85 protein-coding genes and 1 tRNA gene (1 of these 86 running past the window's edge) are annotated in these 87,006 nt (G+C 71.7%); 50 read left to right on the top strand and 36 right to left on the bottom strand.

The window, feature by feature from the left end; translation table 11 throughout:
• Positions 1-58 precede the first annotated feature (58 nt).
• The 3 genes from DEJ17_RS01440 to DEJ17_RS01430 form a co-directional block, all read right to left on the bottom strand.
• Positions 59-928: an ABC transporter permease gene (locus DEJ17_RS01440; RefSeq protein WP_110891721.1), complete on the bottom strand. Its 870-nt coding sequence runs from the start codon at positions 926-928 to the stop codon at positions 59-61.
• Positions 925-1,842 (bottom strand): ABC transporter permease, encoded by a 918-nt coding sequence (locus DEJ17_RS01435; RefSeq protein WP_110891720.1) that lies wholly within the window; start codon positions 1,840-1,842, stop codon positions 925-927. Before DEJ17_RS01435 ends, DEJ17_RS01440 begins: the two co-directional genes overlap by 4 nt.
• A 195-nt stretch (positions 1,843-2,037) precedes the next feature.
• Positions 2,038-2,856, bottom strand: coding sequence for a GntR family transcriptional regulator (locus tag DEJ17_RS01430; RefSeq protein WP_110891719.1), 819 nt, complete (start codon positions 2,854-2,856; stop codon positions 2,038-2,040).
• A 183-nt stretch (positions 2,857-3,039) separates the two neighbouring features.
• On the opposite strand from DEJ17_RS01430, the gene DEJ17_RS01425 reads away from it, so the two are divergent.
• Entirely contained in the window at positions 3,040-4,224 is a 1,185-nt protein-coding gene (locus tag DEJ17_RS01425; protein WP_181420980.1) for an MFS transporter, read from the top strand.
• 11 nt (positions 4,225-4,235) lie between these two features.
• Here DEJ17_RS01425 and DEJ17_RS01420 read toward each other — a convergent pair whose 3' ends face one another.
• A complete protein-coding gene (locus tag DEJ17_RS01420) occupies positions 4,236-4,418 on the bottom strand; it encodes a helix-hairpin-helix domain-containing protein (RefSeq protein ID WP_110891717.1) in 183 nt (60 codons plus the stop codon).
• A gap of 74 nt (positions 4,419-4,492) precedes the next feature.
• Between DEJ17_RS01420 and DEJ17_RS17635 the strand changes: the two genes are divergently transcribed.
• From DEJ17_RS17635 to DEJ17_RS01410, 3 genes are all read left to right on the top strand, one after another.
• The gene (locus DEJ17_RS17635) at positions 4,493-4,639 is read left to right on the top strand and encodes a hypothetical protein (protein WP_181420979.1); all 147 of its coding nucleotides are present in this window, start codon (positions 4,493-4,495) and stop codon (positions 4,637-4,639) included.
• Between the two features lie 76 nt (positions 4,640-4,715).
• Positions 4,716-5,210 carry a hypothetical protein gene (locus DEJ17_RS01415; protein ID WP_110891716.1) on the top strand — a complete coding sequence of 165 codons (495 nt, stop codon included), beginning with the start codon at positions 4,716-4,718 and terminating at the stop codon, positions 5,208-5,210.
• Positions 5,211-5,455: 245 nt separating this feature from the next.
• Positions 5,456-6,508 (top strand): BLUF domain-containing protein, encoded by a 1,053-nt coding sequence (locus tag DEJ17_RS01410; protein ID WP_110891715.1) that lies wholly within the window; start codon positions 5,456-5,458, stop codon positions 6,506-6,508.
• 86 nt (positions 6,509-6,594) lie between these two features.
• Here DEJ17_RS01410 and DEJ17_RS01405 read toward each other — a convergent pair whose 3' ends face one another.
• Together DEJ17_RS01405 and DEJ17_RS01400 are read right to left on the bottom strand one after the other, a co-directional pair.
• A complete protein-coding gene (locus DEJ17_RS01405) occupies positions 6,595-6,897 on the bottom strand; it encodes a DUF4190 domain-containing protein (protein ID WP_110891714.1) in 303 nt (100 codons plus the stop codon).
• A 52-nt stretch (positions 6,898-6,949) separates the two neighbouring features.
• Positions 6,950-7,525: a TetR family transcriptional regulator gene (locus tag DEJ17_RS01400; protein WP_110891713.1), complete on the bottom strand. Its 576-nt coding sequence runs from the start codon at positions 7,523-7,525 to the stop codon at positions 6,950-6,952.
• Between the two features lie 46 nt (positions 7,526-7,571).
• Here DEJ17_RS01400 and DEJ17_RS01395 point away from each other — a divergent pair, with 46 nt between their 5' ends.
• Positions 7,572-8,630 carry an NAD(P)-dependent alcohol dehydrogenase gene (locus tag DEJ17_RS01395; protein ID WP_110891712.1) on the top strand — a complete coding sequence of 353 codons (1,059 nt, stop codon included), beginning with the start codon at positions 7,572-7,574 and terminating at the stop codon, positions 8,628-8,630.
• Positions 8,631-8,728: 98 nt separating this feature from the next.
• Here DEJ17_RS01395 and DEJ17_RS01390 read toward each other — a convergent pair whose 3' ends face one another.
• Both DEJ17_RS01390 and DEJ17_RS01385 read right to left on the bottom strand, forming a co-directional pair.
• Complete coding sequence (locus DEJ17_RS01390) at positions 8,729-10,384, bottom strand: catalase (RefSeq protein ID WP_110891711.1); 1,656 nt, start codon at positions 10,382-10,384, stop codon at positions 8,729-8,731.
• A 161-nt stretch (positions 10,385-10,545) separates the two neighbouring features.
• Positions 10,546-11,298, bottom strand: coding sequence for an HpcH/HpaI aldolase/citrate lyase family protein (locus DEJ17_RS01385; protein ID WP_181420978.1), 753 nt, complete (start codon positions 11,296-11,298; stop codon positions 10,546-10,548).
• A 161-nt stretch (positions 11,299-11,459) separates the two neighbouring features.
• Here DEJ17_RS01385 and DEJ17_RS01380 point away from each other — a divergent pair, with 161 nt between their 5' ends.
• On the top strand, positions 11,460-12,269 hold the full coding sequence (locus DEJ17_RS01380) for a class II glutamine amidotransferase (protein WP_220033595.1): 810 nt from the start codon (positions 11,460-11,462) through the stop codon (positions 12,267-12,269).
• 12 nt (positions 12,270-12,281) lie between these two features.
• On the opposite strand, the gene DEJ17_RS01375 is transcribed toward DEJ17_RS01380, so the two are convergent.
• Positions 12,282-13,343: an AI-2E family transporter gene (locus tag DEJ17_RS01375; RefSeq protein ID WP_181420977.1), complete on the bottom strand. Its 1,062-nt coding sequence runs from the start codon at positions 13,341-13,343 to the stop codon at positions 12,282-12,284.
• Positions 13,340-13,969 (bottom strand): DUF308 domain-containing protein, encoded by a 630-nt coding sequence (locus DEJ17_RS17630; protein WP_181420976.1) that lies wholly within the window; start codon positions 13,967-13,969, stop codon positions 13,340-13,342. The genes DEJ17_RS01375 and DEJ17_RS17630 overlap by 4 nt, the downstream gene beginning before the upstream one ends.
• A gap of 223 nt (positions 13,970-14,192) precedes the next feature.
• Here DEJ17_RS17630 and DEJ17_RS17625 point away from each other — a divergent pair, with 223 nt between their 5' ends.
• From DEJ17_RS17625 to DEJ17_RS17480, 7 genes are all read left to right on the top strand, one after another.
• Positions 14,193-14,789 (top strand): HdeD family acid-resistance protein, encoded by a 597-nt coding sequence (locus DEJ17_RS17625; protein ID WP_181420975.1) that lies wholly within the window; start codon positions 14,193-14,195, stop codon positions 14,787-14,789.
• Between the two features lie 41 nt (positions 14,790-14,830).
• Positions 14,831-16,315 carry a basic amino acid/polyamine antiporter gene (locus tag DEJ17_RS01365; RefSeq protein WP_110891748.1) on the top strand — a complete coding sequence of 495 codons (1,485 nt, stop codon included), beginning with the start codon at positions 14,831-14,833 and terminating at the stop codon, positions 16,313-16,315.
• 13 nt (positions 16,316-16,328) lie between these two features.
• Positions 16,329-17,606 carry an arginine deiminase gene (locus DEJ17_RS01360; protein ID WP_110891706.1) on the top strand — a complete coding sequence of 426 codons (1,278 nt, stop codon included), beginning with the start codon at positions 16,329-16,331 and terminating at the stop codon, positions 17,604-17,606.
• Positions 17,603-18,709: a S1C family serine protease gene (locus DEJ17_RS01355; protein WP_110891705.1), complete on the top strand. Its 1,107-nt coding sequence runs from the start codon at positions 17,603-17,605 to the stop codon at positions 18,707-18,709. The genes DEJ17_RS01360 and DEJ17_RS01355 overlap by 4 nt, the downstream gene beginning before the upstream one ends.
• A gap of 40 nt (positions 18,710-18,749) precedes the next feature.
• A complete protein-coding gene (locus DEJ17_RS01350) occupies positions 18,750-19,619 on the top strand; it encodes a universal stress protein (protein ID WP_110891704.1) in 870 nt (289 codons plus the stop codon).
• 9 nt (positions 19,620-19,628) lie between these two features.
• Positions 19,629-19,922 (top strand): hypothetical protein, encoded by a 294-nt coding sequence (locus DEJ17_RS01345; protein WP_110891703.1) that lies wholly within the window; start codon positions 19,629-19,631, stop codon positions 19,920-19,922.
• 66 nt (positions 19,923-19,988) lie between these two features.
• Positions 19,989-21,371: a hypothetical protein gene (locus DEJ17_RS17480; RefSeq protein ID WP_146239578.1), complete on the top strand. Its 1,383-nt coding sequence runs from the start codon at positions 19,989-19,991 to the stop codon at positions 21,369-21,371.
• 75 nt (positions 21,372-21,446) lie between these two features.
• Here DEJ17_RS17480 and DEJ17_RS01335 read toward each other — a convergent pair whose 3' ends face one another.
• Entirely contained in the window at positions 21,447-21,653 is a 207-nt protein-coding gene (locus DEJ17_RS01335; protein ID WP_110891702.1) for a hypothetical protein, read from the bottom strand.
• A gap of 133 nt (positions 21,654-21,786) precedes the next feature.
• Here DEJ17_RS01335 and DEJ17_RS01330 point away from each other — a divergent pair.
• Positions 21,787-21,858, top strand: a tRNA-Gly gene (locus DEJ17_RS01330).
• 320 nt (positions 21,859-22,178) lie between these two features.
• On the opposite strand, the gene DEJ17_RS01325 is transcribed toward DEJ17_RS01330, so the two are convergent.
• The 3 genes from DEJ17_RS01325 to DEJ17_RS01315 are packed head-to-tail and all read right to left on the bottom strand — an operon-like array spanning position 22,179 to position 23,829.
• On the bottom strand, positions 22,179-22,448 hold the full coding sequence (locus DEJ17_RS01325) for a DUF6510 family protein (protein WP_110891701.1): 270 nt from the start codon (positions 22,446-22,448) through the stop codon (positions 22,179-22,181).
• A complete protein-coding gene (locus DEJ17_RS01320; protein WP_110891700.1) occupies positions 22,448-23,239 on the bottom strand; it encodes a ferredoxin reductase in 792 nt (263 codons plus the stop codon). Before DEJ17_RS01320 ends, DEJ17_RS01325 begins: the two co-directional genes overlap by 1 nt.
• On the bottom strand, positions 23,236-23,829 hold the full coding sequence (locus tag DEJ17_RS01315) for a molybdopterin-dependent oxidoreductase (RefSeq protein ID WP_110891699.1): 594 nt from the start codon (positions 23,827-23,829) through the stop codon (positions 23,236-23,238). The genes DEJ17_RS01320 and DEJ17_RS01315 overlap by 4 nt, the downstream gene beginning before the upstream one ends.
• Positions 23,830-24,064: 235 nt before the next feature.
• On the opposite strand from DEJ17_RS01315, the gene DEJ17_RS01310 reads away from it, so the two are divergent.
• From DEJ17_RS01310 to DEJ17_RS01275, 8 genes are all read left to right on the top strand, one after another.
• Positions 24,065-25,666: an ABC transporter substrate-binding protein gene (locus DEJ17_RS01310; protein WP_110891698.1), complete on the top strand. Its 1,602-nt coding sequence runs from the start codon at positions 24,065-24,067 to the stop codon at positions 25,664-25,666.
• A complete protein-coding gene (locus DEJ17_RS01305) occupies positions 25,663-26,718 on the top strand; it encodes an ABC transporter permease (RefSeq protein WP_110891697.1) in 1,056 nt (351 codons plus the stop codon). Before DEJ17_RS01310 ends, DEJ17_RS01305 begins: the two co-directional genes overlap by 4 nt.
• Positions 26,715-27,602: an ABC transporter permease gene (locus tag DEJ17_RS01300; RefSeq protein WP_110859946.1), complete on the top strand. Its 888-nt coding sequence runs from the start codon at positions 26,715-26,717 to the stop codon at positions 27,600-27,602. The genes DEJ17_RS01305 and DEJ17_RS01300 overlap by 4 nt, the downstream gene beginning before the upstream one ends.
• A complete protein-coding gene (locus tag DEJ17_RS01295; protein WP_110891696.1) occupies positions 27,599-29,386 on the top strand; it encodes an ABC transporter ATP-binding protein in 1,788 nt (595 codons plus the stop codon). Before DEJ17_RS01300 ends, DEJ17_RS01295 begins: the two co-directional genes overlap by 4 nt.
• Positions 29,383-31,479: a CocE/NonD family hydrolase gene (locus DEJ17_RS01290; protein WP_110891695.1), complete on the top strand. Its 2,097-nt coding sequence runs from the start codon at positions 29,383-29,385 to the stop codon at positions 31,477-31,479. Before DEJ17_RS01295 ends, DEJ17_RS01290 begins: the two co-directional genes overlap by 4 nt.
• Positions 31,476-32,162 (top strand): TetR/AcrR family transcriptional regulator, encoded by a 687-nt coding sequence (locus tag DEJ17_RS01285; protein ID WP_110891694.1) that lies wholly within the window; start codon positions 31,476-31,478, stop codon positions 32,160-32,162. Before DEJ17_RS01290 ends, DEJ17_RS01285 begins: the two co-directional genes overlap by 4 nt.
• A 29-nt stretch (positions 32,163-32,191) precedes the next feature.
• A complete protein-coding gene (locus DEJ17_RS01280; RefSeq protein ID WP_110891693.1) occupies positions 32,192-32,614 on the top strand; it encodes an SIP domain-containing protein in 423 nt (140 codons plus the stop codon).
• A gap of 123 nt (positions 32,615-32,737) precedes the next feature.
• A complete protein-coding gene (locus DEJ17_RS01275; RefSeq protein WP_110891692.1) occupies positions 32,738-33,244 on the top strand; it encodes a Dps family protein in 507 nt (168 codons plus the stop codon).
• A 119-nt stretch (positions 33,245-33,363) separates the two neighbouring features.
• Here the strand turns inward: DEJ17_RS01275 and DEJ17_RS01270 are convergent, their stop codons facing one another.
• The 4 genes from DEJ17_RS01270 to DEJ17_RS01255 form a co-directional block, all read right to left on the bottom strand.
• Positions 33,364-34,089 (bottom strand): DedA family protein, encoded by a 726-nt coding sequence (locus tag DEJ17_RS01270; RefSeq protein WP_258366590.1) that lies wholly within the window; start codon positions 34,087-34,089, stop codon positions 33,364-33,366.
• 93 nt (positions 34,090-34,182) lie between these two features.
• Complete coding sequence (locus tag DEJ17_RS01265; RefSeq protein ID WP_110891691.1) at positions 34,183-35,067, bottom strand: glycosyltransferase family 2 protein; 885 nt, start codon at positions 35,065-35,067, stop codon at positions 34,183-34,185.
• Entirely contained in the window at positions 35,064-36,557 is a 1,494-nt protein-coding gene (rfaE2, locus tag DEJ17_RS01260) for a D-glycero-beta-D-manno-heptose 1-phosphate adenylyltransferase (RefSeq protein ID WP_110891690.1), read from the bottom strand. Before rfaE2 ends, DEJ17_RS01265 begins: the two co-directional genes overlap by 4 nt.
• Positions 36,554-38,089, bottom strand: a complete 1,536-nt coding sequence (locus tag DEJ17_RS01255) for an aldehyde dehydrogenase (RefSeq protein WP_110891689.1) — start codon at positions 38,087-38,089, stop codon at positions 36,554-36,556. Before DEJ17_RS01255 ends, rfaE2 begins: the two co-directional genes overlap by 4 nt.
• 134 nt (positions 38,090-38,223) lie before the next feature.
• On the opposite strand from DEJ17_RS01255, the gene DEJ17_RS01250 reads away from it, so the two are divergent.
• Positions 38,224-39,312: a glycosyltransferase family 9 protein gene (locus tag DEJ17_RS01250; RefSeq protein ID WP_110891688.1), complete on the top strand. Its 1,089-nt coding sequence runs from the start codon at positions 38,224-38,226 to the stop codon at positions 39,310-39,312.
• Positions 39,313-39,679: 367 nt separating this feature from the next.
• Here DEJ17_RS01250 and DEJ17_RS01245 read toward each other — a convergent pair whose 3' ends face one another.
• The 7 genes from DEJ17_RS01245 to DEJ17_RS01215 form a co-directional block, all read right to left on the bottom strand.
• Positions 39,680-40,384 carry an SDR family oxidoreductase gene (locus DEJ17_RS01245; RefSeq protein WP_027465581.1) on the bottom strand — a complete coding sequence of 235 codons (705 nt, stop codon included), beginning with the start codon at positions 40,382-40,384 and terminating at the stop codon, positions 39,680-39,682.
• Positions 40,385-40,446: 62 nt separating this feature from the next.
• Positions 40,447-41,880: a PfkB family carbohydrate kinase gene (locus DEJ17_RS01240; protein ID WP_258366589.1), complete on the bottom strand. Its 1,434-nt coding sequence runs from the start codon at positions 41,878-41,880 to the stop codon at positions 40,447-40,449.
• Entirely contained in the window at positions 41,877-42,500 is a 624-nt protein-coding gene (locus tag DEJ17_RS01235; RefSeq protein ID WP_110891687.1) for an SIS domain-containing protein, read from the bottom strand. Before DEJ17_RS01235 ends, DEJ17_RS01240 begins: the two co-directional genes overlap by 4 nt.
• Entirely contained in the window at positions 42,497-43,825 is a 1,329-nt protein-coding gene (locus DEJ17_RS01230) for a glycosyltransferase (protein ID WP_110891686.1), read from the bottom strand. The genes DEJ17_RS01235 and DEJ17_RS01230 overlap by 4 nt, the downstream gene beginning before the upstream one ends.
• On the bottom strand, positions 43,822-44,823 hold the full coding sequence (locus DEJ17_RS01225) for a glycosyltransferase (protein WP_110891685.1): 1,002 nt from the start codon (positions 44,821-44,823) through the stop codon (positions 43,822-43,824). The genes DEJ17_RS01230 and DEJ17_RS01225 overlap by 4 nt, the downstream gene beginning before the upstream one ends.
• An 87-nt stretch (positions 44,824-44,910) precedes the next feature.
• Entirely contained in the window at positions 44,911-45,990 is a 1,080-nt protein-coding gene (locus DEJ17_RS01220) for a glycosyltransferase family 9 protein (RefSeq protein WP_110891684.1), read from the bottom strand.
• On the bottom strand, positions 45,987-46,544 hold the full coding sequence (locus DEJ17_RS01215; RefSeq protein WP_110891683.1) for an HAD-IIIA family hydrolase: 558 nt from the start codon (positions 46,542-46,544) through the stop codon (positions 45,987-45,989). Before DEJ17_RS01215 ends, DEJ17_RS01220 begins: the two co-directional genes overlap by 4 nt.
• 100 nt (positions 46,545-46,644) lie before the next feature.
• Between DEJ17_RS01215 and DEJ17_RS01210 the strand changes: the two genes are divergently transcribed.
• From DEJ17_RS01210 to DEJ17_RS01200, 3 genes are all read left to right on the top strand, one after another.
• On the top strand, positions 46,645-47,628 hold the full coding sequence (locus DEJ17_RS01210; protein WP_110891682.1) for a glycosyltransferase family 9 protein: 984 nt from the start codon (positions 46,645-46,647) through the stop codon (positions 47,626-47,628).
• A gap of 50 nt (positions 47,629-47,678) precedes the next feature.
• A complete protein-coding gene (locus DEJ17_RS01205) occupies positions 47,679-48,035 on the top strand; it encodes a PRC-barrel domain-containing protein (RefSeq protein WP_110859982.1) in 357 nt (118 codons plus the stop codon).
• 175 nt (positions 48,036-48,210) lie between these two features.
• A complete protein-coding gene (locus DEJ17_RS01200; RefSeq protein WP_146239577.1) occupies positions 48,211-49,182 on the top strand; it encodes an SGNH/GDSL hydrolase family protein in 972 nt (323 codons plus the stop codon).
• Here DEJ17_RS01200 and DEJ17_RS01195 read toward each other — a convergent pair.
• On the bottom strand, positions 49,139-50,008 hold the full coding sequence (locus DEJ17_RS01195; RefSeq protein WP_181420974.1) for a universal stress protein: 870 nt from the start codon (positions 50,006-50,008) through the stop codon (positions 49,139-49,141). The genes DEJ17_RS01200 and DEJ17_RS01195 overlap by 44 nt on opposite strands.
• A gap of 175 nt (positions 50,009-50,183) precedes the next feature.
• Between DEJ17_RS01195 and DEJ17_RS01190 the strand changes: the two genes are divergently transcribed.
• Positions 50,184-50,663 carry an NUDIX domain-containing protein gene (locus tag DEJ17_RS01190; protein WP_258366588.1) on the top strand — a complete coding sequence of 160 codons (480 nt, stop codon included), beginning with the start codon at positions 50,184-50,186 and terminating at the stop codon, positions 50,661-50,663.
• Positions 50,664-50,871: 208 nt separating this feature from the next.
• Positions 50,872-52,947, top strand: a complete 2,076-nt coding sequence (locus DEJ17_RS01185; RefSeq protein ID WP_110891679.1) for a collagen binding domain-containing protein — start codon at positions 50,872-50,874, stop codon at positions 52,945-52,947.
• Positions 52,948-53,278: 331 nt separating this feature from the next.
• Here the strand turns inward: DEJ17_RS01185 and DEJ17_RS01180 are convergent, their stop codons facing one another.
• Together DEJ17_RS01180 and DEJ17_RS17475 are read right to left on the bottom strand one after the other, a co-directional pair.
• A complete protein-coding gene (locus DEJ17_RS01180) occupies positions 53,279-54,640 on the bottom strand; it encodes an MFS transporter (protein ID WP_181420973.1) in 1,362 nt (453 codons plus the stop codon).
• Between the two features lie 242 nt (positions 54,641-54,882).
• On the bottom strand, positions 54,883-55,488 hold the full coding sequence (locus DEJ17_RS17475; protein WP_146239576.1) for a hypothetical protein: 606 nt from the start codon (positions 55,486-55,488) through the stop codon (positions 54,883-54,885).
• A 394-nt stretch (positions 55,489-55,882) separates the two neighbouring features.
• Between DEJ17_RS17475 and DEJ17_RS01170 the strand changes: the two genes are divergently transcribed.
• On the top strand, positions 55,883-56,098 hold the full coding sequence (locus tag DEJ17_RS01170) for a hypothetical protein (RefSeq protein WP_027465592.1): 216 nt from the start codon (positions 55,883-55,885) through the stop codon (positions 56,096-56,098).
• Here the strand turns inward: DEJ17_RS01170 and DEJ17_RS01165 are convergent.
• Entirely contained in the window at positions 56,095-56,832 is a 738-nt protein-coding gene (locus tag DEJ17_RS01165; RefSeq protein WP_110891675.1) for a membrane protein insertase YidC, read from the bottom strand. The genes DEJ17_RS01170 and DEJ17_RS01165 overlap by 4 nt on opposite strands.
• Before the next feature lie 61 nt (positions 56,833-56,893).
• Complete coding sequence (locus DEJ17_RS01160; RefSeq protein WP_110891674.1) at positions 56,894-57,187, bottom strand: DUF6412 domain-containing protein; 294 nt, start codon at positions 57,185-57,187, stop codon at positions 56,894-56,896.
• Positions 57,188-57,253: 66 nt separating this feature from the next.
• On the opposite strand from DEJ17_RS01160, the gene ybaK reads away from it, so the two are divergent.
• From ybaK to DEJ17_RS01075, 17 genes are all read left to right on the top strand, one after another.
• The gene (gene ybaK / locus DEJ17_RS01155) at positions 57,254-57,739 is read left to right on the top strand and encodes a Cys-tRNA(Pro) deacylase (RefSeq protein ID WP_110860000.1); all 486 of its coding nucleotides are present in this window, start codon (positions 57,254-57,256) and stop codon (positions 57,737-57,739) included.
• A gap of 96 nt (positions 57,740-57,835) precedes the next feature.
• The gene (locus DEJ17_RS01150; protein ID WP_110891673.1) at positions 57,836-60,442 is read left to right on the top strand and encodes an ATP-dependent Clp protease ATP-binding subunit; all 2,607 of its coding nucleotides are present in this window, start codon (positions 57,836-57,838) and stop codon (positions 60,440-60,442) included.
• A 614-nt stretch (positions 60,443-61,056) separates the two neighbouring features.
• Complete coding sequence (locus tag DEJ17_RS01145) at positions 61,057-61,290, top strand: hypothetical protein (RefSeq protein WP_146239575.1); 234 nt, start codon at positions 61,057-61,059, stop codon at positions 61,288-61,290.
• Between the two features lie 250 nt (positions 61,291-61,540).
• The gene (locus tag DEJ17_RS01140; RefSeq protein ID WP_110891671.1) at positions 61,541-62,083 is read left to right on the top strand and encodes an adenine phosphoribosyltransferase; all 543 of its coding nucleotides are present in this window, start codon (positions 61,541-61,543) and stop codon (positions 62,081-62,083) included.
• Positions 62,084-62,177: 94 nt separating this feature from the next.
• Positions 62,178-64,199: a threonine--tRNA ligase gene (gene thrS / locus DEJ17_RS01135; RefSeq protein WP_110891670.1), complete on the top strand. Its 2,022-nt coding sequence runs from the start codon at positions 62,178-62,180 to the stop codon at positions 64,197-64,199.
• Positions 64,199-64,852: an HIT domain-containing protein gene (locus tag DEJ17_RS01130; RefSeq protein WP_258366587.1), complete on the top strand. Its 654-nt coding sequence runs from the start codon at positions 64,199-64,201 to the stop codon at positions 64,850-64,852. Before thrS ends, DEJ17_RS01130 begins: the two co-directional genes overlap by 1 nt.
• 13 nt (positions 64,853-64,865) lie before the next feature.
• Positions 64,866-65,786, top strand: a complete 921-nt coding sequence (gene pdxS, locus DEJ17_RS01125) for a pyridoxal 5'-phosphate synthase lyase subunit PdxS (protein ID WP_027465600.1) — start codon at positions 64,866-64,868, stop codon at positions 65,784-65,786.
• Positions 65,776-66,387: a pyridoxal 5'-phosphate synthase glutaminase subunit PdxT gene (pdxT, locus tag DEJ17_RS01120; protein WP_110891669.1), complete on the top strand. Its 612-nt coding sequence runs from the start codon at positions 65,776-65,778 to the stop codon at positions 66,385-66,387. The genes pdxS and pdxT overlap by 11 nt, the downstream gene beginning before the upstream one ends.
• A 119-nt stretch (positions 66,388-66,506) precedes the next feature.
• Entirely contained in the window at positions 66,507-67,274 is a 768-nt protein-coding gene (locus DEJ17_RS01115) for a YebC/PmpR family DNA-binding transcriptional regulator (protein ID WP_017887357.1), read from the top strand.
• Between the two features lie 2 nt (positions 67,275-67,276).
• A complete protein-coding gene (ruvC, locus tag DEJ17_RS01110) occupies positions 67,277-67,924 on the top strand; it encodes a crossover junction endodeoxyribonuclease RuvC (protein WP_110891668.1) in 648 nt (215 codons plus the stop codon).
• Positions 67,921-68,541 (top strand): Holliday junction branch migration protein RuvA, encoded by a 621-nt coding sequence (gene ruvA / locus DEJ17_RS01105; protein WP_110891667.1) that lies wholly within the window; start codon positions 67,921-67,923, stop codon positions 68,539-68,541. Before ruvC ends, ruvA begins: the two co-directional genes overlap by 4 nt.
• Complete coding sequence (gene ruvB / locus DEJ17_RS01100; RefSeq protein WP_110891666.1) at positions 68,538-69,581, top strand: Holliday junction branch migration DNA helicase RuvB; 1,044 nt, start codon at positions 68,538-68,540, stop codon at positions 69,579-69,581. The genes ruvA and ruvB overlap by 4 nt, the downstream gene beginning before the upstream one ends.
• A 90-nt stretch (positions 69,582-69,671) precedes the next feature.
• Positions 69,672-70,073, top strand: a complete 402-nt coding sequence (gene yajC, locus DEJ17_RS01095; RefSeq protein WP_110891665.1) for a preprotein translocase subunit YajC — start codon at positions 69,672-69,674, stop codon at positions 70,071-70,073.
• A gap of 91 nt (positions 70,074-70,164) precedes the next feature.
• Positions 70,165-71,916 (top strand): protein translocase subunit SecD, encoded by a 1,752-nt coding sequence (secD, locus tag DEJ17_RS01090; RefSeq protein ID WP_110891664.1) that lies wholly within the window; start codon positions 70,165-70,167, stop codon positions 71,914-71,916.
• Positions 71,916-72,920 carry a protein translocase subunit SecF gene (gene secF / locus DEJ17_RS01085; RefSeq protein WP_110891663.1) on the top strand — a complete coding sequence of 335 codons (1,005 nt, stop codon included), beginning with the start codon at positions 71,916-71,918 and terminating at the stop codon, positions 72,918-72,920. Before secD ends, secF begins: the two co-directional genes overlap by 1 nt.
• On the top strand, positions 72,920-73,267 hold the full coding sequence (locus DEJ17_RS01080) for a rhodanese-like domain-containing protein (RefSeq protein ID WP_071403840.1): 348 nt from the start codon (positions 72,920-72,922) through the stop codon (positions 73,265-73,267). Before secF ends, DEJ17_RS01080 begins: the two co-directional genes overlap by 1 nt.
• A gap of 69 nt (positions 73,268-73,336) precedes the next feature.
• The gene (locus tag DEJ17_RS01075) at positions 73,337-75,661 is read left to right on the top strand and encodes a bifunctional (p)ppGpp synthetase/guanosine-3',5'-bis(diphosphate) 3'-pyrophosphohydrolase (protein WP_231495664.1); all 2,325 of its coding nucleotides are present in this window, start codon (positions 73,337-73,339) and stop codon (positions 75,659-75,661) included.
• 673 nt (positions 75,662-76,334) lie between these two features.
• Here DEJ17_RS01075 and DEJ17_RS01070 read toward each other — a convergent pair.
• The 3 genes from DEJ17_RS01070 to deoC form a co-directional block, all read right to left on the bottom strand.
• The gene (locus DEJ17_RS01070; protein WP_181420972.1) at positions 76,335-76,916 is read right to left on the bottom strand and encodes a type IV toxin-antitoxin system AbiEi family antitoxin; all 582 of its coding nucleotides are present in this window, start codon (positions 76,914-76,916) and stop codon (positions 76,335-76,337) included.
• A gap of 196 nt (positions 76,917-77,112) precedes the next feature.
• Positions 77,113-78,066, bottom strand: a complete 954-nt coding sequence (locus DEJ17_RS01065) for an ROK family protein (RefSeq protein WP_110891744.1) — start codon at positions 78,064-78,066, stop codon at positions 77,113-77,115.
• A 166-nt stretch (positions 78,067-78,232) separates the two neighbouring features.
• A complete protein-coding gene (gene deoC, locus DEJ17_RS01060; protein ID WP_110891661.1) occupies positions 78,233-78,964 on the bottom strand; it encodes a deoxyribose-phosphate aldolase in 732 nt (243 codons plus the stop codon).
• A gap of 43 nt (positions 78,965-79,007) precedes the next feature.
• Between deoC and DEJ17_RS01055 the strand changes: the two genes are divergently transcribed.
• The 4 genes from DEJ17_RS01055 to DEJ17_RS01040 are packed head-to-tail and all read left to right on the top strand — an operon-like array spanning position 79,008 to position 83,161.
• Positions 79,008-80,540, top strand: coding sequence for an SDR family oxidoreductase (locus DEJ17_RS01055; RefSeq protein ID WP_258366586.1), 1,533 nt, complete (start codon positions 79,008-79,010; stop codon positions 80,538-80,540).
• A complete protein-coding gene (locus tag DEJ17_RS01050; protein ID WP_110891659.1) occupies positions 80,537-81,121 on the top strand; it encodes a GDSL-type esterase/lipase family protein in 585 nt (194 codons plus the stop codon). The genes DEJ17_RS01055 and DEJ17_RS01050 overlap by 4 nt, the downstream gene beginning before the upstream one ends.
• A 47-nt stretch (positions 81,122-81,168) precedes the next feature.
• Positions 81,169-81,558: a DUF6804 family protein gene (locus DEJ17_RS01045; protein WP_258366585.1), complete on the top strand. Its 390-nt coding sequence runs from the start codon at positions 81,169-81,171 to the stop codon at positions 81,556-81,558.
• A gap of 49 nt (positions 81,559-81,607) precedes the next feature.
• Positions 81,608-83,161 carry a stealth conserved region 3 domain-containing protein gene (locus tag DEJ17_RS01040; protein ID WP_110891657.1) on the top strand — a complete coding sequence of 518 codons (1,554 nt, stop codon included), beginning with the start codon at positions 81,608-81,610 and terminating at the stop codon, positions 83,159-83,161.
• A 611-nt stretch (positions 83,162-83,772) separates the two neighbouring features.
• Here the strand turns inward: DEJ17_RS01040 and DEJ17_RS01035 are convergent.
• The 3 genes from DEJ17_RS01035 to DEJ17_RS01025 form a co-directional block, all read right to left on the bottom strand.
• Entirely contained in the window at positions 83,773-84,732 is a 960-nt protein-coding gene (locus DEJ17_RS01035; RefSeq protein WP_110891656.1) for a phosphodiesterase, read from the bottom strand.
• A 167-nt stretch (positions 84,733-84,899) separates the two neighbouring features.
• Positions 84,900-86,588, bottom strand: a complete 1,689-nt coding sequence (locus DEJ17_RS01030; protein ID WP_110891655.1) for a ubiquinol-cytochrome c reductase cytochrome b subunit — start codon at positions 86,586-86,588, stop codon at positions 84,900-84,902.
• Positions 86,588-87,006, bottom strand: partial view of a ubiquinol-cytochrome c reductase iron-sulfur subunit gene (locus tag DEJ17_RS01025; RefSeq protein ID WP_027465615.1) — the 3' end only. It continues 646 nt past the right edge of the window; the window shows 419 of its 1,065 coding nt (coding positions 647-1,065); its start codon lies off the right edge, out of view; the stop codon is at positions 86,588-86,590. The genes DEJ17_RS01030 and DEJ17_RS01025 overlap by 1 nt, the downstream gene beginning before the upstream one ends.

The raw sequence follows: 87,006 nt of genomic DNA, 5'->3' as shown, positions 1-87,006 counted from the left end.
AGATGTGTATAAGAGACAGCGTGCGGTCCGTGGCGGAGGCGGGCGCGCCTCCCGTCCGTCAGCGACGCGAGCGGCGCGCGGACAGGCCCTGCGAGACGAACTGGACCCCACCGATGACCATCAGGATCATCAGTGCGGGCAGGACGACGAGCGCGGGGTTGGTCTGCAGGTAGTTCTGGCCGTCGGCGATGAGTCCACCGAGGCTGGGAGTCGGCGGCTGGATGCCGAGGCCGATGAAGGACAGCGAGGACTCGATCGTGATCACGGTGCCGACCTCGAACGCGGCGAGGATCGCGATCTGCGGCAGCACGTTCGGCAGCAGGTGGCGGCTGATGACCCACCACCCGGACCCGCCGGCCGCGGTGACGGCCGTGACGAACTCGCGCTCCCGCAGGGACACGGCGATCGACCGGGAGACACGGCCGTAGCCGACCCAGTTCGTCAGCCCGAGCATCACCACCAGCAGGGTGGTGCTCGAGCCGAGTGCGGCGACCAGCACGATGAGGAGCAGGACGACGGGGATCGAGAGCTGCACGTCCGCGACGCCCATCAGGAACGCGTCGAGACGACCGCGGCGCCAGCCTGCGACCAGCCCGATCGCCAGGCCGAGCACCATGGAGATGAGCACGGCGCCGAACGACACGACGAGCGAGGTGCGAGTCGCCACCGCCAGCCGGCTGAGGAGGTCACGACCCAGTGCGTCGGTGCCCATCAGGTGTGCGCCGCTCGTGAACGGCGTCTGCTGCGCACTCGCGAGGTCCTGCGAGTACGGATTGAAACCGGGGAGGAACGGCACCACGATCACGACCAGCGCGACGATGGCGAGCATGACGGTCGCGACGACGAGCGAGGGTGCTGCGCCGACGAGTCCGGCGGTGAGCGACCGCGCCTGGGTGCGGGTTCTGAGCCGGGTCGTTACCTGGGTCATGAGAGCCTCACTCGGGGGTCGAGCACCGCGTAGAGCATGTCGACGATGAAGTTGATGGCGACGAAGAGCATCGCGATGAGCACGACACCGGCCTGCACGATCGGGTAGTCCCGTTCGGTGACGCCCTGCACGATCAGGCGTCCGAGACCGGGCCAGTTGAAGACCATCTCGAGCACCACCGTGCCGCCCATCAGCACACCGAGGTTGATGCCGGCGATCGTGATGACCGGGAGGAGCGCGTTCGGGAGCATGTGCCGCACCACGATCCGGCCGCGGGAGACACCCTTCGCACGGGCGGTCCGGACGTAGTCGAGGGCCCGGGACTCGTCGAAGGAGGACGAGATGAGCCGGAGGTACAGGGCCACTTCGAAGGTCGCCATCGTCGCGACGGGGAGCACGAAGCTCGCGTAGCTCGTGCGGCCGATCGCCGGCAGGAGCCCCAGCGAGACCGAGAAGACGAGCACCAGGAGGATGCCGAACAGGTAGGGCGGGATCGCCTGCCGCACCGTCGCGAGCCACATCAGGGTCGAGCGGAGCCGCTTGCTCCCGGTGGTCTCGGCGACCACCGCGAGCGCCACGGCGAGCGCGAAGCCGATCACGAACGACGTCAGGGCGAGCTCGACGGTGTTCGGGAGTCGCTCGAGGACGAGGCCGAGCGCGGACTGCCCTTGACGGATCGAGTCACCGAGGTCGCCGCGGAACGCACCGGCCATGAAGTCGACGTACTGCACGAGCAGCGGTCGGTCGAGGCCGAGGCTGTGCCGGGCGGCCTCGACGTCGGCTTGGGTCGCCTGGTCGGGCAGCATGAGCCGGACCGGGTCGCCGGTCAGTCGGGCGAGCACGAAGGCGAACGTCAACACGGCGAGGACCGTGACGACGATCCGCGTGACGCGGGAGCCGATGAACCGCACCATGGGACGGTCCTTCCTTCTGGGCGTGTGCCGAGGTGATCCCCTCGGTGTGCAGGTGACGCTATGTGCCGATTGATTCCGCACCGTGACCTGTCGGTAACGCTTGATTGCGCGCCGCGGATCCGCATGAACACGCGGTTCCGCGGGGTTTCCGCCGACCGCGCCTGCCGTGCGGGGCGGCGCGCGCGGTCGCTCGGCTCAGTGCGAGGGCGTCTGTGTGTTGAGCATCGCGGGCACGTCCTCGTGCTTCGCCCACAGCGCCACCCGGTCGCCGCGGTAGTGGCCGTAGGCCAGCATGCCGACGCGACCGTCTGCGCCGCGCACGAGTGTCTCGCGCACCAGGATCGCGGCACCGACGGCGACCTTCAGGACCTTCGCGGTGCGCTCGTCGCAGTTCACGGCCTCCACCGTCGCCTCGACGTGGGACAGTGCGACCTGGCGCATCGCGTTGATCCGGGCGTCCCGGTCGTCGTCGTCCACGAGCAGGGTCGGCGCGTCCAGGGGGTAGTACCCGACGAGCACGCCGAGTGGTTCGCCGCCGCGGGTGACGAGGTCCTCCCGCATGAGCACGGAGTCGTCGTCGATCTCCAACCGGCTGCGGATGTGTTCGTCGGCCAGCACCGTCGCGCGCTCGAGCTCGGTCAGTTCGAGGGACACCGAGGGTCGGTCCGGGTCCTCCTCTGCACGGGTCCAGCCGCCGATCGGCAGGAGCTCCAACAACGGCAGCTCGGAGATCGACGCGGCGACGCTCGTCCCGACGCGCTGCCGGCGTTCGATGAGGCCTTCTGCGCCGAGCATCGACAGTGCTGAGCGGATGCTGGTGCGGCTCATCATCATCGACATGATGAGGTTCTGCTCCTCGAGCGGTCTCCCGGCGGAGAGCACGCCACGGCGGATGCTCGCTCGGAGGAGCACGTGGGCCCGCCGAGGGGAGGACTGCAGGAGTTCCCGGATACGTTGACCGCTCCCGCTCCGGGCACGGGCGATGGCCTCGGTGAGTTCCGTGTGCGTGTCCATGTCGCGTCTCCAGTCCGAAGCCGATGGTGGCAGCGCCGCCGTCGGTGTGGTCGACCCTATGGACGACGCGTGTCGGCCAACTGCAGCGCGTGTTACGTGTTGATTTCGCTTGTTGCGCGGTTCGTCGGACGTCGGACACGCCCGACGTTGGCGGTCCGGCCCCGGGTCGGCCAGGGTGGGCACGTGACCGCCCTGTCGACGACCACGCCCCCTCGGCTCGCTCCGCTGTACGCCGCGGGGTTCGTGACCGCCTTCGGGGCGAACGGTATCGCCGCGGCGGTCGGCGGCGAGCACCTCGAACTCGGCCTGACGCTCGCGTGGCTGGGGCTCTTCCTGGCGCTCTACGACGTCGCCGAACTCGTCCTCAAGCCGGTCTTCGGTGCACTGTCCGACCGCATCGGCCCGCGACCGGTGATCGTCGGCGGACTCATCGTGTTCGCGGCAGCTTCGCTCATCGGCGTCTTCGGAACCGGCCCGTTCTGGCTCGGGCTCGCCCGTCTGCTGCAGGGTGCCGGCGCCTCCGCGTTCTCGCCGGCATCTTCCGCCGCGGTCGCCCGTCTCGTGCCGGCGCAGCGTCGCGGGACGTACTTCGGTCGGTACGGCTCGTGGAAGGGTCTCGGCTACGCCGGAGGACCGGTCATCGGTGCACTCGTGGTGCAGTTCGGCAGCACGCAGTGGCTCTTCGGGATCCTCGTCGTGATGGCCCTCGTGACGGCGGTGGCGGTGTTCGTCGCAGTCGAGCCGATCGTGCCCCTGCCCCGGCAGCGGGCCACGCTCGCCGTGATGGTCCGAGCGGCCACGGACCGCCAGTTCCTGATCCCGGTCGTCGTCCTGGCCGTCGGCAGCGCTGCGATCGGCGCGCTGACCGGGATGCTCCCGGCGCTCGGCACCGACGTCGGCATCCCGCTCCTGGTGTCGACGCTCGCGGTCGCCGTCCTCGCGGTGACGTCGTCGCTCGTGCAGCCCGTCGCCGGGCGGCTGCACGACGCCGGGCGCCTCGGTACCGGGGTGGCGGGTGTGGCCGGGACGGCCGCGGTGGCCGCTGCGTTCCTGGTGGTCGCCGTCGCGCCGTCCGCGGTGGCGGTCTTCATCGCGGCCCTGCTCGCCGGGGCGGGTGTCGCCACGCTGACGCCCGTCGCGTTCGCGCACCTCGCCGGGACGACTCCGCCGGACCGGCTCGGGCGGACCATGGGCTCTGCGGAGCTCGGGCGCGAGACCGGGGACGCCGTCGGACCGCTCGTCGTCGGTGGTGTCGGCAGCGCGATCGGGCTGCCGTTCGGGTTCGCGGCCTTCGCGGTGGTGGCGCTGGTCGGGACGCTCGTGGCATCGCGGTTGCCGTCGGAGACTGCTCCACAGCAGGACGCGTAGGCGGCCGTCGGTCAACCGCCCGCTTCGGCCTCGAGCGCTTCCTCGAGTCGTCGGAGCGCCGTCGGTCCGACTCCGTGCAGGCGCGCGAGTTCGTCGACACCCACCCGGCGGACGTCGGCGAGCGTGTTGACCCCGGCAGAGCGGAGCGCCCTCGTCGCCGGCGCTCCGATGCGCGGAAGATCGGTTGCGTCCATCCGCCAACCGTACGTGTCGGCGGTAGCGTGGCAACCGAGCCGACCACGCTGGCCGGACCGACGAGGGGGGCACCATGAGGATCCTCAGCACCGTGACGCGAGGCCTGGGCTCGTTGCTGACGACGGTCGCGAAGACGCTGGGCGGGATGCGGGGCGCGAAGCCGTACACCGATTCCCACGCGGCGCAGGTCCCGCCACGTCGCGAGGACTACCGCCCCTAGGCAGCGAGACCGTGGTCCCACCCCGTCACCGTAAGATCGTCGAGCCGCAGCCGGCGGAACGACGGGGGAGCACCTGATGGCACAGCAGACCGAACGCTGCACGCGACCCCGTGTCGTCACGATCGCCGTGGCGCTCTGGTGGGCGTCCGTCATCATCAGCCTCGTGGCCGCGGCGCCCGGCATCGTCGTCTCGCTGCGTGAAGCCGGCGGCGGGATCATCGGAGCGTCGCTCGGGCTCGTCCTCGTCCTCGCCTGGTCGGCACTGTTCTTGTGGCTGGCGACGCGGATGGGACGAGGCTCCGGGAGCGCGCGACTCTGGCTCGCGATCATTGCCGCTCTGACTGCCTGCAGCGCTGTGATCACGATCGCCACCGACGGCGTGGACTGGAGCCTCGTCGACGCCGTCTGCATCGTCGTCGCCGCGGTGCTCAGCTACCTGCCCAGCGCCCGGCCGTTCTTCCCGCGCGAGGAACGACGCCCGCGAGCAGCGGAACCCCGCACCATCGGGTGGGACCCGACGACGGGCGAACGCATCGTCGAGACGCCCCCGTCGGGCGACCGCGCGCACTGACGCGAACCCGGGGAACAGCCGGAGAACGCGCGTTCCCCATTGTGGGGGTACCGCCGGACCCGGCCAGATGGTTCGATTCAGAGGTCGGCATCCCCCGGGTGCCGAGCAGCCACGGACCGTCTTGCGTCGCAGTGAAGGTGGTCGCCGCTGGTTACGGTGACCACGAGGTGCCGTCGAGTCGATTCGGGTTCGACACGGCGGCGCCTCCCTCACACCGGCGGACCGTCCGACCAGGAAGCAGCACCATGCGATCGCTCGTGTACACCAGCACCCAGACCCGTCCGATCACGGACTCCGAGCTCGCCCAGATCCTGGCGGTGGGCCGTGAGAAGAACACTCGGCTGGGCGTCACCGGCATGCTCGCGCACCGGGACGACAACTGCATCGGGATCATCGAGGGCGAGGACGACGTCGTCCGTGAGCGCTTCGACCAGGTCCAGGCCGACCCGCGGCACACGAACGTCCAGGTGTTGCTGGACGAGCCCATCACCCGGCGCTCGTTCCCGGACTGGTCGATGGCGTTCCAGTCCCTCGACCCGCTGGTGCAGGACGTGCCGGGGTTCAGTGACCTGTTCAGCGCCGGCCGCCCCACCGACCCGGCATTCGGTGCGCCCCGCGCCCGCGCACTGCTGGACTGGTTCCGGAAGCACCCGCTGGCTCCGCTGACGAACCAGAATGCCGACGACGAAGCGGTGCCACGCACCCGGGCGATCAACGGCGCGATCGCGGTCATCCACGACGGGGGACTGTCACGCTTCTCGCTCGAGGCCGTCGCGACCCGATCGGGCATGCGTCAGTCCGAGATCCTCGAGCTCTTCCCGTCCGAGCCCGCGCTGCTCGCTGCCGCGGTGATGCGGTGGACCCGCGCGGTGTCGGCGCCGCTGTTGCCCCTGGCCGACGAGAAGGGCACGGTGGCGTTCCTGCACGCGCTGCTCTCCGCCCACGCCGAGGACCCGGCCCTGATGCGGCTGATCGCCGCCACGCTCGCGATCTCGACCGACCCGTCGACGGACGGTGCCGACTACTACCGGTCGGCGTACCTGCAGTTCCGCGAGACCGTCCGCACCGCGTTGCGGGAGGACATCCGGGCCGGCCGCGAGCCGGCGACGATGGACCCGATCCGCGGTGCGCAGCAGCTGCTCGCCCTCTACGACGGCATCCGCCTGCAGGCGCTGCTGACGCCGGACACCGACGTCGTCGACGCGTTCGACCGTGCCGCCGCCCGGATGCGCCGCGGCTGGTCGGAGCAGTACGAGGAGACCACCGTCTGGGACATCTCCGCGCCTGCTGGCGGCTGACCCTCCGCGCACCATCCCGTCATCGAGCACGGCGTCGCGGATGCACAGCCGGTCCCGCTGCCGCGCCCGCGATCAGCGCCCGGTGCTCAGAGCTGGAGGTCCAGGGCGAGGAACCCCGCACCGCCGAGGAACAGCGGCACGATGATCCCGAACAGGGTCAGCGTCGCCCCGATCAGGATCGCTGCGAACGCGATGCCGTCGCCTCGCTCACCGGTCAGTCGCACATCGCGCCGCGCGATGAACCCGACGACGAGACCGCCGATCGGTGCCACGAACGCGAGGGCGATCGCGACGACCGCGAGCAGGCTGAGGGGCGTGATCGCCACGGCTGGCGACGCGGGGGACCCGGCGGCGCTCGGCGCGGATCGTTCGGGAGCGAGGTCGGTCACGTCGACCAGCCTAGGGTCGACGAGGATCCCTCCGCGCCCCCCTGGTCGAGGCTCACGCCGGTGGCTGCACCGCCCCCGCGACGTAGCGGACGAGTGCGCTCCGCCGACGGTCGTGCTCGGCGGGGGAGTCCTCAGCAGTCGCGACCGCGGTGATGGAGCCCTGCGCCCAGGTTGCCGCGCTGGCGATGAGCAGCGCCCAGAGGTCGACCGGCTCGAGGTCGTAGCGCACCCGTCCGGCGCGCTGTTCGGCCGCGATCTCCCGCAGGTGCTGCTCGTCGTGCTCCTCGAACCCCGGGTACAGGTACCCGGCGCCGTCCTGCTCGAGGCGCTTCCACATGAGCAGTCGCACGAGCGCCGGGTCGGCCAGGTAGTCGTCGTACAACCGTGCCGTGTACCCGGGCAGGTCGGCGGCGTCGAACGGCACGCGGTCGCCGTTGCCGAGGACGTGGGCGCGGAAGACGGCGTCGAAGAGCGTGCTCTTCCCGCCGAAGTACGTGTAGATCATCGGCTTGCTCATGCCGGAACGCGCGGCGATGCGGTCGACTCGCGCGCCCGCGATGCCGTGCGCCGCGAACTCCGTGGTCGCCGCGTCGAGGATGCGGGCGCGGGTGTCGTCTGCGGTGCTCACGCCACCGATCCTACGTGGCTACCAACTAGTAGGTAGTATCGGGCTCATGCTCACCACCGCACTCGTGTCCGACGCGCTCCACGATCCCCTCCACCCGATCCCGCTCCTCCGCCGCGACCTCCGTCCCGATGACGTCGACGTCCGCGTGACGTTCTGCGGGGTCTGCCACAGCGACCTGCACGCCCTCGCCGCGCCGCCGGAGCAGGGCGGGACGTTCCCGATCGTGCCGGGCCACGAGTTCGTCGGCGAGGTCGTGGCCGTCGGCACGGCGGTCACCGACTTCCGCGCCGGGGACCCGGTCGCGGTCGGCAACATCGTCGATTCGTGCGGCACCTGCGCGATGTGCCGTCGGGGGCAGGAGAACTTCTGCGGCGAGTTCCCGACGCTGACGTACGCGGGGCGGGACCGCGTCGACGGCTCCGTCACGGCCGGCGCCTGGGCCGGCCGGTACGTCGTGCGGGACCGGTTCGTGTACCACCGTCCGGCCGCGCTGGACCCGGCGTCCGTGGCACCCCTGATGTGCGCCGGCATCACGGTCTGGGAACCGATGCGTTCCGTCGGGGTCGGCCCGGGGACCCGCGTCGGTGTGGTCGGGATCGGTGGCCTGGGGCACCTCGCGGTCCGGCTCGCGCGAGCGCTCGGTGCCGAGGTCACCGCGTTCACGACGACGCCGGCCAAGGCCGCGGACGCCGAGCGGCTCGGGGCCGACCACGTCGTGGTGTCGACCGACGCGGCGGCGATGCAGGCCGCACGCGGTTCCCTCGACGTCGTCCTCGACACCGTCGCCGTCGAGCACGACCTGGGCTCGTACCTCGGGGTGCTCGACCTCGACGGCACGCTCTTCAGCCTCGGACACCTCGGCCCCGTGACGATCGCGACGACCGATCTGCTGATCGGGCGCAAGCGCCTCGCGTCAGCGGGCAGCGGCGGCCACCGCTGGACGCAGGACCTGCTCGACTTCTGCGGCGAGCACGGCATCGTCGCGGACGTCGAGGTCCTGCCCGCCGCCGACGTCGCCACGGCCGTCGAGCGCCTCGCGCGCGGTGACGTGCGCTACCGCTTCGTGCTCGACCTGCGTGCCCTCGACGTGCCCGAGCCGGCCTGACCTCGGGTGGCGAGCGGACGCTTGGGTCTCCGCCACGGACGGACGGGAGGCCCGGTGCCAGCTGGCACCGGGCCTCCCGTCCGTCCTGGGGTCGCGTCTCAGACGCGCACGGCGCGTTCGTCCGGGACGCAGTGCGTCATCATCAGGCCCTCGACGTCGCGGGACCCGTTGTGCCCGAGGTTCGCCAGGCGGGCGAGCTCGTCGTCGCTGAGCGTCTGGGACTGCAGCGGGGGCAGGTCCCGCACCTCGTCGAGGGTGATGCCGAGGCCATCGCCGACGCGACGCCCCAGGTCGTCCTCGACCATGTAGAAGTGCCAGAGCATGCGCTCCTGCACCGGACGGGCCGCCTGCGAGATGAGGTCGACGAAGTTCGCGACGAGGTCGTCGCGCTCCCAGTCCTGCAGGAGCAGGTACCGCTGACCGGCCTGGGTGTAGTCGTTCGTCCGGGGGATGCGCTTGCGGGTGAGGCGCCCGACGATCTCCGGCCCCTGGTCGTCGTGGGTCGGGTACTCCGCCTCGCGCAGGCCTCCGGTGATCGACGGCTCGTAGTTGACGTGCGGGTTCTCGCCGCCGTGGTCCTGGTGGTACGCCATCTGTCCGTCGCGCTGGTTGGTCGCGACGGCGCCGTTCTTCGGGGCGTTCACCGGCAGCTGCAGGTAGTTCGGGCCGACGCGGTAGCGCTGCGTGTCCGAGTACGAGAACGTGCGGCCGACGAGCATCTTGTCGTCGGAGAAGTCCAGGCCGTCGACGAGCACGCCGGTGCCGAAGGAGAGCTGCTCGTTCTCGGCGAAGTGGTTCGTGACGTTGCGGTTCAGGACCATCTTTCCGACGGGCTTCGGCGGGAACTCGTTCTCCGGCCACACCTTCGTGTCGTCGAGCGGGTCGAAGTCGAGCTCCGGGTGCTCGTGGTCGTCCATGAGCTGCACGCGGAGCTCCCACTCGGGGTACTCACCACGCTCGATCGCCTCGTACAGGTCCTTCGACGCGTGCCCGAGGTCGCCGGCCTGCACGGCGGCGGCGTCCGCCTCGGTCATCGAGGACACGCCCACCGACGGGATCCAGTGGTACTTGACGAGCTTGGTGTCGCCGTCGGCGTTCACCCACTTGTAGGTGTTCACGCCGAAGCCCTGCTGGGTGCGGTAGTTCGCCGGGATGCCGCGCGGGCTGAACAGGTTGACGAGCATGTGCATCGACTCGGGGGTCTGCGACATGAAGTCGAAGATGCGAGCGGGCTCCTGGCGGAAGGTCACGGGATCGGGCTTGAGGGAGTGGATGACGTCGGGGAACTTGATGGCGTCGCGGATGAAGAAGACACCGAGGTTGTTGCCGACGAGGTCCCAGTTGCCGTCCTCTGTGTAGAACTTCACGGCGAAGCCGCGCGGGTCGCGGGCGGCCTCGGAGGAGTCACGGCCGCCGATCACGGTGGAGAACCGGATCGCCAGGTCGGTGCGCTTGCCCGGCTCCTGGAACAGCTTCGCGCGGGTGTACTGCGCGATGGGTTCGTCACCCCACGTGCCGGTGGCCTCGAAGTACCCGAACGCGACGGCACCGCGGGCGTGCACGACCCGCTCCGGGATCCGTTCGCGGTCGAAGTGGCTGATCTTCTCGAGGAACTGGTAGTTCTCGAGCGTCGCCGGGCCACGGGCCCCGACGGTGCGCTGGTTCTGGTTGTCGTAGACGGGGTGGCCCTGGCGGTTCGTCAGGATGCGGCGGTCGTCGCCCTCGGCGGGCGGTTGGCTGGAGACGTCGGTCACGGGTCTCGTCCTCTCTGCGGTCGCGGTCGGCTCGGGTTCCCGACCGAGTGTGGACCGGGACGCGGGCACGCCCTCTCAGCGGCGTCGAGGACGCGGACGAGGACCGCTCGCTGGTGCGGTCGCCGCTGACGACCCGCCAGTACTTCGCCGCTGACGACCCGTCAGTACGAGGTGCGACCGGTGGCTGCTGCGCCGAGCACCGCGGCCGCACCGTGCGCCAGCAGGGTCCCGTCGGTCACCACGGCGACGCGGTCGAAGCCGAGTGCGCGGAGCCGTTCGGCGCGGGCCAGGTCACCCGCGAAGGCGCCGGTGTGCTTGCCGGCGCGGCGGGCTGCGGCGACGATCGCGGGGAGCGGGTCCGTGGCTCGGTCGGCCTCGAGCAGCTCGTGCAGTTCCATGCCGAGCCCGATCGACAGGTCGAAGGGACCGACGAACACCGCCGTGACGCCCGGGACCGCCAGGATCTGCTCGGCGGTACGGAGGCCCTGGGGTGTCTCGAGCATCACCCACACCTCGGGGTCGGCAGCGGCGGCGGACGGTGCCACGCCGCCCCAGAGTCCGGCCATCGGCCCCCAGCTCCGTCGGCCGCGCGGCGGGTAGTGGGCGGCACGGACGGCACGCTCGGCCTGCTCGACCGTCTCGATCATCGGGACGATCACGACGTCGGCGCCGAGGTCGAGCGCACGGCCGATCGCCGCGTCCGAGTTCTCGGCGACCCGAATGGCCACGGGGACCTGCGGTGCGACAGCGGCGAGCGCCGGCATCGTCGCCAGGAGCGTGGCGTCGTCGAAGGCGCCGTGCTGGGCGTCGAGCCCGAGCCAGGCGAACCCGTTCTGCGCGATCTGCGCCGTGGTGCGCGGTTCGCCGAGCGTGCACCACACGCCGGCGGCGCGGCCGTCTCCGAGTGCTGCCACCGTCGTCCTCCGTCTGCCCGCCGCTGCGGTCTCGTGTCCGACCGCGTCCGTGCCGGTCAGGCTACCGCGAGCGGAGCGGGCATCCGGGCGGCCGTGGTGCTTGACTCGGGACATCGGGCGACGATGCCGGGGAGGCTCACATGTGTCGGTGGCTGGGGTACGTGGGGGATCCGATCGAGCCGCGAGAGCTCGTCTACGACACCGAGCGCTCGCTCATCGACCAGAGCCGTTTCCACTCGCCGGCGACCCCCGCGCCGAACGGTGACGGAACGGGGCTGGGTTGGTACGGACGGCACGACCGGCCGACGCTCTTCCGGAGCGCCGCACCCGCATGGGGGGACGAGAACCTCCGCGAACTCGCGTCCGAGGTGTCGAGCGGGCTGTTCCTGGCGCACGTCCGGGCGGCGACCGGTACCCCGATCCAGGAGACGAACAGTCACCCGTTCCGGTACGGCAACCGCCTGTTCGTGCACAACGGCTTCATCAGGGACTTCGCCGTGGTGCGTCGACAGCTGCTCGCCGCGGTCCGCGACGACCTGTTCCCGTGCATCCTCGGCTCCACCGACTCCGAGCTCATGTTCCATCTCGCGCTGACCTTCGGCCTCGAGGATGACCCTGTCGGTGGGCTGGAACGCATGGCGGGGTTCGTGGAGTCGGTCGCGAGTGCGGCCGGCATCGATGGGGCCCTGCAGATGACGATCGGGCTCACCGATGGGGAGACGCTGACTGCCGTCCGCTACGCGAGCGCGGGGACCGCGAACTCGCTCTTCGTCAGCTCGGAGGTCGGATCGGTCAGGCAGCTGTACCCGGAGGTGGAACGACTGGCGCACATGCCCGAGAACGCGAGGGTGGTCGTCTCCGAGCCGTTGGTCGCGCTCCCGGGACTCTGGCGTGAGATCCCCGCCGGCACGGCGGTGACGATCGGCACCGAGTCCGTCGAGGTGCCGTTCCGTCCCGTTCCACCCCGGTGAGAACCGTGACGCTCACCGTGCCCGCTCTTGCGACGTGTTCTGCTTCCGGGAGTTCAGCAGCGGCGCCAGGAACCGTGCGTGCGGGTCGGCGTCCACGAGGACGCCCTTGACGAGGAGCGTGCACGGCACGGCGAGGACGGAACCGATCGGACCGAGGACCCATGCCCAGAACACCAGGGAGACCACCGTCGCGGACATGCTGATCCCGACGACGTCGCCGACGACCTTCGCGGGGACGATCGTGGTGACGACGGAGTTCAGTACGACGTACACGACCACGATCGCGACCGCGAGTTCGGGTCCGCTGTCGAGGAGCGCGATCAGCGCCGGCGGCACCAGGCCGATGACGAAACCGACGTAGGGGATGAAGTTGCAGGCGGCTGCGAGCACGCCCCACAGGACGGGGTACGGCACGCCGAGTGCACCGAGCAGGACGGCATCGAGCGTCCCGACCACGACGGCCAGCGCGGCGGTGACCGCGAAGTACCGTCGGGTGAGCCGGGCGGAGTTCGTCAGGGCAGCCGCGATCGCCGGCCGAGCACGTCGGATGCCCGCGAGCCGCTGGTCGACCTGGGTCGCTTCTATCGACAGGAACAGGAGCAGTCCGAGGAAGAAGACGACCGTCGCCCCCGTGCTGACGAGCGACGGCGCGACCGAGGCGGACCACCGCAGCAGCCGGTCCGGTGTGACGACGTCGGTGAGTGTGTGGGACTGTGCGTCGGTCAGACCGGCTTCCGTCAGCACACTGTGCACTCGGAGGACCAGCGTCTCGAGGTCGGAGCGGTAGGTGCGGACGACCGTGGTGAGCCGCACGGCCGCGAAGGCGACGACGGCCACGAGCGCCACGATCATCCCGAGCCCCGTGACGAAGGCGGCGAGGATCCCGAGCGCCGCGGGTGCGCCGCGTGCCCCGAGCCGACGAGACAGCGGACGGGTCAGGACGACGATCACCAGTGCGAGCAGGCACGGCGCGACCAGCCACGAGAGGGCCTTGACCCCGGCGACGCCCAGGACGACCCCGGCGACGACGGCGAACGACGTCGTCGCGGTCCGGCGTTCCCCGTGGTCGGTCATCGTCGTCGGTGCGGGGTGTCCTCGCCGCCGACGGCGATCGTCTCGTAGCGCGGCGGGAGCCAGACGAGGATCCCCTCGAAGAGCTGGGCCGCGGAGAACAGCACGAGGAACACCGCGCTCGAGGCCGTCGCGGCACCCACACCGATGACCGGGTAGGAGACCAGCGCGATGGCGATGCAGATGCAGAGGACCGCGGCGATGAGCGTCAACCCCCTCGCGACCGAGAACGTGGAGCCGGTGAGGACGACGGCTGCCTCGAGGACCCAGGCCACCGCGATCAGCGTGACCCATGCGGTGAGCTGACCGGGCGGGTGCACGACGGCGACGACACCGGCGACGAGGACGAGTGCGCCGAGGACCCCGTGGATGACGCGACGGGCCAGGGCCATCCCGTCGCCGACCTGCGCCCGGCCGATGCGGAGCAGGCCAGACAGCACCATGTACGAGCCGAGCAGGTGCACCTCGGCGTCGAGCGCAGCGGGTGGGCGGGTGAGGATCAGGATCGCGATGATGAACCCGGCGATCCCGGTGATCACGAGCACCATGCCCTGCCGTGCCCGTCGCGGGGCGGGGCCACCCCGCGCTCGGGCTCCTGCGCCGACGCGTTCCTCGCCTGTCCTCGCCATGTCCGTGCCTCCCACCCGTGCGGAGCGGCGTTGCTCCTTGACGGGGTTCGTACACCGCTTCGCCCGGTCGGGTTCGCTCTCATGCGTGCGCATCGAAGGTGGACGACTCCTCAGGTTCGGGTGTAGGCCTGTCCACAACACGGACTTCGAGCGCGGTCTTGCACCGCCAGCACCACCAGCACCACCAGCACCAGTCGGGACCTCCAGGGAAGGTCGGGCGGACATGAGTGTCGACAGTGAGGTCGACGGAGGACCGGAGTCGTCGTCGCCGGTCAGCAACAGGCTCCGCGCGGCGCTCGGCGTGGTCGGGGGCGTCGGGATCGTCGCCGGACTGGCTGCGCTGGTCCTGCCGCACGCGACGCTCTTCGCGGTCTCGTGGGTGTTCGGCATCTACCTGGTCGTCTCCGGGGCGGCGATGGGGGTCCGCGCGCTGACGGCGTCACCGAGGGTGTGGTGGCGGCTCGTCGGGCTGGTCGCGCTGGGACTGCTCGTCGTCGCCGGGGGCATCGTCGCGATCGTCGTCCCGCCGATCGGGGTGCGCTGGGTGGCGTTGCTCATCGGGTTCGCCTGGGTCCTCGAAGGCATCGCGATGATCTACTCGCCGTCGCAGGGGCATCGGGCACTGACCACGGCTCTCGCCGTCCTGAGCGTGCTGAGCGGGATCCTCGTGATCAACCTGCCGTACCTCGGTGCGCTGCTCACGGTCGCCGCCGTGGGGAGCGTGCTCATCGTCTTCGGGATCGTGCAGCTGACCGCCGCGTTCAGCTGGAGCCGTTCCGCCTCCACCGCACCCGGAGCGACCGTGCCAGCCGATCGGTAGCCGGTCGACCGACTCCGAGCGACCACGAGGGAGTGAACCAGATGGCATTGCAGGAGCAGCAGGCATCCGTCACGAGTGAGGACCGCTCACTTTCGGTCGTCGCACTCGCGGCCATGGTGGTCGGTTCGATGGTCGGGGCGGGGGTGTTCTCGCTCCCGCGCAACTTCGCCACGGGAGCCGGCGTCATCGCGACCGTCATCGCGTGGGTGGTGGCGGGGGTCGGGATGCTGATGCTCGTCTTCGTGTTCCAAGCACTCTCGACGCACCGGCCCGACCTCGACGCCGGCATCTTCGCCTACGCGAAGGCCGGTTTCGGCAACTACCTGGGCTTCTTCTCGGCGTTCGGGTACTGGGCGAGCGCCTGTGTGGGCAACGTCACGTACTGGGTGCTGATCGGTTCCACCCTCGGCTCGGTGCTGCCCGCGTTCGGTGAAGGGGACACGCTGCTGTCCGTCGTGGTGACGTCGGCGATGCTCTGGGCGTTCCACTTGTTCGTGCTGCGAGGGACGAAGAACGCCGCGGCGTTGAACACGATCGTCACCATCGCGAAGCTCGTCCCGATCCTGCTGTTCCTGGTCGTCGGGGCGATCGTCGGCACGCACTGGGACATGTTCCAGCTCAACCTCTGGGGAGGTGCGGAACCGAGTGCGGGTGAGCTGTTCAGCCAGGTGCGTTCGACGATGCTCATCACGGTGTTCGTCTTCCTCGGCGTCGAGGGGGCCACCGTCTACTCCCGGTACGCACGACGGCGAGAGGACATCGGGCGGGCGACGCTCAGCGGGTTCCTCGGGGTCCTCGCCGTCTTCGCACTCGTCACGTTGGTCTCGTTCGCCGCGCTGCCAGCCGCCGAGCTGCGGGGGCTGCGGCAACCGTCGATGGCCGGCGTCTTCGGCGAGATCGTCGGTCCGTGGGGAGCCGTCCTGATCAACGTCGGACTCGTCGTCTCGGTCCTCGGTGCGTACCTCGCCTGGACCCTGATGTCGAGCGAGGTGCTGTTCCAGGCGGCCCGGCAGGAGGACGCGCCCCGGTTCCTGACCCGCGTGAACCGGCACGGCACGCCGTGGATGGCGCTGCTGTTCACCAGCGGACTCATCCAGGTCTTCCTGGTGATCACGATGTTCTCGGACGACGCGCTCACGTCCATGCTCGAGCTCTGCAGCTCGCTGTCGCTGATCCCGTACTTCCTGTCGGCCCTGTACGCCGTGCAGTTCGGGATACCACGTTGGTCGCGGCGCGCCCACGGTGGAACCGAACCCGCCGGAGCCGTCGGCGGCCTCACCCGGAAGCAGCTCGTCGCGGCCGTCGTCGCGGCCGTCTACACCGTGTTCCTCGTCGTGGCGGCCGGCCCGCAGTACCTGCTCCTGTCGTTCTTGATCTACGCACCCGCGACGATCCTCTACGTGATCGCGCGCCGGGAGCGCACGCTCCGCGTGTTCACGACCGCCGAGCGGGTCCTCTGCGTCCTGTCGGTGGTCGGCGCGGTCGCGGCGATCGTCGGACTCGGCACCGGCTCCATCACACTCTGAGAAGGGAACTCCCATGACCACGGAGAACACCACCACCGGCGACGAGACGTCCGCCGCCCCCGCGTTCGGCGCGTTCTCCGAGGTGGGGAGGCTGCGGAGAGTCCTGGTGTGCGAACCCGGGCTGGCACACGGGCGACTGACCCCGAGCAACAACGACGCGCTGCTCTTCGACGACGTCCTGTGGGTGGAGAACGCACAGGAGGACCACCGTGCTTTCGTCCGCGACCTCGAGGGGCAGGGCGTCGAGGTGCTGGAACTCCACCGTGTCCTCGCGGAGACCCTCGGCGTCCCGGGAGCCCGGGACTGGCTCCTCGAGCGGAAGATCACCCCGAACGAGGTCGGTCCGCTCCTCGTCGACGCCACGATGAAGCACCTCGGCGGGTACACCGACAAGGGGCTGGCCGAGGTGCTCATCGGCGGACTCAACGTGGAAGACCTCGATCCGGACGGCCGTCCCGACTACCTGCGCCTGCACGGGAGCGCCTCGGCGGCGGACTACCTCATGCCGCCGCTGCCGAACATGCTCTACACCCGTGACACCACGTGCTGGATCAACGGGGCCTTGACGCTCAACCCCCTGTACTGGCCCGCTCGCCACGACGAGACGCTGCTCATGAAAGCGATCTACTCGTTCCACCCGGCCTTCGCTCCGGCGCTCGACCAGGTGGTGTGGGGCGACCCCGAGCAGGACTGGGGGCTCGCCACCTTCGAGGGTGGCGACGTGCTGCCGGTCGGCAACGGAGTCGTCCTGATCGGTATGAGCGAACGGACGTCACGGCAGGCGATCACCCAGGTCGCCGCCGCGCTGTTCGACCGGGGCGAGGCTGAACGGGTGATCGTCGCCGGGATGCCGAAACTCCGGGCGGCGATGCACCTCGACACGGTCCTCACCTTCGCGGACGTCGACGTCGTGACCGTGTACCGGCAGATCGTCGATCACATCAAGCCGTTCACGCTGTTGCCCGGCCGGATGGGGTCGGTGCACGTCGTGGAGGAGACCGCACCGTTCCTCGACGTGGTCGCTGCCGCCCTGCACATCGACGGCCTCCGCGTCGTGGACACCGGCGGCGACGAGTACGCCGCCGAACGGCAGCAGTGGGACAGCGCGAACAACGTCGTCGCACTCGAACCGGGTGTGGTCTACGCCTACGACCGGAACACGCTGACCAACGACCTGCTCTCGAGAGCCGGCGTCGAGGTCCGCACCATCCGCGGAGCCGAGCTCGGACGCGGCCGAGGCGGTGGCCACTGCATGACGTGTCCGCTCCTGCGCGACCCGTTGCCCGCATGAGCGCTCCGGGGTCCGGCACCGTACCCGGCCGGGCCCGCTCCTGGCTCTCCTTCGGAGCGAGTGTGGTCGCCGTGCTCGCCGTCGGCACCCTCGCCGGCTGGATCGGGTCGCGGAGCGAGGCGAGGACCGAACAGGCGGGGGCCGGCCGCATGACCAGCGCAGCGGTCTGCAACGCAGCCGACGTCGCTCGACGGGTGCTCCGGAGCGTCGTGACCATCGAGGTCAGCTCCGCGAGCGGCGAGGGCTCCGGCAGCGGCGAGGTCATCGACCCGTCCGGGATCGTGCTGACGAACGACCACGTCATCGCGGAGGGAAGCGGTGGCCGCATCACGGTGCGCCTCGACGACGGGACGGAACTCCCCGCCGAGATCGTCGGTCGTGATCCGCGGACCGACCTCGCGGTCCTGCGCACCGAACCGGACCGCCGGCTGCACGCGCTCGACTGGGGGGACTCGAACCGGCTCGTCGCCGGTGAACCCGTTGTCGCACTCGGTGCTCCGCTGGGGCTGTCGGGATCGGTCACCACGGGTGTCGTCAGCGCACTCGGGCGCAGTGTCCCGGTGCCGACGGCGGACGGAACCGGCACCACGGTGTTGACCGGTGCGATCCAGACGGACGCGTCGATCAACCCCGGCAACTCCGGGGGCGCCCTGGTGGATTGCGACGGGCGCCTCGTCGGCATCAACACGGCCATAGCGACCGTCCCGACCACGAACGGCGAGGGCAGCGGCAGCATCGGCATCGGCTTCGCCGTCCCGGCAGCCGTGGCCAGGCCGATCGCCGAGGCGCTCCGCGCGGACGGCGAGGTCGCCCACCCGACGCTCGGGATGCAGACGCTGCCGGTGGTCGTCCGACAGCAGACCGGTGTCGTCGAACCGGGCCTGCAGGTCACCGAGGTGACCACGCGCGGCCCGGCCGACCGTGCGGGCATCGCCGTCGGGGACGTGATCACCGCCATCGAGGGCGTCGACGCACTCCGTCCGGAGACGGTGACCTTCCTGGAGGCGACCAACGTGAGCGGAGACCGGTTCGCCGTCACCTTCGTCCGGGACGGCCGAGAGCGCACCACGACCGTGACCCTCCGGGCTGCGACGACGCGGTGAAGGACGCCCGCGGAGCACACCGAGAAGGAAGGAGAGAGTGATGGCAGAACGAGGAGGCAACCGGATCGTCGTCGGTTTCGACGGCTCCGACGCATCCGTCGGAGCACTGGACGCCGCGTTGACGATGGCGAACCGGCTCGGGGCATCGGTGGACGTCGTGACGACGTGGCGGTGGCCGACGAGCTGGAGTGCGCCGCCGGCCGGTTCGAGCTGGTCGCCGTTGCACGATGCCGAGGAGATCCGTGCGCACGCGGAGGAGCAGATCGGGCAGGAACGGCTGGACGCCGGGACGGTCACGACCCGCAGCGTCGAAGGTGGCGCCGCCCAGGTCCTGGTCGAGTCGGCGGCCGGCGCGGCCCTCCTCGTGGTCGGCAGTCGGGGTCGGGGAGGGTTCCGCGGGCTGCTCCTCGGTTCGGTGAGCACGGCCTGCATGCAGCACGCCCCCTGCCCGGTCATGATCCACCGGAATCCGACGCGGCCCGTCACCGGGTCGGGGACCATCGTGGTCGGGGTCGACGGGTCGGGGGAGTCCTGGAAGGCGCTCCGGTTCGCACTGACCGTGGCCGGACGCCTTGGCTCCTCCGTCCGCGCCGTCACGAGCTGGGAGTGGCCGACGGCGCTGAACCGTGACGAGCCCCCGTTCGACCACTGGTCACCGGACGGGGACGCGAAGGCCACGGCGGCGAGGGCGCTCGACGTCGCGGCGGACCTGGTGGGCGACGACGTCCAGGTCACCAGCGAAACGGCCGAGGGCCCCGCGGCGGAGGTCCTCATCGAAGCCGGTCGCGACGCAGCGTTCCTCGTGCTCGGCAACCGCGGGCTCGGAGGGTTCCGCGGGCTGCTCATCGGCTCGGTCAGCCAGGAGTGCGCGCAGCACGCCACCTGCCCGGTCGTCGTCCACCGAGCGTGAGTCCGGACGATGCACACCGCCGTCCGCTGGGAGCAACAGGGACCGAAGTCGTGGGTGGCGCGCGACCACGAAGCCAGCCTGGGGCTCGTGCTGCACGTCCGTGAACGGTTCCTGGCGTTCGACCAGGACGACCGGCCACTCGGGAGCGCACCGTCGCTGGCCGCGGCCCAACAGCTCGTCGCCGGCGCCGTCCGCGCGAGCGCCCGGGCCCGGCGGGACACCGTCGCGGTGGTGCTGTCGGTGCTCGCGGCACTGACCGTCGGGGGAGCGGCCGTCGTGCTCGCCGCCCGCGCCCTGATCTGAGCGGCGATCGTCGGCGGCGAGGCGCACCGGCGCGCTCACGCCGGGCGCACCGGTACCGTTGCGTCCGTGAACGACGACCCCGATGCCGCCATCGCCCAGCACGTCCACGACGCCTGGGACGGTTCCCTGCGCCTGGTGCACATCACGATCTCGGACGAGGACGGTGACGCCTACCCCGGGCAGGACGTCGACCGGTGGGTGATCGACGTCCGCGTCCCGATCACCGACGACGACGAGACCGAGGCGGTCTCCGTCGCCGAGGTCACCGCGTTCACGAGCCGTGCACCGGAGTCGCTCGAGGCGCTGGTGCTCGGCTACCAGGTCTCCGACGTCGCCGGGTCCTTCGCGTCCGCCGTCGCCGCGCAGGACGCGACGGGGGAGACGTTCTTCTCGCTGCAGTCCCACGCCGCCGAGATGCTCGGCAAGCCCGACCTGCTCGCCGTCGACCGGCTCACGGTCCGTCCCGCTCACCGGGGGCTGCCCGGTCTGGTGCCGGCGATCGTCGACGCCGTCCGCCACGGACCGGCTGGGCGCACCGCCTCGTGGGTGCTCGCGGACCCGACGGTGTGGGACGTCCCGTTCGGTGAGGACGACCGCTCGGCCGGGGCGTTCGTGCAGTGGGCCGACACGGCGGTGCTCACCTCGATGAACGCCGCGCCGGACGACCTGGAACGCCTGTCGCTCGTGCCGCCGACCGGGGGCATCGTGATGGGCTCACGGTCGGACGAGGTGCACCTCGGCGACGCGATCGACCACGCGATGACGCAGCCGGCCATCGCGGTGCCGTTCGACCTGCCGCCGAAACTCCCCGCCAGCATCTGGGCCGCCGCGCCCGAGGACGTCCACGGCGTACACCCGGACGAGACCACCGGGTCGATCACCGTCGAGACCCACGACGAACAGCTCGAGGTCGTCGGGTCACCGGGGACCGCACCGCAGCTCGTCGGGATCTCGGCCTCGGCCGACGCGCCGACCCAGGAGTGGCTCCGCACCGTGCACCAGCGCTGGTGGCAGTACGAGCCGGACCTGCACGCCCGCATCCACGACGTCATCGACGAGTACCTGTCCACCGGTCACATCGAGTCGGCGTCCGACGAGCTCGCCGGGCACCTGCACGCCCCCGACCTGCCCCCGTACCGGACGGAGTGGCCGGGCACCGGCACCGTCCTGCTCGAGGAGCTCGGCGAGGATACCGAACCCATCGTCTTCGACGCCGTGCTCGAAGACGGCACCCGGCACGAGCACATCGGCGTGGTCGTCGTGCACGAGTCCGGACACGTCCGTGCGTTCCTGCACGACGAGTGGGAGCCCGGGTTCCCGGCCGCCGAGGCCGCCGTCGCACACCTCATCAGCCTGGGTGCCGGCGAGTTCTTCGCGGACGCCCTGCACGACGAGCTGTCAGCGGGTGTCGAGCACGCGATCCTGACGGGTGACGTCCGCGGCCACTGACGGCCCGGCGGAACCGGCAGACGGCCCGGAGCACTCGGCACACCCGGATCCGTCAGCCCAGCCGGACCCGCCGGTTCAGACCGGGCGGTAGATCGCGATCGGCGGGGTGTCGTCGTCGCCCGCGTCGTGCGCATCGCCCGTCGCGAGCCAGGTGCGACCCTCGTGTTCGATCGTGGTCGGCAGGTCGCCGTGCACCAGGATCCGGATCGCGGGGGCATCGCCGTCGACCAGGTCGACGCCGTGGGCCTCGGACCCGCCGGGATTGTCGTGCACGTAGCTCATGGTCTGATCGAACTCCGTCCGCCTGTCGGACGGCCCGCGCCGCGCCGGACACGCCCGGAACCTTCACCGGAACCGGTGATGCCGCCCGTCATCGGGTAGAGTCATCTCCGCACGGCCAGCACGGCAGTGCGATGCGGATGTGGCGCAGTGGTAGCGCATCACCTTGCCAAGGTGAGGGTCGCGAGTTCGAATCTCGTCATCCGCTCGGGTCTGACACGACCAAGAACACGAGAACGAAGCACGAAGCACGAAGCACCAAGCACGAAGCACCACCGGAACCCCCGACCGCTCACCAGAGCGGCGGGGGTTTCGTCGTATCGGGGTGGGGGCCCAGCGGGCGCAGGCTTCGGGTTCCCGCGCCCACCGGGCGCGGAGGCGACCCTGCCCCCACTGGTACGCACCGGGTGGGTGGCCCGGAGCAGTTCCGAGGATGTATCCGGAGCCGTCCCCCGTTCGGGTGGGAGACGGATCCAGGGTTGCGGAAACCCGCAAGAAGCCCGCACGACCCGCCGATCGGGCCTTGTGCTACTCGATGCCGTCCGGTACGGAAGCCGACATCGTGCGTGCGCCGGGCATCCCCACCCACCGCCGGGCTCCGGACTCGACGACCGTGACGAGCACCGTGTCGCACCCGCGGCAGCGCGCCACCGACCCCATCGCGGTGCGGTAGACCGTGGTCTGCCCGAGCACCCCGAGCGAACCGCACCCGGCGCAGCGCAGGGTGACACCGGTCGGCTCCGGACCGAGGCTGTCGGCCAACGTCCCCGCCAGCGCGTTGCCGTCCACGACGACCATCAGTTGCCCCCGAACCGTTCTGCGCGCACGTCGCTCGTGTCGTGCCCGAGCTCGGTGAACCAGCGCAGCACCTGCTCGACGAACGGCGTCGACCCGCACACGTAGACCAGGGCACCCGCGTCCGGCGGGAACACCGCGGCAGCGAGCGCGTCCCGCGTCAGCCGGCCGGCCGGCACGGACGAGCCTGGAGGCGCGGTGCGGCTGTACACGTGGGTCACCTCGAGCGGTGCCCGGCTCGCGAGCGCCTGGTCGAGTTCCGAACGGAAGAACACGTCGTCCGGTGTGCGGACGGCCGCGAGGAGCCGGAAGGGCGCTGGGTCGTCCGCCTCGGCGTGGGCGGTCACCATCGCGACGAGCGGCACGATGCCGGAGCCGCCGGCGACGAGCTGGACCGGACGGCTGGACTCGCCCGGCCGCCAGACGAACCAGCCACCCAGGGGTCCGTGGACCTCGAGCGCGTCGCCGACCTCGACGGCGTCGACGAGGAACGGCGAGACCTCGCCGCCGTCCACCCGGTCGACCGCGAGCACGACGTCGGTCGCGGGGCCGGCCGAGGCGATGGAGTACGAGCGCTGTGCCTGGTAGCCGTCCTCGGCGGTCAGCCGCAGGTCCAGGTGCTGCCCGGGGTCGTTGCCCGGCCAGGTGGGGACGTCGAGGACGATCCGGCGCGCGTTCGTCGTCTCGCGGTCGACGGACGCGACGGTGGCGGCGTGCCAGGCCGGCCGCCTGCGCGTGGCGGGACGAGCGACGGGGGTGATCCGTGCCTCCAGGCCGGTGTCGGGGAGCGTCACCAGTACCGCTCTTCCTTCCACGGGTCGCCGTGCAGGTTGTAGCCCGCGTTCTCCCAGAAGCCGGGCTCGTCGTCGGACTGCATGACGATGCCGCGCACCCACTTGGCGCTCTTCCAGAAGTACAGGTGGGGGACCAGCAGGCGGGCGGGCCCGCCGTGCTCGGGCGTCAGGGGCTCGCCGTCGGCCTCGAACGCGATCCAGGACTTGCCGTCGAGCAGCTCGTCGAGCGGGACGTTGGTCGTGTAGCCGCCGTAGCTGTGCACCATGCAGTAGTCGAGTTCGGTATCGACGTCCTCGAACAGGCGGTCGAGCGGGACACCCCGCCAGGGCATGTCGAGCTTGGTCCAGTGCGTGACGCAGTGGATGTCGACGGTGACGTCCTCGACGCCGAGCGCGCGCACTTCGTCCCAGGTCCACTGGTGCAGGCCGGACTCGGTGCGGATCGAGAAGGCCCAGTCGGTCGGCTCGATGTCGGGCGTCGCGCCGGCGGACAGGACGGGCCAGTCGCGGACCAGGGTCTGACCGGGCGGGATGCGGGTGTCGTCGCGGCCGTCGCGGCGACCGCCGAACCCGCGGGTGAACGTGGCCATGGTCCTCCTCGGGGACGTCGGTGCGTTCCCGATCATGCCGTGTGCCGGGCGGTGCCGTGTAACGGGTTGGTAAACGTTCCACCCGTGCACGGAACGGTCGTCCCCGGGGGTGCATCCCCGCCGGTCCGCCGTTCTCGGCGCCCCCGGTCCCGACCCGACCGCCAGGAGCGGGCTTGGGGGATCAGCCGAGGACCTCTATCGTTCACCGGAACGATTACAGGAGGGGTCACCCCGAATGCAGCCCATCGTCCCCGAACCCCGAGGCGCCCACGGTCCGAGCCGTCGGGCGCTCATCACCGGCGCCGCCGGTCTGGCTGGCCTCGGCCTGCTCACCCTCGCCGGGTGCAGCTCAGGCGCGTCCGCCGGCACCCCCACGATCCCCGAGGCCGCGGCGACCGGCGTCGCCCGTCGCGGCGGACGCCTGCGCATCGCCCGGCCCGCCGCGTCCGCCGCCGAGACCCTCGACTCCGCGAGCTCGCTGTCGGCCTACGAGTACCTCGGCGCGCTGTACAACCGGCTCGTCAAGCTCGATCAGCAGGGCACACCGGTGCCGGACCTGGCCGAGGAGTGGTCCGCGAACGCCGACGGCACCGAGTGGACGTTCGCGCTCCGCCGGGGCGTGACCTTCCACGACGGGTCCCGGTTCACCGCCGACGACGCGATCGCGAGCATCCGGCACATCCTCGACGAGAAGACCGGCAGCCCGCAGGCCGGGGTGCTCGGCGAGGTCATGGACGCCGACTCGATGCGCGCCGTCGACCCGTACACGCTGCGCTTCTCGCTGACGAAGCCGAACGCCGAGTTCCCGTCGCTGCTCACCGCCTACCAGTGCTACATCGTGCCGGCCGACGCCATCGCCGACATCGGTCGCACCGGGATCGGGACGGGGCCGTTCCGGCTGTCGTCGTTCACCCCCGCGGGTACCGGGAGCGTCGAGGCGTTCGCGGACCACTTCGCCGGCCGCCCGGCGCTCGACGGCATCGACTTCTACTCGATCCAGGACACCACCGCGCGGGTGAACGCCCTGCTCGCCGGGCAGATCGACCTGATCTCGCAGACGAACCTGGACTTCGCGACCGCCCGGGTGGTGTCGGCGTCCGACCGCGCCACCGTCGCCCGGTCGAAGAACGCCCAGTGGTACACGATCCCGATGCTCGCCACGAGCGACGAGTTCAGCGACCCGCGGGTGCGCCAGGCGATGAAGCTCGCCTACGACCCCCGGAAGATCGTCGACACGGCGCTGCAGGGCACCGGTTCGGCGGGCTGGGACAACCCCGTGCCGCCGCAGCTCGCCGCGTTCGTCGACGACCACCGCGAGTACGACCCGGACAAGGCCCGGGCGCTGCTCAAGCAGGCCGGGCGTGAGGACTTCCGCGCCGCGATCTACACGTCGAGCTACGAGTCGGTGTTCACCCCGATGGCCGTCGCCTACCGCGACGCGGTCGCCGACGCGGGGATCCGTCTGACCGTCCGCAACGCGAGCTCCGACTCGTACTACACGCAGATCTGGATGCAGAAGCCCCTCATGGTGAGCTACTGGTTCACGGGGCGGCCGATCGACCAGCTGCTCAACCAGATCTTCCGCTCGGGGTCGTCGTACAACGAGAGCGCCTGGTCGAACGAGACCTTCGACGGGCTGCTCGACGACGCCCGCGCCGAGATGGACGACGCCAAGCGGCTCACCCTGTACCAGGACGCCCAGCGGCTCGTCGTCGAGGACGGCGCCGACATGACGCCGATGTTCGGCGACCGGCTCGTCGGGTTGTCCCGCGACGTCGTGAACTACTCGGAGTACGGCTTCGAGTTCGACTACCTGCGGATCGGACTGCGCCGATGACGACCACGAACACCCCGTCGGACGTCCTCGTCCCCGTCCTCCGCCGGGTCGGCATCGCCGTGCTGACCGTGGTGCTCGCCTCGCTCTTCGTGTTCCTCGCGGTGCAGGCGCTCCCCGGTGACGTCGCCCAGCAGCTGCTCGGACAGAACGCCACCCCCGACGCCGTCAAGCAGCTGCGCGAGAACCTCGGCCTCGACCAGAACCTCTGGCTCCGCTACCTGCAGTGGCTCGGCGGCGCGGTGCACGGCGACTTCGGCACCTCGCTCGTCAGCGGCGAACCGGTCGCCCCGACGCTGCTCACGGCCTTCCGGAACAGCATGCTCATCGCCGTGCCCGCGATGCTCGTCGGCGTCACGGTGTCCCTGACGCTCGGTGTCGTCGCCGGTGTCCGCCGCGGCCGTCCGAGCGACAGGGTCATCTCGATCGTCAGCCTGGTCGTGATGAGCGTGCCGGAGTTCATGGTCGCCACCGTCCTGGTGCTGCTGTTCGCGATCGGCCTGCCGGTCTTCCCCGCCGTCGTGCTGCGGGGGACTGACGCCACCGTCGCCGAGCTGCTGCCCACCACCTGGCTGCCGATCATCGTGCTGACCCTCGCGATGGCCGCCTACATCGTGCGCACGGCCCGCTCGTCGACCATCGACGTGATGGCGTCGGAGTTCGTCACGACGGCCGAGCTCAAGGGCCTGACGATGCGCCGGGTGGTCTGGAAGCACGCTGTCCCGAGCGCCCTGCTCCCGACGCTGAACGTCGTCGCGCTCAACGTCGCGTGGCTGCTCGGCGGTGTCGTGGTGGTCGAGAACGTCTTCAACTACCCGGGGATGGGCAAGCTCATGCTCGAGTCGGTGTTCAACCGCGACCTGCCCACCATCGAGGCGATCGCCCTGCTGAGCGCCCTGATCTACGTCGTGTGCAACCTGGCCGCCGACCTCGTCGCGCTCGCACTCGACCCGAAGCTGCGGACCCGCCAGCGACGACCGCGCACGCGCACACGCGGCGCCCGCAGCACCCGCAGCGCCCGCAGCGCCCGCAGCACCAGGAAGGCCGCCGCATGACCGCCACCGCACCCCGCCGCAGCGCCCGACGCGACGTGCTCGCCGGCGCGCTCGCACCCCTGCGCGGGTCGACGGCGCTGAGCATCGGCCTCGGCCTCATCGCCCTGCACGTCGTCCTCGCCCTGCTCGCGCCGGTCATCGCCGGTCACGACCCGGTCGCCACGAACGCCGGCGACGTGCTCGCCGGTCCGACGTGGACGCACTGGCTCGGCACCGACCAGTACGGCCGTGACGTGCTCTCCCGCACCCTGAACGGCGGGCGCTACGCGCTGTCCGTGACCTTCCTCGCCACCACGATCGCCGTCGCGGTCGGCACCGTGCTCGGCTGCGTCACGGCCTACGCCGACAACTGGTTCGACGAGGTCGTCATGCGCGTCGTCGACGCCCTGCTCAGCGTGCCGTCGATCCTGGCGCTCCTGGTCGTCGTGACGGTCTTCGACGCCGGCCTCTGGGTCATCGTCCTCGCCGTCACGGTCGTCTACGCCCCCGCGGTGACCCGGGTCGTCCGCGGCGCGGCCCGCACCGTGATCACCCAGGACTACGTCACCGCGGCCCGCGCCCGGGGGGAGCGGCCGCTGTCGATCGTGTTCCGCGAGATCCTGCCGAACGTGCTGGACGTCGTGCTCGTCGAGTACGCGATGCGGGCCTCGTGGATCGTGCTGCTCGTCGCGTCGCTGTCCTTCCTGGGCTTCGGCGCGAACCCGCCGACCCCGGACTGGGGCCTGATGGTGCAGGAGAACCGCACCGCGCTCACCGTGGTGCCGCTCGGCACGCTCGCCCCGATCGTGGCACTCGCCACGCTGGTGATCGGACTGAACCTCGCGGCCGACGGGCTGAGCAAGTCGCTCGGTGTCGACCGTGCGAAGCAGGGAGTCAGCGCATGATCCGCACCGACACCGGCACGACGTCCGCCGCGACGACGACCGTGCCCGACGCGATCGTCCGCGTCGACGACCTGTCCATCTCGTACGCCGCCGGCAAGCGACGCGTCCCCGTCGTCCGGGGTGTCTCGTTCACGATCGAGGCCGGTCGCACCCTGGGCCTGGTCGGCGAGTCCGGCAGCGGCAAGTCCACCGTCGCGCGGACGCTCCTGGCACACCTGCGCGCCGGGTCGGCGATCGACGGCGGGACGGTCCGCGTCGACGGCGCCGACGTGTTCGCCCTGTCGCCGGCCGGCCGCCGGGCGCTCCGCGGCGGCACCGCCTCGGTCGTCGCCCAGAACGCCGGACAGGCACTCACCCCGTCGATGCGCGTCGGCGAGCAGATCCGCGAGGCCCTCCGCGCCCACGGCGAGCCCGACGGGCCCGAACGCGTCGCCGAGCTGGTCCGCCTGGTCCGGCTGCCGGACCCCGACGCGATCGTCCGCCGCTACCCGCACCAGCTCTCCGGCGGGCAGCAGCAGCGCATCGCCATCGCGATGGCCGTCGCCGCCCGGCCGCGCGTGCTCGTCCTCGACGAACCGACCACCGCCCTGGACGTCGTCACGCAGGCCGCGGTCCTCGACCTGGTCGCCGACCTCGGTCGGCAGCTCAGCATGGCCGTCCTGCTCGTCAGCCACGACCTCGGGGTGGTGTCCGCCATGGCGGACGAGATCGCCGTGATGCGCGACGGCGAGGTCGTCGAGCACGCCGCCACGGCGGCGCTCTTCGCCGCTCCGCAGCACGAGTACACGCGTGCCCTGCTGGCCGCGGTGCCGGACGGGCGACGGCCTGGAGGGAGGGATCGCGACGCCCTGGACCCGTCCGTCCCCGGGACGGTCGGCTCCACGGCCACCCGCACCGCGCCTCCCGAGCGCGCCGCCCGCCCCGTGGTGACCGCGGACGACCTGGTGATCCGCTACGGCCGCGGCCTGCCGGCCGCCGTCGACGGTGTCTCCTTCACGATCGCCGCGCAGGAGACGCTCGCCGTCGTCGGCGAGTCCGGCAGCGGCAAGTCGACGCTCGCGACGGCGTTGGCCGGCCTGGTGCCGGCCGAGTCGGGGACGTTCACGTACGACGACGGCACGACCCGCGGCGACCTGCGCGAGCCGATCGCCGGCCGCGCGCCCGACCTGCGGCGGGCCGTGCAGCTCGTGTTCCAGAACGCGGACACGTCGCTCAACCCGCGGCGCACCGTGGGTGCAGCGATCGCGCGGCCGCTCCGGTTGTTCAGCGGCTCGTCCTCGCGGGAGCGTGTGGGCGCCCTGCTCAGCCAGGTCGGGCTCGGGCCGGAGTTCGCCGACCGACTGCCCGCGCAGCTGTCCGGTGGGCAGCGCCAGCGCGTCGGGATCGCCCGCGCACTGGCAGCGGAGCCGTCGCTCGTGATCGCCGACGAGATCACCACGGCGCTCGACGTGCAGGTGCAGGCGGGGATCCTCGCGCTGCTCGCCGACCTGCAGCGCGAGCGGGGCCTCGCCTGCCTGTTCATCAGCCACGACCTCGCCGTGGTCCGGGGCGTGGCCGACCGGGTCGCGGTGATGACCGGTGGCCGGATCGTCGAGATCGGACCGACCGAGCGGGTGTTCACCGGCCCGAACCACCCGTACACGTCGACGCTGCTCGCGGCGACGCTCGAACCCGGCAGCACGACGCTGCCCGACGTCGGTGACGGGGTTCCGCGCTGGCGGCACGCCGACGGTTGGACCGACCACGGCGACGGACACCGCACCCGCAACTGGGAGGACGCATGACCACCGACGACGGCCCCGACCACGGCGCCGCCGCCGCCACCTTCACGGCCATCGGCGACCCCGGCTCGCTGCCCGCGGGCGTGACGGTCCGCGACGAGTGGATCCCGATGCCCGACGGGGTGCGGCTGCACGCCCGTATCTGGGCGCCGACGCAGTCGCCGACGCAGCCGGGTGAGCCGAGCGGTCCGACGCCGGTGCTGCTCGAGTACCTGCCGTACCGACTCGACGACTGGACCGCACCGCGCGACTCGGAGCGGCACCCCTGGTACGCCCAGCACGGGTACGCCTCGGTGCGGGTCGACATCCGGGGCACCGGGTCGTCCGACGGGTTCTTCGACGACGAGTACAGCGAGCAGGAGCTGCTCGACGGTGAGACCGTGATCGCCTGGCTCGCCGAGCAACCGTGGTCGACCGGCGCGGTCGGCATGTTCGGCATCTCGTGGGGCGGGTTCAACGCGCTGCAGCTCGCGGCCCGGGCACCCGCCGCCCTCAAGGCGATCGTGACGGTGTGCTCGACGGACGACCGCTACGACAACGACGTGCACTACGTCGGCGGCGCCGTGCTCGGCATCGACATGGCGGCATGGGGCGCGACGATGTTCGCCTTCAACTCCCGGCCGCCCCGGCCCGAGGTCGTCGGCGCCGGGTGGGTCGACCGGTGGCGTGAACGCCTCGAGGCGAACCGCCCGATGACACCGGTGTGGCTGGCGCACCAGGAGCGCGACGACTACTGGCGGCACGGCAGTGCCGCCGAGGACTACGACGGCATCCGGGCCGCGGTGCTCGCCGTCGGTGGCTGGGCGGACCCCTACCGGGACGCCGTGCTCCGGCTCGTCGACCACGTCGGCGCCCCCGTGAAGGGCATCGTCGGCCCGTGGTCGCACCAGTACCCGGACCGCGGGCTCGCGCCGGGACCCTCGATCGGGTTCCTGCAGGAGACCCTGCGGTGGTGGGACCGCTGGCTGCGCGGGGTGGACACCGGCGTCGAGGACGACCCGGCACTGCGGGCCTGGATCAACGAGGGCGAAGCCCCCGCGCCGTACTACGCCGGCCGCCGCGGCCGCTGGATCGGTGCCGAGGCGTGGCCCTCCGCCGCGACCCACGAGCGCGTCCTGCCCCTCGCTGCCCTGCGCGGCGGTGACCTGGGACCGGTCGTCGTGCGGTCGCCGCAGCACACCGGGGTGGACGCCGGTCGGTTCTTCCCGTTCGGCAACGCCACCGACCTGCCGCCGGACCAGCGCGCCGAGGACGGCCGGTCGGTCACCTTCGACCTGCCCGTCGGCAAGGCGTTCGACCTGCTCGGCAACGTGCTCGTGCGGTTGTCCGTCACGAGCGACCGGCCCCGGGCCACCCTGACCGTGCGACTCTGCGACGTCGCACCGGACGGCTCGTCGACGCTCGTCACGCGCGGGGTGCTGAACGCCGCGAAGCGCGACGGCATGGACCGCGACGACGTGCTCGTGCCCGGGACCCCCGCCGACCTGCCCGTGCGCCTGGTCTCGACCGGACACCGGTTCGCCGCCGGACACCGGCTGCGCATCGCGGTCTCGTCGTCCTACTGGCCGTGGGTGTGGCCGCACGGCGTCGAGGCCACCGTGACGATCGACCCGACCGCCTCGAGCGTCACCCTGCCCACCTGGACCCGGTCGACCGACGACGGGGTGGTCTTCGCCGAACCCGAACGGGCCGAGCCCCTCGTGATCGAACGCGTCGCGCCGGCCGAACCGCTGCCGCAGCGCACGGTGACGCACGACGTCGAGACGGGGGAGTGGACGCTCGACGTCGACCCCGGGTACGGCGGCGGGCGCGTCTACCCGGACGGCCTCGTCTTCACCGAGGACGCCCGCGAGACGTACCGGATCCGCTCCGACGACCCGACCAGCGCACGGGCGAATTCCCGCTGGGCGATCGGGCTGATCAAGCCGGAGTGGGCCGCGCGCCTCGAGACGACGTCCGAGGTCACCGCCGACGCCGACACCTTCCACGTCGTCAACACCGTGCGCGCCTGGGCCCGCGACGGCGGACCCGACGAACCCGAGGTGCTCGTCACCGAGCGGACCTTCATCGACGACGTCCCACGGACGTCGGCGTGACGGCGCCGGCACGGGTCCGGCAGCGGCCGGAGGTCCGACGCGCGATGATCGTCGAGGCCGCCCGCGCGGTGATCGTCCGGAACGGCGTCGGTGCCACTGGACTGCGCGACATCGCGGCCGAGGCCGGCGTCTCCGTCGGTACCGTGACGTACCACTTCGGCAGCGTCGCGGAGATCCTCAACGAGGTCGTGGTGCTCGAGACGGAACGGTTCTACGGCGCGATCGTCGCGGCGGTCGACGCCGAACCCGACGTGCTGGTGGGGCTGCGGATGCTCGTGGCCCCGCTGTTCGGCGACACCGAGCAGGTGCGCCAGCACTGGCGGATCTGGTCCGACTACTGGACCGCGGTGGTGCGTCGGCCCGAGGTCGCCGCCGAGTACGCCGAACGCATCCGCGTCTGGGAGGCGTGCCTGGTGCGGGTCATCCGGCGCGGGGTGGACGCCGGCGTGTTCCGGGGCACCGGAGACGAGGCCGGCGAACGGGCCGCGCACGGCGGCCCGGTGGACGCCGACACCGTCGCGCTGCAGCTCGCCGCCTACAGCGACGGCGTCGCGACCCAGATCGCCCAGGGCGTCCCGGGGCTCACGAACACGGTCGCGCTGTCCTGGATGTGGCGGTTCCTGTCGCACGAACTCGGTGTGCCCGCTGTGCACATCGCCGGAACCGGTCGTTCCCCCTTGTGATGAGGTAAGGCTTCCCTTACCGTTGCCACATGGCACGGACCCGGCGACAGCCCAGCGAACGTATCCTCATCGCGGGCGGTGCCGAGGACCTCGTCGAGATCCACCGCCAGCTCGAGGAACTCCCCGAGAACGCGTACGGCCAGGTGTTCGTCGAGGTCGCCCTCGACGAGCAGATCCGCATCCTGCCGGCCCCGCCGCGCGTCACCGTGACCTGGCTGGTCCGGAGCGCCCGCAGTTCGGCCGTCGCCCCGCTGGTCTTCGCCGACCACGGCGAGGCCCTCGCACACGCCCTGGCCGGGTGGGCCGCCGAGTGGTGCGTGACGGACTGCGAGCCCCGAACCTCGGTCTGGATCGGCTGTGCGGACAGCCCGTGGATCGAGCGCGCACGGTCCATGGTGCAGCTCGAACTCACCGACGCCGGCCAGCAGGTCCAGGTCGAGTACGGCGGGTAAGGGCAGCCTGCTCTTCCTTGCGGCATACAAGACAGGCGGGCATGGTTGTGACCATCGGCAGCACCGCGCCGGTCCGGAAAGGGCCAGGCACGCGGGTGTAGCCACGACGGAGGAGGAAACGACATGACCACGCAGAGCAGCACCACCACCACCCCGAGCACCACGTCCCCGTTCTCGACCACGCCGGAGCTCGCAGCCGGGGTCGCCCAGTTCCTCGCCCCCGTCGTCATCGACCTCGAGGCGCTCGTCGTCAACGGCAAGCAGGCCCACTGGCACGTCCGTGGCCGCAACTTCGTCGGCGTGCACGAGCTCCTCGACGAGATCGTCGAGCACGCGCAGGACTACGCGGACAAGGCCGCGGAGCGCATCGTCGCCCTCGGCCTGCCGGTCGACTCGCGCATCGCGACCGTCGCCGCGAACACCACCCTGCCGCCGCTGTCGCAGGGCTTCCAGAACTCGGACGTCACCATCACCGAGGTGATCGCCCAGATCGATGCCGCGCTGCTGCAGGTCCGCCGCGCGGTCGACGGCCTCGACGAGGTCGACCTCAACAGCCAGGACGTCGCGATCGAGATCGAGCGTGCGCTGACCAAGGACCGCTGGTTCCTGCAGGCGCACCTCGCCGCCTGAGTCGCGACCACCCGCAGACGGACGGGAGGCACGGTGCCAGCTGGCACCGTGCCTCCCGTCCGTCTGTGGTCGCGTCTCGGGTCCGTGAGACGCCGTCGTGTCTCTGCGACGCCGCTTCGTCACCGAGACGCCGCCGCACTCGGCGGCGTCTCGGGATCACGACGGCGTGTTACGGGGACGATCGCGGGGCGGGCGGCACGCCTGCGGCTGACGGCGCGCCTGCGGCTGACGGCGCGCCTGCGGCTGACGGCGCGCCTGCGGCTGATCGTACCGAGCACCCGGTCGACCGCGATCCCGAGCCCGGCGGCGACCACCATCGACACCAGGGCCGCGACGATCGGTTCGTGCAGCACGCTCGACGCGGCCAAGGCGATCCCGATCGACACCGTGGTCCACGCCAGCCCCGCGATCGCGCTGACGCCGAGGAACCGACGGTACGGCAGCCCGGTCGCTCCCGCGGTCGTGTTGACGGCGACCCGCCCGACGGGGACGAAGCGCCCGGTCAGGATGAGGCTGGCGGATCGGCGCTGCATCTGCCGCTCGGCGAACGCGAAGGCCGCGGCGATCCGTGGTCGTCTCGACCGGGCCAGTCGGGCGAACCCGATCCGGCGCCCGATCCAGTACGCGATCGAGTCGCCGGCGATCGCGCCGAGGGTGGCGACCACGAGGACCACGGCGAGCACGGGCTGCCCGGACGTCGCGGCGATGGCGGCGATCGCGACCAGGGCGGACTCGCTCGGCACCGGCGGGAAGAAGCCGTCCACCAGACACAGGGCGAAGAGGACGACGTAGGCGAGCGGACTCGCGGCCAGCTCGACGACGAGCGGGGTGATCTGGTCGAACACGGGGTGCTCCCTCCCGCCGACGGAACTCGTCGACGAGGACGACGCTACGGAGCCGACGCGCCGCAGCCATCCCGCGGCGGTCTGGACCACCCCCTACCGCGGTATGACGTTCCCGTCCGCGAAGACCACGTCGGGCGCGTCCACCCGGCGGTCGACGACGGTGGTCGGGGCCTCCAGGTGCACGGCGCCCGACGGCATGATGCCCGCACCGCCGAACCGTTCCATCACCCGCCACTGCGCGACGACGTCCTCGCCGGCGTGCTCCGGCGGCAGGGTGTCCCAGAACCGGAAGCCGCCGACCTCCTCGAGCGCACGACGGTCGTACAGCGCGCAGGCACCGACCCACGCGACGCGGTAGGGCACCCACTCGCCGGGGAGCAGGTCGAGGTCGGCGGCGACGTGCGTCGGGTTCGCGGCGTTGTGCAGGGACCAGCGGTCGAAGCCGGGGGTCCCGCGGCGCACCACCTCGGGCACGACGGGGCCGTCCCACCGCTCGAACACCGAGGTCTCGTGCGGACGGCGGTCCTGCAGGTAGGACAGCCCCTGCACGGCGCTGCCGACGAACCCGCAGCCCAGGGTGCGCAGCGCGTCGAGCATCCGCGCGATCGACCCCGGCTCAAGCCAGACGTCGTCGTCGAGGAACAGCGCCGCGGCTGCCTCGGCGTGGTCGAGCAGGAACTGCCGGTGCTCTGCCAGGCCACGCCGTTCCGAGTGGGTGAGGAGCGTGACGGGCCGGCCCTGCGCCTCCAGGACGCGCAGCATCGCGGCGACCGCCGGCGCGCTGGCGGCGTCCCCGTCCGCGGACTGGTCGCTCAGCACGACGCGCAGGTCGACGTCGGTCTGGGCGGCGAGCCCGGCCAGCGTCGTGGCGAGCTCGGCCGGCCTGCCGACGGTCGGGATGAGCACGTCGACGTCGACCGTGCTCGTGTCCGCTGGATCGGGGGCCTTCGCCCAGGACCCGGACCAGCGGGCGGTCACGGTGCCGGGTCCGGTTCGGACCGCGCAGCGGCTTCGCGGATCCGGCGCACCACGGCGCTGGTGGAGTGCTCGGGCACGTAGTCGACCATGACGACCTCGCCGCCGTAGCCGCGTACGACCTCGGTCTCGGTCAGCATCTCGGGGGAGTAGTCCCCGCCCTTGACGTAGACCTCTGGGCGCAGCCGTTCGATGAGCGGGATGGGGGTGTCCGTCGCGAACACCGTGACCAGGTCGACGCAGGCCAGCGCGGCGAGCACGCCGGCGCGGTCCTCGGCCGGGTTGATCGGCCGCTCCGGTCCCTTCAGCCGGCGCACCGAGTCGTCGTCGTTCAGCGCGACGACGAGCAGGTCGCCGAGGTCACGGGCCTGCCGCAGGTACGTGGTGTGCCCGCGGTGCACGACGTCGAAGCAGCCGTTCGTGAAGACGACGCGGCGGCCGGCCTGCCGTGCGGCCTCGACCGCGGTGGCGAGCTCGTCGTGGTCGACGACGGTCGCCGCCGGGGCGGTCACCGAGTCGAGCAGGGCCGCGGCGGTGCAGACGGACGTGCCGGCCTCGCGGACGACGACGTCGGCAGCGGCCTGGGCGACGGCGACGGCGTCGCGCAGGGGTGCCTGCACGGCGAGGGCGACGGTCGCGGCGGCGCAGAAGGTGTCGCCGGCGCCGGAGGCCTGCTGCTCCGAGGCGGGCGTCGCACGCGTGCGGAACCCCTGGTCGGACCCGGGCTCGAGGAGCACGGTGCCGTCGCGGTCGAGCGTGACCACCGCGGCACGGGCACCGCTTCGCGCGAGCACGTCGGCACGGGCCGCGACGACCGCGCCGACGCGGTCGGCGCCGGTGCCGAGTTCCGTGCCGAGCAGGGCCGCGGTCTCACCTGCGTTCGGCGTGACGAGGTCGGGGTGCAGCGCGGCCCAGCGGGTCAGGTCGTGTGCGTCGACCACGACGGCGCCGGGACGGTCACGGTCGAGCATCGGCACGACGTCCTCTGCCTGGACACCCAGGCCGTAGTCGCACACGACGGCGGCGTCGGCGCACCGGATGGCGCGGGCCACCGAGCGTGCGAGGCGTTCGCCGTGCTCGGCGGTCGGGGTCGCGGCCAGCTCGTCGACCCGGACCACGACGCGGTCACCGCCGACCACGCGGGACTTCGTGGTGGTGCGGGCCCCGGGGATCTCGACCAGGAACGACGTGTCGACGCCAGCTGCCTCGAGCCGCTGGCGCAGGACGTCACCGGCCTCGTCGTCACCGATGAGCCCAACCATGCGGACCCGGGCGCCGAGGGCGCGGGCGTTCACAGCCGTGTTCGCCGCGCCGCCCGGCACCGCGATGGTCTCGGTGACGCGGACGACGGGGGCCGGGGCCTCACGCGAGACCCGCTCGGCCTCGCCGACGGTCCAGCGGTCCAGGATGCAGTCGCCGATGACGACGACGAGGGGTTCGCGGTCGTCGATCGTGGCGACGAGGTCACGGACCAGCCGGACGTCGGCGGTCATCGGGTGCCTCCCACGGTGTCGGCGCTGCCGGCGGTGGCGCCGGCAGCGGCCGCGGGGCCGGTGTCGGTCGCGGTGCCGATGGTGGCTGCGGTGCTGTTTGTGGCTGCGCTGCTGCGGTCTGCTGCCGTCGACGGCTCGGCGGTGCGGCGCGGCGGTGCGGCCTCGAGGTGCACCACCGTCGTGGTCGTCATCTCGTCGAGCAGGTGCGGGCCGTACCCGAACCCGGCACCCGAGGCGCCGCGGGGCTGGGCGCTGCCGCCAGGAGCGCCACCGAACACGGCGTTCACCTTGACGGTGCCGACGGGCAGCTCGGCCGCGGCACGGAGCGCGTGCGCGGTGTCGTTCGTCAGCACGGTGGCGGCGAGGCCGTAGCGGTCGGCCGCGGCGAGCCGGAGGCCCTCCGCGAAGTCCGACACGACGCGCACCGGGGCGATCGGGCCGAAGGTCTCCTCGGTCAGCACGAGCATCTCGTCCGTGCAGTCGGTCAGGACGGTCGCCGGGTAGAACGAGCCGAGCCCGCCGGGCGTGACGCCACCGGTCCGGGCGGAGGCACCGCGGGCGATCGCGTCGTCCACGTGGTGCTGCACGAGCTCGCGCAGCCGGTCGTCCACGAGCGGCCCGAACTCGGCCGCGGGTGCGGCCGTGCGGCGCTCCGCCTCGGCGACGAGCGCGGCGACGAAGGGCTCGGCGACGTCCTGGTGGACGTACACCCGCTCGACACTGGTGCAGATCTGGCCCGTGTTCGCGAAGGCACCGAGGGCGACCTGTGCGGCGGCCCACTCCGGGTCGACGTCCGCGTCGACGATGACCGGGTCGTTGCCGCCGTTCTCGCGGATGACGTGGGCGCGGGTGGTCGCGGCCACCTCGCTCAGGCGGTCACCGGTCGCGGTCGAGCCGACGTGCGCGTAGACGTCGATGCCCTCCTGCGCCAGGAGCTGCTCGCCGGTGGTCGCGTCGCCGTCGACGCCGATGAGCACGCCGTCCGGCAGGACCTCGGCGAGGAGCGCGTTGAGTCGGGAGAACGTCGCCGGGCACCGTTCGCTGCCCTTGTGCACGACGGTGTTGCCCGTGACGATCGCCGCGCCGAGGATCCCGCAGGCCACGGCGACCGGGTCGTTCCACGGCGTCAGGGCGAGCACCACGCCACGCGGGTGCGGCACCGACCAGTCGGCGGCACCGAACTGCCCGCGCAGGGCCTCGCCGCGGTGCACCGGCCCGAGCTCGGCGTACTGCACGAGCGTGCCGATGCCGGCCTCGACCCCACCGAGTGCGTCGCCGGGCACCTTGCCGGTCTCGCGGGTGTTCAGGTCCGCCAGCTCCTGCGCGTGCGCACGGAGGTGCTCGGCCGCGGCGTGCAGCAGTGCACCGCGCTCGGCCGGTTCGGTCCGGGCCCAGGCGCCGGCAGCGGCACGGGCGCGGGCGACGGCGTTGCGGACGTCGTCCTCGGTCGAGCGCCGCACGGTGGACGCGATCGATCCGTTCACGGGGTCGGTCACCACGAGGTCGTCGGCGGCGGGGGGTGCGATCGTCATGGGGTCCTTCCGGAGGCGGGCGGGGCCTCACACGGTGCTCGTGCTCCGCTGTGTGCGGTCACGGCATCGCGCTTCTCGTCCATCCGGGGGCGCTGCTGGGCGTCCGGACGGGTCCGACCGGTAGACGTGGAACTGTGCAACAGATCGGTGTGGGCGGAGAACGGTTCGACGGGGTCAGCGAGATCGCGGTGCTCCGCGGTGGGGGACTGGGCGACCTGATGTTCGCCCTCCCGGCGGTCGAGGCGCTGGCTTCGGCGTACCCGGGAGCCCGCATCACGCTGCTCGGGGCGCCGTCGGCGCGCCCGGTGCTGCAGGGCCGGACCGACGCCGTCCAGGCATTCGAGGAACTCCCCGTCGTGCCGGGCGTGCGGGAGTCAGGCAAGGACGCTCCCACCGAGCAGGACTTCTTCGACCGGCTGCACGGGCACTTCGACCTCGCGGTGCAGGTGCACGGCGGTGGTCGGAACTCGAACCCCTTCCTGCTCCGGCTCGGCGCCCGCCACACGGTGGGTACCGCGACCGAGGACGCCGAGGTCCTGGAGCGCTGGGTCCGCTACGTCTACTACCAGCACGAGGTCGTCCGGGCGCTCGAGGTGGCTTCGCTCGCTGGCGCTGAGCCGGTCACCCTCGACCCTCGGCTGCACGTCTCCGAGGCCGCGCGTGCCGGGGTCCGACAGCGCCTCGGAGTCCGGGGACGACTCGTCGCGATCCACCCCGGCGCCACCGACCCGCGTCGCCGCTGGAGCCCGTCGCGCTTCGCCGAGGTCGCCCGCGCCCGACTCGCCGCCGGGGACGACGTGGTGCTCGTGGGTGACGAGACCGACGTCCCGGCGTCGTCCGCCATCGTCGCGTCGCTACCGTCCGAGCTGCAGGAGCGGGTGCACGACCTCACCGCGTCGCTGCCGCTTCGGGAACTCCCGGACGTCCTCGCCGCCGCCGACGTCATGGTCGGCGACGACTCCGGTCCGCGGCACCTCGCCGTGGCCGTCGGCACGCCGACCGTCGGGGTGTTCTGGTTCGGCAACGTGATCAACGCCGGGCCCTTCGACCGCGGTCGGCACCGGGTGCACCTGTCCTTCGTGACGCAGTGCCCGGTCTGCGGCGCGGATGTCACCCAGGTCGGCTGGACCGCCGAGCGGTGCGAGCACGACCCGTCCTACGTCGACCAGGTCGAGCCCGGGGCCGTCCTGGCCGACGTCGAGGACCTGCTGCGCACGGTCTGACGCTGCGCGGCGCGTAGTGGACGCGACCCACGGCGGTCCCACCGGTTCCGCGAGAGCGACAGTCTGCCGCGGACCTTCCGCGCGGATCCGTCGCCTTCACGGCGGAGAGCGACCGGCGCCGCGGAGATCCGTCGCTTCGACGGGGTGGTCCGGTCCACGGCCGGACGGGAGGCACAGCGCACGACCGGCAGCGCGCCTCCCGTCCGCCACCCACGAAAGCGACAGATCCATGCGAACCTTCCGCGGGCTCCGTCGCCTGGACGAGATGAACACGGCCGTGAGCGGCGGAGCTGTCGCTCAGGCGACGCAGACACGGGAGGCGCGGTGCCAGCCGGCACCGCGCCTCCCGTCCGTCAGCGGCGAGCGGCTACGGCCAGCTCGGCTCCGTCGCGGGCATGATCGACAGCTCGCGGATCTCGCAGCCGGCCGGCTGCGACAGCGCGAAGATGATCGAGTTCGCGACGTACTCCGGCTCGATGAGCTGCGCGTCCGGACCGGGCTTGTACTGCTCGGTGCGGTCCGCGAAGAAGTTCGTACGCATGCCGGCGGGGATGATGTTCGTCACGCCGATGCGACCGGCGGTCTCGGCGGCCAGCGCCTGCGAGAACCCACGGACGCCGAACTTCGACGCCGAGTACGCGGTGCCGTCGCCGACGCCGCGCAGGGCGAGCGACGAGGAGATGGTGACGACGCGACCGTGCGTTGCCTCGAGGGCGGGCAGGGCGGCCCGCACGGTCGAGGCGGTGCCGATCAGGTTGACGCCGACGATCTGCTCCCACTTGCCGGACGAGATGGCGTCGATCGGGGCGGGGGTGTCGATGCCCGCGGCGGTCACGACTGCGTCGAGTCCACCGTGCCGCTCGGCGGCGTCACGGACCGCCTGCTCGACGGCGTCGGTGTCGGAGACGTCCACGGCGACGGCGTCGACGCCCTCGGGGACGGCGTCGATCCGCAGGTCGAGGACGATCGGGGTACCGCCGGCCTCGGTGACGGCGGCAACGACGGCGGCGCCGAGTCCGGAGGCGCCGCCGGTGACGAGGACGCGGCCGATGGGGGTGGTGGGGACGGGCATGGATGTCCTTTGCGTAGTGGTGCGGGAAGTGGTCGAGCTGGTGTGGGAAGGCGAGCGGACGCTCACCCGACGCGTTCGATCGCGGCGGCGAGCCGGGTGGTCGAGCGGCCCGGGTGGAACGGCACCGTGACGACACGGCCACCCCACTCGGCGAGGGTCGCCGTCTCGGGCAGTTCGCTCGCGGTGTAGTCGCCGCCCTTCGCCCAGACGTCCGGGCGGAAGCGGCGCAGGGCCTCGTCGGGGGTCGACTCGTCGAAGACCACGACGGCGTCGACGCAGTCGAGCGCGAGGAGCAGCTCGACCCGGTCGTCCTGGGTCATGATCGGCCGGTCGGGGCCCTTCAGTGCGCGGACCGACGAGTCCGAGTTGAGGCACACGACCAGGCAGTCACCGAGCGCACGGGCGGCCGACAGGGTGCGGGCGTGTCCGGCGTGCAGCAGGTCGAAGCAGCCCCCTGTTGCGACGACGGTTCCGCCGGCGCTCCGGACGTCGTGCACCAGGCGCATGGCGTCCCGGTCGGCCCCGGGCACGGCGAGCGGCGCGGGCCCGTCGTCGGCGAAGAGCGCGGTGACGCCACCGGCGGCCAGGTACTCGGACGCGGCGACCACGCCGGCGGAGACGGCGTCGGGGACGTCCGCCCCGGACGCCAGTGCGACGGCGACGCCCGCGGCAAGCCGGTCGCCGGCACCGCAGGGGTCCCCGGCGCTGACGGACGGAGCGGGCACGAAGCGGCTGTCGCCCTGGGCGTCGGCGAGCAGCGCACCGCGGTCACCCATCGTCACGGCGACGGCGCCGGCCTGCCACTGTTCGACGAGCCGGGCGGCGGCGACGGTCGCGAAGGGCACACCGTGTCCCTCGACGTCGGTGAAGCGTCGTGCCTCGGCAGCGTTCGGGGTGGCGACGGTGGTGCCGGGCACGGGCGCGGCGCCCTTCGGGTGCGGGTCCCACACGACCGGCAGGCGCTCGGCCGCACGGGCGAGGGCGTCACGGAGTGCCGGGGCAGCGGCGACCCCGCGGCCGTAGTCGGCCACGACGATCGCGTCGACGCCGTCGAGGGCGGCGGTCATGGCCTCGGTGGCCTCGGGCACGGGCGGGGTCGCGCAGCCCTCGTCGATCCGGACGAGGGCGTGGTCGACGACGCGCACGCGGGTCTTCACGGGGGTGGGGGCTCCCGACGGCCCGGCGACGACCGCGACGTCGGGGAGCAGGTCGCGGATCTCCTGCGCACGGCCGTCGTCGCTCAGGACCGTGATCAGGGTGACGTCGTGGCCGTCGCGGGCGAGCATCGTCGCGACGAGTCCGGCACCACCGGCGCGGCGGTCGTCGGTGGCGACGTCCACCACGGGCACGGGGGCGTCGGGGCTCAGGCGCTCGCTCGTGCCCGACACGTCGACGTCGAGCAGGGTGTCCCCGACGACGGCGATGCGGAAGCGCGGTCCGGCGGAACGGCCACCGGCGGCGCCGGAACGCGGTGCGACGGCAGTGGGCCCGCTCATCGACGGCCCCCGCGACGCAGCGTCGGCTCCATCGCCTTGCAGAGCGCGTGCACCAGGACGAGCTGCGCCTCCTGCACGTTGGCGGACGGCCCCTCGATGCAGATCGCGTCGTCGACGAGGTCGGCGAGCGGGTTCGGCCGGGGTCCGGTCAGGGCGAGGGAACGCGCACCCACGGCGCGCGCTGCCTCGGCGGCGCGGAGCAGGTTCGGGCTCTTGCCGCTCGTCGACAGCAGCACGAGGACGTCGCCGGCCCGGGCGTGCGCCGACACCTGCCGCGCGAACACCTGGTCGTAGCCGTAGTCGTTCCCGATCGCGGTCAGGGCGGAGGTCTCGGCGTGCAGCGAGATGGCCGAGTACGCGGGTCGGTCGCCCTCGAAGCGACCGGTGAGCTCCGACGTCAGGTGCTGCGCCTCGGCGGCTGACCCGCCGTTGCCCGCGGCGAGCAGCCGACGACCGGCGACGAGCCGTCCGGCGATGTCGTCCGCCCACTCGGCGATGTGGTCCCGGTGGTCGACGAGGGAGGCGATCACGGGGACCGACGCCGCGACGTGGTCGACGACGACGCGGGCGCTGTCGGTGACGGCGCGGTCCTCGAGCCCGGTCTGCTGGTCGATGGTCATCGTGCGGTCCTCTCCGTCGACTGCGCGGCGCGGGTGACCCGGCCGGCGTGGGTGGTGCGCGAGCGGCCGGCGGCGGGCCCGGTGGCCCCGGCGGACGAGGTCGCGCCGGCGAGCAGGCGCTCGTAGACGCGCTCGCTGTCGGCCGCGACCTTCTGCCAGGTGTAGCGGGACTCGGCGCGCTGTCGACCGCCACGGCCGTACGCCTCGCGGCGCTCCGGGTCGTCGAGCAGTGCGCCGACGGCCTCGGCGACCGCGGTCTCGTCGCGCGGCGGCACGTGCAGGCCGGTGGCGTCCTCGACGACGGTGTCGATGAGTCCGCCGACGCTCGAGGCGACCACCGGGCGGCCGCAGGCCATCGCCTCGAGCGGCACGATGCCGAACGGCTCGTACCAGGGGGCGCAGACGACGACGTCGGCGCTGCGGTAGACGGCGGGCATGTCGTGCTGCCCGAGCTGCCCGCGGAACGTCACGTGGTCGCGCACGCCGAGCGAACGGGCGAGTGCGTCGAGGCGCTGGTACTCGGGGTCGTCCACCAGGTCGGCGCCGGCGACACCGGCACCGCCCACGACGACGAGCTCGACGTCACGGCCCTGTTCGACCAGCGCGGCGAGTGCGGCGATCGTCGTCCCGACGCCCTTCCGCTGCACGAGTCGTGAGGCCGTGAGCACCCGGAGCGGACGGTCGCGCTGTTCGACGGGGCCGTCCGGACGGAAGAGCGACACGTCGACACCGCACGGCACCACCGAGATGCGGTGCAGCGGGACACCGAGGGCCTTGAGCTCGAACGCCTCGTCCGAGCACGTCGCGACGACCTGGTCGACGCTCCGACCGACGGCGGGTTCGACCCACTCGCGCTCGGCCGGGCTGGTGTCGGCGGCACCCTGGTGCCGCCGCTTCACGACACCCAGGGCGTGGAAGGTCTGCACCACCGGGATCCGTACCCCGCCGGTCCGCGCCTGCACCTGCGTCACCGCGTCGAGGGCGGCGTGTCCCGACATCCAGAAGTGCGCGTGCACCACGTCGGGGCGGTCCAGGAACCACTCGGCGGCGAGCACCGACGCGAACGTCCCCATGAACGGGAACAGCTCGTCCTTCGGCACGGCACGCGCGGGACCGGCGTCGACGTGCACGACGTCAACGCCGGGACGCAGGGGCACACGGACCGGCTGCGACGCGTCGTCGCGCCGCGTGTAGACGGTCACGTGGTGGCCGCGGTCGGCCAGCGCACCGGACAGTTCGGCGACGTGGACGTTCTGCCCACCGGCGTCGACCCCGCCGAGCACGGCGAGCGGACTCGCGTGCTCGGACACCATGGCGATCTTCATCGCAGGCTCCCTTCGAGCGCGGCTCTCGCCGCACGGTTCCGTCGCGCACCGCGCGCGACGGCGTCGCCGAGCAGGTCGTCCCAGTCGGCCAGGAACCGACCGAGCGCGTGCCGTGCGAGCACGGCCTCCCGCGCCACGAGCCCCCGTCGACGCGCCTCGTCCGGGTCCTCCAGCAGCAGCCTGGAGGCCCGCACCAGCTCCTCGACGTCCGTCGCGATGGCCCCGGCCTCATCCGGCACCGTGCGGGCCGCGTCCGTCGTCGCGAGCACCAGGACCGGCATGGCCATGTGCATCGACTCGATGAGCGACAGGCCGAGCGAGGTCCAGCGGTTCGGGTGCACGTAGGCCCGCCGTTCGGCCAGCGCCGCGTGCATGGGATCGGCCTTGACGTCACCAAGCGCGACCACGCGGTCGCCGAAGCCGAGCTCGGGCAGGCGTTCGGAGCCGATGCCCCAGACGTCGACCGGGGCGACCTCGGCGAAGCGGGGGAGCAGGTCGGTGCCGACGACACGGTTGCGCCGGACGGGTTCGTTGATCACGACGCCGAGACGTTCGAGCGCGCCGGTGTACAGCGGCCCGGGGTCGACGACGCCGTGCTCGACGACGGTGGTCCGGGTGGTGCCGCAGTCCCACATCAGGGCGTTCCAGTGCGTCACGTGTGCGATCGTCAGGTCGTCGCGGTCGCGCATCGGGTGCAGGCTGTTCGGCACGTCGACCCGGGGGGCGTTGTGCTCCACGAAGACGATCGGCACGTCACGGCCACCGAGCAGACGACGGGCTTCCTCGAGCTCCTCGGTGCGCTGCAGGACGACCACGTCGACCTCTGCCTCGGCGACGTCGGCCGGGTCGATCTCGATCGCGGTGTCCGGCCAGTCGCGCCCGCCGCGGCCGAGTCCCCAGGCGTCACGGGCCGGGGTGGTCGGGATGAGGTACTCGTGGGGGCCGCGGACGAAGGCGTCCATCCAGCCGCCGTGCACGTGCCACACGAGGATCCGCATGCAGGGCCTTCCGGTCGGTGTCGATGGGGTCGCTCCCCGCCGCTGCCGGAGCAGCAGGAGAAGGAGCAGGAGAAGCAGTGGCGCACGCTACGCAGCGCCTTCTGAGCCGCCCCGCAGACTTCTCCGATCAGTCCGCGAAACGCGGTCGAGGAGGCGTTCGTGAGCGGCCAGCACGTCCGCGATGCGCACTCCGGACAGGCACGGGTGGCCGGGGACCGGGCACTCGCGAGCGCGGCTGAGACGGCACGGTGCGGCTTGGTCGCCGAGCAGTTCGACGAGCGGGGCGTACGGCGCCCACTTCACGGCGGGGACGACGGGCGAGAACAGACTCACGATGGGCGCTCCGACGGCGGCGGCGAGGTGGGCCGGACCGGTGTTCCCGACGACGACGACCTCGGCGCTGGCGAGGACGGCCGCGAGTTCGGCGGGGCTGGTGCGGCCGCCGAGGTCGATGCCGGTGTCGCCCGCCACGGCGGCGGTCAGAGCGCGTTCGCCGGGGGAGCCGGTGACGACGACGGGGACGCCGCGCTCGGCGTAGGCGGCGACGAGCGCACGGTGGTGGGACTCCGGCCACGACCGAGCCGGGACGCTGGCTCCGGGGTGGACGACCACGTAGCGGTCGAGGCCGGCCACGGGCGGGGGCAGGACGGCGTCGTGACGCACGGCGAGCCTCCCGTCGTCGTCCGGCGGCAGCCGGAACCCGGCCGCCTCGGCGATCCGCAGCGCGCGCTCGGGCTCGGGGAGGTCCTCGGGCAGGTCTTCGCCGGGGCGGAGCCGCACGTCGAGCAGGGACCCGGGGTGGTCGACCGAGGCCCCGGAGACCCGGGGGACCCCGGCCAGGCGCAGGAGCAGCGCGAGGGGCAGGGGCGACTGGTGGAAGGACGTCAGGACGACGGCCTCGTCGGGCTGTTCCTCGGCGACCAGCGCGCGGAACTCGGCGAGCAGGGCGTCGTCGATCGGACGCGCGGTCTCGGTGACCCACGGTGCCGCCCACACCCGCACCCGGTCGATGCCGGGGAGCAGGTCGGCGGCCGGCGCTCCCTGCGGTCCGCACAGCATCGTCACGTGCGCGGCCCCGGCGGCCACCGCGCGCACCGCGGGGCCGGCGACCAGGACGTCGCCGAAGGAGTCGAGCCGGGCGACGAGGACGCGCGGACTGGCGCTCACGCCCGGTCCGCCACGCTGCCGACGTGCTCGAGCACCAGGGTGACGGCCTCGTCCAGGTCCGCGGCGACGGTGTCGGCCTCGTCGACCTCCTCGCGGCGGGTGCGCGGGGTGGGCACGAGGATCCCCTGCGCGCCGGCGTTCCGGGCGGCCTGCACGTCGGCGCCGATGTCACCGACGACGACGATCGACTCCGCCGGGATGCCGAGCCGGTCGGCGGCGTCGAGGACCATCCCGGGCCGGGGCTTCCGGCAGGCGCAGTCGTCACCGGCGTCGTGCGGGCAGACGCACCACACGTCGAACGGGCCGACGAGCTCGTCGACCCGGGCGTTGGTGGCGTCGACCTGTTCGCGCGTGGCCATGCCCTTCGCGATCACCGACTGGTTCGTGACGACGCCGAGCTGCAACCCGGCGGCACGTGCCCGTTCGACGGCGCGGCGGGCACCGGGGACGGGGACGACCAGGTGCGGGTCGGCGTTGTACGGGACGTCCACCACGAGGGTGTCGTCGCGGTCGAGGAGCAGGCCGCGGATGACGCGGTCCGGTGCGAGGGCCATGCTCCGTGACTACCGGTCGACGGCCGGGGGCCGCCCCAGGAAGAGCCGCGGAGCGCGGTCCCGGCAGGACCGTCAGCGTGTCCGGTCTACCGTCGCGGCGGTGACCGCCCTCGAACGCCTGCCCGACCCCGACGGACGCCCGGAACTGCTCGTCCTCCGTGCCATCAAGCTCGGCGACCTGCTCGTCGCCGTCCCTGCGCTGCACGCGCTCCGCCGCGCGTTCCCCGACCACCGCATCACCCTCGCCACCACCGCGTGGCTGGCGCCGGTCGTCGAACTCGTGCCGGCGGTGGACGTCCACCTGGCCCAGCACGGTCTCGACCACCCGATCGCGGTGCCGCACGGGGCGGTCGACGTCGCCGTGAACCTGCACGGCGCCGGACCGGAGTCCTCGGACCTCGTCGCCGCGCTCGCCCCGCGCCGGGTCATCGGGCACGCCGACCCGACCCACGGTTACGAGGGCCCGGAGTGGCCCGACGACGTCCACGAGCGCGACCGCTGGGCGGACCTGCTCACGTGGCACGGCATCCCGGCGGACGCGACCGAGGTCCGCCTCGACCGCCCCGCCGAGCCGCCGGTGGTCGCCGACGCGGCCGTCGTGCACGTGGGCGCCTTCCACGGCGCGCGGCACTGGCCGACGGACCGCTTCGCCGACGTGGTGCGCGGGCTGCGAGCGCGCGGTGCCGACGTGGTCCTGACAGGAGGCTCGGACGACGTCGTGCGCGCCCGCGCGGTCGCCGACGCGGCCGGTCTTGCGCCGGAGGCGGTCCTGGGCGGCACCCTGGACCTGCAGGCCTTCGCCGCGGTGATCGCCGCGGCGCGGCTCGTCGTCACGGTCGACACCGGTGCCGCGCACCTGGCGACCGCGTACGGGGTGCCCTCGGTCGTGCTGTTCGGCCCGGCGCCGCCCGAGGCGTGGGGGCCCCCGGTGACCGGGCCGCACATCGTGCTCACCGATGCATCGGTGCGTCGCGGCGACGTCTTCGCCGAGGACCCGGATCCGGCGATCCTGGCCGTGACCGCGGACGACGTGCTGGCCGCGGTGGACCGGCTCCGGGTGACCGCTCAGGCGGCCGGGCGGTAGCGTCGACCGAGAGCCACCCGGACCTGCCGGATGCTCGGAGGGAGTCCTTCGTGTTCGAAGCCGCGAACATCCGTGACTGGATCGGTCTGCCGGTCGTCGACGAGGCCGACGACAAGGTCGGCACGCTCGAGAGCATCTACTACGACACCGCCACGTCCGAGCCGGCGTTCGGCGCCCTGACCACCGGCGTGGTCGGGTTCCAGAAGCTCGTCTTCGTCCCGCTGTTCGGCGCGACCGTCGCCCCGAAGCACCTGCGTGTGACGTTCCCGAAGAAGCTCGTCAAGGACGCCCCGTCGATCTCGACCGACGGCGAGCTCGACGCCGCGACCGAGCCCGAGCTGTTCCAGCACTACGGGCTGGAGTACCGCACCGGCAGCGGCGGCGAACGGCGACTCGGTCGCCGCTGAGCCCGCTCCGCCCCGGCAACGCTCCGACCCGACCCGCTGACCACCCGCCACACCCGCCCGGAGGCCGCAACTGCTCCGCACCGCCCGAACGACGCTGCTCGCCGCCGCCGCGGTAGCGGTCGCCGTCGTCGGATCGGTGGTGGCGGGTGTCGCGGTGCCCGGGTCGGTGCCCTCCGTGTCGGCCGCACCGATGTGGCCCGTCCCGCAGCCCTACCCGGTGCCGGACGACCCGGCCGAGCCGCTCGCCGACCTGCCGCCGGGCAGCGAGTACGTCGCCCTCGGTGACTCGTACTCGGCCGGCTACGGGCTCGGCGACCGGACCCGGCTGCCGACGAGCGCGTGCGTGCAGTCGGCCCGCGACTACCCGCACCGGCTCGCGGCGCGGTTCGGCCTCGATCTGACCGACGTCACGTGCGCGGGCGCCACCAGCGAGGACGTCACGACCGGGCACCAGTTCAAGGGCGTCCCCCCGCAGATCGAGTCGCTGTCGTCGCGTACCCGTCTCGTCACCCTGACGATCGGCGGCAACGACGCGGACCTGTTCGGAACGGCCGCATCCTGCCTGGCGATCTCGGCGGACGGCCCGGTGTTCTCCGGACGTGACGCGCCGTCGTGCGAGAGCACGCTCGTGCAGGACGGTGAGGACCAGCTCAGCGTGAAGATCCAGTCGCGCGTCGCACTCGGGATCGCCGACACCCTCGCAGCGGTGCAACGGGCCGCGCCGAACGCCGTCGTCGTGTTCCTCGGGTACCCGGCGATCTTCCCGGACACCGAGCACACCCCGGCGAAGGGCTGCTTCCGCTCGGCGCTCGACCTCGGCACGCTCGCCGGGTCGTTCCCCTCGGACACCTTCCCCTTCACCGACGACGACGTGGCGTACCTGCACGGCGTGCAGGAGGAGCTCGACGCCGTGTCCGCATCCGCCGCAGACGCCGCCGGGGTCCGGTTCGTCGACGTCCTCGAACGCACCGAGGCGCACTCGGCCTGCGCCGCGCAGGACGAGCGCTACGTCGCCGGCGTCAGCCTGACCGGCTCGAGCGACCTGCGACGCATCGACCTGAAGGCGGGCGCCCTGCACCCGAACGGCCGCGGTGTCGCGTACCTCACGGACCAGATCGCCGACGCGATCCGGGAACTCGCCGGCTGACCCGTCCGGACCCCGCGCTGTCCGTGTGGGCCGCCGGTGGGACGACGCAGACCGGTGCCGCCGTCTCACGGACGACGTCGTGGAGCAGTGCGCCGGACAGCACCCGCACGTGGCCCCGTCCGAGCACCACGAGCGACGCCCGCCGGGTGCGCGACGCGATGGCGTGCCCCGGGTGTCCCTCCACGAGCAGCGGACGGATCCGCACCGCCGGGAACCGCGCGGTCAGATCCTCGGTGACGCGCTGCAGCAGTTCGGCGTTCCGGGCGCGCCACCGCAGGGGGTCCTCGGCGAAGTCGGTGAGCCCGGTCCGGGTGAGCACGGGCATCTCCCACGCCCGGAGCAGCGTCAGTCGTCGGTGCAGCCGGACGGCCTCGGTGACGGCGATCGAGACGGCCCGTTCGTCGATCGGTTCCTCGACGGCCAGCACCACGTCGCCGTCGATCGGGTGCGGGCCCTCGGGGACGATCACGGTCGGCACGGCCGCACGGACCGCCACGCGCGCCGGGTCGCCGCCGGCGGTCGAACCCCGTCGGCTCCGGAACGTCCCGATCACCAGGAGGTCACCGCCGTCGGACTCCTCGACCAGGGCACTGGCGAACGGCCCGGCGTGCCGGTGCACCTCGACGGTGGCGCCGGGCAGGGCGGCGCGAGCGGCCTCGGCCAGGCGGTCGGCGACCGGTCCGGGGCCCTCGATCGCCGGCTCGGCGCCGATGATCCGGATCCGCTCGATCCCGGTGTCCGCCCGGGCGGCGATCCACCGCAGCGCCTCGTCGTGTGGCATCGCGGCGTCCGCGGCCAGCGTCACCGTCGTCCATCGTTCGTCCATCCCGATCGGCCTCCTCCATCGCAGGTCCTCCGGGGGCGTCACACGGCGCTCCGTGCGCCACACGGTACTCCCAGGGCGGGCGGGGGAACCGGCGGTGGGACCGGGCACGTCGGGTGGTGCGCGGCGCGTGTGTGGTGATCCGGGCCTCCCGGCCGGTTCTGCGTAGTCTCGGGGCGTGGTCGTGAGCGCCGGACTGTTGCTGCACCGGGCCGGTCCGTCCGGGCCGGAGGTCTTCCTCGCGCACATGGGCGGCCCGTTCTGGCGGAACCGACCGCGTGCCTGGTCGATCCCGAAGGGGCTGGTCGAGGCGGGCGAGGACCCGCTCGGCACCGCGCTGCGCGAGTTCGCCGAGGAGATCGGCGTGCCCGCCCCGGTGACCGCCGCGGACCTCACCGACCTGGGGGAGTTCCGCCAGGCGTCGGGCAAGCGGGTGCGGGTCTTCGCGGCACCGGCGCCGGGGTTCTCGGTCGACACCGTGCGGAGCAACACCGTGCGGCTCGAGCTGCCGCGCGGGTCGGGCCGGTTCGTCGAGGTGCCCGAGGTGGACGACGCACGGTGGGTCGGGCTCGACGAGGCGCGGGAGCTGGTGGTGGCCGGGCAGGTCGCGGCGCTCGACGCCCTGGTCGCGCTGGGTTGGGGTGCGGACGGTTCCTGACGCGCCGCTCGTGTTCCTCGAGCGGTCACGAACCGTCGTCCGACGGGCCTCCCGGCGACACTTCTCAGCCACTCGGCGATCGGCGCGCGGTATGTCGTGACCACTCGCCGGGCTCCTCGTCCTCGTGTCGGACACCGGACAAGAGCCGCGTCCTCCGGATAGCCTGAGTGGGTGTCGGGTTCTCCGGCGCCACAGCAGGGGAGTACGCATGCGACGCTGGCGCGCGGTCACGGCTGGGCTGACGGTCCTCGCACTCGGCGCAGGACTCGCGGTCGGCGGCGCAACCAGTGCGTCGGCGGAGCCGGTCGGCAACTGGGGGACCTTCACCCTCAGCGGAGCGAGCCGGGCCTACACCGGCACGATGACGCTCGCCGGGTTCCCCGAGACCACCTTCACGTCTGATTCTCGGCAGTCGACCGTCGTCAGCGGGGCATCGACCTGGCAGTCGGCCGTGACCCCGTCCGGCGCGGTCTACGGCACGAGCCGCGGCCAGACCTACATGAACCAGCGGCCGAACGTCGACTCGCCCACGTCCGGCGCCTCGACCACCACGTACACGTTCGCCGAGCCGACGCCGGGGGCCCAGAGCTGGTCGTTCGTGCTCGGCGACGTCGACGCCGACCGGGCGACGATCTCGGCCACCGTCTCCGGGGGTGGTGCCGCGACCGCGGAGCAGCTCGGCTACGTGAGCTCCTACAACTCGTGCTCGGCCGCCGTCACCGGAGGACCGTCGTGCACCGCCGACCCCGACGGCACGACCGGGCGGGACCTGCCCACCTGGGACCCGGCCACCCGGACCCTGACGGGCAACACCGGCGCGGTCGACACCGCCGGCGCCACGGCCTGGTTCACGCCGACCGTCTCGCTCACCAGCCTGACGATCACGTACCAGCAGCGCAGCGGGTTCCCGGTGTACCAGACCTGGTTCGCCGACCGCACCGCCGCGATCACCGGCACGGCGACCCTCGACGGAGCGCCGATCCCCGGGGCGATCGTCCGCGTGACCGCTCCGCGCGGCACCGTCTACACGACGACGACCGAGGCCGGCGGCACGTACGCGTTCCCGCAGCTGCCGGTCATCGCGAGCTACCGCGTCGAGATCACCCCGCCGGACGGCGCCGAGGGTCCTGACCAGCCCACGAGGGTCTCCCTCGCGCAGGCAGGCTCGCCGGGCGGCGTGGACCAGCAGGCCGACTTCGCGTTCACGTCGCCGGAGGACTCCGTGTCGGTCATCGGCACCGTGGTCGACGAAGACGGCTCCCCGGTGTCGAACCTCGAGGTCGTCATCACCGACCCGGACTCCGGGGACGTCCTCGTCGACACCACGACGAACAGCGACGGCGTCTACACCGGCTCCGACCTGCCGGCGGACACCGACCTCGACGTGTCCGTCGCCGACGAGCCGCCCGTGACCGTCACGACCGGCGACGTCGATGCGACACCGGCCGAGCCCGCACCGATCGAGGCTCCAGCGGCAGTCGTCGCCACCGTCACCGGTGTCGTGTCGCTCGACGGTGCACCGGTGCCAGCAGGACAGGTCGTGGAACTCCTCGACGACGCCGGGGCGGTGATCGCGTCCACGACGACCGACGCCGACGGCCGCTACGCGTTCGCCACCGAGGCGGGGACCTACACGATCCGGACCGGACGACCCGAGCCGGGGGCCACCGGAGCCACGTCGAACACCGGTGTGACGGCCGTCGCCGGCGAGCGTGCTTCGTCGGACCTGCCGTTCGCCTCCGCAGCCGCAGCCGCCGAGGTCACGACCGACCAGCCCGGCACGGTCTTCGACACGAACGGCGAACCCGTTCCGGACGTCGGGGTCGTCGCGACTCCGACGGACCCGCAGTCCGGCGATCCCGTGTCGGTCGTCACGGACGACGACGGTGCGTTCGACTTGACCGGGCTGGAGCCCACGACGGAGTACGCCGTCTCGGTCGACGTCGAGGGGGCCGAGACGGCGACCGTCGTCACCCCGGAGTCCGGGGCTGCGACGCCGCTGGCGTTCGTGGTGCGGGTTGCGGCGGGTCCAGCGCCGGCTCCTGCTCCGTCGCCGTCGCCGAGTGGCTCTCCTTCGGTGGCTCCGACCGGCCCCGCCGCCGGCTCGGGCTCCGCGCCGGTGTCGGGCCAGGGCGACGCGGGGGACGGTGGGCCGCTGGCCTACACGGGCGCGGACCTCGGGCCGGGGCTCATCGCCGCTGGTGTGCTCGTGCTGCTCGGTGCGGCGCTGCTGACCTACCGTGCGGTGCGCAACCGCCGCCGCACGGACCACCTGCAGGACTGACCGCGCGGCGGGCCCGTGGCGGCGTGTCGGCGGTCGCACAACACGCCGCCCGGGTTCGCCGAGGGGTCACGAACCGTCGCCCGCCGACCCCGCAGCCGACAGTTCGTGCACCTCCGACGCCCCGCCAACGGCATGTCGTGACCACCCGGCAACCGCTCGCCCCCGTCCGCCGCGGTCGCACAACACGCCGCCCGAGTCCGCCGAGGGGTCACGAACCGTCGCCCGCCGACCCCGCAGCCGACAGTTCGTGCACCTCCGACGCACCGCCAACGGCATGTCGTGACCACTCGGCGGCCCCGCTCGCCCGACCCCCGCCAGCCCGCGCCGGCCCTCAGCGCGTCCGCGGCCGCTGCACCGAACCCGTGACCACGCCGATCGACCCCGTGACCGTCTGGATCGCCCGTCCGACGACCGGCACCGACGTGGTGACGACCGCGAGCGAGGACGTGATGGCCTCGATGGACGAGGTCGACAGGTGCTCCTGCGCGTGCGAGTGCACCGGGAACCCCCGGCGCGCCAGCACGACGACCCCGAGCGCCCCGACCAGCACCGCGCCGCCGGCGAACGGCAGGTACTGCAGTCCGACGATCCCGAGCGCCTGCCCGCCGAACGCCGCACCACCGGCGATGCCGATGTTCGACGCACCGTTGACCAGCGCGCCGGCGATGTCGGGGGAGACGCCTCCGGCACGGATCGCCGCGGCCATGAAGAGCGTGCCGGTGGTTCCGTTCGCGGCCATCCAGACGCCCGCGACGACCATCGTCCCGATCAGCGAGCCGTGCACGAACGGCATCGTCGCGAAGGCCACGACCATCACGGCGACCGAGGCGATCAGCGTCTGCCGGGGCGCACGGTCGACGAACATGCCGGCGAGCCAGAGCCCGACGACACCGGTGCCACCGAGCACGAGCAGCGCCCCGCTCACCATGCCGGCGTCGAGCCCCGCGTCGATCGCGTACGGCCCGATGTAGGTGTATACGACGTAGTGCCCGCCGAACAGGAGCATGTCGGCGATCACGACGGACAGCAGTCCGGTGCGCGCCCAGGCCTTCGGTGACCCGATGTGCGGCGACGAGGCCCCACGGACGGCGGGCAGGAACAGCAGGGCGACGACCGCGAGGGCCGCTGCGGCGACCCCGACGGAGAACACGGCCTGGCGCCAGCCGATGTGCTGTGCCACCCAGGTCGCGACGGGCACGCCGAGCACGAACCCGAGCGAACTGCCCGAGTACACGAACGCGATCGCCCGCCCGGCCAGCCGCGGCGGCACGATCCGGGTGGCGTACGCCGAGGCGACCGAGAAGAACAGTGCGTGCGCGATGCCCCCGACGACGCGTCCGGCGCAGACGACGGCGAAGGACGGTGCGAGCGCCACCATCAGGTTCGACACGGTGTAGCCGACGAGCGTGGCGACGAGCACGGTCTTGCGGGGCAGCTTCGCGGTGAACGCGGTGAGCGGCAGCGCGAGGATCGCGACGGCCGCGGCGTACACGGTGATGACGATGCCCATGGTGGCCTCGGTGACCCCGAGGTCGGCGCTCATCGTGCCGAGCAGCCCGACGGGCATGAGCTCGGTGGTGATGGCGAAGAACGTGGCCAGTCCGAGCACGGCGATGCCGACGATCGACTGGGTGGTGACGGTGATCGGCCGCGTGTGGGGGGACACGGCCGAGGTGGTGGTGTTGGTGGACACGCTGCTGACCTCCTTGCGAGGCACGGTGGAGCGCGCGACGATGCCGACGGTTCTGACGGCGGTGACCGGGAGGGTCTGCGGGGCGCGCTCGCTGGCGGATGTGGATGATGTGGGTACGACTCCACAGCGAGTGCGCTCCTCCAGTGTTGCACGATGGAACGGCGCTCGCGAGGGCATCCAGCAAATACATCGGAGCGCTCCAATGAAACACTCAGCTCCGGTCACAGGGACGGCACCGCCGCTCAGTACGCGTTCGTCACCCGACCCTGGACTCCGCCGCCGCGCAGCTCGATGGTCAACGTGCCGCTCCTGGACTGCGCCGACATCGACACCGATCCGTGCAGGGCAGCCTGCCGCGGGAAGCACGCCGTCGACGACTCGATGCGGTCGGCCGTTGCCACCAGGCAGATCGTCGACCGGTCGGTCCCGATGCCGGCCCAGACGTTCCAGGGTGTCTCGGCGGTCCCGCCGTCGAGAGCCCGGTTCGTGAAGACCAGTCGCGTCGTGTGCAGGCTCACCGGCGCAGCGACCGGCCCCGGCAGCTGGTCGGCGTACGTCTGCGGGACGTCGAGCAGCTGCTCGAGCGTCACCGTGCCCGCCGTCGGCGTGACACTCGGCGCCGCGGCGACGTCCGGGCGCGCGGTCCCGACGAGCGTCCCGGCGGCGAACGCGACGCCCACCGCCGCAGCCGCGCCGCCCGCGATCCAGGCGCGTGGTCGCTCCGTCCACAACCACCGCCGCCACCGGGTCCGTCCGGTCGCCGCGGCCTGGAGGCCCGGCTCGTCCCCGCCGTCGCCCCTCGCGTCGTCGACGTGGTCGTCCCCACCGCCGCCGGTCGCCTCCGACACGTCGGCTCCAGCAGGCACGGCAGCCCCGCTGGCGGGCTCGGACACGGAACCGGCCGCGGGCACCTGCACGGACACGGACGCGGGCCCTGGAACCGACCGTGTCGCAGACGGGACGGACGTGCGGGCCGGATCCGGCCCTCCCGGCAGTGGATCCCGCGCCGTCGCGACCGCACGCGCGCGGGGTCGCCGTCCGCGTTCCAGGTCCTGCAGGACGATGCGGGCGCGCGCCGCGTCCGCCGGGCTCGATCCTGCTCCCCAGGCGACGGCCTCGAGCCGTGCCCGTTCTGCTGCCACGTCGTCGTGGGCCATGCGCACTCCCGCTCTGCCGGTCAGGTCCATCGTGGCACCGCTCAGCCGTGCGCGCGCACCCAGAACGAGGGAGTAGTCGTGGTGCATGAGCACCGACCCCATGCCGCAGCACGACGCCGACGCCGAGACCCTCGAGCCGCTGAGCCACGACACCCAGTCCGGCGAGGCCGACTACGTCGCGACCAGCCCCGGCGGTGCCGGCACGGAACGCCACGTGCCGACCGCCGACGAGGAGCAGGGCCGTGGCACCGAGTACGACCCGGTCGACCAGGGGCCGCAGCAGGAGGGCCAGGGCGGCTAGCGGACCACCCGGCGCAGCACGGCCCGTTCGCCGAAGGTCCAGGCCGCACTCGTCACGACGTACAGCGCGGCGGCGAGCGGTGCGATCGCCGCGAACACGACCGTGATGAACGGCACGTACCGCCCGACGGCGGCGGTCGCGGCGGCCCCGGGCACGTCCGGTTCCGGCGCCGGCACCGGGTTCCAGTGTGCGTTCGACCGGCGGCTGAGCTCGACGACGACCGCGAGCACCGCCAGCAGGACCAGCACCACCCAGGCGTGCACCCACAGCGGCGACGTGAGCGTGACGATCAGGGAGTGGCCGAGCGGGACCCCGACGAGCGTCGCCTCCAGCAGGGCGTTCGCGGTGCCGTCGATCGAGGCGTGCGTGAACAGGGCGTAGACGAGCGACACCACGGGTGCCTGCGCCAGGACGGGCAGGCAGCCGGCCAGCGGCGAGACCTTCTCGTCGGTGTACAGCTGCTGCACCGCTCGCTGCAGGCGCTGGCTGTCGCGGCCGTGGCGCTTCCGCAGCGCCGCGAGCTGTGGTGCGAGGCGTCGGCGGTCCCGTTCGGCCCGCACCTGCAGGACGGACAGCGGGACCAGCACGAGGCGGACGGCCAGGGTGAGGAGCACGACGGCGATCGCCGCGGCGAACGAGCCGGCGACGGGGGAGAGCGCCGCGGTGAGGGCGGCGACGAGGTCCGCGCCGCCGTGCAGCAGCGGGCCGACGAGGGGCAGGGTGGACAGGTCCATGACGGTTCCGATCGGTGGTGGGTCAGCGGGGTGCGCGAGCGGCCCGGCCACCGGTCGGTGGTCAGGCCGGGGTCGCGATCCCCGGTGCCCGTGAGCGGACGTGCCCGTCGGCGTCGGGGTGGCTCCACCCGATCCGGGTGACCAGGTCCGGCACCGCCGACCGCTCCGACACGGATGCCGATCCGACCCCGAGGACGGCTGCCAGCACCGCGACGAGCAGCCGGGCGACGACGACGGTCACGGCGACCGCGGTCAGCCCGAGTGCCGCCACCGCCAGCAGGGGCAGCACCCCGGCGGCCGGGTCGCCGAGCACCAGCGCGGCGGTGGCGCGGAGCAGCAGCAGGACGGCGGTCATGGTCCGTTCAGCGTAACGCCCGCGTGCCGTCGAGGACCGGAAGGTGCGGCGGGGGAGGATCACGGCATGACCGCAGGTTCGCCGAGCACCCCAGCGACCGTCGCGCTCGAGACGGCCGGGGTCCCGTACACGCCGCACGTGTACGAGCACCACGAGAGCGCCACCAACTTCGGAGAAGAGGCGGCCGCCGCCCTCGGGCTGCGCGAGGAGCAGGTCTTCAAGACCCTGGTCGTGTCCGTCGACGGCACCCTCGCCGTCGCGATCGTGCCGGTGGCGAACCGGCTCGACCTCAAGGCGATCGCCGCCGCGGTCGGGGGCAAGAAGGCGACGCTGGCCGATCCGGCCCTCGCCGAGAAGCGCACGGGCTACGTCGTCGGCGGCATCAGCCCGGTCGGCCAGAAGACCCGGCTCCGCACCGTGCTCGACGAGTCGGCGCTGTCGTACGCGAGCATCTTCGTGTCCGGCGGACGTCGCGGATTCGATATCGAGGTGGCGCCGACGGACCTCGCGCGGATCACCGAGGCGGTCTCCGCAGCCATCGCGCGGACCTGAGTCGAGTCGCCGCAAGTTTCTTCCGGACCCGGGAATGACCCGGGCCCTCCTGCGTTGCATTGAGTCGAAGGCACTCAAGTTCCCCAGGAGGTCCCTTTGCCAGAGACGTTCGGCCCGACCGGTAGCAACGACTCGTTCGACGAGTTCCTCGCCCGCCTGCTCGCGGCACAGCGCACCGGTGACCAGCAGCGCGTCCGCGCGTTCGGTCGACCGGTCGACATCACCCGGCTGCTCAGCCGCCGGACCCACGAGCTGCTCCAGCACACCGCCGAGTACGCGGTCGCGCAGGGGCAGCGCGAGATCGACGCACTGCACATCCTGCACGTGCTCGTCCGCACCGAACCGTTCGACGCCGTCGTGCGTTCCGCCGGGGTCGACCCCCAGCGACTCGCCGAGGAGATCGAGCAGCGCCTGCCGATGGCGCACGAGCCGCTGGCCGAGCAGACCGGCCGCCCGGCACTGACCGGCACCGCCCAGCGCATCCTCGTCGAGGCGACGCAGGCCGCGCGGGGCTTCGGCAGCACCTACACCGACCCCGAGCACGTCTTCTTCGCGCTCGTGATGGACCAGGAGACCGTGACCGGTCAGCTGCTCGCCAGCGCCGGGATCACCCCGCAGGTCATGCAGGACTACGCCCAGCAGGCCGCGGCAGCAGCACGAGAGGGGCGCCCCATGCCCGGAACAACCGACGCCGTCGGCGCCGATCAGGCCACCGACAGCGACACCCCGACGCTCGACCAGTTCGGCACCGACCTCACCCAGCGCGCCCGTGACGGGCACGTCGACCCGGTGATCGGCCGCGCCGACGAGATCGAGCAGACCGTCGAGATCCTGCTCCGTCGCACCAAGAACAACCCGGTGCTGATCGGTGAGCCCGGCGTCGGCAAGACCGCGATCGTCGAGGGCCTCGCCCAGCGCATCGTCGACGGTGACGTCCCCGCCCTGCTGCAGGGCAAGCGGGTCGTCGCGCTCGACCTGCCCGGCATGCTCTCCGGCACCCGCTACCGCGGCGACTTCGAGGAGCGCCTCACCAAGGCGATGGACGAGATCGCGGCGCACGCCGACGAGCTCATCGTCTTCGTCGACGAGCTCCACACCGTCGTCGGCGCCGGTGGCGGCGGCGAGGGCGGCTCGATGGACGCCGGCAACATCCTCAAGCCCCGGCTCGCCCGTGGCGACCTGCACCTGGTCGGCGCGACCACGCTCAACGAGTACCGCCGGATCGAGAAGGACGCCGCGCTCGAGCGCCGGTTCCAGCCCGTCACGGTGGGGGAGCCGAACGTCGAGGACGCCGTCGCGATCCTGACCGGCCTCGCCCCGCGCTACGAGGAGCACCACGGCGTCGTCTACACGCCCGAGGCACTCCGCGCGGCGGTCGAACTCTCGCACCGCTACGTGACCGACCGGCACCTGCCGGACAAGGCCATCGACCTCATCGACCAGGCCGGTGCACGCCGCCGCCTCGCCCTCTCGGGCGACGTCGACGTCGAGGCACTGCGTGCGCAGGTCGCCGACCTGACGGCCCGCAAGGACCGCGCGGTCGCCGAGGAGCACTACGAGGAAGCGTCCGACCTGCGTGACGAGATCGTCGGACTGGAGGCCCGGATCACTGCCGCCTCGTCGGCGGACGCGAGCCACGCCTCCCGTCCGGAGTCCGGGGACACGTCGATCACGGAAGGTGACATCGCCGCCGTGGTCTCACGTGCCACCGGGATCCCGGTGACCCGCCTCGGCTCGGCCGACAAGACGCGGCTCGCCGCACTCGAGTCCGAGCTGCACGACCGCGTCGTCGGCCAGGACGACGCCGTGCGGGCGATCGCGAAGGCGGTGCGGCGCAGCCGGACCGGCATGGGTGACCCGCGCCGTCCGGTCGGCAGCTTCCTGTTCCTCGGCCCGACGGGCGTCGGCAAGACCGAACTCGCGAAGGCCCTGGCGTCGTCGCTGTTCGGTGACGAGTCCGCCATGCTCCGCTTCGACATGAGCGAGTTCGGCGAACGCCACACCGTCTCCCGTCTGGTCGGTGCCCCTCCCGGGTACGTCGGCTACGACGAGGCCGGCCAGCTCACGGAGCGTGTCCGCCGCAACCCGTACTCGGTGATCCTGCTCGACGAGGTCGAGAAGGCCCACCCGGACGTCTTCAACCTGCTGCTGCAGGTCCTCGACGACGGCCGGCTCACCGACGGGCAGGGGCGGACGGTCGACTTCCGGAACACCGTCGTCATCATGACGTCGAACATCGGCTCGGAGTTCCTGGCCTCCCGCTCGGGAGCACTCGGGTTCTCCCCGGTCGGTGCGACGGACGGATACGCCGAGGACGACCTGCGAGCCCGCGTGATGGGCAAGCTGCGCGAGGCGATGCGTCCCGAGTTCATCAACCGCATCGACGAGATCGTGCTGTTCCGCAAGCTCGACCGGTCGCAGATCGCGTCGATCGTGTCCCTGCTGCTGCAGGACACGGCGCTCCGGCTGGTCGCACAGGACATGCTCCTGTCGGTGTCCGACGCGGCGGTCGACTGGCTCGCCGAGCACGGGTACGAGCCGGAGTACGGCGCCCGCCCGCTCCGTCGGCTCATCCAGCGCGAGGTCGACGACCGCATCGCGACCCTCGTGGTCGAGGGCGGGGTCACCGCGGGTGACACCGTGCGGATCGACGTCGAGGGCGACTCCCTGACGGCGAGCGTCGCGGAGCACGCGGCGGTCTAGTCCGGTCGCACGCGCACACGAAGGCCCGGTACCGATTGGGTACCGGGCCTTCGGCGTGCACGGACCGCCACGGTGTTCGGGAATGCAATTCCGGACGTTTTCCGGAAAAGGGGTTGCGCTCCGAATTGCGGTGCCGATAGTGTTCACTCGTCGCGAACGGTCGAACATTCGACCCGGACGACTCCGCCAGCTCGAGACCGAAAGGGGGCCGACCATGATGATCACAACGACCACTCCGTTCCGTGGAATCCGTGGACGCGTCGGTACCCCGTTCCGCGTCCGCTGACCCGGGGCGTCCCACTCTCCTGACACCTGTGCCTCCGGGCACCGTGCGCTGAGCCGATCAGGCTCGCGCAGCACCGGTTCGTTCGTCTGCTGAACGGCTCGACGGCGCGTTGATGCGTGCCGTCCGATCTGCGCGGACGACGCCGGAAGAATGTCGGTGGACAGTGCGACGCTCCCGGGGTCGACGAGCATTCCGCGATCGTTGTCCGAACATTTCCGGACCATCCCGGAGTGCATTCTCACGCATTCAATTCCTGCTGCCCGCAACCCGGGCGGATTCGTCATGCCCGACATCCGGGCAGCTCTGCCGTGCCCTGAAGGGGAACACCGTGTCCACGAAGACAACCACCCGTCCACCCGATACCCGCGGGGTGCGCCGCCGGGTCTCACTCGCCGACCGCATCGCTCTCCGAGTCGGGATGTCGCTCATCATCTGGAGCCGACGCACCCGCAAGGTGCGGCCCGAGGTCGACCTCGCCACGCTGGCGCGCCTCGAGCGCGAACGCCAGCAGCGCGAGGCCGACTGGATCACCCAGGGCGCCGCCATGCGGATGTGGCGCTGACCCGCGGTGCTCCGGCGCTGCGCGTCGGCGGCGCAGCCGTCGGCGTCGCGCACGCACCGTGCGTCATTCCGGAGCCCGTGCGGCCTGAACGGCTCGGTGCGAGGAAACGACCTCGCACCGAGCCACCTTCGGCGAACCGTCCGACGGAACCCGCACCGTGCAGCGAACGGTCGGCCCCGCACGAGGCGACCACCCTCGCACCGTGCTCCGACGTGTCGGACGCACCCCGGGCCTCCCGTACCGTTGTCCGGTGACCGAAACCGCAGCTGCACTCGTCGAACGCCTCACCGCCCTCGTGCCGGACTTCCCGAAGCCGGGGGTGCTGTTCCGTGACGTGACGCCGGTGTTCTCCGACGCCGTCGCGTTCGGTCGTGTGTGCGAAGCACTCGCCGCGCCGTTCGCCGTCGGGGGCGGGTTCGACGCCGTCGCCGGCATCGAGGCCCGCGGCTTCGCGCTGGCCGGGGGCATCGCCGCCCAGCACCAGGTCGGCGTGCTCACCGTGCGCAAGGCGGGCAAGCTCCCCGGCGAGGTGCTCAGCGAGCAGTACGCGCTCGAGTACGGCGAGGCCGAGCTCGAGCTCCGCCCCGGTCAGCTGCCCGCCGGTACACGGGTGCTCGTCGTCGACGACGTCTTGGCCACCGGGGGGACCGGTGCCGCCACCATCACGCTGCTCGAACGGGCCGGGTACCAGGCGATCGGCTTCGCCGCCCTGCTCGAGCTCGACGGCCTGAACGGGCGCGAGCGGCTCGAGCCGCGGCTGCCCGTCGCCACGCTCGGCGCCGTCCCGGCCTGAGCGCGGGCAGCAGCGCGCTCCCCGCGGGCGTCCGCACGCGAGCACGTCTCGCACTAGTCTTGACGCACCATTTCGATCGAGGAGTCCCATCATCGTGACCGAGTCAGTCGCACCCGCGCCCGCCGAGCTTCCCCAGGCACCCGAGCCCCGGACCGCGACGACGACCACGACCGGCACCGAGCTCTTCGACGGTGAGCGCGGCGTCGTCGCGATCCGCGTCGACGGTGTCCTGAAGGACCTCGCGGCGGACGTGCAGGCCGGCGAGACCGCCGAGGCCGTCACCCTGCAGGAGCAGGACGGGCTCGACATCCTCCGGCACTCGGCCGCCCACGTGCTGGCACAGGCCGTGCAGCAGATCAACCCGGACGCCAAGCTCGGCATCGGGCCGCCCGTCACCGACGGCTTCTACTACGACTTCGACGTCGACGAGCCGTTCACCCCCGAAGACCTCAAGGCGATCGAGAAGGGCATGGACCGCATCGTCAAGCAGGCCCAGCGTTTCCGTCGCGTGGTCGTCACCGACGAGCAGGCACGCGAGCTGATGGCGGGGGAGCCCTACAAGCAGGAGCTCATCGGCCTGAAGGGTGCGGCGTCCGACGGCGACTCCGGCGAGAGCGTCGAGGTCGGCGCCGGCGAGCTGACCGTGTACGAGAACGTCGACCCGAAGTCGGGCGAGGTGCTCTGGCAGGACCTCTGCCGCGGCCCGCACGTCCCGCACACCCGCTGGATCGGCAACGCCGCCAAGCTCATGCGCGTCGCCGCTGCGTACTGGCGCGGCTCCGAGAAGAACCCGCAGCTGCAGCGCATCTACGGCACCGCCTGGCCCGACAAGGACCAGCTCAAGGCGTACCTCGTGCGCCTCGAGGAAGCCGCCAAGCGCGACCACCGCAAGCTCGGCGCCGAACTCGACCTGTTCTCGTTCCCCGACGAGATCGGTTCCGGCCTGGCGATCTTCCACCCGAAGGGCGGCATCATCCGCCGCGAGATGGAGGACTACTCGCGCCGTCGGCACGAGGAGAACGGCTACTCGTTCGTCTACACGCCCCACATCACCAAGGGCGACCTGTTCGAGACCTCCGGGCACCTCGGCTGGTACAAGGACGGCATGTTCCCGGCCATGCACATGGACGAGGCGAAGGACGAGGACGGCAACGTCACGCGGCAGGGCGCCGACTACTACCTCAAGCCGATGAACTGCCCGATGCACATCCTGGCGTACCGGTCGCAGCCCCGCTCCTACCGTGACCTGCCGCTCCGGATGTTCGAGTTCGGCACGGTGTACCGCAACGAGAAGTCCGGCGTGATCCACGGGCTGACCCGCGTGCGCGGCATGACCCAGGACGACGCGCACATCTTCACCACGCAGGACAAGATGAAGGAGGAGCTGACCACGACCCTCGAGTTCGTGCTCTCGCTCCTGCGCGACTACGGCCTCGACGACTTCTACCTCGAGCTGTCGACGAAGGACCCGGAGAAGTACGTCGGTGACGACGAGGTCTGGGACGTCGCGACGAACACCCTGCGCGAGGTCGCCGAGGAATCCGGCCTCGAGCTGGTGCCGGACCCCGCCGGTGCCGCGTTCTACGGCCCGAAGATCTCGGTCCAGGCCCGCGACGCCATCGGCCGCACCTGGCAGATGTCGACCGTGCAGCTCGACTTCAACCTGCCCGAGCGCTTCGGCATCGACTACACCGCGGCCGACGGCTCGCGCCAGCGCCCGGTGATGATCCACCGAGCACTGTTCGGCTCGATCGAGCGCTTCTTCGGGGTCCTCACCGAGCACTACGCGGGCGCGTTCCCGGCGTGGCTCGCGCCCGTCCAGGTCGTCGGCATCCCGGTCGCGGCCGAGTACGGCGACTACCTCGACGAGGTCATCGCGAAGCTCCGCACGCACGGGGTGCGCGCCGAGGTCGACCACTCGGACGACCGCATGCAGAAGAAGATCCGCACGCACACCAAGGCGAAGGTGCCGTTCCAGCTCATCGCCGGTGGCGACGACCGTGACGCCGGCGCCGTGAGCTTCCGCTTCCGCGACGGCCGCCAGGACAACGCGGTGCCCGTCGACGAGGCCGTGGACCGCATCCTCACCGCGATCCGCGAGCGCGCGCAGGTCTGATGGCCCTCCCAGGAGGCCCGGAGCAGGCCGCGGGGACCGGTCACGTCGACGACGTGGCCGGTCGCACCGCCGCCGCGGGCTCCGACGGCGCGGACACCGATCCGCTGGTGATCCGCGACGCGGCCACCGGTGCAGCCGTCCCGGACGCGTTCCAGCGGCTCTGGAACCCGCACCGGATGGCGTACATCGACGCCGGCCGCGAAGGCCGGGGGCGCGGGCACGACGACGACTGCCCGTTCTGCGAGGCCCCGCGGATGTCCGACGAGGACGCCCTGATCGTGGCCCGGGGCGAGCACGCCTACGTGCTGCTCAACCTGTTCCCGTACAACAACGGGCACCTGCTCGTCTGCCCGTACCGGCACGTCCCGCTCTACGACGAGGCGACGCCGGACGAACTGCGCGAGATCGGCGAGCTGACCCAGACCGCGATGCGGGTGCTGCGCGAGGTGTCGCACTGCGACGGCTTCAACATCGGCATGAACCAGGGGGAGGTCGCCGGTGCCGGGGTGGCCGCACACCTGCACCAGCACATCGTGCCGCGGTGGCAGTCCGACGCGAACTTCTTCCCGATCATCGCCCGGACGAAGTCGATGTCGCAGTTGCTCGGCGAGACGCGTCGACTCGTCGCCGATGGATGGCCCGAGGCGCACTAGACTGGTCGGCATCATGAGCGACAGCACCAGCACCTCCGGCACCCCTGGCACCTCGATCACCGGCTCCGACCGCGTCAAGCGCGGCCTCGCCGAGATGCTCAAGGGCGGCGTGATCATGGACGTCGTCGACGCCGAGCAGGCGCGGATCGCGGAAGAAGCCGGCGCGACCGCCGTCATGGCCCTCGAGCGTGTCCCCGCGGACATCCGTGCGCAGGGCGGAGTCGCCCGCATGTCCGACCCCTCGATGATCGAGGAGATCATCGCCGCGGTGTCGATCCCCGTCATGGCGAAGGCCCGCATCGGCCACTTCGTCGAGGCGCAGGTGCTCCAGGAGCTCGGCGTCGACTACATCGACGAGTCCGAGGTGCTGTCGCCGGCTGACTACGTGAACCACATCGACAAGTGGAAGTTCACCACTCCCTTCGTCTGCGGTGCCACCAACCTGGGCGAGGCGCTCCGTCGCATCACCGAGGGTGCGGCCATGATCCGCTCCAAGGGCGAGGCCGGCACGGGCGACGTGTCCGAGGCCACCAAGCACATCCGCACCATCACCAAGGAGATCGCGGCGCTCCGCAACCTGCGTGACGACGAGCTCTACGTCGCCGCCAAGGAGCTCCAGGCCCCGATCGACGTCGTGCAGGAAGTCGCCCGCACCGGCAAGCTCCCCGTCGTCCTCTTCACCGCCGGTGGTGTCGCCACCCCGGCCGACGCCGCGATGATGATGCAGCTCGGCGCCGACGGTGTATTCGTCGGGTCCGGCATCTTCAAATCCGGCGACCCGGCGGCCCGTGCTGCAGCGATCGTCAAGGCGACGACCTTCCACGACGACCCCCGGGTCATCGCCGAGGTCTCCCGTGGTCTGGGCGAGGCGATGGTCGGCATCAACGTCGCTGACGTCCCCGCACCGCACCGCCTCGCCGAGCGTGGCTGGTAGTCCGACGGGCGGCGCCCGGCCCCGCATCGGGGTCCTGGCGCTGCAGGGTGACTTCCGGGAGCACATCGCCTCGCTGACCGAACTCGGCGCGGACGTGGTGCCGCTCCGTCGTCCGGAGGAGATCGAGACCCTCGACGGTGTCGTGATCCCCGGGGGCGAGTCGAGCGTGATGGACAAGCTGTCCCGCGCGTTCGGCGTCGCCGAGCTCCTCGCCGACGCCATCCGCGGTGGTCTGCCCACCTACGGCACCTGCGCCGGCATGATCATGCTGTCGTCGCGGATCACCGACGGCATCAGCGGTCAGCAGACCCTCGACGTGCTCGACACCACCGTGCGCCGCAACGCGTTCGGTGCGCAGAACGACTCGTTCGAGATCGACATCCCGATGCCCGACCTCGGCGAGGCCCCGGTGCACGCGGTGTTCATCCGGGCCCCCGTGGTGGAGCAGCGCGGCGACGACGTCCACGTCCTCGGCGCGCTGCCCGACGGGCAGGTCGTGGCGGTGCAGCAGGGCAACGTCATCGCCAGCGCGTTCCACCCCGAGGTCGCCGGCGAGGACCGCTTCCACCGCCGCTTCCTCGACCTGGTGCGCAGCGCCTGAGGCGTGACCGCCCACCTGCCGCACCGGCGGGACGGAAGCCGCGCCGCGCCTCCAGGCCGGTGTTGGGCCCACAGGGCCGCTAAACTGAGCGGGACTTTCCGCAATACGCAAGGAGAACCGTGTCCGGGCATTCCAAGTGGGCAACGACCAAGCACAAGAAGGCGGTCATCGACCAGCGCCGTGCCAAGTCGTTCGCCAAGCTGATCAAGAACATCGAGGTCGCCGCGAAGATGGGCGGTGCCGACATGTCCGGCAACCCGACCCTGGTCGACGCCGTGCAGAAGGCGAAGAAGACCTCGGTCCCCAACGACAACATCGACCGCGCCGTCAAGCGCGGTGCGGGTCTCACGGGCGAGACCATCGAGTACACGACGATCATGTACGAGGGCTACGGCCCCAACGGCGTCGCGATGCTCATCGAGTGCCTCACGGACAACAAGAACCGTGCTGCGGCCGAGGTCCGGACCGCGATGTCGCGCAACGGCGGCACCATGGCCGACCCGGGCAGCGTCGCCTACAACTTCTCACGGAAGGGCGTCATCTCGGTCACGAAGACCGACGGCCTCGACGAGGACACCGTGATGACCGCGGTGCTGGACGCCGGCGTCGAGGACGTCATCGACCAGGGCGGCGGCTTCGAGATCATCACCGAGGCGAGCGACCTGGTCGCCGCCCGCACGGCCCTGCAGGACGCCGGGATCGACTACGACTCCGCCGACGCCGAGTTCGTCCCGGGCCTCAAGGTGCCGGTCGACGCCGAGACCGCCCGGAAGGTGTTCCGCCTGATCGACGCGCTCGAGGACTCGGACGACGTGCAGAACGTCTACTCGAACTTCGACATCCCCGCGGACGTCCAGGCCGAGCTCGACGAGGACGAGGGCGAGTAACCGTGCTCCGTGTGCTCGGGGTGGACCCCGGGCTCACCCGGTGCGGCGTCGGCGTCGTCGAGGTCGCACCGAACCGGCGCGCACGACTCGTCCACGTGACGGTCGTGCGCACCCCGCCGGACATGCCGCTCGAGCAGCGGCTGCTCCGCATCGCGGACGGCATCGCCGCCGAGATCGACGAGCACCACCCCGATGCGGTCGCCGTCGAGCGGGTGTTCGCGCAGGCGAACGTCCGCACCGTGATGGGCACCGCGCAGGCGGCCGGCCTGGCGCTGCACGCCGCGGCCGCCCGCGGCCTGCCCGTCGGGCTGCACACGCCGTCCGAGGTCAAGGCCGCCGTCACCGGCTACGGCAACGCCGACAAGCGTCAGGTGCAGACCATGGTCGCGCGCGTGCTCGGGCTCGACGAGGCCCCGAAGCCGGCCGACGCCGCCGACGCGCTCGCGTTGGCCGTGTGCCATGCCTGGAGGCTCGGATCACCCGACGCCGCCGGCTCGCGTGCCACGAACCTCACCCCCGCACAGCGCGCCTGGCGGGACGCCCAGGGCGGCACCGTCGACTCGCCGCTGGCCCGCGCGGCCGCCGCCGCGGCCCGCCCGCAGCGTGGCAGGTCGGCGTCGTCGGTGGGCGGCCCTAGGCTCGGAACATGATCGCGAGTCTCCGGGGCACCTGCATCGACATCGCCGGCTCGGCCGTGGTGATCGAGGTCGGGGGAGTCGGGTACGCCGTCACCGTGACCCCCGCACACGCGCTCACGATGCGCCACGGGTCCGAGGTGTTCGTGCGGACCGCCATGATCGTGCGCGAGGACGAGCACCTGCTCTTCGGCTTCGAGTCGACCGACGCGCTGCAGGTGTTCGACCTGCTCCGTGGGGTCTCCGGTGTCGGTCCGAAGTCCGCGATGGGCGTCCTGGCCCACATGGACCCGGCGCAGGTCGCGAACGCCGTCGCGAACGAGGACGACGGCGCGTTCCGCAAGGTCTCCGGCATCGGCCCGAAGACCGCCAAGCTCATCATCGTCGCGCTCTCCGGCAAGCTCGTGGCCTACGAGCAGGCTGCCGTGGTCGCCGCCGCACGGGGGACCGCAGTCCACCCCGCCGCGGTCGACGTCGTCTCGGCGCTCATCGGCCTCGGCTGGCGCGAAGACGCGGCACAGACCGCGGTCGACGACGCCGTCGCCAACGAGCCCGGTGCCGCCGCGATGGGTACCCAGGCCCTGCTCCGCGCCGCCCTCGGTGCGCTCCGACCCGCGGCAGCCGGCCGGTGAGCGGCATCACGTCCGCCGGCGCCGAGTCGCAGGAAGAACTCGCGTTCGAAGGCGCGCTCCGTCCCCGCTCGCTCGACGAGTTCGTCGGGCAGCGCAAGGTCCGTGGGCAGCTCGACCTGCTCCTCAAGGCCGCGGGCATGCAGGAGCGCACGCCCGACCACATCCTGATGGCGGGTCCTCCCGGCCTCGGCAAGACCACGCTCGCGATGATCGTCGCGCACGAGTCCGGGCGACCGCTGCGCATGTCGAGCGGCCCGGCGATCCAGCACGCCGGAGACCTTGCCGCCGTGCTGTCGTCGCTGGTGCCGGGCGAAGTGCTGTTCATCGACGAGATCCACCGCATGGCCCGCTCGGCAGAAGAGATGCTCTACCTGGCGATGGAGGACTTCCGCATCGACGTGATGGTGGGCAAGGGTGCCGGTGCCACGAGCATTCCCCTCGACCTCGCACCGTTCACGCTCGTCGGCGCCACCACCCGGGCCGGCCTGCTGCCGAACCCGCTGCGCGACCGCTTCGGGTTCACCGCCCACCTCGAGTTCTACGAGAAGGACGAGCTCGAGCAGGTCCTGATCCGAGCGGCCCACCTGCTCGAACTCGACATCGACCGGACCGCCCTGCGCGAGATCGCCGGACGCTCCCGTGGCACCCCGCGCATCGCGAACCGCCTGCTCCGCCGGGTGCGCGACTACGCCCTCGTGCACCGCACCACCGACGGCATGGCCGCGGTCCAGGGTGCGCTCGACCTGTACGACGTCGACGAACTCGGCCTCGACCGCCTCGACCGTGCCGTCGTCGAGACCATGCTGACGCGGTTCGACGGGGGCCCGGTCGGCCTGAACACCCTGGCCGTCTCCGTCGGCGAGGAATCCGAGACGATCGAGTCGGTCGTCGAACCGTTCCTCGTCCGCGTCGGACTCGTGACCCGCACCCCCCGCGGGCGCATCGCGACACCGCGGGCCTGGCGACACCTCGGCCTCACCCCGGGGCAGGGCGACGGCGGGCAGCCCGGGCTCTTCGACGACCCGGAATCCACCGTCTGACCGCCGATCAGTCGGGTGACATGCCACGGACACCGGCGTGCCCTAGACTGCTACGGCCCGAAACCGAGCAACCAGAGAAGGCAACGCATCATGGGTCAAGAAGTCATCCTCATCGTCATCGTCGTGGCGTTCGCGGCCTTCATGTTCTACAACAGCCGCAAGCGCAAGAAGCAGCAGGCCGAACTCGTGGACAAGATGGTCCCGGGCGCGAAGGTCATGCTGTCCTTCGGCCTCTACGGCACGCTCCTCTCCGTGAACGAGGAGAAGGTCACCGCTGACGTCGAGATCGCACCGGGGACCGTCGTCACCGTGCACCGTCAGACCCTGTCGCGCGTCGTCGACGACAACGCGTCCGACGTCGAGACCACCACGTCCACCGAGGACGAGCCGAAGCCGGTGGCCGAGCTCAACGGTGAGCCGGTCTACGGCGAGCGGGTCGACACCGACCGTGTCGACGAGACCGACGCCACGAAGCGCAAGTCCGACGACTGACGCCCTCGGCCGCCGGGTCGTCTGACCCGGCGGCCTCCCTCTGCCGTCGCACGGTGTGCCGACGGTCCTGAACAGAAAGACGAGACGACCGGTGGCACGATCGACACCCGTCAAGAAGGCGCTGCGCTCGCTCACCTGGTTGGTGATCCTGATGGCGATCCTCGCCGGCGTGAACACCGCCGCGTCGATCCTCGCCGGCTCTTCGAAGGACGACACCGACAAGTGGTACCAGGGCGCGAGCTGGGTCCCCGAGCTGGCTCTGGACCTCCAGGGCGGCACGCAGCTGACCCTGGCGGCGCAGAACACCGAGGGCGACTCCGTCACCTCGCAGCAGCTGCAGCAGGCGGTGAACATCATCCGCCAGCGCATCGACGCCACCGGTGTCTCCGAGTCGGAGATCAACACCCAGGGCGCGAACAACATCGTCGTCTCGATCCCGGGTCGCCCCGACAAGGCCACGATCGACCGCATCGAGGCAGCGGCCAAGCTGACCTTCCGTCCGGTGCTCTTCACCGAGGCCGCGACGAACTCCGCCGTCGGCGACGACGGCAAGGGCACCGCATCGGCCACGCCGTACTCGCCGCCGGCCTCGCTCGCCGCGACGCCGAGCGCGAAGCCGACCAACGCGAGCGACCTGAACTGGGTCACGCCGAAGCTGCAGGACCTGTACACCAACTACAACTGCGCGGCTCCGGACGACGTCACCACGGCGCCCGACGACGAGCCCCTGGTCACCTGTGACCAGGACGGCGCGGGGAAGTACATCCTCGGACCGGTCGAGGTCTCCGGTGCCGACATCAGCAACGCCACCTCCGGTCTCGCCACGGACTCGCAGGGCACGTCGACGGGCCAGTGGGCCGTCAACCTGACGTTCAACGGCGAGGGCTCGAAGGACTTCCGCACCGTCACGAACCGTCTCGTCTCGCTCCAGCAGCCGCAGAACCAGTTCGCGATCGTGCTCGACGGTTCGGTCATCACCGCGCCGACGACGAACTCCGCGATCACGAACGGCAAGGCACAGATCACCGGGTCGTTCACGGCCGAGTCGTCGAAGACCCTGGCCGACCAGCTGAAGTACGGTGCGCTGCCGATCAACTTCCAGGTGCAGTCGAACGAGAACATCTCGGCGACGCTCGGCACCGCGCAGCTCATCGGTGGCCTCGTCGCCGGTCTGATCGGTCTGATCCTGGTGATCATCTACTCGGTCATCCAGTACCGGGCCCTGGCGTTCGTCACCGTGCTGTCGCTCGGGATCGCCGCGGTGCTCACCTACCTGGTGATCGCGATCATGTCGTGGCGTGTCGACTACCGCCTCTCGTTGGCGGGTGTGGCGGGTCTGATCGTCGCGATCGGCATCACGGCGGACTCGTTCATCGTCTACTTCGAGCGCATCCGTGACGAACTCCGCGACGGCCGTGCCCTCGAGAGCGCGGTCGAGTCCGGCTGGAACCGTGCACTCCGCACGATCCTGGCGTCCGACGCGGTGAACTTCCTCGCCGCCGTCACGCTCTACGTGCTCGCGGTCGCCGACGTGAAGGGCTTCGCGTTCACGCTGCTCCTCACGACCCTCATCGACATCGTGGTGGTCGCGCTCTTCACCCACCCGATGATGCAGCTCATCGCCCGCAGCCGGTTCTTCGGCGAGGGGCACCGGTTCAGTGGTCTCGACCCGGCAGCTCTCGGTGCCGTCTACCGGGGGCGCGCACAGTTCCGCGCACCCGTCGTGGACGGCAAGCGCCAGCGCAGTGCCGGTGAGGCACAGCGCCGACAGACGATCGCGGAGCGGAAGGCCCAGCAGGCCTCCGGCGACAACGGCTCGACGCCGGACGGGAAGGACGACTGATGGCCAGCTTCAGCCAGTTCGGCAGCGACCTGTACACGGGGAAGCGGTCGTACGACATCATCGGGCGCCGGAAGACCTGGTACCTCATCGCCCTAGCGATGATCGTGATCTCGCTCGTCACCCCGTGGCTCCGTGGCGGGTACCAGCTCGGCATCGAGTTCACCGGCGGCTCGGAGTTCACGATCTCCGACGTCAAGACGCTCGACCAGAACCTCGCCACCGAGACCGTCGAGGACGTCGTCCCGGAGTCGATCCCGCGCGTCTCGCAACTCGGCACGCACGGCATCCGCGTGCAGACCGGGCAGCTCACCGACCGGCAGACGACCGAGGTGCAGGACGCCCTGGCGAAGGCCTACGACGTCCCGGAGAGCCAGGTCGCCGCGACCTTCATCGGCGCGACGTGGGGTGCCGACGTGCTCGCGCAGGCCATCCGTGGTCTCGTGATCTTCCTCGCCCTCGCCGCGGTCTTCATGACGCTGTACTTCCGCACCTGGAAGATGTCGCTGTCCGCGATGGCGGCGCTGCTGCACGACCTGCTCATCACCGCCGGCGTGTACGGCATCGTCGGGCTCGAGGTCACGCCCGCGGCGGTGATCGGGTTCCTGACGATCCTCGGGTACTCGCTCTACGACACCGTGGTGGTCTTCGACAAGGTGCGCGAGAACACCGCGCAGGAATCGATCCGGACGTTCAAGCAGTCGGTCAACCTCGCGGTGAACCAGACCCTCGTCCGATCGATCAACACCTCGGTCGTGGCGCTGCTGCCGGTCGCGGCGATCCTCTTCATCGGGTCGTACGTGCTCGGCGCCGGTACCCTGCGCGACATCTCGCTCGCGCTGTTCATCGGCATCATCGTCGGCACCTACTCGACGATCTTCATCGCGTCGCCGATGTACGCGCAGCTGCGCGAGAACGAACTGAAGATCAAGGAGTCGGACGCCAAGAAGACCCAGGCGGCCGAGAAGCGCCGGCGTGAGGTCGACGCGGCAGAGGCGAACGTCTGATGCCCATCGAGATCCAGGAGATCGACGTCGCCGAGGCCCAGCGCCGCATCGACGCCGGAGCCCGGCTGTTCGACGTCCGCGAGCAGGGGGAGTGGGACGAGGTCCACGCGCCCCAGGCCACGCTCGTGCCGATGTCGGAGTTCGTGGACCGCTGGCAGGAGATCGACGGCGGCGACCAGCCGGCCATCATCGTCTGCCACTCCGGCGGTCGGTCGTCGCGCATCGTCGCGGCGCTCGAGCAGTCGGGCGTGCCGGCCGTCAACCTCTCCGGCGGCATGCTCGCCTGGGAGCAGGCGGGGGCGCCGGTGGAGCGCGACGCCCAGGGCGAACCGCGTCACGGGCACTGACCGGGGACGCGTAGTCTTGTCGGATCGAGCTCGGATCGAGCTCTCGGACCGAGTCCTGGGAGGCGCATCATGACGGACACCCGCGAAGAGCCGTCCGCGCCGAGCCGCCCGGGTTCGGCCCCGCGGCCCTCGAGCCCGATCGGTCCGAACACCACCGGCAACCTCGGTTCCCTCCGCTCGCTGCTGCCGCGCCTGTTCTCGCGCGCCCAGCCGGCCGGCGCGGTGGACACGCTGATCCGCACGGTCCGCTCGCACCACCCCAAGGCCGATGTGACACTCATCGAGCGTGCGTACTCGGTCGCCGAACGCGCGCACGACGGTCAGAAGCGCAAGTCCGGTGAGCCGTACATCACGCACCCCGTCGCGGTCGCGCAGATCCTGGCCGACCTCGGCATCGGCACGATCACCATCGCGGCCGCGCTCCTGCACGACACGGTGGAGGACACCGACTACCAGCTCGACCAGCTGCGGGCCGACTTCGGCGACGAGATCGCGATGCTCGTCGACGGCGTCACCAAGCTCGACAAGGTCAAGTACGGCGACAGCGCGCAGGCCGAGACCGTCCGCAAGATGGTCATCGCCATGTCGAAGGACATCCGCGTCCTCGTCATCAAGCTCGCCGACCGCCTGCACAACGCCCGCACGTGGGGCTTCGTCGAGTCGGCCTCCGCCACGCGCAAGGCGAAGGAGACGCTCGAGATCTACGCGCCGCTCGCGCACCGGCTCGGCATCCAGATGATCAAGCTCGAGCTCGAGGACCTGTCGTTCGCGGTCCTGCACCCCAAGCTCTACGTCGAGATCGACAGCCTGGTCAAGGAACGCCAGCCGAAGCGCGAGCAGTTCGTCCAGAACGTCATCGGCACCCTGAAGAAGGACCTGAAGGCCGCCAAGGTGCGCGGCGACGTCATGGGCCGGCCGAAGCAGTACTACTCGATCTACCAGAAGATGATCGTGCGGGGTCGTGAGTTCGACGAGATCTACGACCTCGTCGGCATCCGCGTGCTCGTGCCGACCGTGCGCGACTGCTACGCCATGCTCGGCTCGGTGCACGCCCGCTGGACCCCGCTGCCCGGTCGCTTCAAGGACTACATCGCGACCCCCAAGTTCAACCTGTACCAGTCGTTGCACACCACGGTGCTCGGACCGCAGGGTCGTGCGGTCGAGATCCAGATCCGTACGCACGAGATGCACCAGCGCGCCGAGTTCGGTGTCGCCGCCCACTGGAAGTACAAGCAGCGCGCTGCCGGCCGTGACGCCGGTACCTCGTCGACCACGGACGACCAGGACATGGCGTGGCTCGCCCACATCACCGACTGGCAGGCCGAGACCAGCGACCCGGGCGAGTTCCTCGACTCCCTTCGCTACGAGATCGGTGCCAAGGAGACCTACGTCTTCACGCCGCAGGGCAAGGTCATCGGCCTCCCCGCCGGAGCCACCCCTGTCGACTTCGCCTACGCGGTGCACACCGAGATCGGGCACCGGACGATGGGTGCGAAGGTCAACGGCCGCCTCGTCCCGCTCGAGAGCCAGCTGTCCAGCGGCGACGTCGTCGAGATCTTCACGTCGAAGAACCCCGACTCCGGCCCCTCACAGGACTGGCTGCAGTTCGTCCGCAGCCCCCGCGCCCGCAACAAGATCAAGCAGTGGTTCACCAAGGAGCGCCGCGAAGAGGCGATCGAGCAGGGTCGCGACGCCATCGCCCGGGCGATGCGCAAGCAGAACCTGCCGCTCCAGCGCATCATGAGCCAGGACAGCATCGCCGAGGTCGCCTCGTCGATGCGGTACGAGGACGTGTCCGCCCTGTACGCCGCCATCGGCGAGGGCCACGTCTCGACGCAGTCGGTGATCGAGAAGGTCCTCGGCAACGTCCAGACCGAGACCGAGACCGACGAACCCGAACTCGCGTTCCCGCGCCAGGTCACCAGTCGGCAGCTGCGCACGAGCGACAGCGGCGTGCTCGTCCGCGGTGCGCCCGACATCCTCGTCAAACTCGCGAAGTGCTGCACGCCGGTGCCGGGCGACCAGATCGTGGGCTTCATCACCCGCGGCCAGGGCGTCTCGGTGCACCAGTCGTCGTGCACCAACGTGAAGTCGCTCATGAACGAACCCGACCGGATGATCGAGGTCGAGTGGGCCCCGTCGTCGAAGTCGGTGTTCCTGGTGCAGATCCAGATCGAGGCGCTCGATCGGTCGGGCCTGCTCAGCGATGTCACCCGGGTGCTGACCGATCACCACGTGAACATCCTGTCCGCGACGGTGTCGACCTCGTCCGACCGTCTCGCCCTCAGCCGGTTCGTGTTCGAGATGGGCGACACCATCCACCTCGACCGTGTGCTCAACGCGGTGCGTCGCATCGACGCCGTCTACGACGTCTACCGCGTCAGCGCCGGCTAGGACGAACCCGCCCGCCAGCGGTCGCAACTCGCCGCACGGGTGCCGTCGACCGCTCACGAACCGTCGACTGCGGCCCCGCCAACCGACGGTCCGTGACCAATCGGCGAACGTGAGCGGGGTGCCCTGACCGCTCGCACCCGCCGGACCGGAGGCCCGTGGCGGCCCCGCCCCGCGCCTCCAGTCCGTCGACCGGTCACGACTCGCCGCACGGGTGCCGTCGACCGGTCACGAACCGTCGACTGTGGCCCCGCCAATCGACGGTCCGTGACCAATCGGCGAACGTGAGCGGGGTGCCCTGACGCCCACGCGCGCCGGCGCGGAGGCCCGTGGCAGCCCCGACCCGCGCCTCCCGCCCGTCGCCGGTCACGACTCGCCGCGCGGGTGCCGTCGACCGGTCACGAACCGTCGACTGTGGTCCCGCCGACCGACGGTCCGTGACCACTCGGCGGACGTGAGCGGGGTGTCCTGACCGCTCGCACCCGCCGGACCGGAGGCACGTTGCAGCCCCGACCCGCGCCTCCCGCCCGTCGCCGGTCACGACTCGCCGCACGGGCACCCGTCGACCGGTCACGAACCGTCGCCTGCGGCCCTGCCAGCCGACCGTTCGCGACCACTCGGCGGACGCGAGCGGGGTGTTGTGACCACCCGCACCCGCGCCGGCACCCGCGACGCGCTACCGGACAGCACCACCAGCGCCCCCGGCCGCGTCCTGCAGCCCCCGCAGCCGCCGTTCCGCCTGCCGCGCCATGGGGATCGTCCCGAGGGCCGTCAGCCGCACCTGCAGCTCGACCGCGGTGACCGCCCCGATCGCGAGCAGCCCGTGCACGGCCGTGCCCTCGGCCACCCCGAACACTCCGGCCGAGGGCCCCGGCGTCCGGAGCAGGTCGACCGCGGTCCGCGCCGGTACGGTGACCCGCAGCCGCGAGAGCTCGACGGCGTCGTCGACGTCGATCCGGACCTCCCGCAGGCGGACGTCCGGACCGACGTGCACGCGGACCTGCGGCGGGATGCAGGCCTCGAGCGCAGCCGGCGGCCGGGACACCGCACCCCAGATCCACGCGGCGGTCAGGGTGCAGGCGATCAGGCGCGCGTCCCGCAGGACCCATGCGGCAGCGGCGGCGCGCAACGACGGCGTCTGCGGTTCGGCAGGGGAGGCCCAGCACGGGCCGACGGCGACGAGTTCACCGGCCAGGACCGCCGCACGGAGTTCGGCCTCCGGCCAGTCGTCACTGGTCAGCAGTCGCGGGCGGGGCACCCGCACATCCTGCCCGACCCGCGGGCGGGACCGACAGGCCTGTGGACAAGCCGCGGACCGGCCGGGAGGCCCGTGGCGGGCCCGCACCGCGCCTCCAGGCTGTCGGGGATCACGTCCACAGCGTGGGTCGCGTCGACGACGCCGCCGACCGACAGCCGCGCGCCGGATCGGACGCGGCCGGACGCGACGCGCGCGCTCAGCGCAGGACGTCGGCGCGGTGCACGAGCGCCGCGGCACCGATGAGCGGACCGTCCTGGGACAACCCGGTCGGCACGATCTGCACCTTGGTGACGAACCCGAACTCGACGCGCTCCGCCACGGCCTGCCGGGCGTACTCGAACAGGTCCGGCGTGACGTGCGAGAACCCGCCGCCGATGGCGACGATCTCGAGGTCGACCAGGCTCGTGGCGGCGGCGATGGCCTGCCCGAGGGCACGGCCGCTCCGCTGGACCGCGGCCACGGCGATCTCGTCGCCGGCGGCGTACGCGGCCGAGAGCTCCTCGCCGGTCGTGCCCGCGAAGCCCTGACGACGTGCCCAGGCCACGGTCTTCGGGCCGCTGGCGATCGCCTCGAGGCAACCGGTGCCCCCGCAGGCGCAGGGGTCGTCGTAGCCGCCGCACTCGACGTGGCCGATGTGGCCGGCGTTGCCCGTCGGTCCGCTGACGGTGCGGCCGTGCAGGATGAGCCCGCCGCCGACGCCGGTGGAGACGATCATGCCCATGACGTGCTCGTAGCCCTGGGCCGCGCCGACCCAGTGCTCGGCGAGGGTGATCGCCAGGCCGTCCATGCGGAGCGTCACCGGGACGCCCTCGGGCACGAGCGCCGCGATCCGGTCGCGCAGCGGGTGGCCACGCCAGACCGGCATGTTGAGCGGGGAGACGAGGCCGTGCTCCTCGTCGACGGGCCCGGCGGAACCGACGCCGACGCCCACGAGCGTCGCGTCGGCGGGCAGCGCGCCGAGCGCGGCCGTGACGACCTCGTCGACGGCGGCCTGCAGCTCGTCCGAGGTGCGCTGCGGCCCGGTGGGGCTCCGGAACCGGGTCGCCGGCAGGACGACGCCCTGGTCGGTGACGAGCGCGGCCTCGACCTTCGTGCCGCCGAGGTCGACGGCCAGGGCGAGGGCGGGGGACTGGGGTGCGGTGCTGGACATGCGCGCTCCGATGCGGCGGTCTGGAGGCACGGTGCGGTTCGCCGACGCGTCGTCGCGTCCGGTGGGCACCGGCCTGGTCGTGGTGGTTCGGGCTGGGTGGGACAGGTGGGCTGGACGCGCCGACTCAGCCCGGTCGGCTCAGCCCGGTCTGCTCAGCCCGGTCGGTTCAGTAGGACGTCGTGTCGTCGCCGAGCGCCGAGGCGACACCCGTCTCGGCGCGGTGCGCGACCTCGTCGAGGATGCGGGCCGATGCGCTCGTGCCGATGCGGTTGGCGCCCGCCTCGACCATCTCGAGCAGGGTGTCGAGCCCGCGGACGCCGCCGGACGCCTTCACGCCGGTGTCGGCACCCACCGTGCGGCGCATGAGGGCGATGTGCTCGGCCGTCGCACCGCCGCCGGCGAACCCGGTCGAGGTCTTCACGAACGCGGCGCCGGCGGTCTGTGCCGCACACGACGCTGCGACGATCTCGTCGTCGGTCAGGAACGCGGTCTCCAGGATCACCTTGACGACGGTGTCGCGGGCGGCGTCGACGACCGCGCGGACGTCCTGCTCGACGCGCTGCCAGTCACCCGACTTCGCGGCGCCGATGTTCTGCACCATGTCGAGCTCGAACGCGCCGTCGGCCAGGGCCTGCAGCGACTCGGCGACCTTCGCCGCGGTGGACGTGGTGCCGTGCGGGAAGCCGATCACCGTGCCGACGCCGACGCCGGTGCCCGTGAGGCGCTCGACGGCGTGGGCGACGTCGCTCGGACGGACGCAGACGCTGAAGACGCGGTGGGCGGCGGCTTCGTCGAGCTGGGCGTCGACGTCCGCGCGGGTGAGTTCGGGCTTCAGGATCGCGTGGTCGATGAGGCCGCGGACGGCATCGGCGGTGACGGGGAAGGCTGCGTTGTCCACCCGGCAAGCCTACCCGTCAGGCGTGCCGCGTAGCGTGCAGGGCATGCAGGTCCTCGTCACCGGCGCCACCGGGTACATCGGTGGTCGTCTCGTCCCTCGTCTCCTCGAAGCCGGCCACTCCGTCCGGGTGTTCGTGCGCAACCCCCGGAAGCTCCAGGACGTCCCGTGGAGCAGTGAGGTCGACGTCGCGGAGGGCGACCTCCAGGACGCCGAGGCGGTGCGCGCCGCCGTCGACGGGATCGAGGCGGTCTACTACCTGGCCCACGCGATGGGGGCCGACGGCGACTTCGAGTCGGCCGAGCGCGAGGCCGCCGAGACCATGGCACACGAGGCGAAGGCGGCCGGCGTCAGCCGGTTCGTCTACCTGGGCGGGCTGCACCCGGACGGCGAGCTGTCGAAGCACCTCCGCAGCCGCAAGGAGGTGGGGGACATCCTCCTCGGCTCGGGCGTGCCGACCGTGGCGTACCAGGCCGGCGTCGTGATCGGCTCGGGCAGCACCTCGTTCGAGATGATCCGGCACCTCACCGACGTCCTGCCGTGGATGCCCGCGCCGCGCTGGGTCCGCAACCACATCCAGCCGATCGCGGTCCGCGACGTCCTGTACTACCTGGTGGCCGCGCTCGACGTCCCCGCCGACGTCAACCGCACCTTCGACATCGGCGGCCCTGACGTCCTGCGGTACGGCCAGATGCTGAACGGCTACGCGGTCGAGGCCAAGCTGCCCCAGCGCCCGATCACGGTCCTGCCGGTGCTCACCCCGCGCCTCGCCGCACACTGGTTCAACGCCGTCACCCCGATCCCGCGCAAGCTCGCAACGCCGATCATCGAGTCGCTGCAGTTCGAGTGCGTGCAGCGCGAGCACGACATCGACGACGTCGTGCCGCAGCCCGAGGGCGGGCTCACCTCGTACCGTCGGGCCGTCCGTCTCGCGCTCAACAAGATGCGCACCGGCCAGGTCCAGACGAGTTGGCGCAGCGCCACGCTCTCGAGCGCATCGGCCGACCCGATGCCGAACGACCCCGACTGGGCCGGACACACCGTCTACGTCGACGACCGCAAGCGGCACTCCAACGCCTCCGCCGAGGACGTCTGGCGCGTCGTCGAGTCGATCGGCGGCGACAACGGGTGGTACTCGTTCCCGCTCGCCTGGGTCGCGCGCGGCTGGATGGACAAGATCGCCGGTGGCGTCGGGCTGAACCGTGGCCGTCGCGACCAGCAGCGCCTCGAGCAGGGCGACGCGCTCGACTGGTGGCGCGTCGAACGGCTGGAGCGCGGCCGCTACCTGCGGCTCCGCGCCGAGTTCAAGTCGCCCGGTCGGGCGTGGCTCGAGATGACCGTCACACCGAACCCCGACGGCGGCAGCGACTACCACCAGCGGGCGATCTACTTCCCGCAGGGACTCGCCGGGCGGCTGTACTGGTACGGCATCCTGCCGTTCCACGGCATCATCTTCCCCGGTATGGTCGAGCGCATCACCGCCGCCGCCGAGCGGGAGTCCGACCACACCGAGTCGACGCAGCGCAACCGGACGCAGCAGACCGGGACCCCCGAGCCGGCGCACGAGGAGGCAGCATGACCGACGACCGCAGCCCCGTCCTCTTCCTGGGGGACAGCATCACCGAGCAGGGTGACTGGGACACGTGGCTCCCCGACGAGCACACGGTGAACCAGGGCATCGGTGGCGACACGACTGACGGCGTGCTGACGCGCCTCGACGCCGTCGTCGCCGAGCAGCCCGAGGTGATCGTCCTGCTCATCGGGACGAACGACTTCGGCAACCACCGCGCGAGCGCGGAGCACGTGGTCCGCAACGTCGAGACGATCCTCGTGACACTCCGCCGCGAGTTGCCGGGGGTACGCCTGTTGCTCGTGTCGATCCTGCCCCGGCAGGCCGAGTACGCCACGAAGATCGAGCAGGCCAACCGGCACCTGCGCCAGTTCGTCGCCACCTGCCACGCGCAGTACCTCGATGCGTGGCCCGCCCTGGCTGACGGCGACCACCTGGACGCCCGCTTCACCGAGGACGGCCTGCACCTGACCGAAGAGGGCTACCGCGCGCTGGTCGGAGAACTGGTGCCGGCGCTCGAGCGTGTCCGCGACCTGCCTCCGATGTCGCGGTCGATCCAGGCGATCGACCTCGACGGCTCCGCGGACTGATGGCCGCACGCAAGGGGCGGCCCCCGGTGGGGTCGTCCCAGCACGGCGTGCCCGCAGGGTCTCACCGACCCGCGGCCGCCGCACCGGCCCCGGCCGACGGTGGCCGCGCCACGCCGCCCTTCACCCGTCCCGCACTGGCACCGTCGATGATCGCGGCGATCGTGCTGCTGGCGTGCGTCGCCATCGTGGACTCGTCGGGCTTCGTCTTCGCCCGATGGGGCGTCACCGTGCTCGCGTTGATCGTGCTCGTCTTCGCCGTGCGCGGGAAGGTCTGGTGGGCCGCCCTGCTCATGGCCGCCGTCGCTGTCTGCTGGAACCCGCTCGTCACGGTGCCGATCCCCGGACAGGTGTGGGCTGCGCTGCAGCTGGTGGCCGCAGCACTGTTCATCGTGGTGGGCATCGTCGTCAAGGTGCCCCGCGAGTCGGACGGACGGTAGGATCGGCAGGTCGGGTACAGGACCCGACCGCACGACCCGAAGGGCATGGATGAACGACGAGACCGAGCCGGTGACCGAGAGTCCTCTGCTGAACCCTCGACCGTCCTCCGGCGGTCTCGACCGATCCGACGTCGTCGTCCGCAAGGGCCGACTGACCCTGATCAACGGACACCTCACGCCGCAGCAGTCGATGATCGAGGACCTGCTGTTCCTCGACGACGCGCTCACCGCGGCTGACGTCGACCACCTGCTCATCCGCGGCAACGACCAGCGCCCGGTGATCGCCCTCGACGAGCGTGACCGCCAGCGGGCCGAGAGCGCCGTGATGTCCGCGGCCGTCAACGAGCCCTTCTACGCGAAGCCCCCGGGCAAGCCGGCGGTGCTCGTGCAGGACGACGGACTCGGCTCCGTCGAAGAACCGGTGCTCCGCGTGTTCCGCCCGCGGCTCGAACCGCTCGGACGCCTGCGCTACGGCGCCGAGACGAGCGTCCAGCTCGAGTTCTGGCGAGTGACCGACATCGAGGTCCTCGCACCGGTCGAGAACGCCCTGATGCGTCGCAGCCTGCCGATCGACGAGTTCGTCCTGGTCGACATCGAACGCTACGGCCGCACCTGGCGCACCGTCGAGCACATGTTCGACGACCACGTCTCGGACATCCGCTTCCCGATCGACATCGTCTTCTCGTGGGTCGACGGCAACGCCATCGAGTACCAGCGGGCCCGCCAGGCCGCACAGTCGAACGCTGTCCTGGGCGAGGGCGACGACGCCCCCGCCCGGTTCCGGCAGATCGACGAGCTGAAGTACGCGCTCCGCTCGGTCCACACCTTCGCGCCGTGGATCCGCCAGATCTACATCGCCACGGACTCCCCGGCGCCGCACTGGCTCGCTGAGCACCCGAAGGTCAGGATCGTCCGCAGCGAGGAGTTCTTCGCCGACCCGTCCGTGCTGCCGACCCACAACTCGCAGGCCGTCGAGTCGCAGCTGCACCACATCCCGGGCATCAGTGAGCACTTCATCTACTCGAACGACGACATGTTCTTCGGGCGCCTGACCGACCCGTCGATGTTCTTCAGCCCCGGGTCGGTGACGAAGTTCATCCTCGCCACCACCCGCATCGGGCTCGGGTCGAACAACCCCGCACGCAGCGGTTTCGAGAACTCCGCTCGCGTGAACCGTCGCCTGCTGCAGCAGCGCTTCGGTGCGGTGACGACCCGGCACCTCGAGCACGCCCCGACGCCCCTGCGCGCCTCGATCATGACCGAGATGGAGCACGAGTTCGCCGACGAGTTCGCGTCGACGGCAGCCTCGCGCTTCCGTGCCGCGGACAACATCTCGGTGACGAACTCGCTCTACCACTACTACTCGCTGCTCACCGGTCGGGCCATCGTGCAGGAGACCGCCGACGTCCGCTACATCGACACCACGATGCAGTCGGGGCTCCGGTCGCTCGACGAGCTGCTGAAGAAGCGGAACGCCGACTTCTTCTGCCTCAACGACGGCAGCTTCCCGGAGGTGAGCGACGAGGAGCGCACGCAACGCGTGACGGACTTCCTGGAGCGTTACTTCCCGTTCCCCGCGCCGTGGGAGCGCCCCAGCGCTTAGGACGCGCCAGCGGCCTGCTGGGGCGCTCCGGGCGAGCCTGCGAGCCCGGTCCCGCTGGGCGCTGAGGACGCGCCAGCGGTCTGCTGGAGCGCTCCGGGCGAGCCTGCGAGCCCGGTCCCGCTGGGCGCTGAGGACGCGCCAGCGGCCTGCTGGAGCGCTCCGGGCGAGCCTGCGAGCCCGGCGGCGGAACCAAGCCCCGTGGTTCGCACGCTCCATCGGCCTCCGCCGGCCTCGACCGGTCACGACTCCCCGCCACCCACACGCCGAGCGGTCACAGAACGTCGCCTGCGCCGCCCGCAAACGACGGGACGTGACCACGCGACGCAGCACCGGCGGTGTGCCGCGACCACCCCGCGGGCCGGGAGGCGCGAGTCGGCCCTGCCACGGGCCTCCCGGCCGTCCGGCGTGCCGTCGGGCGTGCAAGCCGGCACGCGGTCAGGACACCCCGTTGGCTGCCCGCCGAGCGGTCACAAACTGTCGGCGGCAGCGCCGTCGGGCGACGGAACGTGACCACTCGCCTCGGGGTGACGGGGAGTCGTGACCGCCGGCCCCCGCGCTTGGAGTGCAGGAGCGGACGGACCCGACCGCTTTTGCACGCGAAGTGCGCGGCGCTACCGGTGGATGGGGGAGACGGGCACCGAGTCGAGCGTGAACACCGGGATGCTCGAGGTGACCGGTGCCGGTTCGACGGCCGCGGGGATCGTCACGCCGTGCGCGGCGAGCTTCGCCTCGGTCTCGAGCGCGGAGACGGGCTGTCCGACGGTGGCGTAGTGACCGATCGGCACGACCGAGTGGACGACATTTCGGCCGTAGACGTGCACGAGGTTGAACGACTGCGCACCGTCACGGCCGCGGGTGCCGCCCTGGTACTCGGTGAGGTCCTGGGTGTAGCAGGTCGCGCTGGCGACGGACACCGGGACCCCGGCGAACACGGCACTGGTCGAGTAGTGCAGGTGACCGGCGATGATGGCGAGGACGTCACTGCCCTCGACGACCTCGGCCAGGGCCTGCTGGTCCCGCAGTTCGACGAGGACGGTGAGGTCCTGCACGCTGGGCACCGGCGGGTGGTGCATCGCGAGGATGGTGCCGTGCGGCGCTGCCTCGGACAGGACCTCGGCGAGCCAGTCGAGCTGCTCGGGGGAGACCTCGCCGTGGTGGTGACCCGGCACGCTGGTGTCGAGAGTGATCACGCGGAGGCCGTTGACGTCGTAGATGAAGTCGACTGGTCGATCGGTGGGCTGCAGGCCGAAGAGTTCCTGGCGGAAGGCGCCACGCTCGTCGTGATTGCCCATCGCCCAGATGACCTGTGCGCCGATGCGCTCGGCCGCGGGCTCGAGGATCTCGCGGACGCGGGCGTACGCGCCCGGCTCGCCCTTGTCGGCCACGTCGCCGGTGACGACGATCGCCTCGGGACGCGTGCCCGAGGCTTCGATGTCAGCAACGATCTGCGTGAGCCGAGCGGCGGAGTCGACATCGCCGTACAGATCACGGTCCCCGGAGACGAGGTGCGTGTCGCTGAGGTGGAGGAGGAAGTGGTTCGGCCTGGGGTGTTCGGCCGTCCGGCTGTCCATCGGGGTCTCATTCCGTTGGCGGATGCGTGGTGCAACACGTTGCCACACCGTCCTGGACGAGTCCAGCACGCCAGGGTGAACCAGCCGTGAACTGGGGGCGGCGTTTCGCGGTGTGGACGAAGAAACCCCCGCCACTGGGTGACGGGGGTTGCTTCGTGCGCTACCGATCAGTGATCGCCGGGGCCGACCTGGGGAGCCTGGTGGCCACCCTCGAGGTTCGGGCCGTGGTGCGCGGCGTGCGCTGCCTCGAGTTCTGCCTTCGAGACCGGCTCGATGCGGTCTTCGAAGAAGAAGCGGGAGACGCCGGCGCGGACCTTCTGCAGACCCGTGATCTTGCCCTTGGCGTTCGGGCGGATCATCAGCGGCTTGTAGTCGTTGAACTGCAGGAGCTTCCACCGCTCGTACTCGTCGAGCTGCTCGTGCACCTCGATGTACTCGCCGTGGGGGAGTCGGACGATGCGGCCCGACTCGTAGCCGTGCAGGACGATCTCGCGGTCCTTCTTCTGGAGGGCGAGGCAGACACGCTTCGTGATCCAGAAGGCGATGAACGGACCGAGGACGGTCGTTGCCTGGATCACGTGGATCACGTGTTCGATCGACACCAGGAAGTGCGTCGCGATGATGTCCGACGAGGCTGCCGCCCAGAGGCTGGCGTAGAGCGTGATGCCGGCGGCACCGAACGCCGTGCGCGTCGGGGCGTTGCGCGGGCGGTCGAGGATGTGGTGCTCACGTTTGTCACCCGTGACCCACGCCTCGATGAAGGGGTAGAGCAGGATCGCCAGGATGAGCAGCACCAGGACCGCGATCGGCGCCAGGATGTTGAACGACACCGTGTAGCCGAACCACACGACCTCCCAGTGCGGCGGGACCAGTCGGAGCGCGCCGTCGGCGAAGCCGATGTACCAGTCGGGCTGTGTACCGGCGGACACCGGGGAGGGGTCGTACGGGCCGTAGTTCCAGATGGGGTTGATCGTGAACAGCGACGCGATGAGGGCCAGGATGCCCGCGACGATGAAGAAGAACCCACCGGCCTTCGCGGCGAACGCCGGGAGGATCGGGACACCGACGACGTTCTCGTTGGTCTTGCCCGGACCGGCGAACTGCGTGTGCTTGTTGATCACGACGAGCACCAGGTGGACACCGAGCACCGCGACGAGGATCGCCGGCAGCAGCAGGATGTGCAACGTGTACAGGCGGCCGACGATGTCGGTCCCCGGGAACTCGCCACCGAACAACAGGTAGGCGATCCAGACACCGATCACCGGGACGCCCTCGATCATGCCGACGATGATCCGCAGACCGTTTCCGGAGAGCAGGTCGTCGGGGAGCGAGTAGCCGGTGAAGCCCTCGGCCATGGCGAGGACCCAGAGCAGGAAGCCGAAGACCCAGTTGAGCTCACGGGGCTTGCGGAAGGCACCGGTGAAGAACACGCGGGCCATGTGCAGCATGATCGACGCCACGAACAGCAGGGCCGCCCAGTGGTGGACCTGACGGACGAAGAGTCCGCCGCGGATGTCGAACGAGATGTCGAGCGTGGACTGCAGGGCCGTCGACATCGCCACGCCCTTGAGCGGGACGTACGAGCCGTTGTAGACGACCTCGGTCATGGACGCCTGGAAGAAGAAGGTCAGGAAGGTCCCGGACAGCAGCACGACGACGAAGCTGTACAGCGCAACCTCGCCGAGCATGAAGCTCCAGTGGTCCGGGAAGATCTTCCGGCCGACTTCCTTGACGAGGCCCGAGATGCTGGTGCGCTCGTCGATGTAGTTGGCGACCCCGCCGATGATGCGGGATCCGCGCTCCGGAGCCGGCTTGTTCGTCGACGTGTTCGGTGCGGTGGTGGTGGTGCTGGTCATCAGCGTTCACGCTCCCAGAAGGACGGTCCGACCGGCTCGTGGAAGTCGCTCTGGGCAACCAGGTAGCCGTCGTCGTCGATCGCGATCGGAAGTTGGGGGAGGGGGCGTGCTGCCGGACCGAAGATGACCTCGCAGTTGTTCGAGACATCGAAGGTGGACTGGTGGCACGGGCACAGCAGGTGGTGCGTCTGCTGTTCGTAGAGCGCGACGGGGCAACCGACGTGGGTGCAGATCTTGGAGTACGCGACGATGCCGTCGTAGCCCCAGTTCTCGTGGCCCTTGGACGGGTTGAGGTCCTTCGGGTCGAGACGCATGAGGAGGACGGAGGCCTTCGCCTTCTCTTCCAGCATGTGCTCGGACTCGAGCATGCCCTCGGGGATGACGTGGAACACCGAACCGATGGTGACGTCGGAGGCCT

This window comes from Curtobacterium sp. MCSS17_011, from assembly GCF_003224275.1.
In the GTDB taxonomy this organism is placed as follows: domain Bacteria; phylum Actinomycetota; class Actinomycetes; order Actinomycetales; family Microbacteriaceae; genus Curtobacterium.
This window is presented reverse-complemented; position numbering and strand designations above follow the sequence as displayed.

Coding starts and splice junctions, on each gene's coding strand:
- DEJ17_RS01440 (WP_110891721.1), bottom strand. CDS start 928: ATGACCCAGGTAACGACCCGGCTCAGAACCCGCACCCAGGCGCGGTCG.
- DEJ17_RS01435 (WP_110891720.1), bottom strand. CDS start 1,842: ATGGTGCGGTTCATCGGCTCCCGCGTCACGCGGATCGTCGTCACGGTC.
- DEJ17_RS01430 (WP_110891719.1), bottom strand. CDS start 2,856: ATGGACACGCACACGGAACTCACCGAGGCCATCGCCCGTGCCCGGAGC.
- DEJ17_RS01420 (WP_110891717.1), bottom strand. CDS start 4,418: ATGGACGCAACCGATCTTCCGCGCATCGGAGCGCCGGCGACGAGGGCG.
- DEJ17_RS17635 (WP_181420979.1), top strand. CDS start 4,493: ATGAGGATCCTCAGCACCGTGACGCGAGGCCTGGGCTCGTTGCTGACG.
- DEJ17_RS01415 (WP_110891716.1), top strand. CDS start 4,716: ATGGCACAGCAGACCGAACGCTGCACGCGACCCCGTGTCGTCACGATC.
- DEJ17_RS01410 (WP_110891715.1), top strand. CDS start 5,456: ATGCGATCGCTCGTGTACACCAGCACCCAGACCCGTCCGATCACGGAC.
- DEJ17_RS01395 (WP_110891712.1), top strand. CDS start 7,572: ATGCTCACCACCGCACTCGTGTCCGACGCGCTCCACGATCCCCTCCAC.
- DEJ17_RS01375 (WP_181420977.1), bottom strand. CDS start 13,343: ATGACCGACCACGGGGAACGCCGGACCGCGACGACGTCGTTCGCCGTC.
- DEJ17_RS17630 (WP_181420976.1), bottom strand. CDS start 13,969: ATGGCGAGGACAGGCGAGGAACGCGTCGGCGCAGGAGCCCGAGCGCGG.
- DEJ17_RS17625 (WP_181420975.1), top strand. CDS start 14,193: ATGAGTGTCGACAGTGAGGTCGACGGAGGACCGGAGTCGTCGTCGCCG.
- DEJ17_RS01365 (WP_110891748.1), top strand. CDS start 14,831: ATGGCATTGCAGGAGCAGCAGGCATCCGTCACGAGTGAGGACCGCTCA.
- DEJ17_RS01360 (WP_110891706.1), top strand. CDS start 16,329: ATGACCACGGAGAACACCACCACCGGCGACGAGACGTCCGCCGCCCCC.
- DEJ17_RS01355 (WP_110891705.1), top strand. CDS start 17,603: ATGAGCGCTCCGGGGTCCGGCACCGTACCCGGCCGGGCCCGCTCCTGG.
- DEJ17_RS01350 (WP_110891704.1), top strand. CDS start 18,750: ATGGCAGAACGAGGAGGCAACCGGATCGTCGTCGGTTTCGACGGCTCC.
- DEJ17_RS01345 (WP_110891703.1), top strand. CDS start 19,629: ATGCACACCGCCGTCCGCTGGGAGCAACAGGGACCGAAGTCGTGGGTG.
- DEJ17_RS01335 (WP_110891702.1), bottom strand. CDS start 21,653: ATGAGCTACGTGCACGACAATCCCGGCGGGTCCGAGGCCCACGGCGTC.
- DEJ17_RS01325 (WP_110891701.1), bottom strand. CDS start 22,448: ATGGTCGTCGTGGACGGCAACGCGCTGGCGGGGACGTTGGCCGACAGC.
- DEJ17_RS01315 (WP_110891699.1), bottom strand. CDS start 23,829: ATGGCCACGTTCACCCGCGGGTTCGGCGGTCGCCGCGACGGCCGCGAC.
- DEJ17_RS01310 (WP_110891698.1), top strand. CDS start 24,065: ATGCAGCCCATCGTCCCCGAACCCCGAGGCGCCCACGGTCCGAGCCGT.
- DEJ17_RS01305 (WP_110891697.1), top strand. CDS start 25,663: ATGACGACCACGAACACCCCGTCGGACGTCCTCGTCCCCGTCCTCCGC.
- DEJ17_RS01300 (WP_110859946.1), top strand. CDS start 26,715: ATGACCGCCACCGCACCCCGCCGCAGCGCCCGACGCGACGTGCTCGCC.
- DEJ17_RS01295 (WP_110891696.1), top strand. CDS start 27,599: ATGATCCGCACCGACACCGGCACGACGTCCGCCGCGACGACGACCGTG.
- DEJ17_RS01290 (WP_110891695.1), top strand. CDS start 29,383: ATGACCACCGACGACGGCCCCGACCACGGCGCCGCCGCCGCCACCTTC.
- DEJ17_RS01280 (WP_110891693.1), top strand. CDS start 32,192: ATGGCACGGACCCGGCGACAGCCCAGCGAACGTATCCTCATCGCGGGC.
- DEJ17_RS01275 (WP_110891692.1), top strand. CDS start 32,738: ATGACCACGCAGAGCAGCACCACCACCACCCCGAGCACCACGTCCCCG.
- rfaE2 (WP_110891690.1), bottom strand. CDS start 36,557: ATGACCGCCGACGTCCGGCTGGTCCGTGACCTCGTCGCCACGATCGAC.
- DEJ17_RS01255 (WP_110891689.1), bottom strand. CDS start 38,089: ATGACGATCGCACCCCCCGCCGCCGACGACCTCGTGGTGACCGACCCC.
- DEJ17_RS01245 (WP_027465581.1), bottom strand. CDS start 40,384: ATGCCCGTCCCCACCACCCCCATCGGCCGCGTCCTCGTCACCGGCGGC.
- DEJ17_RS01240 (WP_258366589.1), bottom strand. CDS start 41,880: ATGAGCGGGCCCACTGCCGTCGCACCGCGTTCCGGCGCCGCCGGTGGC.
- DEJ17_RS01235 (WP_110891687.1), bottom strand. CDS start 42,500: ATGACCATCGACCAGCAGACCGGGCTCGAGGACCGCGCCGTCACCGAC.
- DEJ17_RS01230 (WP_110891686.1), bottom strand. CDS start 43,825: ATGAAGATCGCCATGGTGTCCGAGCACGCGAGTCCGCTCGCCGTGCTC.
- DEJ17_RS01225 (WP_110891685.1), bottom strand. CDS start 44,823: ATGCGGATCCTCGTGTGGCACGTGCACGGCGGCTGGATGGACGCCTTC.
- DEJ17_RS01215 (WP_110891683.1), bottom strand. CDS start 46,544: ATGGCCCTCGCACCGGACCGCGTCATCCGCGGCCTGCTCCTCGACCGC.
- DEJ17_RS01195 (WP_181420974.1), bottom strand. CDS start 50,008: ATGGACGAACGATGGACGACGGTGACGCTGGCCGCGGACGCCGCGATG.
- DEJ17_RS01185 (WP_110891679.1), top strand. CDS start 50,872: ATGCGACGCTGGCGCGCGGTCACGGCTGGGCTGACGGTCCTCGCACTC.
- DEJ17_RS01170 (WP_027465592.1), top strand. CDS start 55,883: ATGAGCACCGACCCCATGCCGCAGCACGACGCCGACGCCGAGACCCTC.
- DEJ17_RS01165 (WP_110891675.1), bottom strand. CDS start 56,832: ATGGACCTGTCCACCCTGCCCCTCGTCGGCCCGCTGCTGCACGGCGGC.
- DEJ17_RS01160 (WP_110891674.1), bottom strand. CDS start 57,187: ATGACCGCCGTCCTGCTGCTGCTCCGCGCCACCGCCGCGCTGGTGCTC.
- ybaK (WP_110860000.1), top strand. CDS start 57,254: ATGACCGCAGGTTCGCCGAGCACCCCAGCGACCGTCGCGCTCGAGACG.
- DEJ17_RS01130 (WP_258366587.1), top strand. CDS start 64,199: ATGGCCCTCCCAGGAGGCCCGGAGCAGGCCGCGGGGACCGGTCACGTC.
- pdxS (WP_027465600.1), top strand. CDS start 64,866: ATGAGCGACAGCACCAGCACCTCCGGCACCCCTGGCACCTCGATCACC.
- ruvA (WP_110891667.1), top strand. CDS start 67,921: ATGATCGCGAGTCTCCGGGGCACCTGCATCGACATCGCCGGCTCGGCC.
- yajC (WP_110891665.1), top strand. CDS start 69,672: ATGGGTCAAGAAGTCATCCTCATCGTCATCGTCGTGGCGTTCGCGGCC.
- secF (WP_110891663.1), top strand. CDS start 71,916: ATGGCCAGCTTCAGCCAGTTCGGCAGCGACCTGTACACGGGGAAGCGG.
- DEJ17_RS01080 (WP_071403840.1), top strand. CDS start 72,920: ATGCCCATCGAGATCCAGGAGATCGACGTCGCCGAGGCCCAGCGCCGC.
- DEJ17_RS01075 (WP_231495664.1), top strand. CDS start 73,337: ATGACGGACACCCGCGAAGAGCCGTCCGCGCCGAGCCGCCCGGGTTCG.
- DEJ17_RS01065 (WP_110891744.1), bottom strand. CDS start 78,066: ATGTCCAGCACCGCACCCCAGTCCCCCGCCCTCGCCCTGGCCGTCGAC.
- DEJ17_RS01055 (WP_258366586.1), top strand. CDS start 79,008: ATGCAGGTCCTCGTCACCGGCGCCACCGGGTACATCGGTGGTCGTCTC.
- DEJ17_RS01050 (WP_110891659.1), top strand. CDS start 80,537: ATGACCGACGACCGCAGCCCCGTCCTCTTCCTGGGGGACAGCATCACC.
- DEJ17_RS01040 (WP_110891657.1), top strand. CDS start 81,608: ATGAACGACGAGACCGAGCCGGTGACCGAGAGTCCTCTGCTGAACCCT.
- DEJ17_RS01035 (WP_110891656.1), bottom strand. CDS start 84,732: ATGGACAGCCGGACGGCCGAACACCCCAGGCCGAACCACTTCCTCCTC.
- DEJ17_RS01030 (WP_110891655.1), bottom strand. CDS start 86,588: ATGACCAGCACCACCACCACCGCACCGAACACGTCGACGAACAAGCCG.